Origin of the sequence: Bacillus cereus group sp. MYBKT111-2 (assembly GCF_051915205.1) — a bacterium.
GTDB classification, from domain to species: Bacteria; Bacillota; Bacilli; order Bacillales; family Bacillaceae_G; genus Bacillus_A; species Bacillus_A paranthracis.
On the sequence record NZ_JBQAEG010000002.1, the window covers coordinates 229,094 to 344,436 of the forward strand.

Genomic DNA, 115,343 nt, shown 5'->3' on the forward strand with positions numbered 1-115,343 from the left:
CTTTTTCTAAATACATGAGTTCAACTTTGTAGCCTTTTTGTTCTAGTAGTACCTTCCACATATTTGCAGTTGCAATGTTTTCTTTCCAACTTGTTACACCTAGTTTAATTTTTCCTTTCGAATTTGCATTTGTTGCATTACATGAAGAGAAAATCATAGTAATAAATAATGCAAGGCATATGAGCCATATTTTCTTTCTCATTAAAAACCTCCTAAGAAACGTTTGCTTTTTAAATAAATGTATAAGTAAGCATTCTTATTATGAACGGAAAAAAGAATTTTAAAGAAAACTTATAAATGTTATTTTTATGTAATATTTCTTTGTAAAATCGCAACACTATGTGAATAGATGGGTAGAAAAGGAGTAGTGACATGGATAATACAAAGGTGCGTGTTGAAAACGTAACAAAAGTATTCGGGAAACATCCGCAAAGAGCCCTTTCCTTATTAAAAGAAGGAAAAAGCAAATCGGAAATTTTGAAAGAGACAGGAATGAACGTTGGTGTGAAAAAAGCAACGTTTGAAGTATACTCTGGAGAAATTTTCGTTATTATGGGTTTGTCAGGTAGCGGGAAATCTACGTTAGTTCGTATGTTAAATCAATTAATTAAACCGACAGCGGGCCATATATACATAGATGGTGAAGATATCGCGACGATGGGAAAGGAAGAATTACGGAGAGTAAGAAGAACGAAAATGAGCATGGTATTTCAGAAATTCGCTCTATTCCCTCATCGTACCGTTTTGCAAAATGTTGCATATGGGTTGGAAATACAAGGAGTTCCAGTAGAGGAACGAGAGAGAAAAGCGTTAGAGTCCTTGAAGTTAGTTGGATTAGACCATCATAAAGATAATTATCCAGGTCAACTGAGTGGTGGTATGCAACAGCGTGTCGGCATTGCGAGAGCGCTTACGAATGATCCGGATGTTTTACTTATGGATGAGTCATTTAGTGCATTAGATCCACTGATTCGAAAAGAAATGCAAGATGAACTGTTAGAATTACAAGATAAAATGGAAAAAACAATTATTTTTATTACGCATGATTTAGATGAAGCCCTTCGAATTGGTGATCGAATTGCGTTAATGAAAGATGGAGAAGTTGTCCAAATTGGAACGCCAGAAGAAATTATGATGAGTCCTGCGAATGAATTTGTAGAGAAATTCGTGGCGGATGTGAATTTAGGAAAAGTAATAACGGCGGAATCTATATTAAAACGACCAGAGACGTTATTAATAGACCGTGGACCACGTGTAGCACTTCAAATTATGAGAAATGCCGGCGTTTCTACCGTATATGTTGTAAACAAAAAATATGAGTTTTTAGGAATATTAACGGCAGATGATGCGAGTAAAGCAGTACAAAAGCAATGGCCGATTGCTGATTTATTACTTACCGATATCCCGCACGTGTATTTAGATACTTTACTGGAAGAAACGTATGCGAAAATGGCGGAGATGAAATATCCGTTACCAGTAATTGATGAGAAGAAAAGGCTAAGAGGAATTATTAAACGCGAAAGTGTCATTCAAGCTCTTGCAGGTAATATTGAGGAAGAGGTGAAAGACGATGAATAGTATACCGCGTATTCCGTTAGGGGAATGGGTCGACTCATTTGTTGCAAGTTTATATGAGCACTTTGAAGGCTTATTCCGAGGATTCTCTTATATTATCGGCGGATTCGTTAATTTACTCACTAATTTTTTAACAATAATACCGGCTATATTGATGATTATCATCCTTTGTTTCCTCATTTGGTACACAACGAGAAAAGTATCTTTAGTTATTTTTACACTCATCGGATTATTATTTATTTTGAATATTAACTACTGGGCACAGACGATGCAGACATTAGCTCTTGTACTTACATCTGTTATTATTTCAATTATTGTAGGTATCCCAATTGGCATTTTAGCTTCGCAAAATGAACGGTTTTCAAAATTTTTAAAACCGACATTAGATTTTATGCAAACAATGCCGGCTTTCGTATATCTTATTCCCGCGATTACATTTTTTGGAGTAGGTGTAGTACCCGGGATTATTGCATCGGTAATCTTTGCAATGCCACCGACAATTCGCTTTACTGATTTAGGAATTAGACAAGTTCCAGAAGATTTAATAGAAGCAGCGAATGCGTTTGGCTCTACCGCATCACAAAAATTATTTAAAGTACAATTACCACTCGCAACTGGAACGATCATGGCTGGTGTGAACCAAAGTATTATGCTCTCTTTATCAATGGTAGTAACAGCATCGCTTGTAGGAGCTCCAGGTCTTGGAGTTGATGTATACCGCTCTGTGACACAAGTTAATATCGGGATGGGATTTGAAGCGGGACTAGCCATTGTTGTCATTGCGATTATATTAGATCGTATTACACAAGGATTTCACCAAAAAAGAAGATAACAAGAAAACACACTTTATTATACAAAGTGTGTTTTTTGTTTGAATAGATTATATTCGAATGATAACAGAACCGTCAGCTGACGCAAAAACTTGTTTTTTTATTTCATTGATTTAATTCTTCGATGAATAACGATATGTTTGTTTAATAGCGACTTGAAAATCTCTTCTTAAGAAGAGGATTATGTGGTGGAAAAGTATAAGTAATAAAGTACATTTTTTGGAAATTATTAAGTGGAATAGCGAATATATTAGGAGACAGTGACTTCATGTAAATAGATATTATTTTGGAAGAAATTATGAGAGGAGATGCTATTTTGTCTAAAAAGAAAAAAAGCAATGATACCTTGGCGATAGGCGTCGGTATAGGGGTTGTAATCGGTGTAGTCCAAGGTTATTTTACAAATAATTTAGTAATTGGAATTATGATTGGGATTGTAATTGGAGTTGTGGTTTTGAAGAAAAAATGAGGTGTAAATTCAATTCAAAATTGTTGTATTAAAAGAATGAATTTTCGGAATATAAATCCTATTTTTCCTTTTTTTATGATATTATATATAAAAAGGATGGTGATGGATATGCCAACAAATAATCAAGAAGAACAAAATTGCTTCATTTGTGAAAAACATAAAGGAAATATTACAGTTCCAGGTGGAGCTATTTACGAAGATGAACTCGTTTACGTTGGACATGTCCACTGGGATAGCGAAGAAACGTATCTTGGTTATGTAATGATAGATATAAAAAGACATGTACCTGGTCTTGCTGAACTAACAGATGAAGAAGCGAAAAGGTTCGGACTTATATCAAGTAGAGTAAGTAAAGCACTAAAAGAAAGTGAAGGTGCAGAACATATTTACACTTTTGTTTCAGGAAATGGTGTACCACATATGCATATGCACATCATACCGCGTTATGCAAATACACCAAAAGAGTTTTGGTCACCGACTGAAGTAGCGAAATGGATGGGTGCGCCTTATGGTGACGCAGAAAAAATCAAAAAACTATGCGAAAGAATACGAAAGTATATGGTGAGTGAATATGCAAATAACAAATAATAGACAATATTCATGGGTTGGAAGTAGAGAAATGTGCTTAGACGAAATTTCGATAAAGCAATATGGTGAAATCGTAATTGGTAAATACGGCGGAAATATAAGTGCCGGAGCAAAAAAGAATGAAGATGGTGCGTTAGTTTGGTCAAATGGTGATTGGGAATTTGCAGCTATATTAGATGGACATAATAGTGCAGAAAGTGTTGATTTAGTAGTAAATACAATTCAAAAAGAATATAAAAATATAAAAGAAATGATGAATGAATCAATTGATATAGTATTTCGATCTATTGAAAATCATATTCTTACTATCTTTCAATCTTTTTCATTTAAGGAAAAGTGTCAAAGAATTAAAGGTGAAACAGCTTGCTTACTATGTGTAAGAAAAGAAAATTATATATGGTGGCTATCTATTGGAGACTGTTTAGTTTATGTATTTCATGAAGAGTTACATAAGTTAGGACAATATGCATTAAATCAACGTCATTTTTACGAATGGATTGGAAATGTAAACACATTTGATTTACCTGTTCCTTGTTATTCAACAGGCATTCGTGAATTACGTAATGGAAAGAATCGAATTGTAATGGTGACAGATGGAGTATTAGAATGCGGGGAACGTCGGTATGAAACTCCTGTAAATCTGTATAGTGATATGAATAGAAATAATAACGTACTTAAAGTAAATATCCATAATGTTTTAGAACACGTTCACCAGCAATTAGGAAGAGATAGTGCGACGATTATTAGTTGGGACATTGATAATAAAAGAAAAGCTACTTATCCGAGTGATCAGCCAGATAAAAAGTAAAGGAGGAGACATCACTGTTTTTAGTTAAAGGAATTTTATTAATAGTATGGATCATATTCTTAGTTGTTTTGGAAAAAGTAGTGAGAAAAAAATTAAATATACCGAAACAAACAGACTGGAATAGTAAATATGTAAACAACGCTCATAAATGGGGCACTAGGGCTCTTATCGTTTCTTATATAATTGTTACGCTGATATGTGCTACTTTAAATCCTATTTATATTAGTAATTTACCCATTTTATTTTTAATAACCTTATACTGCTTTCAATCATATATGGAATGGAAATTTGATAAAGAATCGAGGGAATATGTCATTTCTTTAGGAACGGTTCCGTTATTAATAATAACAGGAATTATGCTTAATCTTTTCTTTTATAGATATTGGATTTAATTATATATGGAATGAATGGGGAGACAAAATGAAAATGCCTAAATTACGTGCTGAAGCAATGATTGTAAATAAAGATCATTCTAAAGTACTAGTACAATGTGATTTAAGTGAAACATTTTATCGTTTTCCAGGAGGCTCTATTGAATTTGGTGAACCAGCAAAAGAAACGATAATACGAGAATTAATGGAAGAATACGATTTGAAAATTAATGTCCAAGAGCTAGCTGTTGTAAATGAGCATATTTTCGAGTGGAACAACGAAAAAGGACATCATTGTACATTGATACATTGGGGAACTGTTCAAGAGATGGTTACAAATGAAATAAGGCATAAAGAACATGAGAATATTATATTAATATGGAAGAGCATAGAGGAATTAAAGGAGAAGCCAACATATCCTGAAGGAATTGTAAGTTATTTAGAAGAGAATAACCATAATATAGTCCACTTTGTTTCTAAAAATATATAAAGTAATTGGAGGGATAACAATGGATACCTCTACAATTTTAATTATTATTATTGGATTGGGTATAGGTGGTTACTTTTTAGAACAGTTTTTAAGAAGAAAATTAAATATGGAGAAAAGAGGCTTCTTTGGATATAAGCATGTGAATAGTTTACATGTAAAATTAGAAATAGGTCTTATTATTATTTATGTAATAAGTAGTTGTTATTATATGTTTAAATTTGAAAACGCTAAAATGGCTTATGTCATGTTCACTTATTTAGGGATATCATGGACTTTAAGAGCATGGATGGAATGGAAATATGATAGAAAATCAAAAGAATATATACTTTCGATAACGGGAATGGTTTTTTTTATATTGATGCTCTCGATACTATTTTATTTCGTTCCACCTGCTGTATAATTAAAAATTTGATTATAAATAATGATATAACTAATAAATAAGAAACCATTTATTGCTAAATGGTTTCTTATTTAATTTAAACATTTAATTTCGCTAATACGGATTTAATGAAATTTGTTTTATCCTCTGCATATTGATGTTTATCATTAGGATTAGCTTTTGAAAGTTGAATCTTCAACTGTTCATACTGTATACGAGCAGTCTTATTGTCTATTAAGTAATCTCGAAATTGTAATTGTTCTATTAAATGTTTATTCCTTTGTTCATACATATGAATTTGATGAGTTCTTGGTTCACCTTTATTAAAATAATATCTTTCGGGTAATACATCCTTTCTATATTTATAATTTAATAGTTCTAACTTTTGAATACATTTTAAACCGTCTTTATAATCTTCTAGTTCGATTGCAATATCAATAATTGGCTTTGCACTTAAATGCGGAATAGCAGTACTGCCAATATGGTGTATGGCTAAAATATGTTCGCCAATTTGTTTCTCAATGAATTGTTTCTCTTTCATAAACTCAAATTCCCATTCCTCAGTCCACGGAACTAAAAACACTTTACCATAGGGTAAACCTAACATTTAATTAGCACCTCTTTCAAAATGTTTTTCAATAAAGGTAATTACATTTTCTTAAAGCTTCTCAAAACAAGATATTCCCACAATCTCCAAGGAAGAATTTTCTTTGCAAAGATCATAAATTTTACACCTTTACCGATTGGATAACGTAAATTCGTACGCTTAGACTCAGCAATTTCTACAATTTTATTAGCAACATCTATCGGATTACCAAATGTATCACTGCCGCTATTAATATGTTTTTGTATTTTTTCCATATATTCTTTGTAAGGAGAAGATGTATCAGATTGGTTTGTAGCTAGTTGTTTACCAACTTCCCAAATATTTGTGTTATAAGAACCTGGTTCTATTAAAGCAACATCTATTCCAAAAGGTTTCACTTCTAAACGAAGGGATTCACTCCATCCTTCTAATGCATATTTGGAAGAAACGTAAGGAGATAGACCAGGGAATCCGACTTGACCACTAATGCTGCTTATATTAATGATTTTTCCGCTTTTTTGTTCTCTCATATATGGTAAAACAAGCTGAGTGATTGAAATAGCACCAAAAAGATTCGTTTCAAATTGTTTACGGTATTCTTCTACTGGAATTTCTTCTACAAAGCCACCATTTGCATATCCTGCATTATTAATAAGGAGGTCCACTTTGTTTATTTCTTTTAAAACGAATTGAAAGTTATGTATAGAGTTTTGATCGGTTACATCTAATTGCTGAACTGTTATGTTGTGCAACAAGTTGAGTTGAGTAGCTTGAGATAGTAAGTTCGCTTGTTTTTCAAGGTTTCTCATTGTAGCGATAACTAAATAATCTTTTTTTGCGAGTTCGAGTGTAGTTAATAGTCCAAATCCACTTGAGGATCCTGTAATAATTGCGACTTTTTTGTTCATTTTCTGCCAGCTTTCTTTTTCTTTTATCATAACGAGTTATGATAAGAAAATCTATTATTCTTACATTCGTTTTGAGAGCATTACCCGTTAATTCTATATTCTATGAGATTTTTAAAAGAGGAAATTATACGGACTCAGCGTATATAGAGAAGTGAGTATGAATACGTTTATGAAATGAGGGAAGAATAATGGCCCATGTGAAGGATGTATTAGCAGATCAGTTATTAGCGAATGCGAACGATCCTAGTTGGTATATTCCGTTTTCAGATGCAGTGAAAGATCTATCTGAGAGAGAAGCTTTCTGGAAACCGAATGAAGAGAGTAATAGTATAGCTGAAATTGTACAACATTTATTGTATTGGAATTCTACGTGGCAAACTAGATATAAAGAATCGAATGTGAATGCTGTGCCCGCTATTGGAGATAATAACAAAAGTTTTATGCTTTCAAATAATCAAACTTTCGATGAATTACGAGAAAAACTACTAGAGAAACTGTTACTATGGCAAAATCTCATAAATGAAGAAAAGGTTGAAAGCGATGTAGTGGGATTTCCTGTTTCTGCAAAGTGGTGGGAAGTGTTAGCCAATGTAACTACTCATAATGCATATCATATCGGTCAAATTATTTACATCCGAAAATTACAGAAGAGTTTTGATGGTGAATAAGATAATAATTTTCAAATTAGGTGAACAAAAGTGGACAAAACGAGACTAATGTCTCATTTTGTCCACTTTTTTATTTTCAACATAGAGAGAAAACCTATTAAATCAAGGATTGGAAATTGGCACGGTACTTGCAATATAAAAGATGAACAAGAAAATAGGAGGGCTGAACATGTTAAAAACAACTGAAAGTAAAGGGAATGGAATTACGAAAGAACAAGCTCGCTGGATGTACGAAAAAATGTTAGAGATTCGTAAGTTTGAAGATAAGGTGCATGAATTATTCGCGCAAGGCGTTCTGCCAGGTTTCGTTCATTTATACGCTGGGGAAGAAGCGGTAGCAGTTGGTGTATGTGCTCACTTAACGGATAGTGACAGTATTACAAGTACGCATAGAGGCCATGGGCATTGTATCGCAAAAGGTTGTGATTTAAACGGTATGATGGCTGAACTTTTCGGGAAAGCGACAGGATTATGTAAAGGTAAAGGCGGATCCATGCATATTGCTGATTTAGATAAAGGAATGCTTGGTGCAAATGGTATTGTAGGCGGTGGTTTCCCGCTTGCCTGCGGCTCGGCATTAACAGCTAAATATAAAGGAACGAAAGATGTAAGTGTTTGTTTCTTCGGTGATGGAGCAAATAATGAAGGTACGTTTCATGAAGGGGTTAACTTAGCGGCGATTTGGAAGTTACCAGTTATTTTTATCGCTGAAAATAACGGTTACGGTGAAGCAACGACATTTGAATATGCTTCAAGTTGTGATTCTATTGCGGATCGTGCGAAAGCTTATAACATTCCAGGTGTTCAAGTGGATGGAAAAGATCTGCTAGCTGTATATAAAGCTGCTGAAGAAGCAGTAGAACGTGCGCGTAATGGCGGTGGTCCAACAATAATTGAATGTATGACATATCGTAATTACGGTCATTTCGAAGGTGAAGCACAAACGTATAAAACTTCAGAAGAAAAAGAAGAACATTTAAATGAAAAAGATGCGATTGTGAATTTCCGTAAGCATTTAATTCATGAAGCTTTATTAACTGAATCTGAGCTTGTAGATATGGAAAAGGCAGTAGATGAAGCGGTTCAAAAATCAATTGAATTTAGTGAAAATAGTCCATATCCAGAGGATGAAGAGTTATTAAAAGATGTATACGTTTCTTACAAATAAGAGGAGGGTGAAAAATAATGACTAGAACAGTAAGTATGTCAACTGCAATTAATGAAGCGATGAAAATCTCAATGCGTCGTGATGAAAATGTAATTTTAATAGGAGAAGACGTTGCAGGTGGTGCACAAGTTGATCACTTGCAAGATGATGAAGCATGGGGCGGTGTTCTTGGTGTTACGAAAGGCCTTGTACAAGAATTTGGTCGAAATCGTATTTTAGATACACCAATTTCAGAAGCGGGTTACATGGGAGCAGCAATGGCAGCTGCGGCAACAGGACTACGTCCGATTGCTGAATTAATGTTTAATGATTTTATCGGTAGTTGTCTTGATCAAGTATTAAACCAAGGTGCAAAGTTCCGCTATATGTTCGGTGGTAAAGCCAAAGTGCCAGTTACGGTACGTACGATGCATGGTGCAGGTTTTAGCGCAGCAGCACAGCATTCACAAAGTTTATATGCGTTATTTACGAGTATTCCAGGAATTAAAGTTGTCGTTCCTTCCACTCCGTATGACGCAAAAGGCTTATTGTTAGCGGCAATTGAAGATGATGACCCAGTAATTTTCTTTGAAGATAAAACACTTTACAACATGAAAGGTGAAGTGCCAGAAGGGTACTATACAATTCCTTTAGGGAAAGCAGATATTAAACGAGAAGGTTCTGATGTCACAATTGTCGCAATCGGAAAACAAGTTCATACAGCACTTGCAGCTGCAAAGCAATTATCGAAAAAGGGACTTGAAGTAGAAGTAATTGATCCACGTTCTTTATCACCACTGGATGAAGATACGATTTTAGCATCAGTTGAAAAAACAAATCGCCTTATTGTTATTGATGAAGCAAACCCAAGATGTAGTATCGCAACAGATATTGCGGCAATTGTAGCGGATAAAGGATTTGATTTATTAGATGCACCTATTAAACGAATTACAGCACCACATACACCAGTTCCGTTCTCGCCACCACTTGAAAAGTTATATTTACCAACGCCGGAAAAAGTAATTGAAACTGTATCAGAAATGATCGGAGACCAAACTTTATTACATGTGTAATAAAACGATGAGAAGGGAGAGAGAAGCATGGCTGTAGAAGTTGTAATGCCGAAGTTAGGTATGGCGATGAAAGAAGGTATTATTACGAGCTGGAATATTAAAGCAGGCGATCATGTATCAAAAGGTGAACTAATTGCTAGTATTAATTCGGAAAAAATCGAAACTGAAATAGAAGCACCAGCGGATGGAACTGTTCTTGATATAGCTGTAAGTGAAGATGAGGGAGTTCCACCTGGCACTGTCATTTGCTATATCGGTAAGCTGAACGAAAAAGTAGAAATCAATGAAAGTATAAATGTTGTAGAAGAAAAAGCACCTAATCTAGAGCCTAAAAAGGTCCAACATCCAGAACCATATGCGAAAGAAGTGGCGAAGAAAAGAATCAAAATTTCACCTGTAGCGAAGAAAATTGCAAAGTCTGAAAATCTAGATATCAAAGCATTAGTTGGTACAGGACCTGGCGGAAGGATTATAAAAGTAGACGTATTAAAAGCGATTGAAGAAAGAGTAACAATTCCAGAAGTACTTGAACAAGAAGAAAGTAAAGTAATTCCTGTTACTGGTATGCGGAAAGCAATCGCAAACCGTATGCATGCAAGTTTACAAAATAGTGCGCAATTAACATTAACGATGAAAGTAGATGTTACAGATTTAGTTGCTTTACATAAAGAAATAGCGGCAGTTGTACAAAAACGATACGATAACAAACTAACTATTACGGATTTCGTTTCTCGTGCTGTTGTATTAGCGCTTGGAGAGCATAAAGAAATGAACAGTGCTTATATGGATGATACAATTCATCAATTTGAACATGTTCATTTAGGCATGGCAGTCGCATTAGAAAAAGGATTAGTCGTTCCAGCTATTCGCTTTGCTAATAATTTATCTTTAGTAGAGTTATCTAAACAAATTAAAAACGTTGCACAAAAAGCAAGAGAAGGTAGTTTAAGTAGTGATGATATGCAAGGTACAACCTTTACAATTAGTAATTTAGGTAGCTTTGGAATCGAATATTTTACGCCAGTATTAAATACGCCGGAAACTGGTATTTTAGGTGTAGGTGCAATTGAACATGTTCCAGTATATAAAGGAAAGAAAATAAAAAAAGGCAGTATGTTACCTTTAAGTTTAACATTCGATCATCGTGTATTAGATGGCGCACCAGCAGCTGCATTTTTACGCACAATTAAACGTTATTTAGAAGAACCTGTAACAATTCTTTTATAAAGAGAAGGTGAGAGAATGAGTAAACTAGTCGTTATTGGTGGCGGACCTGCTGGCTATGTAGCGGCAATTACCGCGGCTCAAAATGGAAAAGATGTCACTCTTATTGATGAAGCTGATCTTGGCGGGACTTGTTTAAATGTTGGGTGCATGCCTACAAAATCATTGTTAGAAAGTGCAGAAGTGCATGATATTGTGAGAAAAGCGAATCATTATGGAGTTACACTTAACAATGGAAGTATATCAATTGATTGGAAGCAAATGCAGGCGAGGAAATCACAAATCGTAACGCAGCTCGTCCAAGGAATTCAATATTTAATGAAGAAAAATAAAATAAAAGTTATACAAGGTAAAGCGAAATTTGAAACGGATCATCGTGTGCGAGTTATATACGGCGATAAAGAAGTTGTAGTAGATGGAGAACAGTTCATTATAGCGACAGGTTCAGAACCGACTGCATTACCCTTTGCTTTATTTGACGGAAAGTGGATTTTAAATAGTAACCATGCAATGTCCATAGATCATATACCAAAATCATTATTAATCGTTGGCGGTGGTGTAATAGGATGCGAGTTTGCAAGTATTTATAGTCGTCTTGGAACAAAAGTTACGATTGTTGAAATGGCACCGCAATTATTACCAGGTGAAGATGAAGATATTGCATACATTTTAAGAGGAAAACTAGAAAATGATGGCGTAGAAATATTTACAGGAGCAGCTTTAAAAGGATTAAATAATTATAAGAAGCAGGCTTTATTTGAATATGAAGACAGTATCCAAGAAGTTAATCCAGAATTTGTTCTCGTTTCTGTCGGCAGAAAACCACGTGTACAACAATTAGATTTAGAAAAAGCAGGCATTCAATATTCAAATAAAGGAATTTCTGTGAATGAACATATGCAAACCAATGTATCACATATTTACGCAGCAGGAGATGTGATTGGTGGAATCCAGCTTGCTCACGTTGCCTTCCATGAAGGAACTACGGCAGCATTACACGCGAGTGGAGAAGGTGTAAAAGTAAACTACCATGCTGTACCTCGCTGTATTTATACAGCTCCAGAAATTGCTAGTGTCGGTTTAACAGAAAAAGATGCAAGAGAGCAGTACGGTGACATACAAATTGGAGAATTTCCTTTTACAGCAAACGGAAAAGCGCTTATTATTGGCGAACAAACGGGTAAAGTAAAAGTTATTGTGGAACCAAAATATCAAGAAATTGTAGGGATTTCTATTATTGGTCCACATGCAACTGAACTGATTGGACAAGGAACTGTAATGATTCATACAGAAGTTACCGCTGATATTATGAGAGATTATATTGCGGCACACCCAACTTTATCTGAAGCGATTCATGAAGCGCTATTGCAAGCGGTAGGACATGCTGTACATGCTTAAATAGAAATATGATAAACCACTATTCTCTAAATGAAAGAGAGAATAGTGGTTTGAATTTTTATAGAAGAAATTAAATATCTTATTACTATTTAATTTCAATAGCTGAAGTTTTATCGTTCCATTCAGCAGATAAATTAGCAGTTTTACCATACCAATCAGCGTGTTTAAATATAACACCTTTTCCTAATCCTTGTGTAGAAGTATGCTCCCAAAGTGTCGTTGAATAACTTGCAGAAGGTGACGCCGTACTTACAGAAGAAATTCTATCGTTCCAGCTAGATGGTAAGTTTTTAAAGCCACTGCTCCAGTAAATGTATTGTCCACCTTTATTTATATGTTCATAAAAATCAGTACTACCAGCGCCGCTACCTAAAGGATTAATTTTATTTTTAAGTACTTTTTTATCCTTTTCAATATAAGCATCTAATGTTTCTCTACTAGTAGAACCGTAAGCTAGCCAATCTCCATTTTCATTTTGCTCTGGTAATACCATAGTAATTTGGATGTCTTTCTTATCTTGATCACTTAATTTTGTAAGAGAATTAACATTCTGTTCATCCACTTTTAAATAATCAAAAGACTTAATTGTGTTACCTTTTTCTTCAGCACTTGCTATTCCTAGTCCTCCAGTTAATGCAAATCCCGCTACTAATTTCTTCAACATATAACCATCCATTTTTGTTTAGATTTTTGTACATGTGAATCTTTGTACTAGTAAAATGCATTCTAATTATCTAATATTGTAAATATTGTGAAGTTTTAGAAATAAAAGGCGGAATATTTACAGTTTTTCATTTTTTCTTTAGAAAAAATAGTTATTGGAATGATATAATAAATAGATGTATTGCTTTTGTTGGATCTTAAAATATTTTAGGGGGAAAGTTTTTGAAGTATTTTAATAAAGATTGGTATAAAGAAATGCAAGTATCTGGTTTTTTAAATTTCCCAGAAACAGTAGAAGAATGGGAAGAGATGTTGCGAGAGAGCGAAAAGGTAGGAATGGATTATAAGCAAAGTTTAAGAGAAGACGTGGAAGAAAAGAAAGAAGATTTATTAAAGTTCCTCCCTAAATCACTGCATCCATACATTCATGACAATACAATTAATTCAGAATACCCAACGGAAAAATTAAAGAGACTTATGCTTGAGTGGACAAAAGATTATGAGAAAAGAATGAATGATTTAGAGCAAGCCTATATAGATAATTATAATTCTATAAAAGAACAGCTCGCGCAGAATATCGTTCAACTACATGAATACTCACTACATGACAGTGTAGTCCAATCAGTGGAGAAAAAATCAGAAGCTACGCTAATTATAACTTTAGATTGCAGTGGTACTTTCAGTGAATTTGATAAACTACAAGCAACTTTTATAGGAGTAACGAAATGTTCTATCCCGGAAAATTTTGAAGGTGCTTGGTGGTTATGTCATGAAATAGATTTTGCTGAAGATGGTTTTGAACTAGGGGTTTTATTTGATTGTCCATTTGAAGAAGTGATGATTTGTGCAAAAAATGTATTGCTGGAAATAGATAACTAGTAAACTTTATAACTCTATAAATAAAAAACAGTCTTATATGACTGTTTTTTATTTAGATACTAAATGATCCAGCTTCCAATATGTATCTGTTAATGGCGCAGCTTTGCTATCTATGTATAAATACATATTATTTAAATCTTTTGGAGAATCTTTCATATTAAATACAATGTCGGTAGTTAAAGAAAACTCAGATGGAACCTTTTTAGCATTTTCATTTTGTATAACTCCACCTTTGTATTTTTTACCCGTTTTTTCATCTTTTATGAAATATTTTATTTCTGAAAGATCTATCGTTTGTCCGTCAACACGAGCATTATTTATAGTAACGCGAGCTGTGAGACGCCACTCTTTGTCTATTTTTTCGAATTTAGCATTTTCAACAGTTGCTCTATAGTATTCGTTTTTAACTATTTCCCCATAGTGCATTGCATTCTTTTCAATAGCGCTCTTTTCTTGTTTTTGTGTAGTATTCCCATTACATCCTGCCATAAGTCCTACAAATAATAATGCTGTACAAGTTACTTTCATTATAGATTTCATAATAATTCCTTTCTGTGTTAAAAAGTAAAACATAGGAATAATTTTACATCAATAGGAAGGTAAATGGAAGTGCGTTTGCGGAATATATAAATATACATTTATTTCATTATCTAGTTAAGGGGATGGAAAGAGGGGAAAAGCTGAATAAAACGGAGTGAATAAGAATTGAAAATATTGTAAAGCGGAAGAGACATGCATATAATTAAAATAAGGATAAGATTTCAGAATCTTCAATAACAGCGGTGGACACATGTTTACTGAAGAGCGTAGAGAGAAAATTTTAGAGTTACTTAAGAAAAATGGAAGGGTAATTGCAAAGGATCTTGCGGAAAGTTTCGATATGTCTATCGATTCTATAAGAAGAGATTTGTCTATTATGGAGAAGGATGGCTTGTTAAAAAGAACACATGGAGGAGCAATTGAACTTACTCGAGTAAGGAATTTAGTTGCTGAGCGATTTGAGCGTTATAGTAATGGTTCTGTATATGAAGACGCAATTGCAAAAATCGCAGCTTCTTATATACAAGAAGGAGATTCTGTTTTTATTGGTGGGACTTCCATTCATTATGTCATGTTAAAATATTTACCTGAAACATCATTTACAGTTGTTACGAATTCTATAGAAATTGCTAGTACGTTACGGGAATATAAGAACATTGATACGTACTTAATTGGTGGAAAGGTGAAACCATCAGGAAATATGACAGATACACTTGCCTCAGAATTGATAAGTAGATTCTCTATTGATCTGTATTTCTCTACAGGTAGTGGCATTTCATTGAATGGTATAAGTACTGCAACGCCAGAAGTTGCTTATTTTAGTAAAACAGTAAGTAAAATTGCTAGAAGAAATATTTGTTTAGCTCCTCATAATAAACTTGGAATAGACTGCTTTATAAAAGGAGAGTCACTGATTGAAATTGACATTATAATAACAGATTCGGAGGTTAGTAAAGAAACGATTGAAGAATTTGAGAAACAAGGTAAAGAGATTGTAATAGCATCAATAGACTGCATTTAAAAGGAGTTTGAAATGATTATAAAAGGGCAAGAGTTTCACATAAATGGATTAGTTTATACAATTCGTTCGGCAACTGAAACAGATGCGGAACAGTTATCGGAAATTAGAGTTCAGATTGATGGAGAAACTGAAAATATGGATAGAGAAGCTGGAGAGGGATTTATAGACAAGATAGGGTTTCAAAAAATAATAAAAACAGATAGTAACGAGACAAAGAATCTGTTTTTAGTTGCAGAAGTACACAACCGAATCGTTGGATTTTCAAGATGCGAAGGTTCAAATCTGAAGAGATTATCTCATAAAGTAGAATTTGGCGTTTGTATTTTAAAAGAGTTTTGGGGATATGGAATGGGTAAGAGTCTATTGCAACAATCTATTCATTGGGCTGATGAAAATGAGATTAAAAGGATATCATTACAAGTATTAGAGACAAACGAAAAAGCCATTCAGCTATATAAAAAATTAGGTTTTGAAGTAGAAGGTATTTTAAAAAATGATAAAAGGTTGTCGGATGGGAAGTATTATAATACGGTTGTAATGGGAAGGTGTATTTGAGTCTGAGCATAAAAGAGGTGGGAATGTATGTTTTATAGAAGAAAGTACTATATAGTAAAAAGTGAATTTATTAAAATATTTAATGATCATTTCAATCATACAAACTTACCAAATCAGTTAAAGCATGGCTCTAGGCTAATAGGACGCTGGATGAAAGATAATAAGAATGGTACGACCGAAGTGTTTGCCATATGGGAATATGATAGTTATGAACAGTATAAAGAAATAGAATCAAAGATTAGAAATGACGAGAAACATGCTAGAAGAATACATGAATGGTATGAAAAACATGGCGGAAGAGAATATGTTTTACAGGAGTACATAGTAGAGATGAAAAATGAAGAGTTAGTGTGTACTGTAAAGTGATAGAGAGGTGAGGGATAATGGGAATGAAAAAAAAATTATATTTTAGTGTAGCATCCACAATTTTATTTGCAATAGCCGTGAGTGTTTTCTTTATAAATGGAAATCCACAAAAGTGGTTTTGGTTATGTATTTTCTTTGCTTCCATTATACAAAATATAGTGCTAATAAAAAAGAATAAAGAAGTGCATTAAGATATTCAAATTATTAACATATTTGTGTCGTCTTTCTAGTTTTGTTGAAAACGCTTTTATTCAGTTTTATAATAAAAGTATGTTTTTACAAATCTCCAAAATAATGAATAGGGAGATGATACAATGCTAGCTTCACCGTTTTACTTACATACATGGAAAAAGTTTGTTGATGAAGGTGTCCTTGATTCGAACCGTATAAACGAAAGAATTTCAGAGTCATGGTATCGATGTAAACAAGCAAATGTGAATCCTCATATGAATAAAGGTCAGAAAATTTTGTCTTCTAATATTTTTCAAGACCAAAAGAAAAAGAGTGAAATCTTCCTAGATATAGCAATACCTCAAATACAAAATATGAGAAAAACCATTGATGAACTGCAAATGATGGCATTATTAATCGATCCAGACGGTTACGTTCTATCGTTAAGTGGAAATAAACAAACGTTGCAACGAGCGAAACAGATTAATTTCATTGAAGGTGTGAAATGGACGGAAGCTGCTGTTGGTACAAATGCGATAGGAACAGCGCTTGAGATTGAAGAGGCTATTATGATAAGTGGTACAGAGCATTATTCTGTCGCATCTCATAGCTGGAGCTGTGCGGCCGCTCCCATTCATAACGATGATGGGAAATTAATTGGCGTTCTAGATTTCTCCTGTCCAATTGAATTTTCGCATCCATATATGCTCGGAATGGTAACTTCGATTGCACATGCGATTGAACGTGAATGTAGTATTCGAGTACATCAAAATGAATTACATTTAATCCATCGTTTTTTAGATGTAATTGATAGTGATGAACAAGTTGTAATTTGTAATCATCGTGATGTTATCGTTTCTGCAAGCAAGAGGGTTCGGGAACGAGTATGTAATTGGTCACGGATGAAACTTGAAGATTTAATGCACTATGGATTGAAAACTAAATTAGAAGTTCCAGTATACAGTAATAATAGAATGATTGGGAAATGTATTTATGTAAAGGGAAATAAACAAGTAAAATCATTTTCAACGTCCCCATTTATAAATGGCATCACTTTTCCTGGAGTAATTGGGACAAGCAGTGCATTTCAACATACTTTAGAAGAAATTAAGCTTGTATCACCAACTGACGAAAGTGTATATGTTTGTGGTGAAACAGGTGTAGGAAAAGAATATGTAGCGAGAGCGATTCATGAAAATAGTCCAAGAAAAAATGGTCCTTTTATAGCTGTTAACTGCGGTTCATTACCGAAAGAATTAATGGAAAGTGAATTGTTCGGTTATGCTGAAGGAGCGTTTACAGGTGCACGGCGCCAAGGATATAAAGGGAAATTCGAACAAGCAGACGGAGGAACAATATTTTTAGATGAAATTGGTGAAGTGCCACCAGAGATGCAAGTAGCATTATTGCGTGTTTTACAAGAACGAACAGTAAACCCAATTGGCAGTTCAAAAGAGATACCAGTAAATATTCGTATTATTACTGCGACACATAAAGATTTATTGCGATTAGTAGAAGAAGGGAAATTCCGTCAAGATTTATATTATCGCTTACATGTTTATCCACTATATGTCCCATCGTTAATAGAAAGAAAAGAGGATATTCCATACTTCATAAAACATTTTTGCAAACGAAAGAATTGGAATGTTGTATTTCCAAAAAGTATTTGTAATCAATTTTATCAGCATACATGGCCCGGAAATATTCGAGAATTATTAAATGTATTAGAACGCATCTACATTTTGTCGCAAGGACGAGAAATATGCGAAAAACAAATCTCTTTTTTATTACAAACAATGATGGGAAATCAACATCAACTTGCATTGCAAGCAGAAAATAAAATAGAGAACACATTAAATTTCCGCGAAAGAATACAGCGTGACAGCATGATTGAAGCGCTAGAAAAGACGAATGGAAATGTTTCGTTAGCTGCAAAACTGTTAGATGTACCTCGAAGTACATTTTATAAACGAATGCAAAAATATAAGTTATAAAGTAGATTTTTGTAATCTACTTTTTCTTTGTGGGCTCATGTTCTGTCGGAATGTGCGCTTACCGGGGAAATAATAGAAAAGTTAGAAAATAATTCCCGGAAGGGGGACTTAGGTGAAATATATTGAAATTGGCTTCGGAAATAGGTGGTTCGTTCGAACAGAAACTGAAAATAAAGATGGAACTGAATTTGAAGAACGAGGAATTATAAAACCTATTTATTTTGAGTCTTTATATGTACGAGTGTGGTTTCGGAAAACGTGTTTAATTTTTGATACGAAAGAAGGGTTTAAAAAGGTTAAGAAGAGGAGGATTGAATATAAATTTATTTTTGGAATTGTGAGTAGACTGGATAAAGAAAAAGTGGGCTAACGTGCGAAGTTATATTGATCAGGAAATTCTTTTCACTTATATCAAATTCATAAAAAGCACTTTTTATAAATATAAATTGTTAATAAAACCGCTAAGGAAACTTAGCGGTTTCTTTTTTAATAGGAGGGATTTTCGTATGAATAGGATCGTAACGGTTTTACTTGCAATTATTATAATGGGGTATTCCATTTATAGTTGGAATGATACTTCGGAAATGAGTATGCTAATTTTACAAACGCTTTTAGGTTTTATGTTAGTTAGCTTAGGGGTGCAAAATTTAAAAAATAACGAAAAAGAAAATAGAAGTATAGGGATAGCTTTATTACTTGTGGCTTTGTTTTTAATTGTTGTATCTTTAATAAAATATTTTGTATGAATAAGTTTTTAAATTAATAAAAAATTAAAATTCTACTTGTATTTCACTATATAAAATATGGCATAATGATTTAGTTAAAATAGAAATGGATAGGGTATTTGAGAGGGGCAGTATAATGAGTTTTGCAATAGAAATAGTAATAAAAGCACCAATGGATGTTGTATGTGACTACATAATAGAAGATGAAAAAATAAAAGAATGGAATACGTTTATAATAGAAAATCGCTATCCTTCAAATATGGATAAAGAGAATCCACGTGTAGGAGATAAATATATTACTGTTCAAAAAGTCGGTAAGAAAATATTCGAGGCTGAAGTAGAAATCCTTGAATACGATGCACCCTATATTATTTCACTTGGCAGTGAAATGAAGCAAGGTTATTCAGCGATGACTTATATGTTAGAAGAAGATGAAGAAGGTACAGCACTAACATTAATTTCAGAATATGAACCGAGTAATTTTTACTATAAAATTATGTATAAGTTAACAGGCTGGATTTCACGAGGTTTAACTATGGAACAAATGGAACGTCTAGCAGAATGTGTAGAAGCTGCTTATCATAAAGAAGATTAATATTAAAAATATATTAAGGTAAAAGCGTTACTCAATCTCATGAGTAACGCTTTTACTGATTGATGATTTTTCATTGAAAATCTCAATAGCTCTTTCATATATTTCTTTATCAACACAAAAATAGCACACCTTATGTATTGAGGGTGTGCTATTTATATAACCCGGTCGTATACATCTCAGTTAACGTATGCACAATCTCCTCTAAGTCGATCTTTTTATCATTTTGCACAATCGTCCAAAGAAACATCTCATTCATCGCAAACCAAGCACGTGCTACAATTTCTTTATTCAATTCAGAATGTGCTAACCCACCTTCTTGAGAGTATGTAATATCTTGCGTAATACTGTTTATAAAGCGTTCCCGTATCTCGTCCCATTTTTGACGTATCTCTTTTGATAACCCAATTGCTTCTTCTACAACTTGTAAAATTGCTCGTTCTTTCTCGGCTAATTGTAAAAATGCTTTAACTTGATTTTGAATCATTGTACGTGCTTCTTCTGTCGTTTGAGGCGAAAAAGAGCGCTCAGCGATATTATAAAATTGATTCATAACATCTTCCATTAAAACGATGAGGAGATCATCTTTGTTTTTAAAGTATACATATGCCGTGCCATAACCGGTTTCAGCGTGTTTAATAATTTGAGTAATTGTCGTTTTTTGAAATCCGTTACGAATAAAAATAGTGTAACCAGAGTGTAATAGTTTCTTCTTTGTTTCTAAGGAGCGGTGTTTTCTTGATGAAAGAGTAGTGTTTTTCAAAGAATCACCTCTTTATACTGAAATATCTGAAAATATAACTGTATTGTAAAAGAAATTCATATATAAAGTCAACTGACATAATATCATTGACGTTATATCAACTAAGGTGATATATTTCAATTAGTTAGAATAAAAAGAAAATTAAGAGAAGGTGACACCATGTATACAGAACCATTTCAACCAACTTATGAGTATGCGCTTGAATGTGATAAACATGATGAACTGAAAGATTTTCAAACTGAATTTTATAAAAAAGAAGGAACAATATATTTAGATGGAAACTCATTAGGGCTACTTTCAAAAAGAGCAGAGAAATCATTACTTACTTTGCTAGATTCATGGAAAGAGTATGGCATTGACGGCTGGACCGAGGGTGAGCATCCGTGGTTTTTCCTTTCGGAGAAATTAGGTGAATTGACTGCACCTCTTATTGGAGCTTTACCAGAAGAAACTATTGTAACCGGTTCCACGACAACGAATATTCATCAAGTAATCGCAACTTTCTATGAGCCGAAAGGAATTCGTACAAAAATTCTTGCGGATGAGTTGACATTCCCGTCCGATATATATGCACTTCAAAGTCAAATTCGTTTAAAAGGATTAGATCCAGATGAGCATTTAGTACGAGTGAAGAGCCGAGATGGTAGAACACTTTCTGAAGATGATATTATTCATGCAATGACAGATGATATCGTGTTAATTTTATTACCTTCTGTACTATATAGAAGTGGCCAAGTTCTTGATATGAAACGTTTAACAGCGGAAGCACATAAGCGTGGTATTCATATCGGATTTGATTTATGTCATTCGATTGGTTCTATTCCGCATCATTTCAAAGAATGGGATGTTGATTTCGCTATTTGGTGTAATTATAAATACTTAAATGCGGGACCTGGTGGCGTTGCTGGGCTTTATGTAAATAAAAAGCATTTTAATAGACTTCCTGGATTATCAGGTTGGTTTAGTTCTAGAAAAGATAAGCAGTTTGATATGGAACATACATTAACAGCTGCTGATCATGCAGGTGCTTATCAAATTGGTACACCACACGTATTAAGTACTGCACCGTTAATCGGTTCTCTTGAAATATTTAAAGATGCTGGTATAGAACGTTTACGCGAAAAATCATTACATATTACAAGATACATGCTTAATTTGATTGATCATGAATTAAAAGATTTCGGATTTACAATTGGAAATCCATTTGAGGATGAAAAACGAGGCGGGCATATTTATTTAGAGCATGCAGAAGCAGCACGTATATGTAAAGCGTTAAAAGCAAATGGAGTAATTCCAGATTTTAGAGCGCCAAATGGAGTGAGACTTGCGCCAGTTGCTTTATATAACACATACGAAGAAGTGTGGAAATCTGTACAAATATTAAAGAAAATCATGAAAGATGAAGAGTATAAGCAATTTGAAAATAAGCGAGAGGTTGTGGCATAAGTATGAAAACATCAGAGTGGATTGATATTTCACAACCGCTAAATAATGATATTGCTACTTGGCCAGGGGATACACCGTTCTCGTATGAAGTATCATGGTCAAAAGAAGAGAGTGGCTCAGTAAATGTCGGAAAGTTAACGATGAGTATTCATACAGGCACTCATATTGATGCCCCGTTTCATTTTGATAATGATGGAAAGAAAGTGTTAGATTTAGATATCCAAGTTTATGTCGGACCTACGCGAATCATTGACGTTTCTAATCTTGAAAGCATTGGGAAAAAGGAATTAGAGAAATTTCATTTAGAAGGCGTAGAACGCTTGTTGTTACGCACATCTTCACATGGTAAAGCGAATGAATTCCCAGATATAATCCCGCATTTACGTGTGGATATAGCACCGTTTCTTTCAGAAAAAGGTATACGTTTAATCGGGGTGGATGTACCATCAGTTGATCCATTAGATGATAAAGAATTAGCAGCGCATCATCAATTGTTTAAACATGGTATACACATTTTAGAAAATGTCGTACTAAATCATGTAGCAGATGGCGATTACGAACTAATCGCATTACCACTTGCCTTATCAGATGCAGACGGAAGTCCAGTTCGAGCAGTTATTAGACCAATATAAGTAGAAATATATATAAAGGGGCGTTTTGCTAATATGAAAGAAAATGAAAAGGTAATTATGGAAAAAGGGATTCATACGGACTTTAAAGAGAATATGACGTACGGGGAATATTTACAATTAGATAGTTTACTATCTTCTCAAAAGAGATTATCAGACCACCATGATGAAATGTTGTTCATCGTTATTCACCAAGCAAGCGAACTTTGGATGAAGCTTATTTTACATGAGTTAAACGCAGCAATTGAATCTATTAAACAAGACAAATTACAACCAGCTTTTAAAATGTTAGCACGTGTATCAAAAATTCAATCACAAATCATTCAATCTTGGGATATTCTTGCGACATTAACGCCGTCAGAGTACATTGAGTTTCGTGACTCGCTCGGTCAAGCTTCAGGTTTTCAATCGTATCAATATCGTATGATTGAGTATGCGCTTGGTTATAAAACGCCGCATGCCTTAAAAATTTATGAAAAAGATCCAGAATTACACGCTCGACTTCATACGGCGCTACATGCACCAAGTTTATATGATGTGGCAATTCAAGCACTTGTAAAAGAAGGATTTCCTATTCATAAAGATGTGTTGAATCGTGATATTACGCAGCCTTATGAAGAAGACGCAACAGTAGAAGCGGCATGGCTTGAAGTGTATGCGGATGTAAAAAAATATTGGGATTTATACCAACTTGCTGAAAAATTAATCGATATTGAAGATTGGCTACAACAATGGCGTTTCCGTCATATGAAAACAGTAGAACGCATTATCGGACATAAAATGGGAACAGGTGGCTCTTCTGGTGTATCTTATTTAAAACGAGTACTTGATCAACGTTTCTTCCCAGAGCTTTGGAATGTTCGCACGAAATTATAAAAACAAACCTGTCAGTTCATTACTGGCAGGTTTGTTTTTTATTTGAACACAAGTATGTTTTAATTAAAGCTACAAGATATAATAAATTAGGTAATGATTTAATTGGAGGTAAAGTATTGGATTTCAAGCAGCTAGAAAATAAATTTGAAAAGAAAAAAGTAAATACATTTCTTGTTTATCAAAAAGGGGAATTAACAACTGAGTATTATAAAACACCCGAATGTGCAAATAACTTATATAAAATAAATTCGATTACAAAAAGTATCGTATCTTTATTAATTGGTATTGCAATTGATAAAGGCTATATAAATGATATACATACACCGATTACAGAGTGGATTGAAAATGTACCTGAGGGAAAACATGATTTGACGCTTTATCACTTATTAACAATGACTACTGGTGAGGAGTGGAAAGAGTTTGGAAATGGAGTAGTATTCCCGAATGACTTTGTAGAATCAGCGAACTGGGTGCAATATATATTAGAAAAACCAATAATTGAAGAACCCGCTACAAAAATGAATTATAACTCAGGTTCTTCGCATTTGCTTAGCTACATTATCCAAAAAGCTACTGGAATGTCGACAGAGCAGTTTGCGAAAAGGTACTTATTTAATCCGTTAGAGATTACAGAATATGAGTGGCAACAAGATTCCCAGGGAATATATGTAGGTGGTTTCGGTATGAAAATGAAATCTAAAGATTTATTAAAACTTGGAATATTATGTTTGCAGAATGGAATTTGGCAGGGGAATGAAATTGTATCATCGAAATGGTTAGAAGAATCAAGTACACCTCTATTTGAAACGTATGAACATGTCGGGGCATATGGATATCACTGGTGGGTATTGAATAACGAAAGATTTCACATACCGCATTTTATGTACTTCGCTATGGGATATGGTGGGCAATACATCGTCATCATTCCGCAGTTAGAGATTGTTGCTGTAATAAGTAGTCATATGCCTAAACGTGGACTTGTACCATTAAAATTATTTATTGAGCATATACAAGAGAATTGCAATTTTCAATAAGGGTACAAGTAAATCTATTCAATCCATTTCAATTGTTTCATTTCTTCACAATTGAAAGTAATTTAGAAATGAAAACCTCACTGTTTATAATGTGAACAGTGAGGTTTTCATTCTATCTACTCGTCTTCTGAAACGACACCTTAATAAATTTCTCCGTCTTCGTTTCAAATTCTACATCAACAAAAACACCATATTCTTTTCCGTCCTCACGTAACCACAATTTAAATTTTTCAACTGTTATTTGAACGGTTTTTGGTTTTCTACCTATATGAAGATAATCAATAATCTCCGCTTTTGGGTACTGTTCTTTCGTTTTTTCTACAGCAAGTTTCCCCCATTTTGCATACGGCGGCTGCGCATGAACAATTGATGAGCCTGTATATACATTTGAACATGTAGTTAGGAATAGAATGACGAGTGCGATACGTTTTAACAATTTTTTCATGATGAACTCCTTTTACCTTTTTTATATTGTTTACATATTTTTTCAACGATATGAGTTTGGATTTTTTTGTCTTCTTTACATAAAAGCGAGGCTTTTACAAAACATAACCAAGAAATCATTTACATAATTAAGGAGGGAAAATTATGCGCCAAAAAGCTATTTTTAAAATAGCGGTTTTACTTGCGTTCATAGGACTGTCTTTCATGGTCAGTAGTATACAACTAAAGAATGTAGAAGCCTTTTCTAATCAAGTCATTCAAAGGGGAGCATCTGGTGAAGATGTCATTGAACTGCAATCTCGTTTGAAATATAACGGATTTTATACAGGAAAAGTAGATGGTGTTTTCGGATGGGGTACATACTGGGCACTTCGGAATTTTCAAGAGAAATTTGGTTTACCGGTTGATGGTTTAGCTGGAGCTAAAACGAAGCAAATGCTCGTGAAGGCAACGAAGTATGATAAGTCAACTGCTAATAAAGGTACGACAACGAATAAAGGAAATAGTGGAGGTACTGCACAAGAAAATAAACCACCTCAAAATAAAGGGACAAATGTTCCAAATGGTTATTCTCAAAATGATATACAGCTCATGGCAAACGCAGTATATGGAGAGTCTCGTGGGGAGCCGTACTTAGGACAAGTTGCAGTCGCTGCGGTTATTTTAAATCGTGTTACAAGTGCATCATTTCCAAATACCGTTTCAGGTGTAATCTTTGAGCCAAGAGCATTTACAGCGGTAGCAGACGGACAAATATATTTAACGCCAAATGAAACAGCGAAAAAAGCTGTATTAGATGCAATTAATGGATGGGATCCAACAGGAAACGCATTGTATTATTTCAATCCAGATACCGCAACAAGTAAATGGATTTGGACTCGTCCACAAATTAAAAAGATCGGGAAACATATTTTCTGTAAATAGAGCGGAGGTGGAACTATGTTACGAGGTATTATAATCGTATTATTAACAGTTGGAGTAGTTGGGACAGGATACTGGGGCTATAAAGAGCATCAAGAGAAGAATGCAGTATTAATTCGGGCAGAAAATAGCTATCAACGTGCGTTTCATGATTTAGCATATGAGGTTGATTTATTGCACGACAAAATTGGAACAACGCTTGCGATGAATTCACGCGCATCTTTATCGCCTGCTTTAGCAGATGTATGGAGATTAACATCGGAAGCTCGTTCGGATGTAGGACAACTTCCTTTAACATTAATGCCTTTTAATAAAACGGAAGAATTTTTAGCGAATATCGGTGATTTTAGTTACCGTGCAGCGATTCGTGATTTAGAAAAAGAGCCATTAAATGATCAAGAATACAAAACGTTGCAAACTTTATACTCAAATGCAGGAAATATACAAGATGAACTAAGAAAAGTGCAACATCTTGTTTTGAAAAATAATTTACGCTGGATGGATGTTGAGATGGCACTCGCATCAAATCGTGATCCTGCAGACAATACAATTATTGACGGGTTAAAAACAGTAGAAAAAAATGTAACATCGTATTCATCTACAAACTTCGGACCTACCTTTACAAGTGCACAAAAAAATAAAAAAGGTGGATTTGAAGCAGAAGGAAAAGCAATTTCAAAAGATGAAGCGGCGAAAATCGCAAAATCGTTTTTGAATTTAAAAGGAAATGAAAAAGTAGAAGTTGAGAAAAGTGGAAAAGGTGCGAAAGAATCTTTCTATAGTGTGAAAATTAAAGATGAAGCAACCAATAATGAGTTTTATATGGATATTACCGGAAAAGGCGGATATCCAATTTGGGTTATGAATAACCGAGAAATTAAAGAACAGAAAATTAGTTTAAACGATGCAGGAAATAAAGGTTTGACATTTTTAAAGGACCACAAGTTTAACAATATGGAGCTTTATGATAGTTCACAATATGATAATGTTGGTGTATTTACGTATGTAGTAAATGAGAATGGCGTACGAATTTATCCAGAAGCAATTCAAATGAAAATTGCTCTAGATGACGGTTCTATCGTTGGATTCTCCGCAAAAGAATATTTAGCATCACATCAAAAACGAACCGTTCCATCAGCAAAATTAACTGCAGCAGAAGCAAGAAAGAAAATTAATCCAGATGTTAAAGTTATGGAAGAGCGTAAAGCTGTCGTAGTAAATGATTTGCATAACGAAGTACTTTGCTATGAATTTGTAGGTACTTTAGGGAAAGATACGTACCAAATTTTCATCAATGCAAATAGCGGAGCAGAAGAAAAAGTGAAGAAAATGCAAGCTGTTGAAAAAATTTATGATTAAACTTTAATGGTAAAGTGGTGAGAATAATGAAGATTTTAATATATATGTTGATGGTTTGTTTTTTAATAACTGGATGCAGTATTGGAAAAAAGGATAATCCAAACGAAAAGCCCGAGCAAAAAAATGTTTCAATGAAAAATGTTAATTATACAAATAAGTCAAATAAGCCAAATGAAAAAGCAGCGGACCATTTAGCATCTTTAGCAGCAAGTGTGCCAGGTGTAAATGATGCGACAGCGGTAGTAGTTGGGAAATATGCAATCGTAGGAATTGATGTAAAAGCGAAACTAGATCGAACACGTGTGGAGTCCATAAAATACTCTGTTGCAGAAAGTTTAAAAAACGATCCTGATGGTGCTAATGCAGTCGTTGTAGCAGATGTTGATACGTATGAGCGACTGAAACAAATTGGAAAGCAAATTAAAAAAGGAAAAACAGGTGAAGGTATACTGGATGAGTTAGCAGCAATTGTTGGCCGAGTAATGCCACAAGTTCCAAATGATATGATTGAAAATAAAGAAACGAATCCAATTAAAGATAATGATAAACAATTACCAAAAGATGAAGAACAAGAACTGAGAAAAGAACAGGATGACCAATCTAATAATCATTTGAATAAATAAAGTTAACCTTAACCCTGTACAAAATTGTGCAGGGTTTTTCAGTATAATATTAAATATTCAGTTTATTTTTAAGGGAATATATGGTTTAATTATTATGGGAGGGACAACTGTTATGATGAAAAAAAGCACAATAATATTATGTAGTTTATGCTTAGGTTTCAGTATGACAGCGTGTGAACAGAAGAAAGAAGTAAAAAAGCAAACAGCGACTTCTTCTACTGTGATGGAAAATCAGAAGAAAGAATCTATCAATATAAATCATTTTTCAAATATAAATGAAGGAATGACTTATAAAGAAGTGAAAGATTTAATTGGTTTTGAAGGGGATTTACTTATAGAAGAAGGCGTAGAACATTCTACACAAATTAAACAAATTTTTGCTTGGAAGGGAAGCAATCCAACTGCATTAGTTGAAATTACCTTTTTAGATGGCAAAGTACATTCTAAAGTGCAGCAAGGTTTAAGTTAATAAGTTGAAAATGGGAGAGTTTAGCATGGACATACATACAGGGGAGATTCAATTAGTTCCGTATAAAGAGGAATATAAAGAAGTTATACAAACATTTACTTTACCAAGTGAACAAGTTCAATTTACATCGGACCCAACCGAATTATTGAAAAAAGCAAAAAATGATTGTACAAAAAATGTGATTGTTATTTTAGATTACAATGGGGTACCTGTTGGTCTTTTTGCATTGCAAACAGGAGATAGAGTGCAGGAATTCACAGAAAATGAGAGCGCTTTACTTTTAACTTCGTTTTCTATAAATCACGATAGACAAGGAAAAGGATATGCTAAAAAGTCACTGACACTATTACAAGCGTTTGTACAACGTTATTTTCCGATGAAAAATGAAGTTGTACTTGCTGTGAATGAAAAAAATATTCCAGCACAAAATTTATACGAAAAAGTTGGCTTCCAAGATAAAGGTTTTAGAAGAATGGGACCAATTGGTCAACAAATCGTAATGCATTTACCTATCATATAATAATGAGAAGAAAAACTTACTCTTGCATAACAAAGTAGTAAGTTTTTTTATTTAATACGATATATGATGTAGAATATATAAATAAACGAAATAGAAATGAAGGAAATACAAAATGAATCAAGTTAAAAAGTGGAATATTATTGGTGGAAGGGTGATAAAAACAGGAATTGCAGTTTTTCTTACAGTTCTAGTTTGTGAATTTTTCAATATCCCAACTATATTTGCTGTTATCACCGCAATTGTAACGATTGAGCCAACTGCAACGGATTCTATAAAAAAAGGACTAGTTCGTTTTCCAGCTTCAACAATTGGATCGGCGTATGCAATGACTTTCACATTTTTCCTAGGTCATCAGGCGCTTTCTTATGCGTTAGCAGCGATGTTTACAATCGTTACATGTCAAAAACTAAAGTTACATGCGGGAACGTTAGTTGCAACATTGACTGCTGTTGCAATGATTCCCATTACGGCAGATCATTATTTTACTGCATTTTTAATTCGATTAGCTACTACATCTACTGGTATTATAGTGTCTACTGTAGTCAATTTTTTTATTTTGCCACCACACTATGTTAAAACAATTTCGGGATGTACAGAAGAGCTATTTGTTAAAACGGCAAATGTTATGGAGGAATGGCTTACTGCGTTAATGGATGGGAAAGTTATAAAAAAGGAGACAACCTATACTCTTTCTAAATTAACTATATTATTACATAAAGCAGTACAATTTGTTCAATATGAGCAAAAAGATTGGAAATACCATCGACATACAAAAAAAGAAATGAGAAGTTTTTTACTTGTACAAAAGCAACTTCATTTATTACAGCAAATTATTTATCATATAGATAATTTAGCTCGAGCACCAATTGAAACATGTGATTGGTCACAAAATGAAAAAGAAATTTTACGACGAACAATTCATTCTATAATTTCTATATTAAGAAGTCATTGTGAAAAAATAGATGAGGAACATTTTAAACTGATTGATGAATTAGATAAGCAATTTTGGACTAATAAAAATGATTTAGCACATTGTAAACCAAATCAATATCATCATCATTTTTCAAGCAAATCTATCATTTTATTTGAGGTATTATCTATACATGATATGTTAGAGGAATTAAAACAAATATTCGAGAAATATGAGAGTGAAAATCAACTTAATTGCTCAGTTCATTAAAATGCGGAGGATTGATATGACAATTTATATTGCATTACTAAGAGGAATCAATGTAGGCGGGCATAAGATAATCAAAATGGCTGATTTAAAACAAGCGTTTGAATCAATAGGGTTGAAACAAGTGAAAACATATATTCAAAGTGGGAATATCGTATTCAAATCTGAGGAAGATATAACATTTCTAAAGGAACGAATACAGTCTGAAATTAAAAACGTTTTTGGTTTTGATGTTCCGGTTATGTTAAGAACACATGAGGAATTTATAAACATTACAAAAAGATGCCCCTATGAAGTCAATTCATTGCGAGAAGGCGAAAGTATACATGTTGCCTTCTTAGCAAATGAACTTTCTAAAAAAGAAAAAGATCAGTTGCTTATATATATAAATATGAATGAAGATTGTTATATACATGAAAAAGTTGTGTATTTATTTTTCAAAACTAGCATTCGAAACTCTAAATTAATGAACCAGTTTCAGAAGTTGCATACACCAGCTACAGTAAGAAATTGGCGGACTGTGAATAAATTAAAAGCGATAGTTGAGGGGATGTAAATATAAAAAGATGAGATTTTCTTTATACAGAAAATCTCATCTTTTTATTTATATTGTTTTGCGACTATAAGTTCGACAATAGGGTAAATAAAGAATGAAGAACAAAGCGCGATGAACAGTGGAAGGTTTTTTATTTCATCAAGTAATAGGAATGCAACTCCTTCTGATAAAATTAAAATAAAAAACATAAGGCATATAAGTACAAAATAAGCAACTTTAAAACTTTTATATTTAATTTGCTGTCCCATTTCATCTTGGCTTTCTTCCGATACTCCGTTTGGATCTCCCCAAGTAATTTGATTAATTAAATTACCGATAATTAACGAAAAAGCGAATATTGTTCCTCCCAAAATCGAACCTTCCGTTACATATTTATATGCCCCATGTATGAGAACTACGATTAATGATACAACGATAATTATGAAAATAAATTTTTTATGGTTCAATTTAAAAATGGCACCTCCATCATTGTAAAAAACTCTTTACAACTATAGTATAAAATTGGGAAAGTTTAATGTCAAATACTTTTTACACATAGGGCCACGAAAATGATATTTTGTATTTACGGTTAATAAAAAATTATATTACATTTGAATGTAAAAGAATGGGCTCGCATATATTTGGAAGGGATGTCAGATTAATTTAGGGGGTAGTTATGTCTATTCTTTTAAAAGCTGGTGCTGATGCAGGGAATAACGGTTTGAAGTTAATGGTGAAAGGGCAAGATCCTATTTTTATTCCGAGTATATATGCTTTATATATAGGAGAGCCTACAGGACTCTTAGATGAGGAAGATGTTTCATTATCTGAATTAGAAAATCACATTGACGTGACCATTAGTTCTCCATCGTTAATGTTAAATAATGTGCGGTATATCGTTGGAGAAAAAGTCATTCAAGATCAATTAAAAGGTACTGAGGTTGAGAAGAAATCGAATAAGTCAACTGATGAGTTAATGGTTATTACGATTCTATCTGGTTTAGCGGTAAGTGCTATGCGTCAAAGTCCAACTTCTAGCCATATTAACATTCGATATGATTTATCTGTTGCTCTCCCTATGCAGCTTATTACACAAGAAATAGCGGCGGAAAATGCGAAACGTTATATGGGGAATCATAAGGTTGTGTTCCATTATCCAAACGGACGTGATGTTACAATTAATATTTCCATCGAATATTGCAAATGCCTACCTGAGGGTGCTTCTGGGACGTGGGGCATTGTATATGATGAAGAAGGAAATGTTGTAAAACATAAAATAGAATGTGAACAAAATAAAGTGTCAGAAATTGATTTTGTTGATAAAACATTATTATCTTTTGATATTGGTGCAGGAACGACAGAAGAAGTCGTTTCACTAGGTGTAAACTTTAGACCACAACTAAGTAAGGGTTTATCGTACGGTGTGAAAGAAACGTTACTACAAATTATTACGAGATGGAACCGGAAGTATCCAACAAAGACAATTGATAGTATTACAGAATTCAATCAAATTTATTTAAATGATAAACACCCTAGAAATGCATTATTAGTTGAGGAATCACAACCAGCACTATTAGGTTTAGCAGCGCGCGTTGCAACGGATATTATTAACAAAATTGATGATATGAAAGACGATCCATATGTTTTTATTTATGGCGGGGGCGCAGTTATCATAAAAAATAGCCTGAAAATGATTTTAAAACAAAAAGGGCGTTTAACAAATGTAATCTTTGTAGATAATCCATTATTTACAAATGCACGTGGATTATTAGTCTACACTTGTTCGCCAAAATATAGAGAGCATAAGCAAAAAGAGTTAGGATTTACAAACTTAACAATAAGTTAGTTGGTGGAAGTATGCGATCTAGGCGATATAAACGTGGTGACCGAGTAAAAATTAATATTCATAAGTCAGTATCACCTGAAATGCTTGCATGGCTGAATAAACAATCAAATCCAACCAACTTCTTTTTCTTTGCAGCACAGCAACTTTTTAAACAAGTAGGAGATATTGATGTGTCAAAAGCTATACCAAGTAGCCATGTTTTCTCGTTATACGTTGAGCCATCATCTTTATTAAAAGTAGAAGTTAATCCTTTTAAAAGCTTACCACTAGAAGCAAATAAATCCACCGATAATATAAAAAAAAAATCATGGGAAGCTGTTGATCAATTAGATTGTCCGTTTTTTTAAACATAGAAAAATATAAGTATTGCCCATCACTATACATACGGATACAGTGATGGGCGTTTTTACATGTAAAGATAGGGGGGACACAAATTGCGGCGTGCCCCTCCTATTCATTATTTTTCTATTATTTTAGCTGTATGTTCAGTAACAGTATGAATGATGTCTTCCCAGTCATCAGGATGAATCTCATGTCCAGCGCCTTCAAGAGTTAATAGAGCTGAGTTAGGAATCTCATCGATAAGTGCGAGACCATGTTCAAAAGGGAGTGCGGTATCGTCTGTTCCGTGAATGACTAATGTAGGTGCTTGTATGGAGTGAAGCACCCCTTCATATGCATCATCGCCTTGAAGTAAAGCGTGATTAAACATGCTTAATAAATTGTTAGCTCGTTCAATTTCTTGTTTTACTTGATTATAGACTCTTTTTTCATCAAATGTGCGTTTGGACCCGCATAATAGACGGGACCCTGAAACTAAATATTCTGCTACAATATTTTCGTTGGTCCAATCTAAATGCGTGCCATTTGCGTGATGTGTTAAAATTCTTTCATCCATCGGGGGTAAGTCACGTGTGTTATTGTCAGAGCCTATCACACTTGTAGCTAGTAATGTTAATGTTAATATTCTTTCGGGATGTTTTACAGCAGCAATTTGAGCGATCATACCGCCTAAAGACATACCAAATAGATGCGCTTTGTCAATATGATAAGCATCTAGTACCCCAATTGCATCTTCAGCCATATCCGTAACGGAATAATTAGAAGTTCCAGGTTCATATGCGACAGAGCGTCCCACATCACGGTTATCAAAACGAATAACAAATTTCCCCGTGTTAGCCAACTGTTCACAAAATTCTTCATCCCAATAAACCATTGAACACGTAGCACCCATAATTAATAAAATAGCTGGATTTTTAGGGTTTCCAAAGCTTTCTGTACATATATCAATCCCGTTTATTTTAAATATCTTTTCAGTCATAGAGTTCTCTCCATTTCTATTGAATTTAATTTAAAATATAATTTTGAATGATTCTACGGTGCATAAGATTTGCTTTGTTTTTTGCATAATTACCCCCAAAAATAAGTTTATGATAATTTAAGGGGAAAAATTTTGAGAAATAATTGTATGTTATTAAAATAAACAGCAAGGGAGAGGACATGAAAGCAATTGTTATAGATCAATATAGTAGTGTTGAAGAATGAAAAGACAGACCAGTTTTAAAACCAGTTGTTAAGAATAACGAGGTATTAAAATGAAGAAGGCGTTAGAGAAGCTTATATTTTGAGTGAATATAAACATGTTTCATTTTATTCATGATACGGATTGACTTTATTTATTGGAAAGGCGTAATATTATTAAGCTATATGAAAGAAATCTGTAAGAAGAGGGGAGTTATTATGAAAATAAATTGGACTGAAGTAAAGGAAAAAATTCGACCGCAAATTTCAAAACCATCATATGAAACTTGGTTTACTAATACTACTGTTTATTTAGAGGATGATATATTAACAATTTATTGTCCAAATGAATTTGCACGTGACTGGTTAGAATCTCATTATAAAGAATTAGTATTTAATACATTAAGAGAAATGTTTAATACGACGTTTGAAATTCAGTTTGATCTATGTAATGGCGAACCATCTAACTTGAAAGATGTCCAAAAAGAAAAGCTTAGTAGCTGGGATGAAGTAAAGAAAGCATTAAGACCTAAAATAGCAGAGAAAACATTTATGACATGGATTAGAAATACAAACGCTACGATAAAAGATAATAAAGTAATAATCTTTTGTGAAGATGCGTTTCATCGTGATTTGCTTGAAGGGGAGTATAAAAATATAATTTCAAGTACCGTACAGAAAATTACTGATGAAGAATATCAAATTTGGTTCGAAATAGGATCAAGCGCTACTTCTAAAGCACAGGTTCATCACGTGAAAAATAATCAATGTACTTCCGGACAAGAGGAATCAAAAACAATTTGGAATAAAATAAAAGATAAAATGCAATTGAAAATTTCGAGACCGTCATATGAAACTTGGGTCAAAGAAACGACAGCTAGAATAAATGAAGATTCATTGATCATTTATTTTGAAAACGAATTCCAACAAGAGTGGGTTAAAAAGTCTTATAAAGATTTAATTTCGCAAATAGCTAAAGAGTTAACTGGAAATACATATGAAATTCAATTTGAATTAAAATCAAATACAACCAGTAATAATGAAAAATCAACAATTGAAGATATCACTTCCGAATTAGGAGAGCAGTTCAAAGTCTCTAATAACAGTTTAAAATATAATGATGTAGATGAGAGCAATAAACGTATTCGAGCGTTAGAAGAAAAAATAATGAACTTGGAAAAGGTCATTGGTACATTAGTAGAAAAATTAGATGCAGTAGAATTAAAAACACAGTTGGAAAAATAACCAACTGTGTTTTTTTACTTAATTCGCTTTTTTTATAAACCCTTTATAATGACGTTTTACAAGCTGACTTTCTAACGTTTTCATTGTTTCAAGTGCCACACCGACAATGATCAGTAAGCTTGTACCACCAATTTGTGCAGAAGGTGGTAATGTAGCAATCTTTGTGAATACAAGCGGTAAAATTGAAATTGCACCTAAGAAAATTGCACCGATAAATGTTAAACGGTATAAAATTTTCGTTACATATTGTTCTGTTGATTTACCAGGACGAATACCAGGTACATATCCATTTTGCTTTTTCAAATTCTCTGCCATTTGCTCAGGATTTACTTGAATGAATGCATAGAAGTATGTGAAAGCAACGATAAGACCGACATAAAGTGTCATTCCAATTGGATGTGCGAAATCAAGGTTTGCAACTAACCATTTTGATACGCTTGAATCAGGGAAGAGCTGCGCAATTGTACGCGGCGTCATTAAAAATGCGGAAGCAAAGATTACTGGAATTACACCAGCACTATTTACTTTTAGAGGTAAATGAGTGTTTTTTGCTCCTTGATATTGATTGTTTCCTGAAACAGCTTTTGCATATTGAATCGGTATTTTACGCACAGCTTGTTGAATGTAAATAACCCCAACAACTATCGCTAAAATTATAAGACCAATTAAGACCATTTTTATGATGTGCATGAATAATTGATCGCCTGCATTTTGAAATTGTTGTAAATAAATTTGATTCGCAACATTTGGAATCGCTGCTACAAGTCCTGCGAAGATAATCATCGAAATACCATTACCTACTCCGTTAGCGGTAATTTGTTCACCTAACCAAAGTAAAAATGCAGTACCTGCAGTTAAAACTGTTGCAATAAATAAGTATGTAGTCCAGCTTTGATCTGTTATTAATTGTCCACCTGCTATATTATTAAAGCCATAAGACATCCCAATGGCTTGTATGAATGCGAGAATGATTGTAAAGTATCGAGTAAATTGAGCTGATTTCTTACGGCCCATTTCTCCTTGCTTTGCCCATTCCGAAAATTTTGGTATGACGTCCATTTGTAGTAATTGTACTATAATGGAAGCTGTAATATATGGTGTAATACCTACAGCAAAGATTGAGAAGTGTTGCAATGCTCCTCCGCCAAATACGTTTAGCATACCTAAAACGTTAGCTTGATCTTGTACTTTTAATACCTCTGCGTTAGTATGAGGAACCGGAATAAACGTGCCAATTCGAAAAACGATTAACATCGCTAATGTAAAAAGGATTTTCCTTCTTATCTCAGCTACTCTCATGAAATTTGAAATCGTACGAAACATTATATCGCCTCCTATATTTTTATCAGTTTAAAACTGATTATTATATCCCGATGAAGTAACCACAAACCTCCTTCCGCATTAAATTCATTTGACAAATGGAATTTTATACATTTTGTAGTTTTCACGGATATAAAAATATAAGGTATTTTTAGCGAGCTATAAGTTTTTCGTAATCATTCAATACACATAATATATCGAATAAATTAACAAATGTACATACATACGCATGAAAAATGAATAAATAGGGTCATTTTTTACATTTAATGATAAATTGATATGACATGTTATTAATTTTTGTTTTTTCTAGGAGGGTAGATTAGTTATAAAACGTATTTCAAATATTTAACAGCACCATTTCGGTTTATTAATAGTTTGACTGTTTGGAAATTCTATATAATCTAGGTAAATTCGTTGTAATAGATACAATTTACCGCTTGTTGGATCTTCAATGGTAAAATAGTCAGTTCCAGCTGATGTAAGGATCCCGGTGTATGATTGTGTACCAAGTGATGAATCTCTTACATATGTCAAAACCACCGTAACTTGTACACCTATATTGGTACATAAAAAATCTTGAACACTACAATTGCAATCATTATACGAGGTTTTTGCATTAATATGCCCCCTTTAGTTTTTAATATACTATTTAAGTTTCTAGTAATGTGCTTGGACGATGAAAAGAATTCTATCAAGCCATTTAGTATAAAAGAATATTTTTTGTAAAAACATCCAGCTCTTTAAAATCAGTATCTATTCATTCATTGTTCTTATTTGTAGCATATTTCCACGTGTTTTCATTGGAGTTTTGTACTATTAATGAAGGGATATTTATTAATGAAGTCTAAATAAAGGGAGTAGATAGTAATAAAGGGGCTGATGTAAATGAAAGTGACTATAAAAAAATTACTACCATTAAAAGTAGCCTATATAAGACGAACTGGTAGTTATTTTGAACCACAAGATCACTGGGGAAGGTTATTACAGTGGGCAAATGAAAATAACCTTTATCCACCGGAGCAATCATTTATCGGAATCTCATTAGATAATCCTGAACTTGTTGCAAGCCATATGTGCCGACATGATGCTTGCGTGACCATACCTGAAAACTTTGAAAAAGAACAACATGAGGGTGTGCAATTTAAAAGTGTAGATGGAGGTCTATACGCTCTATACGAATTCTATGATGAACCTCATAAATTAAGTGTAGCGTATCAATACATGTACGCAGAGTGGCTACCAAATAGTGAGTATAATGCAGATTATGATAGAGATAATTTAGAGTTTTGCTTAAATAACGTTGCAGAAGATTTAGAAGGAAAGTTAAAGGTTGATTTATTTGTGCCAATTAAAAAAGTACCAATAAATATGAATGCAAATAAGTAGTATGTTTCTATCTAGCATTATCTTTACTATATTTTTTATTTGCTAATCAAATAGTAACGGAGGATACCGGTGTATTGGATGATATATTTTTAAAAGATTATTGGGTAGAGAAAACATTAAATAAACAATTAAATGAGACGAGCATATACTAATAAATGACACAATGCATAATTTATAATCGTATTTGAAGAGCACCTTAAAGTGCTCTTTTTTTATTGAAATTCATGCACTTATATAAGTTGTTCTTTATTTATATCATCGTCCTTATATTATGTAATTTTGCATAATGTTACATAAATTGTGTATTTTCCCTTTTTTTCGACAGGAACAGCAAGTATACTTTGTACAAGCTTTCTATTTCAAAATTATACGAGGTGAAAAAATGAAAAACAAAAAGACGTTAACTAAGGTAGCATTAACAACGGGTTTAGCTTTAACAGCAGTAGCACCATACGGAGTAGGTCATGCAGAGGAAACAGATCAACTACAAGTTCAAATTCAGGAGGAATCGTTCCGTTCGGGTGAACTTACACAACCGTCACAAAAGGCACCAGAGAATGTAGTAAAAGATGCTCTGAAGGAGAAAACAGAACAAGCTCTTTCTCCAAAGCAAGTCAATGGGGAAACTGGAGTAGATTATAAAGTTCTTCAAAAACGTGGTTCATATGATGGGACTACACTTGTACGTATACAGCAAACATATGAAGGAAAAGAAGTATATGGCCATCAATTAACTGCACACGTAGATCATAACGGTGTTATTAAAAGTGTTTCAGGAGATAGCGCGCAAAATTTAAAACAAGAAGAATTGAAACAACCTATCAATCTATCAAAAGATGAAGCGAAACAATATATTTATACGAAGTACGGGAACGATATCAATTTTATTTCTGAGCCAGAAGTTAAGGAAGTTATTTTTGTTGATGAAAATAATGGCCAAGCTAGCAATGCGTACCAGGTTACATTTGAAGCTGCCACACCAAAATATGTTTCTGGTACATATTTAGTAAATGCACAAAATGGTGATATGTTAAAAAATATGGTGCAAGAGTCTAACTTGAAAGCAAGCGAAAAACTAGTTGGAGCCTTAAAGAAAAGTAAAAAAAGCAGTCTTACGTCATTAACAGGCACTGGCAAAGATGATTTAGGTATCTCTCGTTCATTTGGCATTTCTAAACAAAGTAATGGCAAATATGCTCTTGCTGATTATACAAGAGGGCAAGGAATTGAAACATATGATGTGAATTACAGAGATATTACGAAAGAAGAAAGCTATTATCCTGGTACATTAGCAACTAGTACTTCAACAACATTTAACGATCCAAAAGCAGTAAGTGCTCATTACTTAGCAACAAAAGTTTTTGATTTTTATAAAGATAAATACAACCGTAATAGCTTTGATAATAAGGGACAAAAGGTAGTTTCAGTTGTACACGCTTGGGATTCTGAAGAGACGAATGATCCGAAAAATTGGCAGAATGCATTGAGTGCTAATAATGGAAGTATGCTTGTGTATGGAGATCCTATCGTCAAAGCATATGACGTAGCTGGGCATGAATTTACACATGCTGTTACTTCTAGTGAATCTAATCTTGAATATTACGGTGAATCTGGTGCGATTAATGAGGCACTATCTGATATTATGGGAACATCTATTGAGAAATACGTAAATAATGGAAGCTTTAACTGGACGATGGGAGAACAAACTGGATCTGTCTTCCGTGATATGGAAAACCCAGCTTCTGTTCCATCTTCACTTGGAGTACCTTATCCAGATGATTACAGTGAATTTAATGATTTTAATGGATGGGATCAAGGTGGCGTTCATTTTAATTCAAGCATTATTAATAAAGTTGCGTATCTCATCGCAAAAGGCGGAACTCATAACGGTGTAACTGTTAAAGGAATTGGTGAAGATAAAATGTTTGATATTTTCTATTACGCAAATACAGATGAGTTAAACATGACTTCTAATTTCAAAGAATTAAGATCAGCATGTATTCGAGTGGCAACCAACAAATATGGTGCAAATTCAGCTGAAGTTCAAGCAGTACAAAAGGCATTTGATGCAGCAAAAATTAAGTAAGTTAGAAATATAGTTCTTATTCATATATTATTACATTATGAAAAACAGCTAATGTCGTTTTAAGGATATTAGCTGTTTTTTTCATACCAATGTATTTGAAAAATAAACTTACTAAGCAATAATTAGGTACTCTACCTTTAAGAAGTTGCGACAAAGATTTTAGGTTTATAGTATATAAAAACAGAAAATTAATAATATATTGACCCCTTAATGGGAAGTGCTATAAAATGAAAGCGATAACAAACGATTGCTTTAAAATAATTTCCCTGATCTTTTCGTATTTACAAATATATGAAGACATAAATAAACTATTTTTTTAACAATTAATGCAAACGTTTTCGTATTGGAAAGATCATTGAAATACATATGTAAAAATAACCAATACGGGGGGAAGCAAAAGAGATTTCTAGATTAATTTAAATTGTGTAATGTAGTACGGGCATAATAAATCGTTCGTACTATTTAAAGAAAGGGTGTATGTAGTGCAAATGATAAAAAGATTAATTAACAAATCACTTTTATTACTTACTATAATTGTTATGTTCGCATCTATTTTCTCTATTCAAAGTGTAAAGGCAGTTTCAAATTCGAAAACAACTGAAGTTATCATTCATTACAAAGAGCAGCTTGGAAATACAAAAGACTGGAATCTTTGGTTATGGGGAGAAAATGCAAATGGTACATCTTATGAATTTACTGGTGAAGATGAATTTGGAAAGTACGCTAAGATTAATATAGATGGTGACTATAATCGTGTAGGATTTATCATTCGTACAAATGAGTGGGAAAAAGATGGTGGGGATCGTTGGATTGAAAATATAAAGGACGGTCGTGCTGAAGTATGGATTCTTTCTGGTGATGAAAAGGTATATAACGCTAAGCCTTCTTCGGATCTATCAATTCAAAAAGCAACTATTGATAGTTTCAATGAAATCACTGTAACGACGAATGTTCCATTTCATATTAAGGAACAGAAAATTGAAATTGAAGGTATTAAAATTAAGAATATTAGTCCTTATGATATAAACAGTGGAGATATTACGAATAAGGTTAAAATAATTACGGAACAGAAAATTGATTTAAAACAAACATACAAAGTTAAAATAGAAAACTTAGCTGATACGAATACTGAAATTGGTAAAGTCATTCGTAGTGAGGAATTTGATCATTTATTTTATTATGGTGGTAACGATTTAGGAAATACATATACCGCGCAACATACAAAGTTCCGTATATGGGCTCCTACTGCGAGTGAAGCGAAGTTAGTTACATATAAAAAATGGAACGATAAAATAGGTACTGAAATAAATATGCAACAAGGTGAAAAGGGCACCTGGAAAGCAGAACTTAAAGGGAATCAAAAAGGTCTCTATTATACGTATAAGGTAAAAATTGGTGATAAGTGGACAGAAGCAGTTGATCCGTATGCACGTGCTGCTTCTGTAAATGGAGATAAAGGTGCGGTTATTGATTTAGAAGAAACAAATCCGAAAAAATGGAACACTAACAAAAAGCCTAAATTAAAAAATCCGGAAGATGCTATTATTTATGAATTGCATGTACGTGATCTTTCTATTCAGCCCGAAAGTGGCATTAAACAGAAAGGAAAATATTTAGGTGTAACAGAAAAAGGAACAAGAGGGCCTGAAGATGTGAAAACAGGACTTGATCATATAAAAGATCTTGGTGTTACACACGTTCAGCTTTTGCCGATATTTGATTATGCTTCAGTAAATGAAGAGAATGTAAACGAACCACAATATAACTGGGGATATGATCCAAAAAACTTTAACGTACCAGAGGGGTCCTATTCTACAAATCCATACGAGCCAACTGTTCGAATAACTGAATTAAAACAAATGATTCAAACACTACATGATAATAATCTTCGTGTTGTTATGGATGTAGTTTATAACCATATGTATAATGCTGCTGAATCTAATTTTCATAAGTTAGTTCCCGGTTATTATTATCGTTACAATGAAGATGGAACATTTGCAAATGGCACTGGTGTAGGAAATGATACTGCTTCAGAACAAAAAATGATGAGGAAATTTATGATAGATTCAATAACATACTGGGCAAAAGAATACAATTTAGACGGATTCCGTTTTGATTTAATGGGTATTCATGATTATGAAACAATGAATGAAATACGTAAAGCTGTTAATCAAATTGAACCTTCTATTATACTGCATGGAGAAGGTTGGGATTTAAATACACCTCTTGCAGCAGAGTTGAAAGCAAATCAAAAAAATGCAGAGAAAATGAAAGGGATTGCTCATTTTAACGATAATATACGTGATGGATTAAAAGGTAGTGTATTTGAAGAGAAAGAAAATGGGTTTGTAAATGGAAAGGAACACATGGAAGACCGTATTAAAAAAGGTATTACCGCAGGCATTGACTACGATACAAATTCGTCGACTTACCAAGATCCAGAGCAGGTGCTAACGTATGTGGAAGCACATGATAATCATACATTATGGGATAAACTTGAGTTGACTAATCCAAGCGACAGTGAAGAAGTGCGAAAACAAATGCATAAATTATCTTCTTCGATTTTATTAACATCACAAGGTATTCCGTTCTTACATGCGGGACAAGAGTTTATGCGCACGAAATATGGTGATCATAACAGTTACAAATCTCCAGATTCAATCAACCAGATGGATTGGCTGCGCCGAGCAACGTTTAATAATGAAGTAGATTATATGAAAGGTTTAATAGAATTACGCAAAAAGTACTCAGCTTTTCGAATGACATCTGCAGAGCAAATAAAAACACATGTATCATTTATTGATGCTCCGAAAAATACTGTAGCTTATACAATAGAGGGGAATAAAAATGAATACTTTACGGTGGCTCACAATGCAAATAGAGAAGCTGTTGAAATAACACTTCCATCGAAAGGTCCTTGGAAAGTACTAGTAGACGGTAAACAGGCAGGTAGTAAAACACTTTACGTTGTCCATGATAATAAAATTAAAGTTCCTGCGTTAAGTTCTTTAGTTTTAAAAACAGAGAAACCGATTAAATAATGCCAAAAGCGGAGTGAAGGGTGTTTTCACTTCACTTTTAAAGTTAAAATAGTATAATTTCACATACTGTAATTATATTACAATTTAATAAATAAAAAGAGAAGAACCTTGGTAAGTTCTTCTCTTTTTTATATGTAATTATCCTTTCCGTGGTTGTGAATATAGCAAAAGGCAAGACGATGAATCTATTTTCAAAGTGACGAGAAAATGACAAAACTGTAAGAATGCATGAATGATTGTAAGAAAGTTCGATGTTTTCCTTTTTCTTTTTTTATTAAAGTGAAAAAGAAGAAAGCGGTGTCATAAGAGGTCTGTATTTTTAGGTGGGTACAATAACCAACACTATCCATGTAATAAAAATATATGGCAATCAGTAAGACACCTTACTAATAAGGAGGGATTTGAAATGTCTTTTTCTCAATTCAATATCGATATTTTTCGAGCCATTAATGATTTAGGTAAACAATATTCATTCTTAAACCCGACCATAGTATTTTTGGCTGAATATATGGTATATATTTTAGCTTTAATTATTTTAGCTCATTGGTTTATTGGATCTAGAAAAAGTAGGATAATGGTTATTCAAGCGATGGTTGCTTTTGTAATTGCTGAGGTGATTGGAAAAATAGCAGGGAAATTCCATCTGAATTATCAACCGTTTGCAGTATTGCCTCATGTTAATAAACTTGTCAACCATGCTGTAGATAATTCATTTCCTAGTGACCATACGATTCTCTTTTTTTCAATTTGTTTTTCGTTTTGGCTTGTTCGTAAAAAAACTGGATGGCTATGGCTTATACTTGCATTTTGTGTAGCGATTTCTCGTATTTGGGTAGGGGTTCATTATCCTTTTGATATTGCAGTAGGGGCTTTAATAGGATGTATTTCAGCGATAATTTCGCATTGGTTAGTATCGGAATTTTCTTTTATCAAGCAATTACTTACTCAATATGAAAGAGTAGAGAAACGTGTTTTACCATCCAAAAACAAATCAAAAGGATTGTGAGTATAGACCTTTATCACCCTCATTACTATTCTTCACAAGTTGAATGTTCAATGCACTTATTTACATTCATGAAGATGAAAAGGAATGGGTAGTACATCTAGGTAATAAAATAGCTTGTTACCTAGATGTATAATCTAAATGCTGTTCCGTTAACATTTTGAATGTATCGTTATTGCAGAATTAAACCTACAATCATAATGAAACTAAATAGTATCATCCAACCAAACGCACAATAGCCGAAGATTCTAATCCATTTTGGCAATTGATTCATGTTAACTCTATTTGTGGGAACTCCTTGCATAAAAAACATCATTTTTTGATCTCTATCCCTATTATTTTGTTGTTCATACATAATATCATCACCTTTCTAGAACTATTGTGTTTATAGTATATCAGTCTGAAGAAAATTATGTATAAGGGCTCGTTTGCATCTTGCGTGGTGAATTTTATAAATAGTGAAAAAGAGTCCTACATAAATGGGACTCTTTTTCTTCAAGCATTAACTTACTGGATATGCATTAGAACCTAGATAACGTTCTTTTATAATTTGTAGATGATGAAGCTCATGTCCAGCTATGATGTATGCTAATGCACGAACTGTAACTTCAGATTTGTTCGCATTTCCTCTTTGTAACCAAGTGTCTTGATCTAAGCTTTTCAGTAAATGCACGGTAGATTGGCGAACAACTATTAAATTATCAAGAAGATCTTGCATAGATTGCTTATCAAAAGCAGCTTTAAGAACATACATATCATCGTTATAGCCTGGAAGTTCTACTGTCTCGCCTCGAGCGATAGATAATAAGCGATACGCCATAATACGTTCTGTATCTGCAATATGGCCGATTACTTCTTTTATACTCCATTTAGTAGGAGCATATCGAAAAAGTCCCTCACTATCAGAAATCCCTTTTAATAAAAGATTTGTTTCCTCTATTTGTTGCGCTAAAATTTGTATGATATTTCCGTCTGATACTAAGTTAACATACGTTGCATAATAAGAGTTATATTCACTTGCCTTTGGTCTAATTTGCATACGAATCATCCTTTATATTTAACCTTTACGTACAGCTTATCACAAAATAATTTCAAATTAATCTGAAAGTTCGAAGTTACGATTAAAAAATTCACCTACTACCTTAGTTGAAATTGTTTATTTTCACATCAATTAACAAATAGAAAAAGGATTTTTGATTTAACTCTTAGAATATCGTTCTATTACGAGCTCTTTCATATGAATTGTTTTTTTGATTACTTTTGATGATATCTAGGAAATATAGAAAGGTTGTGAATTTATTTGATGGGTTATAAAGCTATGCTGTTTGATTTAGATGATACGTTACTTAATAGGGATATGGCAGTAGATACATTGTTTTTATTTGTTTTAGAAAAATGTTATGAAGATGTTAGTGATACAGTTAAAAACAATATGCTACGGAAATTTAAAGAATATGATAAAAGGGAATACGGCATGAGTGATAAATCAATAGTCTTAGAATCGTTGTTTGATGAATTCCCGCCGAAGTATAGGTTGCAACGCAATTATATCCAAGATTTTTGGAATAATAATTTCCCTAAATGTTTTTCAATAGACAAAAATACTATTCATTTCTTAAATCATATAAAGAAGCACTTTGAAGTTGGAATTATAACAAATGGCTCAACCCAAAGGCAAAAGGCTAAAATAATTAACACAAATTTAAACAATTACTTTGATACGATCATTATTTCTGAAGAAGTAGGATTGAGTAAACCGGATAAACGTATATTTGAACTAGCATTAAATAAACTTGATGTGCAACCAGAAGATGTATTATTTGTTGGAGATGACTTAGAAAAGGATATTGCTGGTCCTCAAAATGCAAATATAAAAGGTGTGTGGTTTAACCCTCAGAAAATCAAGAATACTACCAAAATACAACCATATGCCGAGATTAACACTTTGGATAGCTTGTTAAGTTATGTTACGCCACAATATTTTTTTAACAAGTAAAATTAATTTCATTGACCGTATTAGTAATAAAAAATAGAGGCGATTTTAATAGCTGCGGTTAATTTAATCTATGATTCATACGAAGTTTTGTAAAACAATTTTACTTATACTGTGTAAATTATAAAGGGGTGAGACTATGGAAATAAAGAAAGTAGTAATCGATGGAATCAATATTGCGGTCATTAGAAATGATAAGGTATTAATATCCGATGTTCAATCTGCATTAGATACTATGGCAACTGTTCAATATGAGGTAGATGCGAAGCATATTATTATCCATAAATCTTTAATAAGTGAAGATTTCTTTGATCTAAAAACACGTCTTGCGGGCGATATCCTTCAAAAGTTTATAAATTACAAGGTGAAATTTGCTATTGTTGGAGATTTCTCTATGTATACTAGTAAAAGCTTAAAGGATTTTATTTATGAATGTAATAAAGGTAAAGATATTTTTTACTTAGCAACTGAACAACAAGCAATTGAAAAACTAAGTAAATTAAAGTAATAATTATATCCTGCTAAATCCCCCGATTTCACTTAGTTCATGATTATATACGATATAGAAGAACTGACGTTTGTGGTAAACTAAAAAATGAATAAAGGGGGAGTTTTCTTGAATAATTTTAATGATACGATCCGACATTTAAACAATATAGTTTACAAACCTAACAATTTAATAATTACGAATCTAAAAGAAGAAAAGCAAAACGCAGAATATGCAGGATGTATATTTCACTTAACTAACAAAACCATCCGTTTTAGAAAATCCAAAATTACTCCTAATAAAATTGGTCAATTTGTTTCTTTTTGGGAGAAAGATGACAATATGCAGAATCGAGCGTTTTCTTATGACGCTGCTACTGACTTATTAGTTATCACTTGTATAGATGATAATAAACTAGGACAATTTATCTTCCCTAAAGAAATTCTTCTTAAGGAAAAAATCTTGAGAACACAAAATCAAAAAGGCAAGATGGCTATGCGGATTTATCCTATATGGGATAATCCTGTCAGTAATCAAGCTAAAAAGAGCCAAATGTGGCAACTTCATTATTTTGTTGATTTAAGCGATCATAATAATTTACATATAGACAAACTATTACATTTGTATTCGTAGCTTCTTATCTTAAGTAATCTTGTTGGCTAGACTTTTTGTACCGGTACAGTTAAACGAAATGTACATTGTTTCAGTACCCCATCAAAATTACAATCAGCATATACTAGTTTAACTTATACATTTTAAGAGGTGCTGACTATGACAAGTCTACAACATAAGCTTTTTACAAGATTGAATCTTGCAAAGCGTACTAAAGTGAAGTTTGAAGAATTAAATACAATTCTTTTTGCATTTGCACACACTATACCATTTGAGAATTTAGATGTTATAGCAAGTAACACGAATACAATTACTATGGAAAATTTACAGAATAAAATTTTAAGCAGATCCCGCGGTGGACTTTGTTATGAATTAAATACGCTTTTTTATTACTTTTTAAAAGATTGTGGTTATGATGTACAACTCGCATTAGGTACCGTATATAAAAATGATATAAACGCATGGGCACTTGAGAATGGACATATAACGATTATTCTAAATTATGATAACGTACGATACGTAATTGATGTAGGTATTGCTTCATTAGTACCTCTAGTCCCTGTACCTTTTACTGGTGAGGCTGTTTCTTCTAAAAATGGTACGTATCGAGTGAGACGAAAAGATACGAGTAAAGGGAATTACGTTCTAGAAAGAAAAGATACAAACGGTGAGTGGAAAGTATGTCATGCTTTTTATAATCGTATCATTGATGAAATAGTAGTGAATGATGTTCAAAAAAGAGTAATAGAAGATGAGAAATCTATTTTCAATAAGGGCCCAATTGCAGTCAAATTGACGGACTCTGGCCATGTCTCTTTAACAAATACTAGTTTAACTGAAATAGTTCATGGTGAAAAAGCGAAACGTGAAATTACAGAAGATCAATATAAAGAGCTTTTATATACTTTATTTGTTATTGAGTTATGATAAAACAAATAGCTAGCCGGTTCTTATGAAGAATCGGTTATTTTAATTTAAAACAATTATTAAAGTTTGATTTTCTTAATAGATATAATACACTAGAACAGTATGAAAAAGTATAAACAATGAATTTTGAATGTAAAGGAAGATCTTCATGTCAATTATCGATAAATTGAAACTTAATAAGTATACGAATATGGTTGTTATTAATGAACCAAGTGATTACGAAGTTTTTACAGGAAAAGAAACTGTATTTTCAAAAGAACACGATGCCATTTTTATTTTTGTAGAAACACTGGATGAAATGGTGAAACAAACGAATTATATTATTAGTAATAAAGAATTATTAATTGAAAAAGGATACATATTCTTCGCATATCCGAAAAAGGGTAATTCTCGCTATAGTACGTTTATTCACCGTGATGAGATGTTTCCAGCATTAAACGTTGGAGAAGATGGATATGTGGGAGAAAGCGATATTAAATTTGCACGAATGGTAAGTATGGATGACATCTTTACTGTTGTAGGTTTAAAGCGTGAGAAGAAAAAAGCGACAAAAACGCCTGCAATGAGCCAATGTGTAGCTGATTATGCAGATCGAATTCAAGATGTTGAAGCTTTATTAGCTAATCACCCAAATGAACTTAAGTTTTATCAAAGTTTAACACCTGGATACAAAAAAGATTGGGCACGTAATCTGTTTTCTGTCAAACAAGAAAAAACACGTGAAAAACGTTTTGAAAAGATGATTGAGGTTCTATCACAAGGCTATAAAACAATTGATTTATTCCGCAAAAAGAAAAAATAAGATTAGGAAAGTCACAATGATGCAACAATTAATTGCGATGAGTACATTGAAAAAAGTATTTCTTCCATTATACTAAGGGATGTTCTTATATTTATATAATTAGTAAAAGAGAAAAGGTGTTTGAAATGAAATCGTATATTGTAGTTGGAGCGGGAATTTTAGGTGCGTCTACTGCTTATCATCTTGCTAAGGCTGGCGCGAACGTTATTATCGTGGATCGTCAACAAGTAGGTCAAGCAACGGATGCAGCAGCAGGTATTGTCTGTCCATGGCTTTCGCAACGTCGTAATAAAGCATGGTATAAAATCGTTAAAGGCGGTGCACGTTACTATTCTTCGTTAATTCAGCAATTAGAAGACGACGGTGAAACGGATACAGGTTACAACCGTGTAGGTGCAATTAGTTTACATACTGATGAGAAAAAACTAGATCAAATGGAAGAGCGAGCGTATAAACGTCGTGAAGATGCCCCAGAGATTGGTGAAATCACTCGCTTATCAGCTGAAGAAACAAAAAAATTATTCCCAGCATTATCAGAAGAATATAGTTCTGTTCATATTAGTGGTGCTGCACGAGTAAATGGAAGGTTATTACGTAATGCATTAATAAGTGCTGCGAAAAAACATGGTGCAACTTTTATAAAAGGCAATGCAGTATTAGTCCGTGAAGGTAGTCAAATTATGGGAGTTAAAGTAAACGATGAAACAATTTTAGCAGAGAAGGTTATTGTAACGGCTGGTGCATGGGCGAACGAAATCTTAAACCCATTAGGAATTAACTTCTTAGTTACATTCCAAAAAGGACAAATTGTTCATTTGCAAATGGAAAATACAGCAACAGAAAATATGCCAGTTGTTATGCCGCCAAATGATCAATACATTTTAACATTTGACAATGGCCATGTCGTAATTGGTGCAACACATGAGAATGATACTGGTTTCGATCACCGTGTAACGGCTGGTGGTTTACATGAAGTATTCCATAAAGCATTAACAGTTGCACCTGGCTTAGAAAATGCTACTATGCTTGAAACGAGAGTTGGATTTAGACCGTTTACTCCAGGGTTCTTACCTGTAATTGGCCCGCTTCCTAACTTTGAAGGTATTCTCGTTGCAAACGGATTAGGTGCCTCAGGTTTAACTGCAGGTCCATATTTAGGATCAGAACTTGCTAAGTTAGCGCTGGGACAACCAATTGAATTAGATTTAAATGATTATGACGTTGCAGGCGCAATTGAATAACATAAGATATAGAAAAAATACGCTAAGCAAATTCGATAGGAAATAAGCAGTTTTTTTCTCTGTTAAGAGTAAGACTGTTTATGAAAAATAAAATACTTTAAAAATAAAGAGCCGACACCATAAACCTGCATTATTAAGGTAGAATTGTGATGTTTGCTCTTTATTTCTATTTATTTAAAGCTTATTTTCGAGAGGAGGTTAAGCAATGAGAGCACCGTATCAAGTATTGATATTTCCTTATATAAAAACTGACGATTCTATTCAATACGCGATTTTCAACCGAAGTGATTATACTTATTGGCAAGGGATAGCCGGTGGTGGTGAAGACGGTGAGATTCCTATTGAATCAGCAAAACGTGAAGCGTTTGAAGAGGCTGGTATTACAAGAGAATGTTCATATATACAATTAGATTCTGTGTCTTCACTACCAGTAGAGGATGTAGTTGGAGAATTCCTTTGGGGTGAAGAGGTTTATGTAATAAAAGAATTTTCTTTTGGAGTTAACGTCCCTACAAAAAACATCTCATTATCTAAAGAACACTTACATTATAAATGGGTATCCTTTGAAGAAGCAGTAACGCTTTTGAAATGGGACAGTAACAAAACAGCATTGTGGGAATTAAACAAAAGACTATTAAAATAGTAAAAGTATTAGCAAAGACGTTAGTGGAACAAGAATTGAACAATTAAAAAACTTACTATTCTTCATATGTAGCAAGTTTTTTTCTATACAGTTACCCCTGGAAAAATAAAAATAGTTAGAAATATTTTTTTATTGTATGGTTTTTGGCTCTGTATAGCGGAATACATATTAAGTATTCAACAGTTCAAATAAAACGAGTCATCTTTTTATTTGAAGAAGAAAGATGACCAGTTTTATGCTAAAATTCGCTTAGTATATATTTTCGTTAAAATGTGGGCAGGCCCACTTTTAGCAAAACCGGAGTGGAAATGATGAGTATAAATTGTTTTGTGGGATTGATAAAGAATGAATTATTAAAAGAGATAAGCATAAGAAGCGAGGATGAATCCGAGCCTGTAGTAGTTAAAGATATTCCTAGACTTTGGAAGTGTTTAGGGAAAGGTAATTATGCCGCAGTATTCATGCACAAAGAATACAAAGATTGGGTAGTGAAAGTTTACGCACGAGAAGGAGAAGGCATTGAAAAAGAATCAGAAGTATACCACAGAATCGGAAATCATCCTTCTTATTCAAAGCTTATTTATAAAGGAGAAAATTTCATAGTATTGAAACGGTTAAAAGAAATTACCTTATACGATGCTGTTCATAAAGGGATTAAAATCCCTAAGCAGGTGATCCTTGATATCAATAAAGCTTTAGAGTATGCAAGAGAACAAGGATTAACCCCCTGCGATGTTCACGGGAAAAATGTGATGATGGAAAAAGGAAGGGGATATGTAGTCGATGTATCTGATTTCTTAAAAACAAATGAAGATAGTAAGTGGAGAGATCTAGAAAAGGCATATTTTACATTTTATTTGCCTTTCATTTATAAATTGCCTTTCCCTGTTAAAATTCCGTATTTTATGTTAAACATTGTTAGACGTTCGTATAGAAAATATAAGAAGCTTAAAAAGAAATTCAAGTTGTAATACTTATAAGTGAACCGCTAGTAAACAAAAGGATCGTACATATTAGAGATGTACGGTCCTAATCTTTTTTATGCATACATATTTTTGCTAGTTATATCACTATCAATCCCAAAACGAGATATTTTGAATAAATGAAACCGTCAAAATAAGTGTTGATGCGGAACCAGTAGTTAATAACATTACTACCTTTCGTCCATTCTGTTCTTTTGAAGGTTTTATAAGTTCTGTAATCAACATAATCCATATTATTATAGAAACTATAGAAATAATATTTATAGACATATGTAACACATCCCTTCGTGTTTTTACATAAACATTTCTTTTTTATAAATTAAAAGCAGTTTAACAATAAAATATGTACAGCATTATAAATCAATATTTTCCTGTTAAACCACCTTTTTTAAATAGAAATACGACTGATAAAACGATAATAACTGCCTTTAAACTGCTCCAATATGGATAAACAACATGATCTGTTAGATGAGCATGCTGAAAAATGTTCTCTAATCCAAAAATCCCAATAATGACCGCTAAAAGAAAAGCAGCTTTTCCAATAGTTGTATTACGATAGAGGGTAAATAAATATAGTGCAAATATAAGCGGTAAGATGATTTGTAGTAAAAGTGTCATAAGTAGCCCTCCTAGTTTATTTATAATTATATTATATACAAAATTGTAATAAAAAGGAATTGCTCTTTTTGATACTAATAAGATCCCTCTAATCATACTCTTCTATTAAAAAAGAATATAAAGGGGTGTAAAGTTAATTGACAAAAGTTAAAGTTCGTTTACGACCCATTGTTCATAACATAAATTTACCCACTGTAATAAAAACAGCAATTCTTCCAGGTGAATCGGCTGAAAGGCTATTTATCGCAACGCAATTAGGAGAGGTTTTTTACATAGGAGATGATGTCATAAAAACATTTTTAAATATTCGTCAACGAATTATAAAATTAGGCACATCTGAAGAAGGTGTCTCTAGTAGTGGTTATGATGAACGAGGATTGCTAGGACTAGCATTTCATCCACAATTTTATCAAAACGGTTTATTTTATCTTCATTATTCAGTAGCTGGCACTCAAGGACCTAGTGCACTTTCTGAACAATTTAAACCGAATCCTTGTGACCCGAAAACTTTAAATTTAAAATGGCTAAATAGAGATACGCAATATGATCATATCGATACAATTGAAGAATGGATTTTACAATCAAACGGTCACCCTCAAAAACGTAGAACATTACTTAATATAAAACGCCCATTTTTTAATCATAATGGAGTAAATACTTTAAACTTTTCTCCAGAGACGGGGAAACTTGTTTTTACAAATGGAGATGGTGGCTCGGGTTATGATCCGTTCAATTTAAGCCAAGATGATTTAGAAATAGCAGGTAAAATTATTGAAATCGATGTAAGTAAAAATACATTCATAAATAATCCTCCAGTCGTTACACGCTTTAATGAGCTTCCTCTATCTATACAAGAAACACTTACAGTAATTGCGAAAGGTGTTCGTAATATAACCGGTATTTCATTCCAAAGGTTTTATAATCAGTATATTAAATATGCAGGTAATGTCGGACAGGATATTGTAGAGTCTATTTTTTCATTTGTTCAATATAAACCAATCCGGGTTACCGAACTTGTTCAAATGCATGTAATGAGACTCACCCCCAATCAAGATGGATTTATTAATTTTGGTTGGAGAGGATGGGAAGGAGAATTGCCTACTTCTTTTATAAAACACTGTTCTGAAAATCCTACTTTTGATGAGAGAACAATGGCTTATTATAATGAAACAATAGAAACATCAGTGAAGCGAATTCAGCCACTCATTAGTTATTTTCATAAAGATCCAAGACCGGATAAGTTTGGAGGAACTTCACTAACAGGCGTTCAACCATATATGGGAACTGCAATCCCGAATTTACATGGTAGTGTTGTGTTTACTGATCTTGCTAGAAAAGAAGAGTCTCGGCCGCCAGTTAAAGGTGTATTAGCATATACTAGAGCAGGTACAGATGGTAAACATACTGATTTTCATGTTATTGAAACTGATTATGATTTTGGTACGCAAGCAGCTTATTATATGAGTTTAGGAACAAATTTGGATCAAACTAGGTTATATTTAGGAGTTTACGGTTCTATGAAAGTAACTGATTTTAACAAAGGTACCATTTTTGAAATTATCCCTTAATACGATATACACTCGTAGTTTAATCATACAAGGAATTCCCTTTGTTTTAAAACGTACAAGTTCTCCCCCTAAAAGCCTTTTATTGTATAGTAACTCATAACAAGTAGACTGCAGCTCATAAACCAATAGTGTATGAATAAGATAGAAAGTGATGGATGAGATATCTTTAGGGGGTATTTTGATGAATCGATTTGTACGTTATTGGTGTCAACTTATGATAAAGAATAATGGGGACTTTGTTCATAAAAGAAAATTATCCCTAGCAAATAAAGTAGTCATTACAGCTTTAATGAGTGCTTTGGCCACCATGTTTCAAGCAGCAGGTAACTTAATTCCTGGTATAGGGTTATTTATTAGCCCTTTTGCGACCTTACCAATTTTTTTGGCGATTTGCTACTCTATTCGTGAGGGAGTACTTTCTTATTTCCTTACTATTCTCCTATTATTTATTATTGAGCCAAGTGAACTAATTGTTTTTCCTTTTACTACAGGTTTATTAGGTATAGCCTTAGGGCTTTCCTTTATACAATTCAAGAGGAGAATTTGGGTTGTTTCCTTTTCTGCAATTTGTCTACTTATAGGAATTATGATAGTTCTCGATATTTTCCGTTTTCCAGTACTTGGTCCTACTATTCATACAACTATGGATATAAAAATTATTTTATCAATATTTATACTGAGCTTTCTATACTGCTGGATCTATGCAGGGCTTTGTAGAATATTGTTGAATAGAGTATATAGAGTATGGTTTTAACACTTGTATAGAATGGAGACTTAAAACATGTATAACGTTGCAATTAGGAGACCAAATTCGGATGATTTAGAGGAACTACACTTATTTTTCCGTATAGTTATTACGAATACATATAAAGACGAAGGATTATCACAACTATTGGATGACATAGAAAATGAAATTAACATGAAAAAGCAATATTTGAAAACAGATTTTGATAGTAATGGAGAAAAACGTTACTTTTTATTAGCAATTGATACAAATAACGATAAAATCATCGGAACAATTGAAGTTGGTCCAGCAAGTACGTTGATTAATAGTTGTACAGGCGGTGTACTTAAGGATTTGCATGAAATAGGAACTGTTTTTATACTGCCAGAGTATCAAAGAAAGGGTATCGGAAGTTTGCTACTAAACACAATGTTTCTTACGTTACTTAGCAGAGGAATAACTGAATACTGCTTAGATAGTGGATACAAAAAAGCGCAAAGTATATGGACGAAGAAGTTTGGAGAGCCTAGTTATGTACTGAAGAATTATTGGGGAGAATCAAGTGATCATATGATTTGGAAGAAGAGTTTATATGATACACCTATAATATTTGAATTATAAAATGAAATATGGCTCTGAACGTAGCTTTTCTTACATATGTATGCTATTATTTATCTTTATAATAAAAGAGGACGTGAATGAACTTGATTAAAATTAGTATCCCTGAAGTTGATGTTACAATTACTGAACGTAAACAAGTTATTAGAGGAGACGAGCCAAGAATTACGCCAATCAATGGTTTTATCGACTTCCACTTGTTCCCTAGAGATAAAGGCGGCATTTTTATGTTTTACAATATTAATGACGAACTACTTTTCGTAGGTAAAGCTCGTAAAATTAGACAACGTATTAAGAAGCATTTTGAAGATAATGTTTCTCCAATCAAAAACCACCGTGATGAAGTATACCGCATTGATGCATGTATCGTAGAAGATCCAACTGAAAGAGAAATTTACGAAACATATATCATTAACGAATACAAAGCAAAATATAACGTTGATAAAGTATTCTATAAATAAGCAATAAAAAAACAATCCTAGCACATATACTGGGATTGTTTTTTATTTAGATTTAGCCCTCATATTTTTCTCCTTTTTTTAAATGATTAGCAGCAATAAAACAAACTACACCTATACATATAAGTACAATTCCAATTGTTTTATGTTTTCCAAAAAAGAAAGGAATATCAGAAATAACATTTGTCATACATAACCCTACAAATACAAGGATAGGTCCTATCCACAGTAATACATTGCCGAATTTTGTATGTTTCCGCATAGTAAGCCTCCTCATCCCTTTTTACATATATATCCATGAATTGAAAGTAAATTCATAGAGAAATATAGTTTTTTTCATATCGAAAATTTAACCTTCATATATTGGTACAAGCAAACAAGAAAGGGGCCCATCATGAATTGGTTAGAAGCTTTTATATTAGGGATCATACAAGGTTTAACAGAGTTTTTACCGATAAGTAGTACAGGTCATCTTTATTTAGGAAGGCATTTGTTTCAATTAGATGAAGCAGGATTGTTTTTAGATACGATGCTGCATATCGGCACTTTACTTGCAGTCTTTATTTATTACAAAAAAGAATTTATATATTTAATCAAAAATCCGTTTTCAAAGCTCATGTTATTACTTATCGTTGGGACAGTACCCGCAGTTGTAATTGGTTTATTGTTTAAAGACTTCTTTGAAGATATTTCAAAAACAGGAATCACAATCGGTTGGGAGTTTTTAGTGACCGGATTCTTTCTCTACATGGCAGATAAACAAAAGAATGGTCGTAAAAAAATGGACGATATTACATATAAAGACGCATTTATCATCGGTTCATTTCAAGCGGCAGCTATTTTTCCAGCAATTTCTCGTTCTGGTATGACAATCGTCGCTGCATTATGGAGGAAGTTAGACCGCGAAACTGCGGCTTACTTTTCTTTTTTACTGTCGACACCAGCTATTGTTGGAGCTATCATTTTGCAATTTGCAGATGTTTTTCAAGGGAAAGCAGAATCTATTTCTAGTACATCTTTAATTGTCGGAACATTATCAGCAGCGTTTTTTGGATACATAGCCGTTTCATGGATGATTCAATATTTAAAACGTCACTCCTTAAAAGTATTCGCGTATTACGTATGGGGATTAGGTATTTTAATTTTAACGTTGCAATTTACTGATGTATTTTAAGTATAATGATAAAGAAGTTAATTTGTTTAAGATCCTGTTTCATTCATACAAGGCAGGATCTCTTTTTATTAAGGGGGAAAACATGTTTAATAAGGCTATCGTTATTGGTGGAAGTATGGCAGGAAAGTTCGCAGCAAAAGCATTATCAACTTCTTTTAAAGAAGTAATCATTATAGAAGCTGGTGAAAGATGGGATGGAAAGTCTTCGAGAAAAAGAGTTCCACAAAGTAATCATCCTCATGTGTTATTAAAAGGTGGAGAAAACGCAATTGAAGAATTGTTTCCTAATATTATGAATGAATTAATAAAAGCAGGTAGTATCGTAAATAACTTTACTCGTGATTTAAAATGGCATCAATTTGGTCTATGGAAACAGCCGTTCATAGGGGAAGTACATATGATTCAACAAAGTAGGTTTTTGCTTGAATGGCATATTCAAAAACGAATATATCAAATTTCAAATATCACCAGTAAATTTAAAACACTAGTGGAAGGGTTAATAGTAGACAGAAAAGCTAACAAAGTATGTGGTGTAAAAGTTAAATGTTTAGAGACAGACACACAAGAAGAAATACATGCAGATATTGTTGTTGATGCAAGTGGATTTAGTTCAAAAAGTATAGAGTGGCTACGAGAATACGAAATTGAAGTACAAGAAGAGAAAGTTCGTATTGATTTATTTTACGCAACGAAAATGTTTAAACTTAAAGAAAATGAGGAGTTAGACTGCTGTAATATACTAATGTCTCCAAGTTTCCCTGACAATCCGTATGGCGTACTTATTCAAACGATTGAGGATCATCGTTATTTTGTTACTTTCAGTGGATACGCAAATGAGAAAGCACCACAAACAGATGGAGAATTTTATAATTTTGCTGAAAATCTATCAATCTCCAATGTTACAGATTTCCTAAATAAAGCGGAGGCAATTTCAGATATCAAAACGTACAAAATTCCGTATCAAGTACGTCGGCGATTTGATTTAGTGAATAATCTACCCGAAAGATTGTTAATAGTTGGAGATGCACACTGTCGTTTTGATCCTGTTTTCGGTCAAGGTGTTTCCGTTGCTGCTATGGAAGCTCACCAGTTGCAATTACTTCTGCAAGGTAGAAAACAACTTGATAAAACATTTATACAACAATTTTATAAAAAGGCAGCTACTATAATAGAAACCCCTTGGGATATGACAACAACGGAAATATCACGTCACCCGCAGCTACAGAGAGAATTAACTACAAAACAAAAATTTCAGCTATGGTATACAAAACAAATATATCGACTATCCGCAAGTAATTCTGATGTTTATATTCGGTTAGTACGAGTGATGAATTTAATTCGTAGTCCATTTCACCTATTTCATCCAAAAGTGCTACTTGCTGTGTTATTAAAACGAAAGAAATAGCAGGAAAGTAGTTGATTAAAAACGAATATATAGCAGTTAGTAGATATAGGAGGGGTAATCGAGATGAAAATATACATAGAACAATTAAAGAAACACGATGCTAAGGATTTATTTACGTTTGAACTTACGAATAAGTCTTTTTTTGAAACAATGGTACCTAATCGTGGCTCGCAATATTTTGATTTTGAATATTTCCAAAAACTACTAGATAATTTATTAATAGAACAGGCGGATGGAGAATCTTATTTTTATTTAATTCGTAACGAAGAAAATGAAATTGTAGGGAGAATAAATTTAGTAGATATAGATTCGGAGACTCGAATCAGTTCGTTAGGTTATCGGGTCGGAGAAAAATTTACTAAAAAAGGAGTTGCAACTGCAGCCGTAAAATTAATTTTAGACGTAGCAAAAAATAATGAAATTAATGAGGTTCATGCTAAAACAACTTCTAATAATCTTGCATCACAAATTGTACTAGAAAAAAGCGGATTTTCTTCTTATCAAAACGAAGCAGATACAACATCTGTACAATTAAATGGGGAACAGGTGAATTTTGTACATTATATTTGGAGAAATAATTCGCGCTTATAAGAAGGGGGACTTATTCATGAATGATTTACGATATCCAATTGGGCAATTTACATACAAACGTCCTATAACGGAAGAAATGATAGATACATGGATTCAAGAAATTGAAGATTTACCTAATGAACTAACGAAAGCTATTAAAGATTTAGATCAGAAGCAGTTAGACACACCGTACCGCGTTGGTGGATGGACAGTTCGTCAAGTAGTCCATCACGTTGTTGACAGCCACATGAATAGCTATATACGCTTTAAATTAGCACTAACAGAAAAGAATCCAACGATTAAACCATATAAAGAAGAAAAGTGGGCAGAATTACCTGATTCTAAATTACCAGTAGATGTTTCACTAGTAATGTTAGAGTCATTACATAAAAGATGGGTTAACCTTTTATATTCTTTAGAACTTGAAGATTTAGAAAAGACATTTAACCATCCAGATACTGGTGAAACAAAACTTGCTGCTGCAATAGGACTATACGCATGGCACGGACGTCATCATACAGCTCATATAACTTCATTAAGAAAACGACTAAATTGGTAACATGAAAATTATATTAGAGAAGGCAACAGAAAGTGATGCAGCAGTTTTATTTCAAATGCAAATAGACTCATTTAGCCCTTTATTACATAAATATAAAGACTACGAAACAAACCCAGCAAATGAACCTATTGAAAAAACTATTTTTAGAATAAATAATCCTAGCAGTAATTTTTATAAGATGATAATAGATTCGAAACTTGTTGGAGCGATATGTATATCCCAAAAAGAACTACCTTATAAATTTTGGATCAGTCCAATGTTTATTCATCCAATCTATCAAGGGAAAGGAATTGCTCAGAAGGTACTTATTTTAATTGAAGAGATGTTTCCAGAAGCACAAAGTTTTGAACTTGCTACGATTTTAGAAGAAGAAAGAAATTGTTTTCTATACGAAAAGATGGGATATAAAAGAACAGAAGTAACTAAGAAATTAAATGATAAAACTACACTTATTTATTACAAAAAAGAAAGGTAAAGCGTTTAAAATACGCTTTACCTTTTTATGTTATTTTAGATTAAATATACAAAAATGATGAATATTCTTCCAAAATACTCGGGTTAGTAATTTTACAAATGAATAAACATACACAAAAACGTTATTTCGTCGTATATGTTACTAACGCTTTTTGAATGCTTAAAACACTATCGTCACCTTTAAATTCTTTCGTAATTGGCGTGCTCAAACTAGATACCCAAATTTTAAGTTCAGCGTCTAAATCAAAATGCCCAGCTGTTTCAATGCTAAATTGTGTAATGCTTTTATAAGGGATTGAATGATACTCAGTTTTTTTACCTGATATTCCTTGTTTATCTACTAAAATAAGACGACGATTTGTAAATACGATTAAATCACGAATTAATTTATAAGCATGTTCAACTTTCTCATCGTCTAACATAATCTTCTCTAAATCACGTTCTACACTTTCTGTACTCGTATTTGATGCATTTCCTAAAATACCGCTAAATAAACCCATAGGAAGTTCCTCCTCCATTATTTGTGGAATGTGTTACTTATATTGTACCATGCTATTTACTAAGAAATTATGATATTACTTTAGTAGTTTCTGGTTATTATTGCAATTCATTTATATAACCTCATCTTAATATCTTATGCTAATATGTAAGTAAGAAAAAAGAAGCAGAGGGATATAGCATGAAAAATATCGGTTTAGTATTAGAAGGCGGAGGAATGAAAGGTTTATATACTGCAGGCGTACTCGAATATTTTATGGAAAAGAACTTATTCTTTCCTTATGTAGTTGGCGTATCCGCTGGAGCTTGTATGGGAGCAACTTATTTATCACGTCAAAAAGGGAGAAATAAAAAAGTAAATACAGAGTTAGTAGCAGATCATCGTTATATATCTTATCGAAATTTAATTCGAAAACGTGAATTATTCGGAATGGATTTTTTATTTGATGAAGTACCTAATAAAATTGTACCGTTTGATTTTCAAACTTTCTTAAACTCAAATGAACAGTTTGTTATAGGGACGACTGATTGCGAATCAGGACAAGCTATTTATTATAATAAAGCAGAACACGGAAATGATATTTTAAAAATCATTCGTGCATCTAGCTCAGTGCCGTTTATAGCGCCTGCTGTAGAATATGATAATCGAAAATTACTCGATGGAGGAATTATAGATCCTATACCAGTTTTAAAAGCGCAAACTGATGGTTATGAAAAGAACGTTGTAATTATGACAAAGCCAGAAGGATATGAGAAGCAGCGAAATAAATTTTCAGGGCTGGCTAAAATTTTATATAGGAAATATCCGAATATCGCACAATCTTTAGTAGAACATTATCGTTTTTATAATGAGACGATATCTTATATGAATCAAATAGAACAAAAAAACAACTTTTATATTATTCAGCCTAGCGTACAGCTTCCAATAAGCGGAATAGAAAGAAGTAAAGAAAAGCTCGTTAATTTATATAATCTTGGCTATACAGATGCTCAATATCATTATGAAAACTTATTAAATTGGATAGAGAAATAAAGGGGTGGAAAGTTGAAGTTAGGAAAACAAATTATTTTTAAGGAATTGCAGAAAATGCCTAGTCTGCTGTATAAACCGTTTCCGAATTGTGACATTCGAAAAATACGAAAAGATTTTAATAATATGTTTACAGAAGATGATTGTATAAGCGCTGATTTAAGTTATTATTGGATGCATACAGCAGGTACTTTAAGTTACGTGCTTAATAATAATGAACAGGAGATTGTGTTCAATCAAATAAAGTGGCTAAGGAAATCTTTTTTTGAATGGTTTCCACAATATCGTTTTTTAGAAACAGAGATTATGAAGTATCCCATTTTGTATAGAGATTTCATGAATTATGAAAAGACTCGAAAGTTATTACTTTATTACCTTACTGATTAAAAACGTACAAGTGATGCTACTTGTACGTTTTTTGTTCATAAAATATTCAATATTAACAACTTGTCCATGTAGGTATTTTAACGAGAAAAAAGAAGTACATATAGGGAATGTGTGAAGGAGGAGATAGAAGTTTGTTAGCTGTTTTCCTTTCAATTCATGTCCAACTCAAATATTTCGAGTAAAATTCGCTTCTAAATGGTATTATCAAATATCAAGAAAACTAATTTAGAAACGAAGAAGGGACAGGTTTAATATGGAAAACGTATCAAATGTAGATAAAGTAGAATCAATTAAATCTTTACAGTCAACAATCCGTAAACTTGAAAATGCGCTATCTCAGATGACTCAAAAAGGCTCAAACACTACTTTAGTGAAAAAAAGACTCAAAGCAGCTAGTATCGGCTTAGCTATGTTAGAAAGTATTTGGAATCAAGAAACCCATCATTACACGCAAGAGGATTTAGCAGACGCTCGAAATGTTCTAATTGGTTTGCTTCCATCAATTGAAAAGATTTATGTTAAGTCAAAGCTCGGGAGTCCTCAAAGAACTCTTTTAGAAAGAAGAATAAAATCATTGGAACTTTCTATTCAAGCAATTGATCATTTTTCTAATCAATAACTTCTCTAAACACATAACTTACGACTACTTTTATATAGGGATTCTAATGAAAAAACTACATATAGAATACTACAAAGGAGGAAGAGAGGTGACTACAATAATCAGTCCTAAGTTAGAGAAGCTTAAAAATCAATTAAAGAATGGAAACGAAAAAGCTCTTTATACTTTTTTGGATGAAATCAAGTCAAATCATACACCACTAGTAGAACAATGTCCTATAGATAATCAGTATAAACTTATAACGTATATATGGTTAGGTGATCAAAATACTGAAAATGTTTATGTAGTCGGTAGTTTTCCTGGTTGGGATCTGTCTGTAAATCAATTACAACGATTGTTACAGACAGATATTTGGTATGTTACGTTTAGGACGAATAAGAGGTTCATTTCAACTTATTATTTTACAGTAAATGATTTTTTCAAAAATGATTGGATAAAGCGTAGTGAACAGTACCGACTAGACCCATTCAATGAAAATGTATTTGGAGAAGGTGCCAATAAAGCGTCTGTGTTAAAAATAGATATGGAAGTGCAGTATAGCAGTCGTTTTCCTTCAAATGATTATCCATCCGGAAAGATTGAAACATATTCTTTTTATAGTTCGATTTTAAATAACACACGTAAAATTCATATTTATACACCTCATGATTATTCTCACACTTCACATCTTCAAGAACTTCTCATTGTATTTGATGGGAATTCATTCATTAATGACCTTTCAATCACAAAAACACTTAATTATTTAATTTACGAAAAAGAAATCCCATCGTGTATTGCTGTTGCTATAGATCCTGTTGATCGATTAGAAGAGCTAACTTATAACGATAAAATGAATACATTTTTAACGAAGGAATTACTTCTGTGGATTCAGGCTAAGTATCGTGTGCATAAAGAAGCGAAACATACAACAATTGCAGGTTTCAGTCTTGGTAGCCTAGCAGCTTTTTATGCAGCACTTCAAAATCCATATATTTTTGGAAATGTGTTGTCAATGTCTGGATCCGTACATTGGGAAAAGGATAATTATGAAAATACAATTCCTTGGATTGAAAATCAAATTTCATCAATAGATTTTAATACGACTCATCTCAATTCTTACATAGCAGTAGGTGAACTTGAAAATGAACCTCTTTTAACGGCTAATAAACGGCTATATAGAGCTTTAGAAGAAAAGAAATACCAAACCATTTATGAAGAGTTTCAAGGCGGACATGATAGCGTGTGGTGGCGAGAAAAACTATTCGATGGATTAAGGGCATTAGAACTTACAAAAACGACACTAAAAAATAAAAAGGAGAGAGAATCTATGAATCAAGAAGAACTAGATAAAAAACTAAAAAAGCAAGAGATTTTAGTAAAAGATGAGAAAGTTTGGTCCTATACGTATGAGGATCATATTAGTTCTATCGTTAAAGAAGCAGAAAAGAAAGGGTCTTTTGATCATTTACCTGGTAAAGGGAAACCACTGAATCTTGATAAAGATCTTTCGTACAATCCTGAAAAACAACTGTATAGAACTTTGAAAAATAATCATGTTTTACCTAGGTGGATTGAGATTTCAAAGGAAATTGATGACTTAAAAGAAAAACTAAAAGAAAATACAAATACTGCAGAAGCAGCGAATTTAATTCGAACTATTAATAAAAAGGTTTTAGAACATAACCTACTTTGTCCACCAAGTGCGCAAAAAACGAGGGTGAAAACGGACTTTTAACAATTTTTAATGAAGCTATCTCTTGCTATATAATTAAGTAAGGCATTTTCAATTCATTATGAAAGGGAGGCAAATGTGATGAAAAATACGTATCAACTTCAAATTCCGAAAGAACTAGAACAGTATCGTACTATTTTAGAAGAAAGTGTGAAACCGTATATTAAAGTGACTGGAACGAAAGCAGAGACAACTCTTTTTGAGAGTAAGTTTGGTGGTTATCCGTATTTACCTATAGATCAAGAGCATCCTAAAGATTCAAATGGACAACCTATGATGTTACTTGCGCAGTTAAACTTTGAAGAAATTCCGCATGTTGAATATATGCCCCAAAAAGGAATATTGCAGTTTTTCGTAAGTACTGATGATGAGCTTTATGGAGCAGATTTTGATCACCCAACAATCCAAAAAGACTTTCGAATTATTTATCATTCTACAATTACTGAAGATTTAAATAAGGTAATTACTGATTTTAGTTATTTAAACATTTTAGAAATAGAAGACTTTATCATACCTGAAGCAGCAAAATTACAATTTGAATTAGATTATCAACCCATAACATCTAGAGATTATCGATTTGAAAAGATGTTTAGTGAGGATATTGATTGGGAAGAAATTGTTGATGAAGAAAATAATACAGAATTAGGCGAACTGTATGATGATTTATGTAAAGATTTCGGACATAAAATTGGTGGTTATCCATTTTTTACACAGACAGATCCAAGGGAATGGGAAGAAAAATACCAACAACATGATATATTATTACTACAAATCGATACAGACGACTCATTAAATATTATGTGGGGAGATTCTGGTGTTGCTAATTTCTTTATTAAAAAAGAAGATTTGTTAAATCTAAATTTTTCCAATGTTATTTACAACTGGGATTGCTACTAAAAAGATATAAATGAAATACTAGCAAGCTAAAAAATCTTCCTGAAGGTGAGGGAGATTTTTTTATGTTAAAAATAAACGTTATGTTAACTAGAGTGTAAGATAATACGAATAATAAAAGTCAAGCGTAAATAACAGAAATAACAAGAAATAATGTAAAGTTGTAAAACGTGTGTAAATAGCAATAAATTTATAAAGTACAACATAAAATAAAATTATTGCTATTTATATTTTGTAAAAAGATTTTTCTGCATAAAAAAATTGTTACTGATCAAAAATGTTTTTGATTCGTTAAATCTTAATCAATAATCGATTAAGATTTGCTGTGATGAATTTATAACTAAAAAACGACAAAAACTGTATAAATGCGTTTAAATAAGATTTTATACGAATCTCACTAAAAATCTCTGTTTCGTCTCATTAAGTATAGTTTACTTGGGTTTTGATACCTGATATTGCTTTGGTTTTATAACTGCCTATAATATATATTATGTTAACTTACTAAAAATAATAAACTTATTAAATGTTAGTTTCAGGTGTTACAGTCCCCTTTTTTACCGAATTAGTAATGTGTGACTGATTGTGTAGTTATTCACTTTATCAGCTATATAAATTAGACTTTAAATAATAAAAAATACAATTCGTTTAAAATGAACACATTAAACGAATTGTATTAATATGATTGCAAATACGTTTTTAAAATTAGTTTGCTACAGCAATTGCTTCAATTTCAATTAATAAGTTATCGTTAATTAACTTTCTAACTTCGACAGCTGAACTTGCTGGTGGATTATTAGTGTCAATGTATTGATCTCGAATATCTCTAATCGTGTTTGTGTAGCTAAATCATTAATTCCAACAATTTGACCGTCTATATCAATTGCTACTTGTTCAGATATGTAAATCGTTCGTTTAGCATTACTAACTTCCACTACATGTGAGTATCCAAAAGTTGGTGGCATCGTTTCTGGATTGATAAATTTCTTTTGCATGGCTCTTCTCCTCTTTAAATATCTTGTTTTCTTTATATTAGATTTTAAATTCAGGTTTTACCGTTCAGTTGCTACATTTGTAAAAGTATATTAACACTTTAATTTAAAGTTATTGATGGATTATGTACGTTTGATTTTTTTGTGTGCTTGTTATAATTACACCTTGTTTTATTAATTCTTCAGTTACTTTTGTTTTGTATAGAAAAAGTGATACCACCAGATAAAAAACTCTTCATAAGTAATTTCTTTTGAGTATCTGCTGCTGGCAAAGTATTGTTTTAAAGGTTTATCGTTTTCATTGAATAATAAGACTAAATCTTCACTGATTGTGTTTGCAATTTCGTTAAGTATAAATAAGTCTGTTGATTTAAATACAGGGATAACAGGTTGTGAATTTTGATATAAGCCTAATTTTTCGTAAACTACGTTTAAATGTAAGTCTTTTTGTCTATCTGCTGCTACGAAACCTTTTACTAATTGCTTTTTCTTATAATTAATATCAGTATTAGTGTTTTGAAAATATTCTTCAAATATTTCGTTGTTTGCTGTTATTAAATTTAATGTTGAATATCGAGAATTTCCATAAAGACCAATTTGAACTTCTCCTAAATCTAAATATGTATTACCATACATCCCGAAAGCCTCTATATCTGTTAGTTCTTGTTCTTGAATAGCAAAATAATATCGATTCTTATTTCTTAAAGGTCGTTTCTTTTTTAAATAGTTTCCTTCAATGTAATTTATTTGTCCAAAATCTAATAACACACCACTATACAATAAAAGACTATAAGATTCTCTAGATAAATGATTAAACGTGTCGATTTTTTTTGAAATATCTTCAATATGACTTGAATGATTTTCAATGATCTTAAGTGTTGGTTTAATTAGAGGCTCACAAAGGTTATAAAGCTTTTCTCCTTCACAAGCTGTTATAATCATACACGTAGGATAGTACCTCCCTCCTATTTGTTTCAATAGCCCCTCTGCTTCTAATAAATTAACGCGCTTTTCAAATTCATCATTCGTCCAATTTAACATCATTTTTATAGCATTTGACTCAAAACCAAGATGAATCAATACAAGTAAATATTGAAGTTTCGTTTCTTTTATTTTTATAGATGGCGAATTATCTCCAGATGAAATCATTTTAGTTTCATAAGCTGTATGTAATATATTCTCCGGACTATTATTAGTGGGCATTTCATATTCCCTCCCTTACGAGTAAATTCATTGTAAAATCTATGTATTTACTAAGTTCTATAAACGAAAATAAGTATCCTCTAATAATCTCAAATTAAAAACCTTAGCATAGAGATACTAAGGTTTCTTGCATTTTTATAATGAATGAATTCTTTCATAGTCTTTTTTAAATTGATTATCATTTTTTAACCAACGTTTAAAAGTTGATTCGCTTATTTTTAAATTAGAGCAAGCTGTAGCGCTACATTTATTTTTCATATATTCTTTAAGGAAATTTTGTTTTCTTTGTTTAACGGCAGTTTTAGTTTGTTTTAATTTTCGATCTTGTAATTGGTCTAAACTCAGACTTTCTTTCTGGAACACTTCATATTTTCTATGCAAATAAATATCTTTGTCTTTATAAATCCAATTTGAAAATAGTTGTATTGATTTTCTCCCAGATAAAATAACGCGATAATGTTTGTTTTGATTTAGTAAATCGGCTGGTAAATTATGATTTTGTAGTACCTGATTTAAAGAATTCATAAAGCTATATGATCCTCCTACAAAGCTTACTGTATAAGTTTCATACTTGACGTAACCATCCCCATCAAAATACCCTCGCACAAAATGATGTAAATATTCTTCTGGTACAAAAGGAAATTCAATGTTAAAAGATTTACATGGCATAATTCCATGTATGTTCATAAGGTCATCTTTTATTGTTTTGCTATTAATGTTTAGCATATATACGCCTGTCTTTTTGTTTTGGTAAAGTGGCTGGTTTGTTTTTAGTTCTTTTTTTATGTCTTCTAAAATATAACTTTCTTTTTGTGATATACTGACGCATTGATTTTCTTTTGGTATAACACCGTCAGCTGCTATAAACCCTAAAATATAAGCCATGTTATTTGACCACGTTTTAAAATAATCTTCTGTTATGTCATACTTTCTCTTCCAGCTCCCTATAGCGCGCCTTGGTACGTTGCTATCTGATAGAACCATCCGAATATACCTCGCAGACACATTAGCAAGCGTAGCTATTTCTGAGGTACTCTTCCCTTCTGTATATAGCTGCGTTATTTCAGATTTCGATAGTTTACATTTTGATTTCTTTTTTCTCTCTATTTGCACTTACATCCTCTCCTTTCTTTTACTAATTAGAGACATATTTTCTTCTTTAACATATAACAAAACGTATGTTCTTCGTTACTTGTAAGAAGAAATTTACTAAATTAAAACAATTTACATTTACTTAGTATTCGTTTTATCTGCTGCTGCATGGTTTTTATTTTGTATATAAGAATAATGAATTTGACAAATTTATGAAATGTACTGCAATTACGGTGAAAGATAAAATGATTTCGTTTAAACTACAAATAGCCACAATAACAACATACGTATATTGTTAAACGTAAAAAGGAGAACGAATGAAAAAGAGATATGTAAATCAAATTCATACTGATGTAAGTTTTAAACCGAAAGATATTATAGGTTTAATGACTGATTACTTTAAAATGAAAACAAAGTTGCGTCCTATAAAGAATTTACCTATTGTTTTATCAGATAAAAACAATAAGTCTTTAGAGAGTGTTACATGGTTTGGCCATTCTGCTTCTCTTTTAAAAATAGAAGGTAAAACATTGTTATTAGACCCGATGTTTGGAGATGCCTCTTCCCCGTTTCCAGTGTTTAATAGTAAACGTTATAGTGGTACCTTTTCTTTAGAACGTGAAGATCTTCAAGAAATTGATGCGATTATCATTTCTCATAATCACTATGACCATTTGAATTACAAAAGTATTATGCAGTTAAAAGATCGTGCAAAGCACTTTTATGTTCCATCTGGAGTTGCGCAATATTTAATTAAATGGGGCGTTTCACCTAGTAAAATTAGTGAGCATAATTGGTGGGACGAAATTGCATTTGATAATATTAAGTTAGTTTGTGCTCCTGCAAGGCATTTTTCGGGACGAAGTATGACAGATAGAGATTGTTCGTTATGGTGTTCATGGCTTATTCTTGGTCAAGAAACTAAAGTTTTCTTTAGTGGTGATAGCGGTTATGCGCCTCACTTTAAGGAGATTGGTAATAAATACGGTCCATTCGATCTTACGTTAATGGAATGCGGGCAATATGATCCAAGGTGGTCTGCAATTCATATGTTGCCTGAAGAAACAGTACAAGCTCATATTGATGTACAAGGAGAATTACTTCTTCCGATTCATTGGGGTGCTTTTACATTAGCATTACACGAATGGAGTGACCCGATAGAACGTGTTACGAAAGAAGCTAACCGTTTAGGAGTTAAAATTACAACGCCTCAAATTGGCGAATCTATTACGTTAAAATCTACAAACTATCCTAGGTATGCTTGGTGGCAAAAAGTCTAATTATAATAAAAAGCGAATCTGTCTTATATAAAAGATTCGCTTTTTACTTATTGATTATAATGTATCGTTGACAAACTGATTAAACTTGTCTATTTCTTCAACAAATGGATTATGATTACTTTCTTCAAATTTAGTTAATGTTGCGTTCGGGATTAAATTTGCTATTTCACGAGAAAATATGTAGGGACATTGTGCATCATGCTTACCACAGTATATAAAACCTGGGATTTTTACGAATTTAAGTTTCTGACGAACATCATAATCTTTATATTCAACTTGTCTAAAATAATTTAACCGATTGCCAACTGTCTTTCCGCTATTCGGCAATTTTAATGCCTCTTCAAGCTTTTCTTCAGAATAAAAAGACATAAGTGCCCACTCTCTACTTAATGCTTTTCTTTCTTCTTGTACTGTACTATCATCATTTAATGCATTCATAATTGATACGATTCTATTAAATTTTACATTTTTACTACAGTATATACTATCTTTATGAGATGCATATTCCTTGCTCGCCGCTGCGCCACCAACAATTATTTTCGTTAAACTTTCTTGTGCTTCAGTCGCATATACAAGAGCTAACATCCCTCCTGTCGAATGACCAGCAAACCCCCACTTATTAATATATAAAGCTTCTCGAATCGCTTCTAAATCTTTAATCGTTTCGGTCATACTATATTCAGAATCAGTTTTAGCCAAATCTGAATTGCCACATCCCTTTAAGTTAACTAAATATACGCTATAATGGTCAGTAAATGGGTTTGCAAAAGTATTTCCATTATCATTATACTCACTATACAAATGAGTAACGCAAAGTGGAGGTCCTTCTCCCTTTAGAAAATATTCAAACTTTCCTCTTGGAGTTTTGATAATATTTGTTGTCCACATATCGAATCTCCTATCTGAAATTTTCATTTTCTCTTAGTTTGTTATTTATAAGCGAATAGTATTATATAAAGAAGTAAGTAACCTATCCTGCTTAACCAATTTCTGATTCCTATAATTTATTAATTTATGATTAGATAAAATAAAATTATGCTCTAATATGAATTCATTGTGGAGCACTTCAACTAAAAGTTTAGGGATCATCTCTCCTACGCCGTAATTATAGTCACTAAGAATCCAAGAAACCTCTTTCCAATCTAAAATTCCTTCTGAGACCTTTTTTGGAGTGTGATATGTAAATTCATGAAGTAACTCTACTAGATAAACATACATACCGCCAGAATATGAAGAATCCTCCCATGTAATAATGCCTTTAAATTGAATTTGGTCATACGTAACTTTTATATTAGTCTCTTCTTTTATTTCACGAATCGCATTTTCTAAAGGTGTTTCGCCCTTTTCTATCTTTCCTCCTACACCATTCCATAATCCTTTTACCGGATCATATTCTCTATTTAACATAAGTATCTCTTCATTTCTTTTTATAAAACATAAAGTTTGCTTGTACATAACGTGATTCCTTCCTCCGTTTTTAATAAGCTCTTACTGGAGATATAAGATGGATTGCTGCAGATTGTGTCCCTGCTTCAATTAATATTGGTCTCATAGAACCGCTGAAACTTAAAGTAACCGTTTCTTCTTTTATTGCCCTTAAAGCATCCAACATAAATCGTCCATCGAAAGATATATTGAATTGTTTTTTACCTTGAATTACATCTATCTGTTGAGTCTCAGATATTTTTCCAATCTGAGAAGCGTTAGAAGAAATTTGAATTGTAGATTCGTTTACAATTTCTAAGTTAACATTGTTATTTGCCCATTCACTTGCTAATAAGCTTGATCGATCTACCCCTTGTAACATTCTTTGTCTATCTATGTTAATGACGGTTTGAAATTCATTTGGAATGAGAGTAGAAATATTAGGATATTTCCCTTCAATTAGTCGTGAATATAACGTAGTTGTGCCGAATGTAAAAATAATGTGACTTTCTGATAGATAAATAGAAACGAATTCTAAATTGCTGTTCATTAATTTTAAAAGCTCATTAATGGTTGCACTTGGTACAATACAATTCGCTTTCATATTAGTAGAAATTAATGTTTCACGTATAGCTAGTCTATGAGAGTCAGTTGCAGCGCATATTAATTTGTTGTGGTCTAACTTGATATGTACTCCAGTAAGAACGGGTCTAGATTCATTTTTCGCTACTGCAAAGACTGTTTGTTTAAACGCATCAATCAATTGTTTTGTTTCTATTTGTATTTCTGCATGATCGTCTATTTGTGGTACGTTAGGAAATTCATTCGCTGGAAAGCCATTTAAGTTTAATGTGATTTCTTCTGATTGTATGGTAATTGTTTGCTCATTCTTACTTTTTATTACTATATCGCTTGGCATTTTCTTTATAATTTCAATGAAGTATTTTGCAGGTACAACAATTGTTCCTGCTTTTAAGGTAGTCGTAATTTGTTCGTCATCCATGGAACTAGGGATGAATTTTTCGATGAAAATATTTGAATTACTTGCGATTAAAGTAATTCCAGATTGATCTGCAGTTATTTTTATACCGGATAGTATAGGAATTATAGCTTTGGTAGATATTGCTTTACTTACTTCTGAAAGTGCTTGAGTGAAATGTTTATGATTAACGATAAACTCCATTTTTTCCCCGCCTTACATGAAATGATAGTTTTATGAAGATTGATGAATGATTGTTCCGTTAAAAAAGTAAGGTACTGTTTCTTTCCTTTGTAATATATTTAATAAGTGTTCTGGTATACGTAAATGCGGTTCTGCTCTATGTAATTCCATCCAAGTAATCTCTTCAATTTCTTTTGGCCTTGTTATATTTGTTTTCCCGCCGATTATTTCACCTAAAAAATTAAAGAATATTGCATGGTGTCCTCTCTCTTCGAAAAAAGCTTCGCTAATGTAACAAATACCATTTACAGTTATATGTAGACCGGTTTCTTCTTTAACTTCTCGAATGACTGCCTCCTCTAACGTTTCTCCTAATTTAACTGCACCACCTGGTAGTGTGTAATAAGAACCATTCTTCCCTTTGTTTTTTACCATTAAGATCTTTTCATTTGTTTTATCGTATAAAAGCGCATATGTAACATTTACTTTTTTCATCTAAGTCCACCTTCAATAACAAGAATTTTCTGTCTTTGTTACATTCTACCATTTAATCGTTTTAAAATATAAAAAAATTAATAGAGTATTTCATTTATCTACCCTTAGTAAAGGTAATAATTGATCCCCCTTCATTTCTAAATAAAAAGAACGTATTTTGAAAGTAATTATTCAACGTACGCTCTTTATGATTTGATTGATTCATTTTGGGATTCTATATATTTTCTAACCTTTTTTCCAAATAGTATCGATTATGCCCTTTAGGGTGATCTTCACTTACTCCAATTACTTTATATCCATGTTTTTTATAAAAAGCAGGTGCCTGAAAGCTAAAAGTATCTAAATTGATTAGGCTACACTCTTTTTCAAGTGCAAATTCTTCAATAAGTTTTATTAACTTGGTTCCATAACCTTCGTGTCTATATTCTTCAGAAACCCATAAGAAATCAACATGTACGTGGTGCCAAAATGTAATTGCAGTTATTCCGCCTACTATTTCTTCATTTTCATTTTTCACTATAAAACTAATTTTTTCTGAAGGTTTTTTCTCTTCATCTGAAATATGTTTTTGATTATATTCAATTACTTTTTCTCTTATGTAATCACTATCTTCTTGGACCCATTGTTTTACTATTTTCATTGTAATCATCACGCTCCTTTTAAAGTACCTATTCAATTTAATAATCGTAATATCCTGTCTAACTTAATAGTCGTAGTGCACTGTTTCATTTCACTAAAATTGTAAAAAGCCGTACTACATTTTATTTGTAGTACAGCTTTTTACCGCGTTTGATTCTTTTTACTTAAAACTTCCGTTAGATGGTATATAAATGAAATGTATGCCTAATAACAAAGCGGGTTCACTATAGTTTTATAACAGCATTCTGATTCTTTTATAAAACAATATGAATATTTTACTTATCTGCTACTTGATTCGTTAATAAATAAACCACTTTATTGCTTCTAAAATCATTTCATTTTAAATTAAGTAAGTGTATTCTTCCTACACAATGGCTAAAAAGGGAAAATCAAATGTTGTGTAATATAAAAAGAGCCCTTTATGAGGACTCTTTTTAAAATTAAGCTACTTTTCGATATAAATGTTGTGTTTCTTTTTTCTTTTCTGCTTTTGGTGGACGAATTAAAATAGATATAACGAAAGAGATAACAGAAAGTACGCCGATTATAATAAAGGTTGGTTCAAATCCTCCAAGAAGCGCCCCGATGAATGATCCTGCAAGTGCACCAAATCCGAAACCTTGGTATACAATCCCATAATTTGTACTATGGTTTTTTAATCCGAAGAAATCTCCAACAATGGCTGGGAATATAGTGATATTACCGCCAAAGCAAAAGGCAACACTTGCTACACAAGCGAAATAAATGCCGTAATTTAGCGGAATGAAACTTAAAGTAAAGACTGACAATCCAATAATAATAAACGTTGCAGAAACGATTTTCATTCTACCTATTTTATCTGATAACGTTCCAAGAACAATACGACCTACTGTATTAAAAATTGCAATCATTGCAACGGCGTTAGCGGCAGTTGCTGCGCTAAGTCCAACGAGCTGCACTCCGATATCTTTGACCATACCGATTAAATATAGACCGCCCATACACGATGTGAATAGCATAAAAAACAAAAGATATACTTGTTTCGTTCGCATCATTTCACGAGGTGTATAATCATTGTGTAAAGTCTCAGCTACAGTGTTACTTACTATTGCTTCACGTAAGAAGAACGATCCGATTAATACTAAAAGTAAGACGATAATCCCCCAATATAAAAAGGCTTGTGATACACCAAGGCTGTCGATCAGATTTCCGTTTATATATCTAAAGATTAAGCTGCCCATTCCATATGCTGATACAGATATACCTGAAATAAGCCCTTTCCGATTCGGAAACCATTTAATTAAATTAGATAATGATGTGATATAAGCAGTTCCATCGGCATAACCAACTACTACACCAGCTAATAAATATAGTAATGGTAAGGAGGAAACTTGTGAACTTAGTATTAAACCGAGTCCCAGCACAATCCCTGCAGTAGCGATGAGTTTTCGAAGCCCTAATTTTTGCTGTAACTTTCCTGCAAATAATGTTGAAAATGATAAAGAGAAGCTTGTAATGGAGAAAGTTATAGCAACTGAATTAAGGTTCCATCCAAACTTACTTACAAGGGGCTGATTAAATAAACTCCATGTATAAATTGTTCCAAGCCCAATTTGAACAATGATTGTACCTAGAACAATTAGTAACGGATTTATAGAAGTTTGTTTCATACTAACTGTCCCCTTCTTTTATCGTGACATGAATTTTCACAGTTAGTATAACCATCATAAAAAGCAAGATACTGCATGAAAAATGGAAATTGAATTCATGTACACAAAAAGACACTCCATTATGAAGTGTCTTTCTGCAGGTTATATTAGATTTACTTAAAGAAAGCTTTGTTAAGATAAGACATTTTCAAATGCTTATGTATATAGAGTACCAAAAGTTTTCAATCATGTGATGGGACTTAAGATGTATTTTTCATTCATCATATAGTCGGATAAACGAAAAATTAATATTCAATTTCATCAAAATCTTTCGGCTGCGGTACCGTTTGCATATTAGCTGCATCTTTTGGATCGCTATAGATGGCATTTTGCTCTGTATTTACATCTTTTATATTTTGCTTTTTATTTTTGTTCACTTTATCTTTCACTTTCAATCACTCCTTTTTGTTATAGGAGTAATTATGCCCTATTACTGTTACGAAATGTATCAACGACTAAATTGCTAAATTCACGTAAATAATATAAATAATTATCACCGCCGTAGTTGTATCTTTTATTATACATTTTTGCAACTACTACATTATATGCAGGTATTACTAATATAGTTGGTCCCGTAATTCCTAATATTTGATACGAGCCTTTTGGTACGCGTTCGCCTAGTTCACTTAATTGTGCAGGTTCATTTTGAACGAACCAAAACAAGCCATTTTGTGGTAGCTCTTTATTTGCATATGTTGGACTCTGCAAACTCGTAGCGATTTTTATAACTTCTTTTGGAACAATTTGTTTATCATGTATCATACCTTGATTTAAATGAAGATTGCCCCACTGTGCAAATTCTCTAGCGGAGACAAACAGATTTTTTTCAGTACCGTCATCTACTGTACCAATTTCACTAATTGCGTCTTTATTTGGATCATCAACAACTGCAACTAAATTGTCATCTTGCTGTATTCTCCATCCTGTTTCTTGAAAATTAGCAGGTTTAAACACACGCTCTTTTAACAATTCAGGAAAACTTTTGTTATATAGCTGATAAATAAGACGTGTCATCATTCTTACATTAATATCTCTATACGCCCATCCTTGCCCCGGTTCAAATTCACGAAAAATTATCCCGCCATTCGTTTCTTCTAATCCGTGCGAATGTGTTACTAAATGTCTTATCGTCGTTTTACTAAGCAATACAGGATCAAAGTCTTTAAAATATTTTATCGCTTCATCATCAATAGAGTTTATTTTCCCCTCGTAAAGCGCATACGCTATCATTAATCCTAAATAACTTTTTCTAGCAGAAGCAACGTTAAATTGTGAAGATGCTGTTACTTTCTTGCTTGTAGATGTATTTGAGTGATAGCCACTATAATGCTCCAGTACAATTTTGTTATCTTTCATTATGCAAAGCGCTGCTGCAGAGCTATGGTTTTGTTCTTTTATATTTTCTACCCAAGAAATCAACTTATCATATGTATACAAATAAATCCCCCTTAATACACATAAAAATTACAGCTTGAAAGAAAAGTGCAAAATAGTTTTCACACCTTTCCTTCAAGCAAAATATCTTTGATGTTCTATACTTAAATGATCCACCAGTTCCAGCAATTAAAGCAACCGAAACATCCAGCGCATCCTATGCATCCGCCGCAACGACCTGCACAACCACCACATCTGCCGCCACATCCGCCACAGCGTCCACCACAACCTCCGCATCCGCCGCAACGACGTGCATCGTCTTGAATGTAGTAGTATGGATATTGACTTTGTTGTTGATCCCAATACACAACATTACCAGTTTGATAATCATTAAGGTTTAATGATTGTAGTTCTTGTTGAAACTGATTCATTATGAAACCCCTCCATTTATAAATATAAATTCCGTCCACATATTGAAGTTAATAAATGTTAATAAACAAAGTAGAAACAAATGGCTATATACTTGAATACGTACATCAACAAAATATGAACTTACACTAGGTGATGTACCTTGTTTTTCAGCCTATTTTCTTAATCACTTTTTGCTGGACGAATTTATTATTAATAGAGGTTTTTAAAAATTACTAATCCAACAGTTTAGTAGTTCATCACTTAATTTTCTTTCTAGTAACTCTTTAACTAAAGGTTCTGGCATGATTTTATAAGTATGTAAAGCTTCTTGATTATAATCTATCCAGTGAAACGCCAAATGAGATTCTTTAGATTTTGGTATGAAATCAATATGTAGCTCTTGTGAATCTATCTCAAAAATATGATTGATTTCATGGTGAAGAACTTCTCGATCTTGCCATCGGTTTTCTATGACTCCTAAAAATTGTTTTATACTACAATTTACTCCGAGCTCTTCCCTTAGTTCTCTTATTAATGCATTCTCAGCTGATTCGCCAACTTCAACATGACCACCTGGTAGAAAATAATGATGGCCAATATATTCAGCCACTAACAATTTTTTATCCTTAATCATAACAGCTCGTACAATATGATGAAATTTATTTTTCAATTGTTATTCCTCCCATTCATTGTTAAACGAATAAACGATAAACTTCCTCACCATCATAATCATGTCCCAATGGTTGAAAACCGTAACTTTCATATAATTTCTTTGCAGAGATATTATCTTTATGTACTGTTAATCTAATTTCTTTACACGCCTTAAACGTATTTTTTATTAAATATATACTTTCTTGTAATGCTGCTTTTCCATAACCGTTACCTTGCTGCTTTTGATCGATAATAAATCCGTTTATCCAATACATATCAGTTGTTTCTTTTACAACAGCATGCATAACAAAACCAACCATTAGATCGCCATTGTATATCGCAAATGGTTGGTATTCTACAGCGTCCCCATCTGGTTTTATATATACTTTAGCAAGTGAGACTGCTACAGCCGGAACAAATTTTCTTTGATTTTCTTTAACTTGTAACTTTAATGCATCTTCCCAATTCTCTCTCGTAACAACCTTTAACTGGATATTCAATATGGTAAGCTCCTTTATAAAAAGAATGTATTTATATATTCAACGCAATAAAATAATTTCCTGTTTCTTAATTTTAAGAAACAGGGAATTATCACTTCTAAAAAATCTATCCAGTTATATCGCTGTACTTTTCACTTCGAATATTTTTCTTTAATGATACATGCGCTATTAAAACTCCAAGTATAGTAATTACTCCACCAACTACCGAAATAAAAGTAGCTACTTCACCTAACCATACCCAAGCTATAAAACCAGCAATTACTGGCGTTAAATATAGAGAGCTTGTTGCCTCGGAAGCACCAGTATGAGATATAATATAGGCCAATGCAATATACGGGAGTACTGTTGGAAATAAACCTAAATATATAACGCTCAAATTCACTTCAAGAGGAGCCACCAGTATTTCTTGATACATTCCCGGTAAGAAAATAAGCATACATACCGTACTAGATAAAATTGTATATATGGTAAATGGCAAGAAGCCGTACTTTTTTAAGTACGATGTTTGAAAAACGAAAAATAGACTTTCTGAAACGGCTGCTAATAATATAAATAATCCCCCGCTATTAAATTGAATAGACCCCCCTTGACTAAATGATATGAAAGAAATTCCTATAAAGCTAATTACACCACCGATCCATCCAGTTGCTTTCATTTTTTCATTAAAAAAAACAAAAGCAAGAACTGCCGTTACTATAGGTGTGACGGAAACGATTAAACTTGCCGATCCAGCATTTACTGTTTTTTCACCATAGTTTAATGCAATGTGGTAAAAAGTAAATCCTAAAGCACCAAATAAAAAAATCGCTGGAATATCTTTTAGATTAGGTAATCGTAGTTTGTATAAAAACGAAAACAAAAGAAGTATGAATGAAGCGATTAACAAACGAAGTAAAGTAAGATGTTCAGGTGTGTAAGATTCAAGGCCCATACGAATTGCCGGAAAGGCCGTTCCCCAAATTAAAATTGTAAAAGAATGAGCACATATAATTCGATAATCCCATTTTTTATAATTCATGTTTTCTCTCCCCCTTCAAACCAACCACTTTATAATTACCAATTATTTCTTCCCATCATATTTAATAGTTGATACAATGTCTTCAACCAGTTTTTTATCGTAAAAACCAACCACTTGGCATTTTTCAAGTGAGCGAAGGAGTTTTTTGATGACCACTAGTAAAAAACTACCTAAGTATCAGCAAATAGTAGACTATATGAAAGAAAAAATTGAAAATGGAGAATGGCCAATTGGAAGTAAGATCCCTAGTCAAAGGCAGTTAGCGAAATTATTTCAAGTAAATCGCAGCACTGTAATAACTGCACTAGATGAACTTATGGCTGATGGATTGATTCAAGGGAAAATTGGAGCAGGAACAATTGTAACGAATAATACATGGTCATTATTAGCAACAAATCCACCACCTGATTGGAGTGAATATGTAAAGGCTGGTATTCATAAACCAAGCAAGTTAATGGTACGAGAAATAAATGAAGCAGAAGCAAATAACAAGCTTATCCATCTTAGTAAAGGCGAACTTTCTCCTCATCTTTTTCCGTTAGAAACGATGCAGTCCATTATGAAAAAAGTAAGTGAGGAATTAGATTATTTTGGATATGAGGAACAAAAAGGGTTTTATCCGTTACGTGAAGCAATAAGTAAATACGTAAAATCATTTGGAATACATGCATCACCGGGTTCCATATTAATCGTCTCGGGCGCATTACAAGCATTGCAATTAATATCAATTGGTCTTTTACATAGAGAGTCTACCGTTTTACTTGAACAACCTTCTTACTTATATTCACTTCATGTATTTCAATCAGCAAATATTAATCTATCTGGTATATCTATGGATCCTCACGGTATATTACCTAACGAGTTATTAAAACGAATTAAATACAGTCAGAAGAAAAACATTTTATATTCAATTCCTTGTTTTCAAAATCCAACAGGCATATTAATGTCTAAAGAGCGAAGAAAAGAAATATTAAAAATATGTGAAAAGGAACAGTTACCTATTATTGAAGATGATATTTACCGCGAGTTATGGATTGATGCACCGCCCCCAGCTCCTTTAAAATCAAGGGATAAACATGGACATGTATTATATATTGGTAGTCTCTCTAAGACACTTACCCCAGGACTTAGAATTGGATGGATTATCGGTCCAGAACCGGTTATTGATAGATTATCAGATATAAAAATGCAAACAGATTATGGATCGAGTTCATTATCTCAAAGAGTTGCTGCTGAATGGATAAATAAAGGATTTTATGAGGAACATGTTGCAAACGTAAGAATTCAACTAAAAGAACGAAGACAAATAATGATACGAGCTTTACATAAGCATTGTGCAGATATTGCCACCTGGGATATACCTAGTGGTGGATTTTTTATATGGCTAAAGGTAGTACCTAGCATTCCGATGAAGAAATTATTTTCAAAGGCACTATCAAAAGGGATTCTATTAAACCCGGGACGTATCTATGAAGAAGAATCAGATCGATACATTCGTTTATCATATGGATATGCTTCTCCAGAGCAAATAACTAACGGTATTAAATTGTTAAGCGAATTAATTCGTAAGTTAATGACATAATAAAAACTCCTCTTTTTCCATAGAGGAGTTTTTGTGTATTTTATTTACCACAACCGCATTTCCTGCCCCAACACAATAAGTCCTTCATAAGGATCCCCGTCAATGTTTAATACTTGAGCAAAAGCAGGTTCTGTTTTTAAACCGTTCTCTTTTAAGCGAATAATTTCTTCTCTTATATGTGGATGCTGCATTAATAGCATATGCTCTACTATCATATGTCTATATGCATTTTGGTTACGCACCGGCTTAGGCTGAGCAAATAATTCAAATTTAAAACCTTCAAATTCAAAATTTACTTTTATCGATTCAGTATTTTTAATTTTTTTCTTTTTTATTTTGAATCCTTCATAAGAGCCATATAAAGATCTCATTTCTTGTTCAAAAACATCAAAGTTATGTACTTCCATTACTATATCTAAGTCAGATTGAAGCGTATCAATTCTAATAGGTATAGTCCCGCAAAGAACGGGGCTATACAAAGCTAAATCCTCCATGATGTTTAGTTTATTCAAAACATCATATACCTTTTGTTGTTTGTCATTCCCTGATTGTAAATATGTAATAGATGTAAACATGGAAGTCTCTCCTTCATTTCACGTAATACGTGACTCACTAAATTCAAGAAAATTTGTCCGTTTAAATTTGTTCTAAGAGTACCTTTATTTCAATATATTAAGACGAACAAACGATGTTTTTCAACTTTTCTCCTATACTGCAATACTATAAAAATAAAAAAGGAGGAATTATTATGAGCATTTTTAACATTCTTTTAACCATCCACATATTATTTGGGACAATATGCTTAATTACCGGTATTGTAGCGATGGTTGCTCAAAAGAAGAAAGGAAAACATACGGAATGGGGCGAAATATATCATGCATCCTATGTTGTCATTACCCTCACGGCAATTATATTATCCATTATAAACTGGGATAAAATCGCATATTTATTTTATGTAGCAATTTTCTCTTATTCATTTGCGATTTATGGCTACCTTGCACGAAAAAAGCGTTGGAAAAATTGGCTTCACCACCATATTAGAGGTATGTTAGGCTCTTATATTGGTGCCGTTACCGCACTATTAGTAAACGTAGGTATTCATATCCCCATAATTAATTTATTGCCGCCTATATGGTTTTGGTTTTTACCTACATTAATCGGTATTCCTCTCGTAGCCAGTGTATCAAAAAAATATAAAAAGCGTAGTTAAAATCCATTACATTTTCGTTACTTTCTGATGATTATTATAAAAAATTATACTCAATGTAATATTTTATTTATAAATTCAAAATCGTATTGCTTTAAGTTAGTCATTTAGAGCTAAATAAAAAGAATCCAATAGTCTTGGATTCTTTTTCGGATTTCATTTCAATGTCGGCTCTATGTATTCAATGATATTACCATCTGGATGACGAACTATCATTTTTATACCTGTGGGTACTTGTATTGGTTCAGTAATCATTACGCCGTTATAGTTTAAGATTAGTTTTCTTACTTCATTGAGATCATCAATTACGATCGTTGCAGCAACATGATTCTTAATTGTTTCATTTAATTCTTCAATTAAAAGTAAATTTGTAAATCTAATCACATGCGTTCCATTCATTTGAAATTCATGTGGTGTTTCTTGTTCCAATAGTATTTTGTAAAATTCTAGATGAGTTTGTAAGTCTGAAACATAGAGGCGTGGAACAACAGCTAATATATTCATCCTACTTACACTCCTTTTTAGTTTAAATAGATTAATTTAATTATATATTACTCGAAAACCTCTATAAACTATTACGTTAAAAATAATATCTTTTAATTAAGACTTTAATAATGAATGTAAACGATCCGGATAATTCGTAAATATCCCGTCAACGCCCCATAAAAGTAACCTTTTCATATCTTGTTCATTATCTACAGTAAATGGATGGACTTCTAATCCATGCTTCTTTATTTTCTTTACATAAGCTGAATCAATATATTTATAGTTCATCCCAAGACCAATGCAATATGTTTTATACTTTTTTATCTCTAATTCAGTTAATTGAACTGCCTTCTTATAGGATAATAATTGCACCAGGGGGATATTAATATTTAAATTATGAATTTTTTGCAGACTTTCTTCACTAAATGATTGAATAATAACTTTATCCTGTATTTCATAGTGATTGATAATTTCTAATAACTTTTCTTCCATTCCTGGATATTCATCAGGTGATTTTGTTTCAATATAATAGTTCGCGTCATGCCCAAACACTTCAATTACTTCTTCGAGTGTTGGAACTTTAGCATTTTCATATTCTTTCTTTGCTAAATTTGGATGTTTTTCATTAAAAGAAGAATCTGCCTTTAATTGTTTTAATTCTTCTAATGTATGTTCCTTAACTAGCCCTGTACCGTTTGTAGTACGATTTAATGTTTCATCATGCATAGCTACTAAATATCCGTCTTTTGTCATTTGAAGATCTATTTCTATATAATCGCCTTTTAATTGTTGTCCCAATTTATACGCAGCAATTGTATGTTCCGGTGCATACGCCGAAGCCCCTCTATGTGCAATGTTTTTTATATAATTCGATTGATTAATAGCTTTTGTGTACTTAAGTTCATTTACTTTATGAAAAACAAAAGTACCTATTACTATAAATGTACAAATGATTGTAACGATATATATCTTTTTCATAATAATGTATTAACCCCTACATGAAAGCAATTTGGCTTGGATAATTTATTCAAATAAATGTCGATTTTCAAATACCGTCATTTGTCCAACAGATTGAAAACCAGCCTTTTTATAAATAGTAATCCCATCAGGTGAAGCTTGTAATACACATTGAGCAACGTTTAATTCCTTTGCTTCTTGCAGCAAGTAATGAAACATAGTAGAACCAAATCCTTTTCCTCTCATTTCTTCTTTCGTTGCTATATCATAAATACCAATACTATCTTGTGTACACACTAATGAACCAACCGATACGACTTCATCTTTATAAAACCCTAAGTATAGTTTCATATTTTCACTATTCCATAAATGGAAAGAAGCAGTTTGATTGTAGAATGCTTGTACATGTATACCTTCCTCGGATGTACCAAATAGACTAGCTAACGCTTCTCCAAACTTTTTAATTTGTCCTGACGAAGATGCTTTTTGTATCGTAAAACCTTCTGGCAAGTTTGTTGTTGGATGTATTGTATGTAAGTTTGCTACCATCGCGATATTTTGTTCTGCTTCTTTTAAGTCCAGTTTTATTAATTCGCTTTTTATAGTCTGCTCGTACCTATCATCCCAAAACCAAACACTCATTGGATATTTCTTTTGATTATAGTACGCTACCTCCTTATATAATTTCTCGATATCTTCCGTTACATTATTGTTTAGTAAAGTAATGATATTAAATGTATCTGCAGGTAAACCACAGTCGACAGCAATGTAATCCTTCGTTTCTTTTACATTCATTCCCTGTGCCTGCCGCGCAATATATGAAGTTTTATATGTAAAATTATCAATTAGTAACTGTTTAAAATTCATTCATTTTGCTCCTTTCATAAAATTTGTATTCGAATACTTCAGTATTAAATATAACATATAAGAAATGCACCTATTTCTATAAAAATATCTCTTTACATCACTCTTTGCGCCCTAAAAGAATAAAAAACGATATAACGTTGTCGGAATGAAAAAAGTGGTATATAATAAATATTAACATTACTAGTAATTATTTTAGGTATTCCTAGAATAAAGGAGCGATACATATGAAAATTACTATTTATTTCGGAAGTCATGAAGACCAAGATGTTCGTACTATGGACTGTCATTTAGATGTAGAAGATACAGAAGAGATTGTTTCTGTATCATAATATAAATTGTATGGATGAACCCTCTTCCCTACAGCGTTTAAGACACCTCTTACAGGTGTCTTTTTTGTTGTTTTTTCGTCAAAAACCCTTTACTTTAGAGCGTTTTAATAGTAAAATATAAATATACGAACAAACGTTCTTTTTTATTTTACTTGTACATGAAGGGATGATTTTTACAATGGCTCAAGCAAAGCGCAGAGGAAGAAAAAAGCAAACACCTATCATTTCAAATACAGGCTTTATCGGCTCTGTCTTTATTGATACATTGGAGTTACAAAAGAAATCCTATTATTTCGCCCGTAAAAAACTTCAAATTGTTCATCACGTATTAGATGGTCTATCTGGGGCAACAAGCTCTCTATTTAAAGAGCATAACATTTCAGCATACATGTCATGTGTATATTTACATAAACAAAAGAAAATCGGATTTGTTCTTTCAACGAAGCCTTTTGAACAAAGTGACGGTGTTGCTTACTTTATAAACTATTTAATCGAAAAGAATTTTTACGGTAACGAGGAAGTAGAATATCAAGAAGTATATAATACAGGTTTTATTGGTGTAGTATTCGCCGATTTATGTAGTATAGATCGTTTTAATTTCGAGTTTGAAATGGGTATGTTAACGAAATTAATGAAAGATATGATTATTCCGGTTAAAGAACTCTTTTTACGCCACAATGTACCGGCATACATTTCCACTTCTCATCTAGAGGAACAAAACAAATTAGGTTTCGTTCTATCTGTAAAACCATATGATGAACGTGCAGAAGCAGATTTATATTTTGAGGCGTATTTAAAAGAACGCGGGTTATTTATTGGTGATGAAGAAGACGATATTGATAAGATTGTTATTAGAAAAACAGCTGAATTACGATAGATAAGCGCAGGATGATGATCCTGCGCTATTTCGATATTATTTAATTACGTTCAACACTATACCCTTTTGAATGAATTTCTAAATTCAATTTATTTGAGTAAGCCTGATTTAAAATAAGAAATACGATTCCTCCTCCAATTGGAAGCGTGTAGGATGGAATATGATTTAATAATAGACCTGATAATGCCAGTGCTATCGGCTGCATCATTTTACCTAAACTTAATCCAATACTAAGCACTCTGCCCCTATATTCATCTGGAATCTCTCTTTGCATAAAATAAATTAAAGGGATATCGATTAATGCTATCATTAACCCTAAAAAGAACATAATGGCGCAGTACATGGTCACAAATACAATTTTATTCACTTCAATACTTTTGAATAGAACAGGTGCACCTGAAACTATCATAAAAATTGCCATCATAAAACTTGTTTTTTTCAATAGATAGGAATAAGAAAAACGATTCGTTATCTTTTTTACTATTATTGCACCAACTATCATACCTATTGGAAAAGTCCCTTGGATCAAACCAAATTGTTTAGAACTAATGTTGAGAACTGTATTCATAATGTATGGCAATGGAACAGTTACAGAAAATCCTAGAAAAAAATTAAGTGAAATTAAAATACGAAACGTATTTTTTAAGCTCTCCCGCTCCATTAAGTAAGAGTATCCCGCCTTTATATCTTTCATAAAATTAATTTCCCTTATTGAACATTCCTTATTTATGTATTGCTCGCACAATTTAAAGTTGATAAACAATATGGATATAGCCGAAAGGATAAATGAAATACCGTTAATGATTATAAAAGTGTTCATCTCAAAGACTGCAAAAACAATGCCCCCTAACATAGGCCCTAGAATTAAAGATATAGAATCGATAATTTTGCTTATAGAGTTAAGACTCATTAGTCTCTCTTTAGAGACGATATTTGGTTTTGCAGCCTCTAAACCTATTACAAAAAATGTTGTAAATACTGTCATCAGAAAGGTAGTAGTATAAATGATGAATAAGTTTAACCCATAATAGTTGCTTACTATATAAACAGTTATTAATAAGCATCCGCTTAGTACATCCATACAAACGACGAGTTTCTTTTTATCAACCTTATCAACAATTACACCGGCAAATGGATTCATAACAATCATTGGAATCGTTCCTAAAATAAGCGTAATCGCGAAATTTAAAGCAGATCCGGTTATTTGTAATACATACAATCCTAATGCAAAACTATAAATAGAGCTACCGAATATTGATACTGTTTTTGCAATTGAATATAAGCAAATATTTCTTAGTTCTTGATTGCTTTTTTTATGTTCTATATGTAATCGTAAACTTGCCATAACTTTTCCCCCTGCCTAATTTTGTGTTACGTACATTGTAAGTTCTTGGGTCAACCCAATTGCAATATGTACGATGTGAATAATTTTAAGGGGAAATAAATAAAAGATGGGGTTAACCCCATCTTTTTCCGAAAAATGAATATGTATAAATTTCTTCACCTTGAACAAAGAAATCCTCGTACTTTCCGCCTCGTTTCAAATAATTTGAAGTACTTTCATCAATGGATTGAAACTGTAAATTTTGGATTTCTTTCTTTATTTTTGAGAGTGTAAAATTTGCTCGAAAATTATTTGTAATTTGGCTATTTAAGCTGAAATTTTTAAATAAAATAAATAAACTTAATAAATAACAATTGGATTTAAAAAGTGGGTTTAATTCGTGAAGTAAAAAATCCGCATGTTCAAAACTATAATTGCTCGTACCAGAGTGATCAATTACAATATCTACTGACCGATTTTGAATAGGGATGTTCAAAAAATCCGCACAGATAAAGAGAATATTTCTTCTCGGATTTTTTCTCGCTAATACGTCTTTTAAAAATAAAAGTTTATTGAAATCTCTATCTACTGCGATGTATAGGCAATCTTCGGGTAGTTCTTCATAAATGCTCCTCAAAAAGAACCCAAGTCCTGATCCTATATCTAGTATTAATTTGTTATTTAAATCTAAATGTATTAGTTTCTTTTTCGCCCATTCCCCTTCTCTATGCATATTTTCCAAATATGCATTATCAGTTTCATGAATATAATCCGAAATAATATTTTCAAGTGACGTTTTCTCATTTGCTTTAAATAATTTACCAGCAGATATAATCCCGGAAGTAATAATGTATTCTTCTCCACAATTACAAATTAACTTTCCCTCAGTAATTTGATTGTTATTAATAATTCCATCTTGAAGAATTAGTTTTTGTCTACACTTAGAACATGTAAGTAAATGTAGTATACTTAAATCTATCCCTATAATTGAATTAGAAGTTTCATTTGTTACTAATAAATCATGTAACACTGCCTTTAATTTATCCCGTTTCTTCTCTAAAAGTTCTATTTCCTGTTCCATCTTGTCATATTTCATTTTAAATAAAGATTGGTAAAAGGTATCTTTTTCGTAATTCATAGATTTCGCTAAATGTTTATAAAAAAATAGTTCTTTAATTTCATTCAAACTAAATCCTAAATCTTTGTAATGTAAAATGAGTTCTAAATCTGTTTGACAATACTCATCAAAAAAATAGTGCCCTCCCTTTTTTTCAGGAATAATAAGACTGAGATCCATATAATGTCTAATCGTATCAATACTTATGTTATTTACTTCTCCAAACTTACCGATTTTCATAATATCCCTACCATTTAAATATTTTTTTATATAGATTTCTATTTTTACCTTTAAAAATCCTTTCTCTTTTTTATCAACATTATTTACGAAATGAACAAATGATATTATTTATATTGTTGTGCCTAATAATATAACATGCAACTTTTGGTTTTATGTATGTCAAATTATGAGTATCAAAAATATTAAACCTCAATAGATTTATTATTTTCTACTTAATGAAATGTACCTGTAAATGGACATTATAGCATTACTTTATTGAACTATTGGAGTAGGATTACTGTAGAAGATTACATAGGGGTAAAGTGATATGTTCTGTATTTTAGGTTGTATAATGTTCACATAACGTCTCATTATCGGTAGCAAGGAAAAAGGCGGAATCTTCAATTAGGATGATGATATAATTAAGTGGGAATATTGCCAGGTTTTAGTTTAGCGTTTATTTATGAAGGTTCCTATGAGTTTCAGTATAAAGTAAAATTTAAAGACAATGGATGGCCGATCGGTTTTGAAGGTGGGCCACTTTAATAATCATAGATAAATTTTCTTATCGGGGTCCCGCCACATGCCCATCAACTTAAGAATTTTATAACACCCCAAAACAAAAAATGTACATTTTCACATAAAGAAATCAACTTTCAAGTTTTGGGGGTATTTGTATTTCGTAGCTTGATAGCGATAGAGTAGCGTCAGGAAAATACCGATTTACAACGATAAGGGAATTCCAAATTAAAAAGCCCAACTTCTCTGCAAATCAAAATAGAGAAATTGAGCTTTTTAGTTATTTCATTTATTTATTGAATTCATTAACTGGAAGAAGTATTCAGGTTTATGAGTCTTATTTAGGTTATACCATGAATGTAATGCATCTAGGGTAAATACATCTATTTTTTTCAGTACCTCCCTTGCAAATTCCAGAGGAGCTATTCCTGAGGCAGTAACTAAATTCGCATCAGATACCGCAGGTCCCAACTCATAGAACTTTTCTCCTTTATAGTTAGGACATACCATTTTAGTATATTCTAAGTTATTACTTGTATGCTTTCTAGTATCCAAGTATCCCATATTCGCGAGGGCATCAGTTGCACCACAAATTGCAGCAACAATAGTGCCACGCTTTAAAGCTTGGTCAATTTTTTCCAAGATAGGTTGATGAATTTCTTCACTCCAAGTAGTCCCTCCTGGTAAAATTAAAAGATCTTTACTCTCAAGAGTACATTCATCAAGGGAAATATCTGGTTTTATCCTCAGTCCTCCCATAGTAGTTATCATTTCTTTATTAGCTCCTACTGTAATTACTTTTAAAGGTGCTAAATCTTTTTTGAAATATCTTCCTGAGTTTAGTTCAGCAATTAAATATCCATATTCCCAGTCTGACATTGTATTAAATACATATAGAAAAGCTTTTTTTGTTTGCATCCAATAACACTCCAATCTCAATTTATGTAGCTATTATAATATAACTTCCCTGACAGTTAACGTCAGGGAAGTTATCATACTTGGTGAAATTTTATTAATTCAGATAGAACTTCAATAATTCTATTCTTAAGACTTATTGGCTCAATAACTTTGATAGATTTATTGTACGGTAAAAGTAAATAAGGTACATATTTATGTATCATATCTTTGTCCAGAAGAAAAACTGCTTGATTTGAAGTCCGTTCTTGTAAATAATGTCCTAAAAACCAATGTTGGCAAATATCAGCCAATACACTTTTATCCCCATTAATAACCAAAGAAATAATACTTTCCTTTTCTTCTATAGTTGGAAGAAGACTTTTTATAAAAAAGTCACTTGCTGAAAAATTGTCTGGCCGGTTAAACTTCTTTTCGGTTTGTATTAAACTTTCAATTCGATCTACTCTAAAACTACGGATATCATTCCTAAGATGACAAAATCCAATTACATACCATTTATTATTCCAATAGATAATTCTGTATGGATCGACCAATCTATAATTTAATTGCTTTTCGCCACTTTTATGGTAAAGAATTTTTACTGAATACCCGTTAGCTACGGCCTGCTCCAACTCCTTCAAAAAAGTTTCTATAGAGAGTGAACTTAATCGACTTATTACTTCAAGACTAGTTAAATGTTGGTTTATCTTTGTTTCTTGCTCTTGATTTGAGTATTTACTTAGTTTTGAAATGGCCCTATTTAATGCTTCACCTCCATAATATCCGGCTTCTTCTGCAAAAACAGCAGCGTGAAATAGTGAAGTTTGCTCCTCAAAATCAAAAAAAAGAGGAGCCTCTACAAAATTGTTCAATAAAGTGTATCCACCGTTATGTCCTGGTTCTGAAATTATAGGTACGCCACTAGTTGAAATTGTATCAATATAACGATACACGGTCCTTATATTTATCTCTAACTTTTCTGAAATTTGTTTTGCAGTGATTTTTTCACCTGAACGAAGCATCCATAGAATTGCTAGCATATTGTCAATTTTAGGCATATAATTTCACCTCTATATGAAACTTATTTTCTATTATATATTTCCGATCTTTGGTATAACTCATCAACTGTTCCTTTCCGATAGCTTTCTATATAATAAGGCCTAGACACATTTGTAATTTCATAAGTTTTTTATTTACAGTCATATCTTCCTCTTTATAAAGCTTTACTGCATAATTCATTCCTGCATGATTTTTATGGTACTTCTTTGACCGACCTTTAAACTTTCTTTCGTTCAATTCCTTCGCGCTATCGCATACGGATAAGATCACGTTCTAATCGGTTTACACCCGCCATAACAGTAATTAAGAATTAGCTGTAGGGATTATCTTCTGATAAATCTAGCCATGTATTTTTTAAGGATATTAAATTTGCCTTTTTACTCCGTATGTTATCGATTAATTCAAATAAATCTTTTGTACTACGAGTAATTCAAGTTAAGTCCGTAACATAAATGATGTCACCTTCTTGTATACCATGTAACATTTTTGGGGGTTTCTTACAATCTTTCGTTTCTCTGGGGACTTTTCCTTCAAATTAATATCCATTCCGATTTCGTTCAGTTGCTGAAATGGCCTTGAAGAATTTCGGTTAATTGAACTGACACGTATAATAGTATAAATGGTACTACAAGCGTAACTAGTTTCTTTACTTTCATATTAACCTTTCCCCTTAAAACTAAAGAGATTTATACCTATGCATATAAAAAGATACATCTTTTATATAGTATTGGTTAAATTTGGATGAATATTATTTTATATTGAAAAAATAAATACGTCAAAATTATTTTAGGGAAATTATAAAAATCATATTATATATAGATTAGCAAGCTAATGAAAAAATGCCCTCCTAAAACCGAAAAACGTGTTTCTATCTGAGAATTTATAAAAAATGATGACGTTTTTATTTCTATTTGTATGTGTAATAAATTCCACCTATTTCCTTGAGAATTTTAAAGATTTTCATCCCAAATACCTTACTAGTTATTACTACAGATCTTGGTTTTGTACAAAAAATCGATAGAAACAAAGAAAAAGATATTATACCTGTTTATGTTTAGAGGAGTTAAAAAATCACTACACCTCTTCTCCTTCCTCTACGTGTAATATACAGGGATTTATAACTGGATATAGAACATAAAAAAGAGATGTTTATATTATTAATAAAATGATATACATAAGTGGAGGGTTAGAAAATGAAAGTTGCAATAGTCTGTTTCGATAACTTTACCGATATAGATGTTTTTCTACCATGGGATTTATTAAATCGTGTACGTTTAGTCGGTGGTATTTCCGATTGGGATGTCCAGCTTTTAGGGACGGAACAATCTCATATATCTATGTCTGGCTTGCGTATTCCCATGACAGGAAGCATATCTGATATCCCTTTTGCCGACGCTGTAATATTTGCGAGTGGTAAAGGTGTAAAGGATTTATATAAAAATCAACAATATAATTAATAGCATTTATGTAGATCCTCAAAGACAATTAATAGGATCTATGTGTTCTGGTTCACTACTTTTAGGAGCTAAAAAATTACTAACTGGTAAAAAAGTTACTACATATCCCTCCGCAGTAGAACAGCTAAAAGAATTTGATGTAGACGTTATTGAGCAAAGTTTCATAAACGAAGGAAATATCTCGACTGCTGCGGGCTGTTTTGCTGCTCAAGAACTATAAGCTTGGATTATAAGGACCCTACTTAATGAGGAAATGGTTGATATTGTACTAGAAACTGTTCAGCCAGTAGGAAAAGGTTTATATTTTTAATCTCAAATCAAGTCAAGAAATTGTGGTTGCTCTCCAAAAATGATAAAATAAGATTTTTGTTTCGAGTTAACACAAATTTCGTTCTAGAGTGCTATAAAACTTCAACTTGATGGTGGCGTGGTATGCACCATTTATAAATAAAAAAACCCGCGTATCATTCACGGGTTTTCTTCTTAATAACTAATTGCTATTGTACCTTCACCTGCATGTACCGCAAATGAAATTGGTAATGGATATAATTTGAAATCCATTTCAGGGAATGCTTGTCTAATATCTGAAATCCATTCTTCAGCTCCATCTTTATCGTTAGCATGGAACATGTGAAGTACTTTTGGCAATTCTTTTTCAAGTTCATTTTTAATGTATTCTCGACATTTTTGGATTTTACGAACTTTCTTTTCAAGTAAAAGCTCTCCGCCTTTTACTTCTAATATTAAGTTGACACTTAATAAACTTCCAAGTAAAAATTGAACTCCCTTTACACGTCCACTTGCATAAAGGCCTTTTAAACTTTTCGGGAATACGTGGAAAGGTCTTCTTTTTTCATCCACTAATGTTTTGTGTATATCTTGTAAAGTCATACCATCATTGTATAACGATTTTGCTTTTCTAATTAGTTCGTCCATTGGATAACTTGTTGTTTCACTATCTAATACCGTTAATGGGAAACCTGCCATTTCTGCAGCTAACTTCATATTTTGATAGGTTCCACTTACTTTTCCGCTAATAGCAACTGCAAATCCTTCTTCATATTCTTCTTTGCATTTCGAAAATAACTCTACCATTTCCCCTATGTTAGGTTGTGATGTAGTGACAGTTTTACCTTCGTTTAAAGCATTATAAACGCGCTCACGCACACCTTCTTCACAATCTTTGTACGACACACCATCAATAATAACTTCAATTGGGATAACAAAGTTATCTCCTTCTGTTGTAAAACTCGCAGTTGTACTATCAGTAATCCAAGCAACACGCCTCATGTTGTTCCTCCCTTAATTCAATTCCTCTTTTCTAATTTTTCTATATATTTATGTTATGAAAAGAGAATATCCCTGTAATAGTAACAGGACTTTATTGTTTTGGCTATAGTAGATAGATGATAAATGTGAATATTTCTTGTCTTTTTCACAAATTAAAAAGAAAATCAAGAAATTTGCTTGATTTTCCTTTTATCTTACGTTATTTAAAAGTTTCATTATCTAAAATCACAACATAATCATTTGTTAATCGTCCGGCTTCTTTCGTATAACTAACAAGTCTTTGTACATTATCGCAGCTAAGTTTTGCACCCCATACGAGTAATGGTACACCGATAAAGTCGATGTGAAACCTTCTAGAAAACAGACCGCCAAAAGTCATTGGTAAAGGTACTGTTGGTGATGTATTAGAAAAAATAATCTTTTCATGACTTTGATAATGTTTTTGCAGAATCTCTCCTAAATGCTTCATCGCAGGTACAACGATTTTTGATGCGCCGCATCCAATCGTATAAACCGGGTTACCATTTTCATCTACTCCATGAAAAATAATTTTCCCCATATCTTCAGTTTTCAATTTATTAAAGTAATCCACATTTAATATTTCTTCTTTTGTTAGCTTACGATCCGTTGGTAATTTATTTAAATGATAAGCTGCTGCAAGTGCAGTTGAATGCGTTCCGCCGAAATCCGTGTAAATGAATATCATATGATCATCCCTTGTTATAAAAGTTCAATGTTATTTAGTATTACCGTTCACAGCATTGATAAACAAGGGATGAATGTATTTATACTTTTTTTATTAATGTATTATTCATTTCCAATTATACTATTGTCTATTTATTATGTTACACCATGTAATAGCCATAAGCTTATTTATAAAAGTAAAAAGACGTACTTTTGACTCGTACGTCTTTTATCATCTTTATTCAAAATAAATGTATACTTTAAGACGTATGAATTGTTAGTTATCAATAGTTTCTATTCTTCTAGAATCCGTCTCATTAAATACTTGAATGTTAAATTTAGCAGCTAGCATTATAGTGATTTTATAAATAAAGTATCCAAGAATACAACCTATAACGTTACAGATTACATCATCAATATCAGTAACTCGTCCCACTCCACTAAATAAAGACTGAATTAATTGTAGCAATTCAATACTAGTTGATATAGAAAATCCTAATAAAATTGTATTTTTGAATTTTTTATATTTATCCCATAGGATTGGTGCTAAAAATCCTAAAGGCATTAATAATAAAATATTTCCGCCTACATTTCTTATAATTAGACCAATCATAAATAGGGCATCTCCATCATAAGCACTACCAATTTGATTGATGTCTTTAATAATTGATGCAAATGGTATTATATTGACCGAGCGATTCAGATTTTCAATATTAGAAGGAAAACCGATTGGTAAAGGGAATAAAGTTACTGCAACAACCATACAAATGTAGACCAAGAATAAAAAACTTATTATTTCTTTCCACCAAATCAAATGTTTTTTATTTTTGATACCAATTAATATTCCACGTACAATTAAATAACAAATAACCCCTAAAATAATAAACAAGCTACCGTTGATCATATACAAATTGTTAACACATCCTTTCATATGAATTAATAATTAAAATTTATAACTATATAGTAATGTTTTTTTAATTTAAAAATCCAGATATCCATATGTACTCGTGCAGAATTAGAAAACCCTTTATTTAGTAAATAAAGGGTTTCTCGTTAACTAAAATACTTTTCAAAACAAAAACAATCATGCACTCGTTTAAATTGTTTTCTTATGTCTTCTTTATTTTCACCTGTATAATGAGCAAATGTTTGAACTGGATATAACTGATCTATATTACTTTTCATTACACCTTTTATCTCGTCTGTATGATCGCTATATACGTGTAAATAGGAATCTACTTTTACAAATCCGTTCTTTTCATACCATCCATGTACCCATAGATTGTCCCTAGTCCATGCTTCTAGGCGATTTAGGTTACGTTCATTCGCTAACTTCTCCGCTTCTTTTAATAGCTGATTACCAATTTTCATTCTACGGAAATCCGGATGAACTGCAATATGCCAAATCATGCCACCAAGACCAGTTCCTCTTGAACAAACTGTACGTTCTTCTAATTCATATTCAATATCTATTAAACCCACAATTTGATTTTCACATACTGCTACTAATTCAATTGCAGGATTTTCATATTTTTCTTTCTCTCTAAATACGTTATCGTAATATGCTGTATCTAAAAAAGATAACACACGGCAACGTACCCAACCGGTTTCATCAGATTTTTTATATGCTCTAATCTTAATATCCATGTAATCTAAAAGCTCCCTCTATATTTTTATTAATTTTTCAACTCCTACTTCGTTGCTTTAGACATATAATCAATTGAATAATCTAAATCTAGATATAATAATTTTCTGGACTATATCCTTTGCATTAATCATATTTGTCATCGTCATATGCAGAAGAGATTCTTCCACCTAATTATTATTCAATATATAGATGGAAGAATCCTCTAGTGATGTATACTAATTGAAAAATGGAAGAAAAAATTATTTGGAATCTACTGATTCAGCATGATATACCTTGGATTTTGAAGGTAATAAAGTAAACACACACAATATAATAGTTATAAGTAACATTACCAATGATCCTACAATAACTACAAGTTGTATAGAAATAAATTGAGTTGCAACTCCGAATAGAATCGTAATCAAAATGGTTATGCCGGCAATTACTAGTCCATATATACTTCCAATCCGTCCCATTATGTGAACGGGAACGTTGTTTTGATAAAAGGTATAATATCCTGTATTTGCATATGCCATAGAGAAAGATAAAATAAAGAATCCGATAGCAGCTATTAAAAACTCATTTGAAAAAGCGTAAATGATATAACCGATTGCGATGAAAAATGATCCTATTCCAATTAAAAATGAAGGTGTTAATTTTTTTGATAAAATTGTATTTGTTATTGCTCCTAAAATAAATCCGGCTCCAGCAATACTAACTAAAAAACCATATTCACTATCTGTTAACAATAAAACTTCTTTCGCAAATGACAATTCAAGTGAATCATTTGCGGCAGCTAACACCATCATCCCTTGAAATAAGAAGTACACGAAAAAGATATACAAAGACTTTTTACTGAAATTTAAAACGATGGTCCAATCTTTTTTTAGTACAGCTAAAGACAACCTGTCATTTGATGTATGAATATCAGGTTTTTTATCAAGATTAGGTAATAGCAATGTAATTATTCCTGATAAGAGAAACGCTATAGCATTTATATATATTGCAACCTCTGATGTACTTGCTATTAACAATGCTCCCGCTATCGATGGTCCAATTACAGAGGCACCAGACCCTATTAAACTACGCAATGAGTTGAAACGTTGTCTTTGTTCAACTGGTATTAATTTCGTCATATACGTCATCGCAGTTGGCTCATAAATTGCATTGGCCATACTAATAAAGAATACGAATACATAAACGATCCAAAGTGATGGAAGTAATGGTAAAATAGCGATACATACCGCGCGATATATATCGAGGTAAATCATTAATTTCCGTTTATTTAAACGATCAATCATACTTCCTGACCAAGCGTTTGTAAATAGAGCAGCCAATGGTTGAATTACATATAAAGTAGCAACAGCTAAGGCTGAGCCACCCATATGATAGACAAGTACATTCAGTGCTATTAAGTAAATCCATGCCCCTAAATTTGCAATACCAACTCCGGACAGTAGTAATAAAGGATATTTCCAATCGTTAAGTAAGTTTTTCATTTTAGGCCCCCGCTTTCCAAAGTGTTTTAAACCAATAAAAAAATCCCACCCCCAAGACTTTTAGTCTTAGGGACGAGATTTATCATCGCGGTGCCACCCTAGTTTGTTAATATGTCACCATATTAACCTTATCTGGTACTGCATTTTCATTCATGCTTATACCATAGCTCTATAACGGGAGCTCCCGTCACACCACCCCCTAATTATAGGTTCCGATGCGCTGCTCAGAGGCTTGGTTCAATAAAGAATTTTTACTCCTTTTCAGCTAAATGGAGCTCTCTGTGAAAAATTCATTTTATTTACTCTTCTCTTCACTGCATTTGATTTTTTCCATATTATCACATTTGTATTTAACTGTAAATAAAAAATAATCAGATATTTATAGTTGGGTCATTTTTGCTTTTCGACCAATTCGGCATATGAAACGCATTAGCTTTTTATGAAGATAAGGAAATAAGGTAAAGAATACGTCCATTGTTTTTTTAAACCGCATTGGACATATAACTAATTTATTTTTATGAATAGCTTTCAGTGCAATTTCAGCAAACTTGTCTGCTGAAATCGGCTTATTTGTTTTTAGTTGTTTTATAATTTGGCCCTTATTCATATTAATTGCAATTGATTTTTCAAATATGGGTGTATCTACAAAAGTTGGACAAAGTACACTTACATTTACACCGTATTCTTCTGCCTCATAATGTAATGACGTTGTTAAACCGACGATAGCATGTTTTGTTGTTGCGTACGCGGTACAAAGTGGAGCAGGTCCTAAGCCGGTTGCAGACGCAGTATTAATGATATGACCAAATCCTTGTTTTTTCATGAATTGATAAGCTAATTGTGTTCCGTAAATTACTCCTAATAAGTTTATTTCAATAATATGCTTCCAATGATCCAAAGACATATCAGATACTTCTCCATACATGGCAATTCCAGCATTATTAAACATATAATCAATTCTACCAAACTCATTGACTATTTTTATAATAAGTTCCTCTACGGATTCAGCGTTAGTAACATCTAAATATTCAAACCTAGCTAGTTGATTATTATTTTTTATATTATTCACAAGCTCTTGACCACTTGTTTCATTAATATCTGCGATAATTACAAATATATCTTTATTTGCTAATTGAATAGATAAAGCTTTACCGATACCAGAAGCTCCGCCAGTTACAATTGCGACTCTTTGTTCATCCATATAAAAAACCTCCTGTTGTTAATACATATAATGAAAACGGACGAGTGTAAAGATTTGAACAATCGTTCTAATTCGCTTGTAATGCTACGCATCTTTGTTTGAAATAGAGAGTAAAAAAATCGTAATGGCTTCATTAAATAAAACTTCTAATTTCTCTGTTTCAAATGAATGAATGAATTGACATAATCCACCTAGCCATGAACCTAATAAAAGACTTGAATCCTCAACATTTTCTATATAAAATTCACCACTTTGTATACCTTCATCTAAAATTTTATGATATGCCTTTAAAGGGATATCAGCTAAACCATAAAGATGTTTTACTGTAGAAGGACTCGCGCTCGGATCAGAGGCAAGTTCTTGCCCAGCCCTTAATAACGGCGTTTTGTAATTATAAAGTACAAATTTAGCCATTCCATATAATTTCCCAGTAGCATTTGTATACTGTTTTTCTGCTATTTCCCATTTATCGTGCCAATTTCTCATACTGTCTTTAGCTAAATAAACAAATAATTCTTCTTTATTTTTATAATGGTAATATATATGTCCTTTACTATAACCAGAGGCTTTCGCAATGTTATCAATTGAAGTTCTTGTATATCCTTTTAAGGAAAATAATTCTGTCGCTTTCTCTGCTATTATTTCTTTGGCTAAATCGCTATCGTATCGTCTTTTATTCAATGTAGACTCCTTCCGTCGTTTCATACAAAAATTTGAACAGTCGTTCTAATTTCAATATATGTAGGTTTTTCTGTTTTAGTAACTGTTAAAAATCTTATTTATTATTTTTTCTAAAAATTACGGTGCGTGAAATTACTTGAATCATTAAAAAAGAGTCTATTATATATAGACCCTTCATATTTCCTGAATTAATTTGTATTTGCCTCTACTAACGGTTGTAACGGTGGTTCTAATTCTAGTTCTAATATATCGCCTTCTTGTATAGCTTGTCCTTTTTCAATACTTTGATTTGTTACATAACCCGTACCTGAAGTTTTTAAATCTAATTTTAATAGTTTAGAAAAATACATAACATCACGCATGGACCAACCTTGTAAATTGGGCATTGTTGCGTTGTTTCCTAATAAAAATATACGATCACCTTCACTCATTACTTCACCAGACTGCGGATATTGTTTTTTAATTTTTCCTTCTCCTAAAATTATCGGTTGGAGTTTCTCTTTTTTTACATTATTCTCTACCGTATCTATTGATTGATTCACATAGTTTTGCACTTTTAATTGGGATTTTTTCGTTGCATCGGTCATTTGTTGTTCTGTATATGGTTTCACCTTTAAATATTCAAGGCTATTTTTCACAACTGGTTTAAATATTTCAGCGAGTGGCTGAGCTCCATATTCATCTCCCTTTAACTTTGGCTGCTTAATAGCTAAGTATACAATTAACTCTGGGTCATCAATTGGAGCCATACCTAAAAATGAAAAAATATAATTTTCTTTTCCTTCCATATATCGTCCATTTTCAGGATTCGGAATTTGCGCTGTTCCTGTCTTGCCTCCTATTGGGTAACCATCGACTTTATACATTGTACCTGTACCTTTTGAAGACGTAATAACACGCTCCATTAAGTCTCTTACCTTGTCCGCAGTCTCTTTTTTTATCGGATTGCCAACTTCTTTCGGTTGATTTTCCATAATAACTTGCTTGTTTGTTGGATTTACAACTTTGTCAACGATATATGGTTGCATCATTTTCCCGTCATTTGCTATAGCGGTTGCAGCTTGGATTAATTGAATTGGAGTTACTGTAGAACCTTGTCCGAAAGAAGTTGTTACTTGTTGAATTTGTGTATTTAATAATAAAGTATTTTTACTTTCACCAGGTAAATCTATTCCCGTTTTTTGGTTAAAACCAAATTTGTTCATATATTGCTTAAATTTATTTGGTTTTAATAACTGATCTTCTAAAATAGAAAAAGCTACGTTTGATGATCTTTCAAAACCTTCATCAAATGTAATAGATCCCCATCCAAACCCACCATTATGATCTTTTATATCCGATGAACCTACTGAATACTTGCCGGATTGAAAATATTCTTTCCCGTTATATACACCTTCATTGATTGCTGCAGCTAACGTAAATACTTTCATCGTTGAACCTGGTTCATATGCATTTGCGATTGGATCATTTAAAAAGTATTCAATATCCCCTTTATTAGGATTAAAACTAGGTTTACTAGACATAGCTAAAACTTTCCCCGTCTTTGGATCCGCTATAATACCTACTAACATAGAAGGATCATAGTGCTCTTGCGCCTTATTCATCGCTTCTTCTAAAAAACTATTAATTTGTTTATCAAGCGTAAGATATACGTTATTTCCATGTTTAGCAGGTTCTATTTTTCCTATATCATTTGTAAGCGGGATACCTCCTCGCGCTCCCACATATTCTATATTCCCATTTGTCGAGCGCAAATATTTATCTAAACTTTTTTCAAGCCCAAACTTCCCTTCTGTATTTCCTTTATCGTCTGGTCTAGCAAAACCAAGTATATAAGATGCAAAATCTTCATTTGGATACACTCTTGCTTTCTCAGGCATAAAAGAAACACCTGGGATTTTCAATTTTTTAATTTGTTCTTTCTTTTCCCTAGACAAATTCCGGCCAACTTTTCCGATTTCAACTTGCGTACGCCCTTCATGGAAATTCTTTAACACATCTTCTTTATTAATTTCAAGCGCATCAGCTAATTGCGCTGCGGTTTCATCTTTATTTTTCAATTTGCCATTACCTTTCAAATTCACAACAACACGATACGTTGTTGAATCTTGAACGAGCACTTTTCCAGTTTGATCATAAATCGTGCCACGATTCGCTTCCAAAACACCATTTTTATTATGTTGTTCAGTTGCAAGATCCTTTACATTCACATTATGCACGACCCCTACTGCTTGAATATAGAAAAAACGCAAAAGCATAATAAGAAACAAAACAATAAAAGCAATCATAAAATACCGCGCGCCTTTATTCGTTTGAAGTTTATGCATATTTCGCTCCTTTCTTTCACCATTAATTACTACAAAGATGTGCTACAAAATATGTAGTTTTTACTTTCACTACTATATGTTTCGAACATTTCCTTTTAATTCCTTTAAAACAGTCTGAAAGTGGTTATTGTTTCTATTTTTTTATTTATATTACGGTGCGTGAAATTTATGAATATTCCATTACAGGATGGTTGCTTTATTATAAATTACAAGTTCCATAAGGACTTTTAATGCTAACTCAGTATTATTTTGTCACTCTTTTAATACATATTGCCCTTATCTTATGCATAATAAAAAGTTCTCCTCTGGATTTCCAAAGGAGAACTTTTAAACAACCCTACTTATAGTTATTTATGAATAATTAAGCTAAATGATTATATTTCGCTAAAAAAGGAATACGTTTCGTTACCAACGCGTACATTTTAAATACAAATTTCGCTATCGGCTCTAACGGACGTGTACTTTGCACTACTAAGCCACTCGTGATAAATGTTAAGAAAGCAGCACCAAGTATATCTAGAGGATAATGAACACCTACGTACATACGCGATACACCAACTAATACCGCCCAAATAAGAGCGATATATTTTAGTTTTTCTCCTCTAAGCAAAAATACAAATGCAATTGAGAATACAAGTACTGAATGATCACTAACAAATGATGAGTCTGCTGCATGTGGTACTAATTGATGTACATCATGTGATACAAACGGACGTGGATGGTAATATACCGCATGTATCACAACATTTACTAGTAATGCGATAATGACTGAAAGTGTCGTATATAACACTGTATATTGTTTTTTTATTGCATTAATTTTCTTTCCATTGTTAAACCATAAGATAAACATAAATAAAATCGCTACATATGCAGCACTATTTGTAATAGCAATCATTAGCGTATCTAATAGCTTGGACGATCCAGCAAAATTATTAAACCATTGAAATACTGTGTAATTCATAATACTCTCTCCTTGCATAAAAGCTTTCTTGATTTACACAGTATACAACATCAACATGAAAATGGTCTGAAACTTTTCTCATCAAATTCTCATTTTACTATCACTTATTTGACAATCTTAAGACTAATTATAACGGCCAATTATGTATAAAGCTGAAAAACCTTTAAAACAATACGAATCATATGCTTTTTATGTATAGAATACATAACATAGTTACTTCAATATACTAGTTAAGAAATCATATTTTTAATACATACGAAGTGCAATATTACCGAATTGTTCTCCCTGCTCCATACGTCTTAACGCTTGAATCGCTTCTTCCAACGAATAAACTTTATCCATAATTGGTTTAATCTTATATTTCTCTATAAACTTAATCATTTCATTAAATTCTTCACTGCTACCCATAGATGTCCCCATAATATCGATTTGATTATAAAATAACGCTCGTAAAGGTAATTCAATTTTATCTCCGGAGCTTGCACCAAAATTAACAATTCTCCCATTTGGGTTTAATACATCAAAGTATTTTATGAATGTTGCTGGACCTATACTATCAATTATTAAATCTACTTTTCTTTCGCATAAACTCTCTTCCCAATTTCCAGAACTATTAAAAGAAAAATCTGCGCCATATGTTTCGGCAAACTTCCTTTTGTTCTCTACCCTTGAAGTAACACTTACTTTTGCGCCAATTGCTTTTGCAAATAACATAGCAAATGTCGCTACACCGCCGCCTATCCCAGGAATTAAAACATGTTCCCCACGCTTTAATCTACCCTTTGTAAAAAGCGCTCTATATGCAGTTAGTGCCGATAAAGATAGAACGCCAGACTCTTCCCAAGTAAGATATGACGGTTTTGCCACTACATTTTCAGCTGGGACAATTACATATTCAGCAAACGTTCCATCTTTTGGTCCCCCTAACACCTCTGGTAACTCTGGTACTTCGGCAATATTATCCCATCCAATACTAGGATTAATAATGACCTCGGTTTGTAATAAATCAGCTGAAACACCTTCTCCTATTTCTGTAACAATACCTGCACCATCTGATCCTATTACTAAAGGTAGATCCATTTCTTTTCTATTGTTTATAATAAATAAATCCCTATGATTTAATCCTGCTGCTTTTAACTTTACTTTTACTTCCCCGGCATTAGGATTTGTTTCAGATGAAAGTTTATATTCTAATCCCTCTACCCCTTTTTTATATTGATGTACAATAGCTTTCATTGCTTCATTCCCCCTTAATATTTTCAATGTACTAGAAATATCGAAATAAATAAACTAATCTGTCTCCAATAATTAGATGTATATCGTTATGACAAAAGAAAAAATCCCTCCCTATAAATAACGCAGGAAGGGATTTTTTAAATTTTTTCAGATAAAAATCTGTAATGTTAATTCTTTTGAGTTTTAGCTAATTCTAATATCTTTTGAATAAATGGTGCTTTTGCATTTGTATAAGAAACACGATCAAAAGGATATGTAGCTGCAAGTCTCTCTTTTAGTTCTCTATATTCTTTACGTGCCCATTCATGCTTTATTAGAAAGTCTCGAAATAAAAGATTGTTTTTCCATTCGTCACTATTATAAATATAAACATGTAAATGATGAGTACCTGCTCTCCATTTTCCCTTTCTAAAAAAACGCCAATTAGGTGTTTCTTTTGGAACATACTCATATCCGATTTTTAATAGATCATCAATCCACTTTTCGATAATTTGCAAATCTGTTACGCCAATCATCATATCAATTAAAGGTTTCGCTCCTAACCCTTGTACAGATGTGCTCCCTATATGTTCAATAGCAATACAATCTTCCCCAAATAAAGAAATAAATTTCTCTTTTTCTATTAAATACTCTTCGTGCCACTCTTTTTCATATGGTTTAATAACGATTTGTTGTTCCATTTTATCCACCTTTTTATAATTATTTATTATTATATTTATATAAATTTCATGTGATTCACATAGGATTTTTACAAAACGTGTCGAATACTGAAATATATAACTTAATTATAATAAATGCGAGGTATAATATGAGAGATATTCCAGTTGAAATTCAGTTAAATCAAGTTACATTCCAGTTAAAAGAACATCATAATTTTGATTGGCTATTGAAATTAGGAACCGTATTTGCAGTTTTTGACCAGCAAGATTCAGGTAATATAAGTTTTGGTGTTGAAAAAAATGGCCATAAAAAATTCATTAAATACGCAGGGGCACAAACAATTGCATACGAAGGAACAATAAACGACGCTATTGAACGTTTGAAAAATTCAGTTTTCCTATACGAGGAATTAAAACACAACTCGCTTATAAAACTAATTGAACACTTTCCAGTTCAATCTGGATATGTATTAATTTTCGATTGGTTTGATGGTGAATGTCTTCATTCGCACTGGAGTTTCCCGCCTCCTGAAAAATATAAAAATCCAAACTCTCCATTTTATAAATTTAAGCATTTACCTGTTAGAAAACGAGTTCAATCCTTAAATTCCATTTTTTCCTTCCATACATATGTCGAAAAGAAAAAATATGTAGCGATAGATTTTTATGATGGTAGTATTATGTATAATTTTAATACAAATGAAACGAAAATTTGTGATATTGATTTATATTCTAAAAAACCATACGTAAATAAAATGGGAAGATTATGGGGTTCCTCACGTTTTATGTCTCCTGAAGAATTTGAGCTAAACGCTATAATTGATTCGAGAACAAATGTATTTAATATGGGGGCAATGGCTTTCGCGATTTTAGGTGGTGGAAAAGATCGCCCCTTTACAAAATGGGAAGCAAGTAGGGATTTATATGAAATAGCGTATCGCGCAGTAAATGAAAACCGAACCGAACGATATGCATCAGTTAAAGAATTTTATGAAGAGTGGGTAAACGTGTCGAATACTAAAAAGATATAAATCTATATTATTCAAACGAATATATAGTTTATACTATTATCATGATAATATATATGAAAAGGAAATTAAAAATAACGAGGCAAATATTATGAACTTTGTGTATATCAATCAACACGTGTTAAATAACCTTCTATACATTTTAAGTAGCATATTTATTTTTTATTTTATATATGATAGCGGGCGCAATTTGAAGAAATATAAAAAACTACTTATTATACTTTGTACGAGTATCCCTCTTATTTTATGTATGCGCTATCCTATCTATATGGATGAAAATTGTATTCATGATTTAAGACAAATACCGGTTATAGTAGGTACGCTTTATGGTGGCTTCCCTGTCGGTATAACATTGTTTGCTATTTTATTAATTACAAGATTTTCATTTTATGGATTTAGTATGTTAACAATAGTAGTGTATGGAACAATGTTTATCATTACAGCATTCGCATCCGCAAAATTTAATACGTATAATAGAAAAATTAAAGTAGCTTATGCAATGTTTTTAACATTTTTCTTAGCAATATTTACAACTGTAATTGTATTAACTTTATCAGATTTTGAAGTGAATAATTTGTACATCATTTATTTCATAATATTACCAACCGTTTTAATGTTGTTTGTAGTTTATTTTAATGAAGTTTTAAAAGATGCAGTATGCATGCGATCGAAGTTAATTAAAATGGAAAAAATGGAGATTGTTAGCCAACTCGCTGCTAGTATATCGCACGAAGTAAGAAATCCCTTAACTGTTGTAAAAGGATTTACACAACTTTTAAAAACACCAAATTTAACTCCAGAATCAAGAGACGAGTATATTAAGCATATACTGGAAGAATTACATCACGCCCAAGGAATTATTGATGATTATTTAACGTTTGCCAAACCTGCTTCAGAAAAATTAGATGAGATTTCAGTAGAACAAGAATTAAATCGAGTTATTAATATGATCTTACCTTTATGTAATATGAATACAATACATATTACAAAAGATTTCTCTACGGCAACAATAGTTGGTAATAAACAGCACTTTCAGCAATGTTTTTTAAACTTATTAAAAAATGGTATTGAAGCAATGCCTAATGGCGGTACTTTAAATATCTCCTCTTCTATTAGTAATAATAAAGTTATCATACGAATTGAAGATAGCGGAATTGGCATGTCACAAGAGCAAATAAATCGATTTGGCGAACCGTATTTTAGTACAAAAACGAAAGGTACAGGTTTAGGTACAATGGTTGCTGTTAAGATCATTGAAACGATGCAAGGTAATTTAAAAATCCGAAGCGTTATGAATAAAGGTACTACTTTGACAATTACATTTCCGAAATGTAATACAAACACATCTAACAACAAATAAAAAAGGAGCAATTATGCTCCTTTTTTATTTGTTTCGATACATAAGTATCTTCTATGTTTTTTTGTTTTACATTTGTGGAGACTAATTAAAAATTAGTACCCTCCGCCCCAGCAGCTGCATCCAACGATAATTAATAAAATAAATAACACAACTAATAAAGCGAAACCTCCACCAAAACCACAAGAACCACCGTAACTCATATTTTCTCCTCCTTTTGGTTTGAAAACTAATAGGTAGTTGATCATTTTAACTGGTTCGTATTATACATTATGTAAATATCCCTTTTTTGAGCATGTCTATATAAAAATAAGTAAAAGCACTCATTTGAGAGTGCTTTAAAATGGATACCAAAAATTTTGAAATACATGTAACTTTACATATACTGCAGCAATTAAAATAAAAATACCTACAAATAAAGCAATGAAATCCTGGCTTTTCGCTTTATTTGTATAGAACCACGTACGTGTATCCTTCTTTCCGAACCCTCTTAAATCCATTGCGTTTGAAACTGTATCGATTCTCTCTAAAGAATGAATAATTAAAGGCCAGAAAATTAAGACACGGTTTTGCATGCGAATCCATAAACTTGCTTCTCCTTTTTCAAAAGCTACTCCTCTCGCCTCTTGGGCATGTTTAATAACTTTATATTCGGACTGTATATCAGGTATATAACGTAATGCGATATTTATCGCATAAGTAATTTTATAATGAATTCGAAATTTACTTAAGCTACTCACAAATTTGCTTGGATCAGTCGTATAAATAAAAATAAGTGTAAATGGTAATAACGTAAAATACTTTAACGAAAGTGTAGCTGCATAAAATAATGTTTCGTATGTAATTGTTGCATATCCAATATACATAAATGAAGTATACGATCCAGTTAATTCAGATCCATGGGTTGGTGTAATAAATAAGATCATGACAGAATTTAATAAACTAAATGTAAATATAACAGTAAAAACAATAAAAATTTTACGAAATGGAATTTTAGCAACTAAAAGTCCGATACATCCAATTATAAATACGAATAGCAATACGCGAAAATCAAAAAATAAAAAGGTAAGCGTCATACCAAAAATAAATAACAACAATTTCACTGCTCCGTCCATGCGATGAAAATATGTATTATACACCTTCCTCCCTCCTAATATCATTAAAATACAGTTCCATAAATTTTTCAGGATTTGCAATACCACTAAATTTAACGAGTTTGAATAAAGAGCTCTCCTTTAAGTTCGCTCTTTGTAACGTTTCTGGATGTCCTAATACAATGGATGCGGTATGATTCGCAATAATTTCCCCTTCATGTAGAACTATTGCTCTGTCCGCATATTCTAATGCGAGATTCATATCGTGTGTGATAAAAATAAATGATATTCCCTTTTTAGCTAATTTTCTAATAAACGACATAAACTGTTTATAATGATAATAATCTTGTCCCGCTGTCGGTTCATCTAATATGATAAGTTTTGGATTTGCTGTTAGTACAGATGCAATCGTTAATCTCTTTTTTTGTCCATAACTTAACGCCTGAATTGGCCAATTTCGAAATGGGTACAAACCACAAATTTTTAACGCTTCCTCCGCTCTAAACTTAATTTCTTCCTTTGAAACCTTTTGTAATTTTAATGTGAATGAAACCTCTTCTATAACAGTAGATTGTGTAATCATGTGATTTGGATTTTGCATGACATAAGATATAATCTCACCGCGTTTACGTATAGACCAAGAATTGATATTTACTCCATCAATTAAAATCCTGCCATTTTTTGTTTTGTTTATTCCTATAAGACTATGAGCTAATGTTGATTTTCCAGCTCCGTTATGGCCCAAAAGTGCTAAAATTTCTCCTTCATATATGGATAAATTTACATTCTCTAATACTTTTTGTTTATTAGGATATGAAAATGATAAATTCTCTACTTTCAATAATTCTTTTTTTGTAGGAGTATCTTTACAAAAAGCTTTTTTCTCCATCCACTCTTTTATTACGCCACTAATACTTTCCTTATGAAGATTTTCAAGTGGATATATTACGTCATTATTACTATCAAAATGTAATCTTTTTAATCCTTCTATGTACATAGGTTCTCTTAATCCGATTGAGGGTAATATATTTGACGCTAAAATCTCATCTGGTGTCCCTATCGCAACAATTTCCCCTTCATCAATTAAAATAATTTTATCTAAATCCAGATTTAACATTTCTTCTATTCGATGTTCAATAATTACAATTGTTTTATTATATTGCTTATGTATATTTTTAATAAGTTCAATTGTATGTAAGCTGCTAGCTGGATCTAAATTTGCTAACGGTTCATCGAACAATAATATAGGAGCATTTGTTGTTAACAAACCCGCTAAAGAAACAGTTTGTTTTTGCCCTCCAGATAATTCATGCGGACTTTGTTTATGAAAAGTATGCATTCCTACCTTTTTTAATGACTCCGAGACAATCTTTTTCATTTCATCCTGATTTACACATTCATTTTCTAAATAAAAGGCTACATCTTCTTCTACTGTAAGACCAATAAATTGTGCATCTTGATCTTGCAAAATTGTGCCTACATGTTTACTCAGTTCAAAAACACTCTTTTTCCTCGGATCTTTTCCAGCAATTAAAATATTACCAGTACTAGTCCCTTCATAAGAAAATGGGATTAGCCCATTCATACAATGAGCTAACGTTGATTTCCCTGAACCACTTCGTCCAGCAATTAGCACTTTTTCCCCAGGATATATATGAAATGTAATGTCTTTCACAGTAGGCTGCGCTGCATGCTTATATTGAAAGTTGAATTGTTCAAAAGAAATAATTGGTTGCATTTTAATATCCCTACTTTTCAATTTTTAAATGTGTATGTTTCTTATTCGATTTAGCTAGGCCTATTGTAATTGGCAATCCAAGAACTAAAAATACAATAACGTCAGCAATTGTTGCACCTAACACTTGTATAACAATTTTGTCAAACGGTTCTCCCATTACAATAATATCGAATGCCCCAGCAAATATAATAGCAATGACAATTCCAATTAAGCCAGTAATGGCTAAATAAGAAATATCTCCCTTATTATATGTCCCGTTTTTCACACTAAAGCCAACTCTTTTTTGAATGAACCCCATTGCAAAGCCGATAATGCCGGAACTAAAAACCCAGCCCCACCAAATACCCCAGCCAGCAATTGTATCTGTTACAGTATGACCGATAAGTCCTATTAACAGCCCTGCCACTGGACCAAATAACGCTCCAAAAACGGTTAAAATAGCTAATGCAGGTTTAATAAATGTATTTGGTGCAATAGAAAATCCCCAAAGTCCTAATATCCCGTATAATGCTGCTCCAATTCCGATTGCCACTACTAACTTCGTTGATAATTTGTTCATTACAATTCCCCTCTCTTATTAGTCAACTTTTATTACTCTATATTTATTTTCAAAATGAATTATGCATCGACACTCCCTTTCTATACAACAAAAAATGGCCTCTTATATAAGAGGCCATTTTCTTTCACGTTCAAGAATCCTCTTATCTTCCAAAAAACACATCGTGTTCTCTGCGGAATTAGCACCTTCCTATACATTTACATAGGGGTTGCTGAGGTTTCATAGGGCCGGTCCCTCCACCTCTCTGGATAAGTATTAATTTGTAATTCGTATTATGGCATTAAAAAGTATAAATTTCAACACTTTTCTAATTATTTTTATTTTTTGTTTAACAATACATTCAAATCATTGTATTCTTATCGGAATTGTGAAATAATGAATTCAAAATAGTTACGGGAGGAATGTACGATGAAAGTACTCGGTTTAATTGGTGGACTAAGTTGGGAATCTACATCATTATATTATAAACATATTAATACACTTACACTCTCTCAATACGATCAAAATGCAAAGCTTGTTTTATATAGCATGGACTTTGGTGAAGTAACGACTTTATTACAAAATCATCAATATGAAGAAGTGAAAAACGAATTAGTTACTGTTGCAAAGAAGGTTGAAAAATCCGGAGCTGAATGTTTATTAATGTGTTCCAATACGGTCCATTTATTTGCTGAAGAAGTAGAAAGTGCAATATCCATTCCACTTCTTCACATAGGTGATGTAAGTGCTAAAGAAATGGTAGAACAGAATATAAAGCGTATCGGATTATTGGGTACGAAACAAACGATGGAACAAGACTTCTATAAATCACGTCTAGCAAACTATAACATTGAGACAATCATCCCAAATGAAGAGGAAAGAAATTTTATTCATCATGTAATTTTAAATGAATTAAGTAAAGGGATTATTTCAGAAACATCAAAAGAAAAGCTATTACAAATTACAAAATCATTAATTCAAAATGGCGCAGAAGGTATACTACTAGGTTGCACCGAAATACCGTTGCTCATTTCCCAAAACGACCTTACTGTTCCTGTTTTTGATACTGCTTTTTTACATGCAAATACTGCTGTGCAGTTTGCGGGATAATAATATAAAAGCATAAAGGTTGAGCCTCTATGCTTTTATATTACCCACACTATTTATTTAAAAGAGATGTAATCACTGTGATTGCTTCATTTGAACCACCACAATCTAAAAAACTATCTTTCAGTTTTCGTATTCCATGCTTATACTTTTCATTTGAAAGAACATCGGTTACCGCTTCTTTTAACGTTTGCACATTAACATTCTCTTTCAATAACCGATGCGCAGCTTCAAGCTCAGTTAATCTTTGTGCTATCATTGGCTGGTCTTTATCGTGTGGAATGATGACAAATGGGACATTAAAATATTTAGCACTTCTTTCTCACTCCTTACACTTCAATACTCTTATTAATCATACTGTAATTATTACCGTCAATCTTCCCCTAATAGTCCTAATATACTTGCTACTTTAGATTGATAAATAATTATCAGTTATTTAATTTAAAAAAGCATCTACATAAGTAGATGCCAAACCGTGATAAGGAGTGTTCTGTGAGGTTAGAATAAGCTTTTCAGCTTGTCCTATGCTATCAATATATGATTTATTTTATAAAACGTGAATAGTTAATAGAATTATTTTATCCATTTAATTCTATTTAGAATCATCTATTTTTGGCGTTTCACCAGTTAATCGCTTATTTTTCAAATCAAAATAAGCATCTAAAACTTCTTTTCCAATATCGGAGTTAATGCCCGATTTATCATTAATAACCCACGGCACAACTACGGAAAACGCTACTTCTGGATTATCATACGGCGCATATCCTGCTAATGTTAAGTTATAGCAGTCTCTTCGCTCTCCCTTTTCATTTCGTCCAATATCATTTTCTCCACCGTATACTGTCTGTGCAGTACCTGTTTTACCAGCTGGTTTATACGATACTTTTTGGAACGCCCTTACTCCCGTTCCATCACCTTCTTGGAATACCCTTCTAAAGCCTTCTTTTACTTGATTTATATATTCCTCTTTCATATCTATTTTATTTAAAGCCATTGGTTCTACTGCATGCACCACTTTACCGATCTCATCTTTTTGCGACGTTTGCTCTCTTACCTCTTGTACAATTTGTGGCTTCATTCGATATCCACCGTTTGCAATTGTTGAAATATACTGTACAAGCTGAAGTGGTGTATACGTATCATACTGACCGATTGAATAGTCTAGTAAAAAACCAGGTTGATTATCTTTTTTACCAATTTGTCCAGCTGTTTCATTTGGTAAATCAATGCCTGTTGGAACACCTAATCCAAATTGTCTGAAATAATATCTCATTTTATCAAAACTTTCCTGTTTAATATTTAATGAGCTATTTTTCACATAATCTACACCTGCAATTTTTAATGCTGTATGAAACATATAAACGTTTGAAGAGACTTGTAACGCTCTTAAATCATCAATATTTCCAAACTCTTTCCAAGATTTCTTCTCCCTAGTACCTTTAAACTTCATAGGTGCATCATAAAAATAAGTACCTGGTGTTATAGCTTTCGTTTCAAATCCAGTTAAAACTGTGGCACCTTTAACTGTTGATCCCAGCTCATATGAACTAGTCATTGTACCTAATGCATAGTCTTCAATTTCTGTTTTCCCGTCTTTTTCTACAAGTCTTTTCCCAGCCATTGATAATACTTGTCCGTTTTTCGGATTCATCATTACAACGAAAGCACGGTCCAACATAGATTCAGATCCTTTATATGCCTTTAATATTTTTTCTATACTTTCTTCTACTTTTTTCTGTAATTCCATATCTATCGTTAAAGTTAAGTTCTTACCGCTCTTTCCCTCCGAAATTGTTTCCGTTCTAATTGTAGTACCTTGTTTATCTGCAACGCTTCTTACTTCTTTTTTTGTACCATGAAGTACATCTTCATATTGCTGCTCGATATAACTTTTTCCAACCCTATCATTTCGGCTATAATCGCGTACTAAGTAATAATCTAATCGTTCACTTGGTAATCCTTCATCAGAATTAGAAACATTTCCAAGAACGGATCGGAATAATCCATCATTTACATACACTCTCTCCCAATCAACCGACACGTCTACACCTGGGAGATTTGCTAAACCTTCACTAATTATAGTAAATTCCTTTTCACTAACGTCTTTTTTAATAATTTGTGGAGCCATTTGATAACCAGAAGTCATCTTACTTTTAATAGCTAACACTTTTATATCTTTATCTGTTAAATCTTGAAGATTTTTATCCGTAACTCGTTTTCTTTTTAACTCTTCAATTTTTTTATCTAAATTTTTCCCGGTAATATCTTTATCTCTGAACCTATTTATTTCTTTTTTAGATACTAATTTTTCGGTTAGTGTCGGATTTAATTGCATCCAAAAATCTTTCTTATCCGTCTCAGTTAGTTTATCTATATCTTCTTTTGGTATTTCAATTATGTCTGCAAGTTGTCTTGCTGTTTTTAATATTTCTTCTGATTTTACACCTTTCATCTTTGTATATGTAATTGTACGTAAAGACTTATTATCAACTACTGGATTCCCTTCTCGGTCAAATATTTTTCCCCGCGGCACAGAAAGGCTTACGGTTGCATTTTCTCTCTTCTCCACTTCATTTTTATACGTCTCACCATCGATAATTTGTACTTTACCTAATTGTATAATCATGGCAGAAAACAATATAAATACACATAAGAATAAAATGTTTAACCGCATCGGTACTGCTCTATCGCTTTTTTTCTCTTGTTTTTTCACCTTGTCATAATCTCCTCCTTACTGTATTTCTATTAATAATTGAATCTATATATTAAAAGTAATGCACGTTTTCTATACATTACTTTGCACAAATACTAATATATTGATAAAAACTTAATAGAAATTAAAGCAAGTCTAAAGAAAAGGTAAAGTTTTCTAAATTTAATACAAAAATACCCAATAACGAAAAGCTTGACTTTTCGTTATTGGGTATTTAAGAATTAATAATTGAACGTATTGATTCTAATCTATCATCATAATTTGATAAAGGCTTTTTACTCTGCATTTTTGGCAAGTAAATCGTTACTGTTGTCCCGACACCAACCTCACTCATAATACTTATATTCCCTTGATGACTTTCAATAATTTTATAACTTAACATCAATCCAATACCGGTACCTTTTTCTTTCGTACTATAGAATGGTTCACCTAATCTTTTAATTCTTTCTTCAGGTATTCCTATTCCTTTATCAATTACACTAATAATGATACCATCTTTACCAATTTCTTTTATATGAATTGAAATTCTTCCGCCATCTGGCATAGCTTCGATCGAATTTTGCAAAACGTTAATAAATACTTGTTTCAATTGATTTTCTGAGCATTCAATAATTATATCTTTGGTATCTGTAAATAGTTCAACTTGAATATTCGTCATAATTGCCTTTGTATTCATTAGCGATACGACATTTTTAAAAATTTGATAAATATTTTTCTTTTCTGTATTTATTTCATCCGTTTTAGCAATGGATAGAAACTCTTGAAGGATTGCTTCTATCCGTTCAATTTCAGAAAGCATAAGATTAAAATATTTTTCTTGATCTTCTTTATTAATTTGGAATAATTGAATAAACCCTTTAATTACAGTTAACGGATTTCTTACTTCATGAGCTACACCAGCCGCTAATTGTCCAATTGCTGCAAGCGTATCTGATTTATTTAGCAATTCTTCTGTCTTTTTTCGCTCTGTAATATCGCGTACGATAATCATAATTTTATCCTGTAATAATGGTAAGCACCTTGCTTCAAAGAAGTCAACACTACCATTAAGTGTAAGTGGATATTCTACTATTACATTCGTTCCTTTTTCCTTCACTTGACTAATGGCTTCCTGAAACTGCTGTGCTACTGGAGATGGTAAGACATCGTAAAACTTTTTTCCCATAAAAGCTTCTGCAGGTACGTAAAACTTTGTAGGAGAGCCTGCTTTGTAATCTATAATTGTTCCATCATCTTCTGTTAAGAAACATAAATCTGGTAAAGCTTTAAAAATCAATTCCAATTCAGACGTTTGTTGTTTTAACTGCTCTTCTATCGCTTTTAAATGTGTAATATCTACACCAACAGCCCAATAACTATATCCTGTTACTGGAAACTGTTCTGATATATTTGACCACATTATCGTTTTGATTTCGCCATTTTTACATGTTAAGTGCATTTCCCAATCTCTGAAATTTTTTCCGTAAGTTAGAAATTTATTTTGTATTTGATGGCGATAATTATGGTCAGGGTATAATAAT

General features: G+C 32.4%; 123 protein-coding genes, 6 pseudogenes, 1 riboswitch and 1 other annotated feature (2 of these 131 running past the window's edge). Of the genes and pseudogenes, 69 read left to right on the forward strand and 60 right to left on the reverse strand.

Translation table 11 applies throughout. The annotated features are described in order from the left end of the window. A protein-coding gene (locus ACTFNE_RS06400; protein ID WP_046199082.1) for a glycine betaine ABC transporter substrate-binding protein crosses the window boundary here: on the reverse strand, positions 1 to 202 show its start. The gene continues 656 nt to the left of window position 1, outside the view; 202 of the gene's 858 nt are visible here — the first part of the coding sequence; it begins with the start codon at positions 200 to 202; its stop codon lies off the left edge, out of view. A gap of 170 nt (positions 203 to 372) precedes the next feature. Between ACTFNE_RS06400 and ACTFNE_RS06405 the strand changes: the two genes are divergently transcribed. The 8 genes from ACTFNE_RS06405 to ACTFNE_RS06440 all read left to right on the forward strand — a co-directional run bounded on the left by ACTFNE_RS06405 (position 373) and on the right by ACTFNE_RS06440 (position 5,531). Next, the gene (locus ACTFNE_RS06405; RefSeq protein ID WP_046199083.1) at positions 373 to 1,578 is read left to right on the forward strand and encodes a quaternary amine ABC transporter ATP-binding protein; all 1,206 of its coding nucleotides are present in this window, start codon (positions 373 to 375) and stop codon (positions 1,576 to 1,578) included. Then, positions 1,571 to 2,407 carry an ABC transporter permease gene (locus ACTFNE_RS06410; RefSeq protein ID WP_046199084.1) on the forward strand — a complete coding sequence of 279 codons (837 nt, stop codon included), beginning with the start codon at positions 1,571 to 1,573 and terminating at the stop codon, positions 2,405 to 2,407. The genes ACTFNE_RS06405 and ACTFNE_RS06410 overlap by 8 nt, the downstream gene beginning before the upstream one ends. 296 nt (positions 2,408 to 2,703) lie before the next feature. Further along, positions 2,704 to 2,874 (forward strand): hypothetical protein, encoded by a 171-nt coding sequence (locus ACTFNE_RS06415; RefSeq protein WP_046199170.1) that lies wholly within the window; start codon positions 2,704 to 2,706, stop codon positions 2,872 to 2,874. Positions 2,875 to 2,976: 102 nt separating this feature from the next. Next, positions 2,977 to 3,462 (forward strand): HIT family protein, encoded by a 486-nt coding sequence (locus ACTFNE_RS06420; protein ID WP_046199085.1) that lies wholly within the window; start codon positions 2,977 to 2,979, stop codon positions 3,460 to 3,462. Then, positions 3,446 to 4,270 carry a PP2C family serine/threonine-protein phosphatase gene (locus ACTFNE_RS06425; RefSeq protein WP_270704860.1) on the forward strand — a complete coding sequence of 275 codons (825 nt, stop codon included), beginning with the start codon at positions 3,446 to 3,448 and terminating at the stop codon, positions 4,268 to 4,270. Before ACTFNE_RS06420 ends, ACTFNE_RS06425 begins: the two co-directional genes overlap by 17 nt. 68 nt (positions 4,271 to 4,338) lie before the next feature. After that, a complete protein-coding gene (locus ACTFNE_RS06430) occupies positions 4,339 to 4,662 on the forward strand; it encodes a DUF4181 domain-containing protein (RefSeq protein ID WP_002197847.1) in 324 nt (107 codons plus the stop codon). 28 nt (positions 4,663 to 4,690) lie between these two features. Beyond that, on the forward strand, positions 4,691 to 5,131 hold the full coding sequence (locus tag ACTFNE_RS06435) for an NUDIX domain-containing protein (RefSeq protein WP_046199087.1): 441 nt from the start codon (positions 4,691 to 4,693) through the stop codon (positions 5,129 to 5,131). 19 nt (positions 5,132 to 5,150) lie between these two features. Continuing rightward, on the forward strand, positions 5,151 to 5,531 hold the full coding sequence (locus tag ACTFNE_RS06440; RefSeq protein WP_046199088.1) for a DUF4181 domain-containing protein: 381 nt from the start codon (positions 5,151 to 5,153) through the stop codon (positions 5,529 to 5,531). 76 nt (positions 5,532 to 5,607) lie between these two features. Here the strand turns inward: ACTFNE_RS06440 and ACTFNE_RS06445 are convergent, their stop codons facing one another. After that, positions 5,608 to 6,117, reverse strand: coding sequence for a GrpB family protein (locus tag ACTFNE_RS06445; protein ID WP_000901197.1), 510 nt, complete (start codon positions 6,115 to 6,117; stop codon positions 5,608 to 5,610). Positions 6,118 to 6,158: 41 nt separating this feature from the next. Then, on the reverse strand, positions 6,159 to 7,004 hold the full coding sequence (locus tag ACTFNE_RS06450) for an oxidoreductase (protein WP_046199089.1): 846 nt from the start codon (positions 7,002 to 7,004) through the stop codon (positions 6,159 to 6,161). Between the two features lie 188 nt (positions 7,005 to 7,192). On the opposite strand from ACTFNE_RS06450, the gene ACTFNE_RS06455 reads away from it, so the two are divergent. From ACTFNE_RS06455 to lpdA, 5 genes are all read left to right on the forward strand, one after another. Beyond that, positions 7,193 to 7,672 (forward strand): DinB family protein, encoded by a 480-nt coding sequence (locus ACTFNE_RS06455; RefSeq protein ID WP_046199090.1) that lies wholly within the window; start codon positions 7,193 to 7,195, stop codon positions 7,670 to 7,672. A 169-nt stretch (positions 7,673 to 7,841) separates the two neighbouring features. Then, positions 7,842 to 8,840: an acetoin:2,6-dichlorophenolindophenol oxidoreductase subunit alpha gene (gene acoA, locus ACTFNE_RS06460; protein ID WP_000921306.1), complete on the forward strand. Its 999-nt coding sequence runs from the start codon at positions 7,842 to 7,844 to the stop codon at positions 8,838 to 8,840. Positions 8,841 to 8,857: 17 nt separating this feature from the next. Further along, positions 8,858 to 9,892 carry an acetoin:2,6-dichlorophenolindophenol oxidoreductase subunit beta gene (gene acoB / locus ACTFNE_RS06465; protein ID WP_074564254.1) on the forward strand — a complete coding sequence of 345 codons (1,035 nt, stop codon included), beginning with the start codon at positions 8,858 to 8,860 and terminating at the stop codon, positions 9,890 to 9,892. Positions 9,893 to 9,919: 27 nt separating this feature from the next. Continuing rightward, a complete protein-coding gene (locus ACTFNE_RS06470) occupies positions 9,920 to 11,119 on the forward strand; it encodes a dihydrolipoamide acetyltransferase family protein (protein ID WP_000257749.1) in 1,200 nt (399 codons plus the stop codon). A gap of 15 nt (positions 11,120 to 11,134) precedes the next feature. Continuing rightward, the gene (gene lpdA, locus ACTFNE_RS06475) at positions 11,135 to 12,514 is read left to right on the forward strand and encodes a dihydrolipoyl dehydrogenase (RefSeq protein WP_270704858.1); all 1,380 of its coding nucleotides are present in this window, start codon (positions 11,135 to 11,137) and stop codon (positions 12,512 to 12,514) included. 85 nt (positions 12,515 to 12,599) lie between these two features. Here lpdA and ACTFNE_RS06480 read toward each other — a convergent pair whose 3' ends face one another. Further along, positions 12,600 to 13,190 (reverse strand): hypothetical protein, encoded by a 591-nt coding sequence (locus ACTFNE_RS06480; protein WP_439997967.1) that lies wholly within the window; start codon positions 13,188 to 13,190, stop codon positions 12,600 to 12,602. Positions 13,191 to 13,399: 209 nt separating this feature from the next. Here ACTFNE_RS06480 and ACTFNE_RS06485 point away from each other — a divergent pair, with 209 nt between their 5' ends. Next, positions 13,400 to 14,056: a DUF4085 family protein gene (locus tag ACTFNE_RS06485; RefSeq protein ID WP_270704856.1), complete on the forward strand. Its 657-nt coding sequence runs from the start codon at positions 13,400 to 13,402 to the stop codon at positions 14,054 to 14,056. A gap of 48 nt (positions 14,057 to 14,104) precedes the next feature. Here the strand turns inward: ACTFNE_RS06485 and ACTFNE_RS06490 are convergent, their stop codons facing one another. After that, entirely contained in the window at positions 14,105 to 14,596 is a 492-nt protein-coding gene (locus ACTFNE_RS06490) for a hypothetical protein (protein ID WP_270704855.1), read from the reverse strand. Positions 14,597 to 14,846: 250 nt separating this feature from the next. On the opposite strand from ACTFNE_RS06490, the gene ACTFNE_RS06495 reads away from it, so the two are divergent. The 7 genes from ACTFNE_RS06495 (at position 14,847) to ACTFNE_RS06525 (ending at position 20,023) form a co-directional block, all read left to right on the forward strand. Then, positions 14,847 to 15,617: a DeoR/GlpR family DNA-binding transcription regulator gene (locus tag ACTFNE_RS06495; protein ID WP_270704854.1), complete on the forward strand. Its 771-nt coding sequence runs from the start codon at positions 14,847 to 14,849 to the stop codon at positions 15,615 to 15,617. Between the two features lie 12 nt (positions 15,618 to 15,629). Beyond that, complete coding sequence (locus ACTFNE_RS06500; protein ID WP_270704853.1) at positions 15,630 to 16,172, forward strand: GNAT family N-acetyltransferase; 543 nt, start codon at positions 15,630 to 15,632, stop codon at positions 16,170 to 16,172. Positions 16,173 to 16,199: 27 nt separating this feature from the next. Continuing rightward, a complete protein-coding gene (locus ACTFNE_RS06505; RefSeq protein WP_074541629.1) occupies positions 16,200 to 16,538 on the forward strand; it encodes an NIPSNAP family protein in 339 nt (112 codons plus the stop codon). A gap of 314 nt (positions 16,539 to 16,852) precedes the next feature. Then, entirely contained in the window at positions 16,853 to 18,703 is a 1,851-nt protein-coding gene (locus ACTFNE_RS06510) for a sigma-54-dependent Fis family transcriptional regulator (RefSeq protein ID WP_270704852.1), read from the forward strand. Between the two features lie 112 nt (positions 18,704 to 18,815). Further along, positions 18,816 to 19,073 (forward strand): DUF3977 family protein, encoded by a 258-nt coding sequence (locus ACTFNE_RS06515; RefSeq protein WP_270704851.1) that lies wholly within the window; start codon positions 18,816 to 18,818, stop codon positions 19,071 to 19,073. Positions 19,074 to 19,209: 136 nt separating this feature from the next. Next, positions 19,210 to 19,449, forward strand: a complete 240-nt coding sequence (locus ACTFNE_RS06520; RefSeq protein WP_001080079.1) for a DUF3953 domain-containing protein — start codon at positions 19,210 to 19,212, stop codon at positions 19,447 to 19,449. 115 nt (positions 19,450 to 19,564) lie between these two features. Further along, positions 19,565 to 20,023 (forward strand): SRPBCC family protein, encoded by a 459-nt coding sequence (locus ACTFNE_RS06525; RefSeq protein WP_270704849.1) that lies wholly within the window; start codon positions 19,565 to 19,567, stop codon positions 20,021 to 20,023. 148 nt (positions 20,024 to 20,171) lie between these two features. Here the strand turns inward: ACTFNE_RS06525 and ACTFNE_RS06530 are convergent, their stop codons facing one another. Then, positions 20,172 to 20,783 carry a TetR/AcrR family transcriptional regulator gene (locus ACTFNE_RS06530; RefSeq protein ID WP_270704848.1) on the reverse strand — a complete coding sequence of 204 codons (612 nt, stop codon included), beginning with the start codon at positions 20,781 to 20,783 and terminating at the stop codon, positions 20,172 to 20,174. Between the two features lie 159 nt (positions 20,784 to 20,942). Between ACTFNE_RS06530 and kynU the strand changes: the two genes are divergently transcribed. The 4 genes from kynU (at position 20,943) to ACTFNE_RS06550 (ending at position 24,768) form a co-directional block, all read left to right on the forward strand. Beyond that, entirely contained in the window at positions 20,943 to 22,229 is a 1,287-nt protein-coding gene (kynU, locus tag ACTFNE_RS06535; protein ID WP_270704846.1) for a kynureninase, read from the forward strand. A 2-nt stretch (positions 22,230 to 22,231) separates the two neighbouring features. Beyond that, on the forward strand, positions 22,232 to 22,861 hold the full coding sequence (kynB, locus tag ACTFNE_RS06540) for an arylformamidase (RefSeq protein ID WP_270704845.1): 630 nt from the start codon (positions 22,232 to 22,234) through the stop codon (positions 22,859 to 22,861). 33 nt (positions 22,862 to 22,894) lie between these two features. After that, a complete protein-coding gene (gene kynA, locus ACTFNE_RS06545) occupies positions 22,895 to 23,734 on the forward strand; it encodes a tryptophan 2,3-dioxygenase (protein ID WP_000661965.1) in 840 nt (279 codons plus the stop codon). Between the two features lie 116 nt (positions 23,735 to 23,850). Beyond that, positions 23,851 to 24,768 carry a serine hydrolase domain-containing protein gene (locus ACTFNE_RS06550; RefSeq protein WP_270704844.1) on the forward strand — a complete coding sequence of 306 codons (918 nt, stop codon included), beginning with the start codon at positions 23,851 to 23,853 and terminating at the stop codon, positions 24,766 to 24,768. Between the two features lie 112 nt (positions 24,769 to 24,880). Here ACTFNE_RS06550 and ACTFNE_RS06555 read toward each other — a convergent pair whose 3' ends face one another. Next, positions 24,881 to 25,213 carry a DUF3889 domain-containing protein gene (locus ACTFNE_RS06555; protein ID WP_270704842.1) on the reverse strand — a complete coding sequence of 111 codons (333 nt, stop codon included), beginning with the start codon at positions 25,211 to 25,213 and terminating at the stop codon, positions 24,881 to 24,883. A 143-nt stretch (positions 25,214 to 25,356) separates the two neighbouring features. Between ACTFNE_RS06555 and sleB the strand changes: the two genes are divergently transcribed. From sleB to ACTFNE_RS06590, 7 genes are all read left to right on the forward strand, one after another. Beyond that, positions 25,357 to 26,136, forward strand: coding sequence for a spore cortex-lytic enzyme (gene sleB / locus ACTFNE_RS06560; RefSeq protein WP_001249040.1), 780 nt, complete (start codon positions 25,357 to 25,359; stop codon positions 26,134 to 26,136). 15 nt (positions 26,137 to 26,151) lie between these two features. Continuing rightward, entirely contained in the window at positions 26,152 to 27,492 is a 1,341-nt protein-coding gene (gene ypeB, locus ACTFNE_RS06565) for a germination protein YpeB (RefSeq protein WP_000943714.1), read from the forward strand. Between the two features lie 26 nt (positions 27,493 to 27,518). Next, positions 27,519 to 28,115, forward strand: coding sequence for a YhcN/YlaJ family sporulation lipoprotein (locus tag ACTFNE_RS06570; protein ID WP_000698001.1), 597 nt, complete (start codon positions 27,519 to 27,521; stop codon positions 28,113 to 28,115). A gap of 112 nt (positions 28,116 to 28,227) precedes the next feature. Then, the gene (locus ACTFNE_RS06575; protein WP_000976533.1) at positions 28,228 to 28,584 is read left to right on the forward strand and encodes a hypothetical protein; all 357 of its coding nucleotides are present in this window, start codon (positions 28,228 to 28,230) and stop codon (positions 28,582 to 28,584) included. A gap of 25 nt (positions 28,585 to 28,609) precedes the next feature. Then, positions 28,610 to 29,104: a GNAT family N-acetyltransferase gene (locus ACTFNE_RS06580; RefSeq protein ID WP_270704840.1), complete on the forward strand. Its 495-nt coding sequence runs from the start codon at positions 28,610 to 28,612 to the stop codon at positions 29,102 to 29,104. A 112-nt stretch (positions 29,105 to 29,216) separates the two neighbouring features. Next, on the forward strand, positions 29,217 to 30,284 hold the full coding sequence (locus ACTFNE_RS06585; RefSeq protein ID WP_270704838.1) for an aromatic acid exporter family protein: 1,068 nt from the start codon (positions 29,217 to 29,219) through the stop codon (positions 30,282 to 30,284). Between the two features lie 16 nt (positions 30,285 to 30,300). Then, complete coding sequence (locus tag ACTFNE_RS06590) at positions 30,301 to 30,837, forward strand: DUF1697 domain-containing protein (protein WP_270704836.1); 537 nt, start codon at positions 30,301 to 30,303, stop codon at positions 30,835 to 30,837. Positions 30,838 to 30,881: 44 nt separating this feature from the next. On the opposite strand, the gene ACTFNE_RS06595 is transcribed toward ACTFNE_RS06590, so the two are convergent. Next, positions 30,882 to 31,283, reverse strand: a complete 402-nt coding sequence (locus tag ACTFNE_RS06595; RefSeq protein ID WP_061402919.1) for a hypothetical protein — start codon at positions 31,281 to 31,283, stop codon at positions 30,882 to 30,884. A gap of 209 nt (positions 31,284 to 31,492) precedes the next feature. Here ACTFNE_RS06595 and ACTFNE_RS06600 point away from each other — a divergent pair, with 209 nt between their 5' ends. Both ACTFNE_RS06600 and ACTFNE_RS06605 read left to right on the forward strand, forming a co-directional pair. Then, positions 31,493 to 32,662 (forward strand): ParM/StbA family protein, encoded by a 1,170-nt coding sequence (locus tag ACTFNE_RS06600; protein WP_000025610.1) that lies wholly within the window; start codon positions 31,493 to 31,495, stop codon positions 32,660 to 32,662. Between the two features lie 11 nt (positions 32,663 to 32,673). Further along, complete coding sequence (locus ACTFNE_RS06605; RefSeq protein ID WP_001257754.1) at positions 32,674 to 33,009, forward strand: hypothetical protein; 336 nt, start codon at positions 32,674 to 32,676, stop codon at positions 33,007 to 33,009. A 110-nt stretch (positions 33,010 to 33,119) separates the two neighbouring features. Here the strand turns inward: ACTFNE_RS06605 and ACTFNE_RS06610 are convergent, their stop codons facing one another. Then, positions 33,120 to 33,983 (reverse strand): alpha/beta fold hydrolase, encoded by an 864-nt coding sequence (locus tag ACTFNE_RS06610; protein WP_254232116.1) that lies wholly within the window; start codon positions 33,981 to 33,983, stop codon positions 33,120 to 33,122. A gap of 419 nt (positions 33,984 to 34,402) precedes the next feature. Here ACTFNE_RS06610 and ACTFNE_RS06615 point away from each other — a divergent pair, with 419 nt between their 5' ends. Next, complete coding sequence (locus tag ACTFNE_RS06615; RefSeq protein ID WP_046199114.1) at positions 34,403 to 35,428, forward strand: DnaA N-terminal domain-containing protein; 1,026 nt, start codon at positions 34,403 to 34,405, stop codon at positions 35,426 to 35,428. Positions 35,429 to 35,446: 18 nt separating this feature from the next. Here the strand turns inward: ACTFNE_RS06615 and secY are convergent, their stop codons facing one another. Both secY and ACTFNE_RS06625 read right to left on the reverse strand, forming a co-directional pair. Beyond that, positions 35,447 to 36,751 carry a preprotein translocase subunit SecY gene (secY, locus tag ACTFNE_RS06620; protein ID WP_000490140.1) on the reverse strand — a complete coding sequence of 435 codons (1,305 nt, stop codon included), beginning with the start codon at positions 36,749 to 36,751 and terminating at the stop codon, positions 35,447 to 35,449. A gap of 342 nt (positions 36,752 to 37,093) precedes the next feature. Then, complete coding sequence (locus ACTFNE_RS06625; RefSeq protein ID WP_439997975.1) at positions 37,094 to 37,369, reverse strand: spore coat protein GerQ; 276 nt, start codon at positions 37,367 to 37,369, stop codon at positions 37,094 to 37,096. A 264-nt stretch (positions 37,370 to 37,633) separates the two neighbouring features. Here ACTFNE_RS06625 and ACTFNE_RS06630 point away from each other — a divergent pair, with 264 nt between their 5' ends. The 4 genes from ACTFNE_RS06630 to ACTFNE_RS06645 all read left to right on the forward strand — a co-directional run bounded on the left by ACTFNE_RS06630 (position 37,634) and on the right by ACTFNE_RS06645 (position 44,267). After that, positions 37,634 to 38,134: an AraC family transcriptional regulator gene (locus tag ACTFNE_RS06630; RefSeq protein WP_270704833.1), complete on the forward strand. Its 501-nt coding sequence runs from the start codon at positions 37,634 to 37,636 to the stop codon at positions 38,132 to 38,134. Between the two features lie 382 nt (positions 38,135 to 38,516). Further along, on the forward strand, positions 38,517 to 40,220 hold the full coding sequence (locus ACTFNE_RS06635; protein ID WP_270704831.1) for a M4 family metallopeptidase: 1,704 nt from the start codon (positions 38,517 to 38,519) through the stop codon (positions 40,218 to 40,220). Positions 40,221 to 40,702: 482 nt separating this feature from the next. Then, positions 40,703 to 43,261, forward strand: a complete 2,559-nt coding sequence (gene pulA / locus ACTFNE_RS06640; protein WP_270704830.1) for a type I pullulanase — start codon at positions 40,703 to 40,705, stop codon at positions 43,259 to 43,261. A gap of 406 nt (positions 43,262 to 43,667) precedes the next feature. Further along, entirely contained in the window at positions 43,668 to 44,267 is a 600-nt protein-coding gene (locus ACTFNE_RS06645) for an undecaprenyl-diphosphatase (protein WP_046199118.1), read from the forward strand. A 169-nt stretch (positions 44,268 to 44,436) separates the two neighbouring features. Here the strand turns inward: ACTFNE_RS06645 and ACTFNE_RS06650 are convergent, their stop codons facing one another. Both ACTFNE_RS06650 and ACTFNE_RS06655 read right to left on the reverse strand, forming a co-directional pair. Next, positions 44,437 to 44,619, reverse strand: a complete 183-nt coding sequence (locus ACTFNE_RS06650; protein ID WP_000273226.1) for a hypothetical protein — start codon at positions 44,617 to 44,619, stop codon at positions 44,437 to 44,439. 147 nt (positions 44,620 to 44,766) lie between these two features. After that, positions 44,767 to 45,303 carry a DinB family protein gene (locus tag ACTFNE_RS06655; RefSeq protein WP_046199119.1) on the reverse strand — a complete coding sequence of 179 codons (537 nt, stop codon included), beginning with the start codon at positions 45,301 to 45,303 and terminating at the stop codon, positions 44,767 to 44,769. A 264-nt stretch (positions 45,304 to 45,567) separates the two neighbouring features. On the opposite strand from ACTFNE_RS06655, the gene ACTFNE_RS06660 reads away from it, so the two are divergent. The 8 genes from ACTFNE_RS06660 to ACTFNE_RS06695 all read left to right on the forward strand — a co-directional run bounded on the left by ACTFNE_RS06660 (position 45,568) and on the right by ACTFNE_RS06695 (position 51,940). After that, on the forward strand, positions 45,568 to 46,260 hold the full coding sequence (locus tag ACTFNE_RS06660; protein WP_270704828.1) for an HAD family hydrolase: 693 nt from the start codon (positions 45,568 to 45,570) through the stop codon (positions 46,258 to 46,260). A gap of 136 nt (positions 46,261 to 46,396) precedes the next feature. After that, positions 46,397 to 46,765, forward strand: a complete 369-nt coding sequence (locus ACTFNE_RS06665; protein WP_270704827.1) for a DUF4180 domain-containing protein — start codon at positions 46,397 to 46,399, stop codon at positions 46,763 to 46,765. Between the two features lie 87 nt (positions 46,766 to 46,852). Continuing rightward, positions 46,853 to 47,377: a MepB family protein gene (locus ACTFNE_RS06670; protein WP_270704826.1), complete on the forward strand. Its 525-nt coding sequence runs from the start codon at positions 46,853 to 46,855 to the stop codon at positions 47,375 to 47,377. A 138-nt stretch (positions 47,378 to 47,515) separates the two neighbouring features. Continuing rightward, a complete protein-coding gene (locus ACTFNE_RS06675) occupies positions 47,516 to 48,283 on the forward strand; it encodes an arylamine N-acetyltransferase family protein (RefSeq protein WP_270704825.1) in 768 nt (255 codons plus the stop codon). A 148-nt stretch (positions 48,284 to 48,431) separates the two neighbouring features. Further along, positions 48,432 to 49,085, forward strand: coding sequence for a YdeI/OmpD-associated family protein (locus tag ACTFNE_RS06680; RefSeq protein WP_000022240.1), 654 nt, complete (start codon positions 48,432 to 48,434; stop codon positions 49,083 to 49,085). Positions 49,086 to 49,210: 125 nt separating this feature from the next. Further along, a complete protein-coding gene (locus ACTFNE_RS06685; protein ID WP_193655846.1) occupies positions 49,211 to 50,326 on the forward strand; it encodes an NAD(P)/FAD-dependent oxidoreductase in 1,116 nt (371 codons plus the stop codon). A gap of 205 nt (positions 50,327 to 50,531) precedes the next feature. Further along, complete coding sequence (locus ACTFNE_RS06690; protein WP_439997968.1) at positions 50,532 to 50,969, forward strand: NUDIX hydrolase; 438 nt, start codon at positions 50,532 to 50,534, stop codon at positions 50,967 to 50,969. 308 nt (positions 50,970 to 51,277) lie between these two features. Further along, positions 51,278 to 51,940, forward strand: coding sequence for a serine/threonine protein kinase (locus tag ACTFNE_RS06695; RefSeq protein ID WP_270704955.1), 663 nt, complete (start codon positions 51,278 to 51,280; stop codon positions 51,938 to 51,940). A 102-nt stretch (positions 51,941 to 52,042) separates the two neighbouring features. On the opposite strand, the gene ACTFNE_RS06700 is transcribed toward ACTFNE_RS06695, so the two are convergent. Beyond that, positions 52,043 to 52,222: a hypothetical protein gene (locus tag ACTFNE_RS06700; protein WP_270704821.1), complete on the reverse strand. Its 180-nt coding sequence runs from the start codon at positions 52,220 to 52,222 to the stop codon at positions 52,043 to 52,045. A gap of 90 nt (positions 52,223 to 52,312) precedes the next feature. Then, positions 52,313 to 52,570 carry a hypothetical protein gene (locus tag ACTFNE_RS06705; RefSeq protein ID WP_000173556.1) on the reverse strand — a complete coding sequence of 86 codons (258 nt, stop codon included), beginning with the start codon at positions 52,568 to 52,570 and terminating at the stop codon, positions 52,313 to 52,315. Positions 52,571 to 52,707: 137 nt separating this feature from the next. Here ACTFNE_RS06705 and ACTFNE_RS06710 point away from each other — a divergent pair, with 137 nt between their 5' ends. The 4 genes from ACTFNE_RS06710 to ACTFNE_RS06725 all read left to right on the forward strand — a co-directional run bounded on the left by ACTFNE_RS06710 (position 52,708) and on the right by ACTFNE_RS06725 (position 55,941). Next, entirely contained in the window at positions 52,708 to 54,138 is a 1,431-nt protein-coding gene (locus tag ACTFNE_RS06710; protein WP_046199127.1) for a PQQ-dependent sugar dehydrogenase, read from the forward strand. A gap of 181 nt (positions 54,139 to 54,319) precedes the next feature. Further along, a complete protein-coding gene (locus ACTFNE_RS06715) occupies positions 54,320 to 54,892 on the forward strand; it encodes a hypothetical protein (RefSeq protein ID WP_001079219.1) in 573 nt (190 codons plus the stop codon). Positions 54,893 to 54,919: 27 nt separating this feature from the next. Beyond that, positions 54,920 to 55,483 (forward strand): GNAT family N-acetyltransferase, encoded by a 564-nt coding sequence (locus tag ACTFNE_RS06720; protein WP_046199128.1) that lies wholly within the window; start codon positions 54,920 to 54,922, stop codon positions 55,481 to 55,483. 77 nt (positions 55,484 to 55,560) lie between these two features. Further along, complete coding sequence (locus tag ACTFNE_RS06725; RefSeq protein WP_001048949.1) at positions 55,561 to 55,941, forward strand: nucleotide excision repair endonuclease; 381 nt, start codon at positions 55,561 to 55,563, stop codon at positions 55,939 to 55,941. 52 nt (positions 55,942 to 55,993) lie between these two features. On the opposite strand, the gene ACTFNE_RS06730 is transcribed toward ACTFNE_RS06725, so the two are convergent. Next, positions 55,994 to 56,200: a hypothetical protein gene (locus ACTFNE_RS06730; RefSeq protein ID WP_001225587.1), complete on the reverse strand. Its 207-nt coding sequence runs from the start codon at positions 56,198 to 56,200 to the stop codon at positions 55,994 to 55,996. Between the two features lie 132 nt (positions 56,201 to 56,332). Here ACTFNE_RS06730 and ACTFNE_RS06735 point away from each other — a divergent pair, with 132 nt between their 5' ends. The 5 genes from ACTFNE_RS06735 to ACTFNE_RS06755 all read left to right on the forward strand — a co-directional run bounded on the left by ACTFNE_RS06735 (position 56,333) and on the right by ACTFNE_RS06755 (position 60,121). Beyond that, positions 56,333 to 57,112 carry an undecaprenyl-diphosphate phosphatase gene (locus ACTFNE_RS06735; protein ID WP_046199129.1) on the forward strand — a complete coding sequence of 260 codons (780 nt, stop codon included), beginning with the start codon at positions 56,333 to 56,335 and terminating at the stop codon, positions 57,110 to 57,112. An 82-nt stretch (positions 57,113 to 57,194) separates the two neighbouring features. Further along, on the forward strand, positions 57,195 to 58,517 hold the full coding sequence (locus ACTFNE_RS06740; protein ID WP_270704820.1) for an NAD(P)/FAD-dependent oxidoreductase: 1,323 nt from the start codon (positions 57,195 to 57,197) through the stop codon (positions 58,515 to 58,517). A 63-nt stretch (positions 58,518 to 58,580) separates the two neighbouring features. Then, entirely contained in the window at positions 58,581 to 59,108 is a 528-nt protein-coding gene (locus ACTFNE_RS06745; RefSeq protein WP_000708333.1) for a GNAT family N-acetyltransferase, read from the forward strand. Between the two features lie 16 nt (positions 59,109 to 59,124). Further along, complete coding sequence (locus tag ACTFNE_RS06750) at positions 59,125 to 59,646, forward strand: YfiT family bacillithiol transferase (RefSeq protein ID WP_000999075.1); 522 nt, start codon at positions 59,125 to 59,127, stop codon at positions 59,644 to 59,646. Between the two features lies 1 nt (position 59,647). Continuing rightward, positions 59,648 to 60,121 (forward strand): GNAT family N-acetyltransferase, encoded by a 474-nt coding sequence (locus ACTFNE_RS06755; protein ID WP_046199131.1) that lies wholly within the window; start codon positions 59,648 to 59,650, stop codon positions 60,119 to 60,121. 121 nt (positions 60,122 to 60,242) lie between these two features. Here ACTFNE_RS06755 and ACTFNE_RS06760 read toward each other — a convergent pair whose 3' ends face one another. Then, complete coding sequence (locus ACTFNE_RS06760) at positions 60,243 to 60,620, reverse strand: PH domain-containing protein (protein WP_000522480.1); 378 nt, start codon at positions 60,618 to 60,620, stop codon at positions 60,243 to 60,245. A gap of 179 nt (positions 60,621 to 60,799) precedes the next feature. On the opposite strand from ACTFNE_RS06760, the gene ACTFNE_RS06765 reads away from it, so the two are divergent. The 5 genes from ACTFNE_RS06765 to ACTFNE_RS06785 all read left to right on the forward strand — a co-directional run bounded on the left by ACTFNE_RS06765 (position 60,800) and on the right by ACTFNE_RS06785 (position 65,262). Next, on the forward strand, positions 60,800 to 61,651 hold the full coding sequence (locus tag ACTFNE_RS06765; RefSeq protein ID WP_046199132.1) for a patatin-like phospholipase family protein: 852 nt from the start codon (positions 60,800 to 60,802) through the stop codon (positions 61,649 to 61,651). Between the two features lie 12 nt (positions 61,652 to 61,663). Further along, the gene (locus ACTFNE_RS06770; protein WP_270704819.1) at positions 61,664 to 62,035 is read left to right on the forward strand and encodes a YxiJ-like family protein; all 372 of its coding nucleotides are present in this window, start codon (positions 61,664 to 61,666) and stop codon (positions 62,033 to 62,035) included. A 253-nt stretch (positions 62,036 to 62,288) separates the two neighbouring features. Continuing rightward, positions 62,289 to 62,654 (forward strand): hypothetical protein, encoded by a 366-nt coding sequence (locus ACTFNE_RS06775; RefSeq protein ID WP_000432681.1) that lies wholly within the window; start codon positions 62,289 to 62,291, stop codon positions 62,652 to 62,654. A gap of 88 nt (positions 62,655 to 62,742) precedes the next feature. After that, a complete protein-coding gene (locus tag ACTFNE_RS06780; RefSeq protein WP_270704818.1) occupies positions 62,743 to 64,368 on the forward strand; it encodes a DnaJ family domain-containing protein in 1,626 nt (541 codons plus the stop codon). Positions 64,369 to 64,446: 78 nt separating this feature from the next. Continuing rightward, complete coding sequence (locus ACTFNE_RS06785; protein WP_270704817.1) at positions 64,447 to 65,262, forward strand: YwqG family protein; 816 nt, start codon at positions 64,447 to 64,449, stop codon at positions 65,260 to 65,262. 699 nt (positions 65,263 to 65,961) lie between these two features. On the opposite strand, the pseudogene ACTFNE_RS06790 reads toward ACTFNE_RS06785, so the two are convergent. The 4 genes and pseudogenes from ACTFNE_RS06790 to ACTFNE_RS06805 all read right to left on the reverse strand — a co-directional run. Next, a pseudogene (locus ACTFNE_RS06790) lies at positions 65,962 to 66,084 on the reverse strand (Rid family hydrolase); the annotation flags it as partial. Between the two features lie 2 nt (positions 66,085 to 66,086). Beyond that, positions 66,087 to 66,251: pseudogene (locus ACTFNE_RS06795) on the reverse strand (RidA family protein); the annotation flags it as partial. Between the two features lie 109 nt (positions 66,252 to 66,360). Continuing rightward, positions 66,361 to 67,451, reverse strand: a pseudogene (locus tag ACTFNE_RS06800) (hypothetical protein). A 135-nt stretch (positions 67,452 to 67,586) separates the two neighbouring features. Next, the gene (locus ACTFNE_RS06805) at positions 67,587 to 68,564 is read right to left on the reverse strand and encodes an LAGLIDADG family homing endonuclease (protein WP_046199135.1); all 978 of its coding nucleotides are present in this window, start codon (positions 68,562 to 68,564) and stop codon (positions 67,587 to 67,589) included. A gap of 296 nt (positions 68,565 to 68,860) precedes the next feature. On the opposite strand from ACTFNE_RS06805, the gene ACTFNE_RS06810 reads away from it, so the two are divergent. Continuing rightward, the gene (locus ACTFNE_RS06810; RefSeq protein WP_046199136.1) at positions 68,861 to 69,823 is read left to right on the forward strand and encodes an MBL fold metallo-hydrolase; all 963 of its coding nucleotides are present in this window, start codon (positions 68,861 to 68,863) and stop codon (positions 69,821 to 69,823) included. A gap of 54 nt (positions 69,824 to 69,877) precedes the next feature. Here ACTFNE_RS06810 and ACTFNE_RS06815 read toward each other — a convergent pair whose 3' ends face one another. From ACTFNE_RS06815 to ACTFNE_RS06870, 12 genes are all read right to left on the reverse strand, one after another. Next, positions 69,878 to 70,711: an alpha/beta fold hydrolase gene (locus ACTFNE_RS06815; protein WP_046199137.1), complete on the reverse strand. Its 834-nt coding sequence runs from the start codon at positions 70,709 to 70,711 to the stop codon at positions 69,878 to 69,880. Between the two features lie 45 nt (positions 70,712 to 70,756). Next, on the reverse strand, positions 70,757 to 71,278 hold the full coding sequence (locus ACTFNE_RS06820; RefSeq protein WP_046199138.1) for an NUDIX hydrolase: 522 nt from the start codon (positions 71,276 to 71,278) through the stop codon (positions 70,757 to 70,759). Positions 71,279 to 71,300: 22 nt separating this feature from the next. Further along, positions 71,301 to 72,431: a DNA polymerase III subunit beta gene (dnaN, locus tag ACTFNE_RS06825; RefSeq protein ID WP_270704816.1), complete on the reverse strand. Its 1,131-nt coding sequence runs from the start codon at positions 72,429 to 72,431 to the stop codon at positions 71,301 to 71,303. Between the two features lie 30 nt (positions 72,432 to 72,461). After that, positions 72,462 to 72,905, reverse strand: coding sequence for an NUDIX hydrolase (locus ACTFNE_RS06830; protein WP_000757642.1), 444 nt, complete (start codon positions 72,903 to 72,905; stop codon positions 72,462 to 72,464). A gap of 214 nt (positions 72,906 to 73,119) precedes the next feature. Then, positions 73,120 to 73,545: a GNAT family N-acetyltransferase gene (locus ACTFNE_RS06835; RefSeq protein ID WP_103626682.1), complete on the reverse strand. Its 426-nt coding sequence runs from the start codon at positions 73,543 to 73,545 to the stop codon at positions 73,120 to 73,122. A 439-nt stretch (positions 73,546 to 73,984) separates the two neighbouring features. Then, positions 73,985 to 75,193, reverse strand: coding sequence for an L-lactate MFS transporter (locus tag ACTFNE_RS06840; protein WP_073536481.1), 1,209 nt, complete (start codon positions 75,191 to 75,193; stop codon positions 73,985 to 73,987). A gap of 284 nt (positions 75,194 to 75,477) precedes the next feature. Then, a complete protein-coding gene (locus ACTFNE_RS06845) occupies positions 75,478 to 75,621 on the reverse strand; it encodes a hypothetical protein (protein ID WP_000653680.1) in 144 nt (47 codons plus the stop codon). Between the two features lie 31 nt (positions 75,622 to 75,652). After that, positions 75,653 to 76,669 carry a serine hydrolase domain-containing protein gene (locus ACTFNE_RS06850; RefSeq protein WP_270704815.1) on the reverse strand — a complete coding sequence of 339 codons (1,017 nt, stop codon included), beginning with the start codon at positions 76,667 to 76,669 and terminating at the stop codon, positions 75,653 to 75,655. Positions 76,670 to 76,770: 101 nt separating this feature from the next. Further along, complete coding sequence (locus tag ACTFNE_RS06855; RefSeq protein WP_001071388.1) at positions 76,771 to 77,037, reverse strand: heterocycloanthracin/sonorensin family bacteriocin; 267 nt, start codon at positions 77,035 to 77,037, stop codon at positions 76,771 to 76,773. Between the two features lie 203 nt (positions 77,038 to 77,240). After that, positions 77,241 to 77,687: an NUDIX domain-containing protein gene (locus ACTFNE_RS06860; protein ID WP_000790756.1), complete on the reverse strand. Its 447-nt coding sequence runs from the start codon at positions 77,685 to 77,687 to the stop codon at positions 77,241 to 77,243. 22 nt (positions 77,688 to 77,709) lie between these two features. Continuing rightward, positions 77,710 to 78,168 (reverse strand): GNAT family N-acetyltransferase, encoded by a 459-nt coding sequence (locus ACTFNE_RS06865; RefSeq protein ID WP_001025607.1) that lies wholly within the window; start codon positions 78,166 to 78,168, stop codon positions 77,710 to 77,712. Between the two features lie 106 nt (positions 78,169 to 78,274). Further along, complete coding sequence (locus tag ACTFNE_RS06870; RefSeq protein WP_270704814.1) at positions 78,275 to 79,186, reverse strand: DMT family transporter; 912 nt, start codon at positions 79,184 to 79,186, stop codon at positions 78,275 to 78,277. 145 nt (positions 79,187 to 79,331) lie between these two features. On the opposite strand from ACTFNE_RS06870, the gene norG reads away from it, so the two are divergent. Continuing rightward, the gene (gene norG / locus ACTFNE_RS06875; RefSeq protein ID WP_439997969.1) at positions 79,332 to 80,768 is read left to right on the forward strand and encodes an efflux pump transcription regulator NorG; all 1,437 of its coding nucleotides are present in this window, start codon (positions 79,332 to 79,334) and stop codon (positions 80,766 to 80,768) included. A 44-nt stretch (positions 80,769 to 80,812) separates the two neighbouring features. Here norG and ACTFNE_RS06880 read toward each other — a convergent pair whose 3' ends face one another. Continuing rightward, positions 80,813 to 81,343: a DUF4269 domain-containing protein gene (locus tag ACTFNE_RS06880; protein ID WP_000495181.1), complete on the reverse strand. Its 531-nt coding sequence runs from the start codon at positions 81,341 to 81,343 to the stop codon at positions 80,813 to 80,815. A 173-nt stretch (positions 81,344 to 81,516) separates the two neighbouring features. On the opposite strand from ACTFNE_RS06880, the gene ACTFNE_RS06885 reads away from it, so the two are divergent. Next, positions 81,517 to 81,978: a DUF2306 domain-containing protein gene (locus ACTFNE_RS06885; RefSeq protein ID WP_000021744.1), complete on the forward strand. Its 462-nt coding sequence runs from the start codon at positions 81,517 to 81,519 to the stop codon at positions 81,976 to 81,978. Between the two features lie 153 nt (positions 81,979 to 82,131). On the opposite strand, the gene ACTFNE_RS06890 is transcribed toward ACTFNE_RS06885, so the two are convergent. The 3 genes from ACTFNE_RS06890 to ACTFNE_RS06900 form a co-directional block, all read right to left on the reverse strand. Continuing rightward, positions 82,132 to 82,359, reverse strand: coding sequence for a VOC family protein (locus tag ACTFNE_RS06890; RefSeq protein WP_232965649.1), 228 nt, complete (start codon positions 82,357 to 82,359; stop codon positions 82,132 to 82,134). A gap of 216 nt (positions 82,360 to 82,575) precedes the next feature. Beyond that, positions 82,576 to 83,439 carry a glycerophosphodiester phosphodiesterase gene (locus tag ACTFNE_RS06895; RefSeq protein WP_000725537.1) on the reverse strand — a complete coding sequence of 288 codons (864 nt, stop codon included), beginning with the start codon at positions 83,437 to 83,439 and terminating at the stop codon, positions 82,576 to 82,578. 45 nt (positions 83,440 to 83,484) lie between these two features. Next, positions 83,485 to 84,285 (reverse strand): GNAT family N-acetyltransferase, encoded by an 801-nt coding sequence (locus ACTFNE_RS06900; protein ID WP_270704813.1) that lies wholly within the window; start codon positions 84,283 to 84,285, stop codon positions 83,485 to 83,487. A 507-nt stretch (positions 84,286 to 84,792) separates the two neighbouring features. On the opposite strand from ACTFNE_RS06900, the gene ACTFNE_RS06905 reads away from it, so the two are divergent. Then, positions 84,793 to 85,491 (forward strand): hypothetical protein, encoded by a 699-nt coding sequence (locus ACTFNE_RS06905; protein ID WP_000035797.1) that lies wholly within the window; start codon positions 84,793 to 84,795, stop codon positions 85,489 to 85,491. 40 nt (positions 85,492 to 85,531) lie between these two features. On the opposite strand, the gene ACTFNE_RS06910 is transcribed toward ACTFNE_RS06905, so the two are convergent. From ACTFNE_RS06910 to ACTFNE_RS06930, 5 genes and pseudogenes are all read right to left on the reverse strand, one after another. Next, positions 85,532 to 86,836 carry an MFS transporter gene (locus ACTFNE_RS06910; RefSeq protein WP_270704812.1) on the reverse strand — a complete coding sequence of 435 codons (1,305 nt, stop codon included), beginning with the start codon at positions 86,834 to 86,836 and terminating at the stop codon, positions 85,532 to 85,534. 112 nt (positions 86,837 to 86,948) lie between these two features. Continuing rightward, positions 86,949 to 88,172: a methyltransferase domain-containing protein gene (locus ACTFNE_RS06915; RefSeq protein ID WP_046199151.1), complete on the reverse strand. Its 1,224-nt coding sequence runs from the start codon at positions 88,170 to 88,172 to the stop codon at positions 86,949 to 86,951. A 783-nt stretch (positions 88,173 to 88,955) separates the two neighbouring features. Further along, positions 88,956 to 89,588 carry a type 1 glutamine amidotransferase family protein gene (locus tag ACTFNE_RS06920; RefSeq protein WP_046199152.1) on the reverse strand — a complete coding sequence of 211 codons (633 nt, stop codon included), beginning with the start codon at positions 89,586 to 89,588 and terminating at the stop codon, positions 88,956 to 88,958. Positions 89,589 to 89,662: 74 nt separating this feature from the next. Next, entirely contained in the window at positions 89,663 to 90,625 is a 963-nt protein-coding gene (locus tag ACTFNE_RS06925) for a helix-turn-helix transcriptional regulator (RefSeq protein WP_046199153.1), read from the reverse strand. 63 nt (positions 90,626 to 90,688) lie between these two features. Then, positions 90,689 to 91,220 (reverse strand): annotated as a pseudogene (locus tag ACTFNE_RS06930) (recombinase family protein). 599 nt (positions 91,221 to 91,819) lie between these two features. Between ACTFNE_RS06930 and ACTFNE_RS06935 the strand changes: the two are divergent. Further along, a pseudogene (locus ACTFNE_RS06935) lies at positions 91,820 to 92,393 on the forward strand (DJ-1/PfpI family protein). A 173-nt stretch (positions 92,394 to 92,566) separates the two neighbouring features. On the opposite strand, the gene ACTFNE_RS06940 reads toward ACTFNE_RS06935, so the two are convergent. The 11 genes from ACTFNE_RS06940 to ACTFNE_RS06990 all read right to left on the reverse strand — a co-directional run bounded on the left by ACTFNE_RS06940 (position 92,567) and on the right by ACTFNE_RS06990 (position 104,269). Beyond that, complete coding sequence (locus ACTFNE_RS06940) at positions 92,567 to 93,373, reverse strand: DegV family protein (RefSeq protein WP_001255099.1); 807 nt, start codon at positions 93,371 to 93,373, stop codon at positions 92,567 to 92,569. Between the two features lie 199 nt (positions 93,374 to 93,572). Beyond that, positions 93,573 to 94,079 (reverse strand): DUF3189 family protein, encoded by a 507-nt coding sequence (locus ACTFNE_RS06945; protein ID WP_000576329.1) that lies wholly within the window; start codon positions 94,077 to 94,079, stop codon positions 93,573 to 93,575. Between the two features lie 255 nt (positions 94,080 to 94,334). Then, positions 94,335 to 94,967 carry a VanZ family protein gene (locus ACTFNE_RS06950; protein ID WP_046199154.1) on the reverse strand — a complete coding sequence of 211 codons (633 nt, stop codon included), beginning with the start codon at positions 94,965 to 94,967 and terminating at the stop codon, positions 94,335 to 94,337. Between the two features lie 143 nt (positions 94,968 to 95,110). Further along, a complete protein-coding gene (locus ACTFNE_RS06955; RefSeq protein WP_270704810.1) occupies positions 95,111 to 95,704 on the reverse strand; it encodes a GNAT family N-acetyltransferase in 594 nt (197 codons plus the stop codon). 240 nt (positions 95,705 to 95,944) lie between these two features. After that, positions 95,945 to 97,183, reverse strand: a complete 1,239-nt coding sequence (locus tag ACTFNE_RS06960) for an MFS transporter (RefSeq protein ID WP_270704809.1) — start codon at positions 97,181 to 97,183, stop codon at positions 95,945 to 95,947. Positions 97,184 to 97,248: 65 nt separating this feature from the next. Beyond that, positions 97,249 to 97,507 (reverse strand) — a binding site (T-box leader). A gap of 55 nt (positions 97,508 to 97,562) precedes the next feature. Then, on the reverse strand, positions 97,563 to 98,384 hold the full coding sequence (locus tag ACTFNE_RS06965) for an SDR family NAD(P)-dependent oxidoreductase (protein WP_270704808.1): 822 nt from the start codon (positions 98,382 to 98,384) through the stop codon (positions 97,563 to 97,565). A gap of 84 nt (positions 98,385 to 98,468) precedes the next feature. After that, complete coding sequence (locus tag ACTFNE_RS06970) at positions 98,469 to 99,065, reverse strand: TetR family transcriptional regulator C-terminal domain-containing protein (RefSeq protein ID WP_270704807.1); 597 nt, start codon at positions 99,063 to 99,065, stop codon at positions 98,469 to 98,471. Positions 99,066 to 99,253: 188 nt separating this feature from the next. Further along, positions 99,254 to 101,392, reverse strand: coding sequence for a penicillin-binding protein (locus ACTFNE_RS06975; protein ID WP_046199157.1), 2,139 nt, complete (start codon positions 101,390 to 101,392; stop codon positions 99,254 to 99,256). Positions 101,393 to 101,753: 361 nt separating this feature from the next. Beyond that, positions 101,754 to 102,353, reverse strand: a complete 600-nt coding sequence (locus tag ACTFNE_RS06980; RefSeq protein ID WP_270704806.1) for an undecaprenyl-diphosphatase — start codon at positions 102,351 to 102,353, stop codon at positions 101,754 to 101,756. Positions 102,354 to 102,599: 246 nt separating this feature from the next. After that, a complete protein-coding gene (locus ACTFNE_RS06985) occupies positions 102,600 to 103,589 on the reverse strand; it encodes a zinc-binding dehydrogenase (protein ID WP_046199158.1) in 990 nt (329 codons plus the stop codon). Between the two features lie 167 nt (positions 103,590 to 103,756). Further along, on the reverse strand, positions 103,757 to 104,269 hold the full coding sequence (locus ACTFNE_RS06990) for a GrpB family protein (RefSeq protein WP_000437685.1): 513 nt from the start codon (positions 104,267 to 104,269) through the stop codon (positions 103,757 to 103,759). A 128-nt stretch (positions 104,270 to 104,397) separates the two neighbouring features. On the opposite strand from ACTFNE_RS06990, the gene ACTFNE_RS06995 reads away from it, so the two are divergent. Beyond that, on the forward strand, positions 104,398 to 105,279 hold the full coding sequence (locus tag ACTFNE_RS06995; RefSeq protein WP_046199159.1) for a serine/threonine protein kinase: 882 nt from the start codon (positions 104,398 to 104,400) through the stop codon (positions 105,277 to 105,279). 88 nt (positions 105,280 to 105,367) lie between these two features. Continuing rightward, positions 105,368 to 106,636, forward strand: a complete 1,269-nt coding sequence (locus ACTFNE_RS07000; protein WP_046199160.1) for a sensor histidine kinase — start codon at positions 105,368 to 105,370, stop codon at positions 106,634 to 106,636. Between the two features lie 92 nt (positions 106,637 to 106,728). Here ACTFNE_RS07000 and ACTFNE_RS07005 read toward each other — a convergent pair whose 3' ends face one another. The 4 genes from ACTFNE_RS07005 to ACTFNE_RS07020 form a co-directional block, all read right to left on the reverse strand. Beyond that, positions 106,729 to 106,836, reverse strand: coding sequence for a YjcZ family sporulation protein (locus ACTFNE_RS07005; protein WP_000120182.1), 108 nt, complete (start codon positions 106,834 to 106,836; stop codon positions 106,729 to 106,731). 135 nt (positions 106,837 to 106,971) lie between these two features. After that, positions 106,972 to 107,772 (reverse strand): energy-coupling factor transporter transmembrane component T family protein, encoded by an 801-nt coding sequence (locus tag ACTFNE_RS07010; protein WP_000282909.1) that lies wholly within the window; start codon positions 107,770 to 107,772, stop codon positions 106,972 to 106,974. Next, positions 107,765 to 109,465, reverse strand: coding sequence for an ABC transporter ATP-binding protein (locus ACTFNE_RS07015; RefSeq protein ID WP_270704805.1), 1,701 nt, complete (start codon positions 109,463 to 109,465; stop codon positions 107,765 to 107,767). Before ACTFNE_RS07015 ends, ACTFNE_RS07010 begins: the two co-directional genes overlap by 8 nt. 10 nt (positions 109,466 to 109,475) lie before the next feature. Then, positions 109,476 to 110,024, reverse strand: coding sequence for an ECF-type riboflavin transporter substrate-binding protein (locus tag ACTFNE_RS07020; protein WP_046199162.1), 549 nt, complete (start codon positions 110,022 to 110,024; stop codon positions 109,476 to 109,478). Between the two features lie 139 nt (positions 110,025 to 110,163). Continuing rightward, positions 110,164 to 110,279: riboswitch (SAM riboswitch) on the reverse strand. A 153-nt stretch (positions 110,280 to 110,432) separates the two neighbouring features. Here ACTFNE_RS07020 and ACTFNE_RS07025 point away from each other — a divergent pair. Then, a complete protein-coding gene (locus ACTFNE_RS07025; protein WP_270704804.1) occupies positions 110,433 to 111,113 on the forward strand; it encodes an aspartate/glutamate racemase family protein in 681 nt (226 codons plus the stop codon). 49 nt (positions 111,114 to 111,162) lie between these two features. On the opposite strand, the pseudogene ACTFNE_RS07030 reads toward ACTFNE_RS07025, so the two are convergent. The 3 genes and pseudogenes from ACTFNE_RS07030 to ACTFNE_RS07040 all read right to left on the reverse strand — a co-directional run. Then, a pseudogene (locus ACTFNE_RS07030) lies at positions 111,163 to 111,423 on the reverse strand (glycosyltransferase); the annotation flags it as partial. Positions 111,424 to 111,702: 279 nt separating this feature from the next. Continuing rightward, a complete protein-coding gene (locus ACTFNE_RS07035; RefSeq protein ID WP_046199163.1) occupies positions 111,703 to 113,823 on the reverse strand; it encodes a peptidoglycan D,D-transpeptidase FtsI family protein in 2,121 nt (706 codons plus the stop codon). Positions 113,824 to 114,037: 214 nt separating this feature from the next. Further along, positions 114,038 to 115,343 carry the 3' portion of a PAS domain-containing sensor histidine kinase gene (locus ACTFNE_RS07040; RefSeq protein ID WP_046199164.1) on the reverse strand. Its footprint extends 482 nt past the window's final position, so the window shows 1,306 of its 1,788 coding nt (coding positions 483-1,788); its start codon lies off the right edge, out of view; the stop codon is at positions 114,038 to 114,040.

Bases quoted from the DNA above. Each gene is read 5' to 3' on its own strand.
- ACTFNE_RS06405 (WP_046199083.1), top strand. From the start codon at position 373: ATGGATAATACAAAGGTGCGTGTTGAAAACGTAACAAAAGTATTCGGG.
- ACTFNE_RS06410 (WP_046199084.1), top strand. From the start codon at position 1,571: ATGAATAGTATACCGCGTATTCCGTTAGGGGAATGGGTCGACTCATTT.
- ACTFNE_RS06415 (WP_046199170.1), top strand. From the start codon at position 2,704: ATGAGAGGAGATGCTATTTTGTCTAAAAAGAAAAAAAGCAATGATACC.
- ACTFNE_RS06420 (WP_046199085.1), top strand. From the start codon at position 2,977: ATGGATATGCCAACAAATAATCAAGAAGAACAAAATTGCTTCATTTGT.
- ACTFNE_RS06425 (WP_270704860.1), top strand. From the start codon at position 3,446: ATGCAAATAACAAATAATAGACAATATTCATGGGTTGGAAGTAGAGAA.
- ACTFNE_RS06435 (WP_046199087.1), top strand. From the start codon at position 4,691: ATGAAAATGCCTAAATTACGTGCTGAAGCAATGATTGTAAATAAAGAT.
- ACTFNE_RS06440 (WP_046199088.1), top strand. From the start codon at position 5,151: ATGGATACCTCTACAATTTTAATTATTATTATTGGATTGGGTATAGGT.
- ACTFNE_RS06445 (WP_000901197.1), bottom strand. From the start codon at position 6,117: ATGTTAGGTTTACCCTATGGTAAAGTGTTTTTAGTTCCGTGGACTGAG.
- ACTFNE_RS06450 (WP_046199089.1), bottom strand. From the start codon at position 7,004: ATGAACAAAAAAGTCGCAATTATTACAGGATCCTCAAGTGGATTTGGA.
- ACTFNE_RS06455 (WP_046199090.1), top strand. From the start codon at position 7,193: ATGGCCCATGTGAAGGATGTATTAGCAGATCAGTTATTAGCGAATGCG.
- acoA (WP_000921306.1), top strand. From the start codon at position 7,842: ATGTTAAAAACAACTGAAAGTAAAGGGAATGGAATTACGAAAGAACAA.
- acoB (WP_074564254.1), top strand. From the start codon at position 8,858: ATGACTAGAACAGTAAGTATGTCAACTGCAATTAATGAAGCGATGAAA.
- ACTFNE_RS06470 (WP_000257749.1), top strand. From the start codon at position 9,920: ATGGCTGTAGAAGTTGTAATGCCGAAGTTAGGTATGGCGATGAAAGAA.
- lpdA (WP_270704858.1), top strand. From the start codon at position 11,135: ATGAGTAAACTAGTCGTTATTGGTGGCGGACCTGCTGGCTATGTAGCG.
- ACTFNE_RS06480 (WP_439997967.1), bottom strand. From the start codon at position 13,190: ATGGATGGTTATATGTTGAAGAAATTAGTAGCGGGATTTGCATTAACT.
- ACTFNE_RS06490 (WP_270704855.1), bottom strand. From the start codon at position 14,596: ATGAAATCTATAATGAAAGTAACTTGTACAGCATTATTATTTGTAGGA.
- ACTFNE_RS06495 (WP_270704854.1), top strand. From the start codon at position 14,847: ATGTTTACTGAAGAGCGTAGAGAGAAAATTTTAGAGTTACTTAAGAAA.
- ACTFNE_RS06500 (WP_270704853.1), top strand. From the start codon at position 15,630: ATGATTATAAAAGGGCAAGAGTTTCACATAAATGGATTAGTTTATACA.
- ACTFNE_RS06505 (WP_074541629.1), top strand. From the start codon at position 16,200: ATGTTTTATAGAAGAAAGTACTATATAGTAAAAAGTGAATTTATTAAA.
- ACTFNE_RS06510 (WP_270704852.1), top strand. From the start codon at position 16,853: ATGCTAGCTTCACCGTTTTACTTACATACATGGAAAAAGTTTGTTGAT.
- ACTFNE_RS06520 (WP_001080079.1), top strand. From the start codon at position 19,210: ATGAATAGGATCGTAACGGTTTTACTTGCAATTATTATAATGGGGTAT.
- ACTFNE_RS06525 (WP_270704849.1), top strand. From the start codon at position 19,565: ATGAGTTTTGCAATAGAAATAGTAATAAAAGCACCAATGGATGTTGTA.
- kynU (WP_270704846.1), top strand. From the start codon at position 20,943: ATGTATACAGAACCATTTCAACCAACTTATGAGTATGCGCTTGAATGT.
- kynB (WP_270704845.1), top strand. From the start codon at position 22,232: ATGAAAACATCAGAGTGGATTGATATTTCACAACCGCTAAATAATGAT.
- kynA (WP_000661965.1), top strand. From the start codon at position 22,895: ATGAAAGAAAATGAAAAGGTAATTATGGAAAAAGGGATTCATACGGAC.
- ACTFNE_RS06555 (WP_270704842.1), bottom strand. From the start codon at position 25,213: ATGAAAAAATTGTTAAAACGTATCGCACTCGTCATTCTATTCCTAACT.
- sleB (WP_001249040.1), top strand. From the start codon at position 25,357: ATGCGCCAAAAAGCTATTTTTAAAATAGCGGTTTTACTTGCGTTCATA.
- ypeB (WP_000943714.1), top strand. From the start codon at position 26,152: ATGTTACGAGGTATTATAATCGTATTATTAACAGTTGGAGTAGTTGGG.
- ACTFNE_RS06570 (WP_000698001.1), top strand. From the start codon at position 27,519: ATGAAGATTTTAATATATATGTTGATGGTTTGTTTTTTAATAACTGGA.
- ACTFNE_RS06575 (WP_000976533.1), top strand. From the start codon at position 28,228: ATGATGAAAAAAAGCACAATAATATTATGTAGTTTATGCTTAGGTTTC.
- ACTFNE_RS06580 (WP_270704840.1), top strand. From the start codon at position 28,610: ATGGACATACATACAGGGGAGATTCAATTAGTTCCGTATAAAGAGGAA.
- ACTFNE_RS06585 (WP_270704838.1), top strand. From the start codon at position 29,217: ATGAATCAAGTTAAAAAGTGGAATATTATTGGTGGAAGGGTGATAAAA.
- ACTFNE_RS06590 (WP_270704836.1), top strand. From the start codon at position 30,301: ATGACAATTTATATTGCATTACTAAGAGGAATCAATGTAGGCGGGCAT.
- ACTFNE_RS06600 (WP_000025610.1), top strand. From the start codon at position 31,493: ATGTCTATTCTTTTAAAAGCTGGTGCTGATGCAGGGAATAACGGTTTG.
- ACTFNE_RS06605 (WP_001257754.1), top strand. From the start codon at position 32,674: ATGCGATCTAGGCGATATAAACGTGGTGACCGAGTAAAAATTAATATT.
- ACTFNE_RS06610 (WP_254232116.1), bottom strand. From the start codon at position 33,983: ATGACTGAAAAGATATTTAAAATAAACGGGATTGATATATGTACAGAA.
- ACTFNE_RS06615 (WP_046199114.1), top strand. From the start codon at position 34,403: ATGAAAATAAATTGGACTGAAGTAAAGGAAAAAATTCGACCGCAAATT.
- secY (WP_000490140.1), bottom strand. From the start codon at position 36,751: ATGTTTCGTACGATTTCAAATTTCATGAGAGTAGCTGAGATAAGAAGG.
- ACTFNE_RS06630 (WP_270704833.1), top strand. From the start codon at position 37,634: ATGAAAGTGACTATAAAAAAATTACTACCATTAAAAGTAGCCTATATA.
- ACTFNE_RS06635 (WP_270704831.1), top strand. From the start codon at position 38,517: ATGAAAAACAAAAAGACGTTAACTAAGGTAGCATTAACAACGGGTTTA.
- ACTFNE_RS06645 (WP_046199118.1), top strand. From the start codon at position 43,668: ATGTCTTTTTCTCAATTCAATATCGATATTTTTCGAGCCATTAATGAT.
- ACTFNE_RS06650 (WP_000273226.1), bottom strand. From the start codon at position 44,619: ATGTATGAACAACAAAATAATAGGGATAGAGATCAAAAAATGATGTTT.
- ACTFNE_RS06655 (WP_046199119.1), bottom strand. From the start codon at position 45,303: ATGCAAATTAGACCAAAGGCAAGTGAATATAACTCTTATTATGCAACG.
- ACTFNE_RS06660 (WP_270704828.1), top strand. From the start codon at position 45,568: ATGGGTTATAAAGCTATGCTGTTTGATTTAGATGATACGTTACTTAAT.
- ACTFNE_RS06665 (WP_270704827.1), top strand. From the start codon at position 46,397: ATGGAAATAAAGAAAGTAGTAATCGATGGAATCAATATTGCGGTCATT.
- ACTFNE_RS06670 (WP_270704826.1), top strand. From the start codon at position 46,853: ATGAATAAAGGGGGAGTTTTCTTGAATAATTTTAATGATACGATCCGA.
- ACTFNE_RS06675 (WP_270704825.1), top strand. From the start codon at position 47,516: ATGACAAGTCTACAACATAAGCTTTTTACAAGATTGAATCTTGCAAAG.
- ACTFNE_RS06680 (WP_000022240.1), top strand. From the start codon at position 48,432: ATGTCAATTATCGATAAATTGAAACTTAATAAGTATACGAATATGGTT.
- ACTFNE_RS06685 (WP_193655846.1), top strand. From the start codon at position 49,211: ATGAAATCGTATATTGTAGTTGGAGCGGGAATTTTAGGTGCGTCTACT.
- ACTFNE_RS06690 (WP_439997968.1), top strand. From the start codon at position 50,532: ATGAGAGCACCGTATCAAGTATTGATATTTCCTTATATAAAAACTGAC.
- ACTFNE_RS06695 (WP_270704955.1), top strand. From the start codon at position 51,278: ATGATGAGTATAAATTGTTTTGTGGGATTGATAAAGAATGAATTATTA.
- ACTFNE_RS06700 (WP_270704821.1), bottom strand. From the start codon at position 52,222: ATGTCTATAAATATTATTTCTATAGTTTCTATAATAATATGGATTATG.
- ACTFNE_RS06705 (WP_000173556.1), bottom strand. From the start codon at position 52,570: ATGACACTTTTACTACAAATCATCTTACCGCTTATATTTGCACTATAT.
- ACTFNE_RS06715 (WP_001079219.1), top strand. From the start codon at position 54,320: ATGAATCGATTTGTACGTTATTGGTGTCAACTTATGATAAAGAATAAT.
- ACTFNE_RS06720 (WP_046199128.1), top strand. From the start codon at position 54,920: ATGTATAACGTTGCAATTAGGAGACCAAATTCGGATGATTTAGAGGAA.
- ACTFNE_RS06725 (WP_001048949.1), top strand. From the start codon at position 55,561: ATGAACTTGATTAAAATTAGTATCCCTGAAGTTGATGTTACAATTACT.
- ACTFNE_RS06730 (WP_001225587.1), bottom strand. From the start codon at position 56,200: ATGCGGAAACATACAAAATTCGGCAATGTATTACTGTGGATAGGACCT.
- ACTFNE_RS06735 (WP_046199129.1), top strand. From the start codon at position 56,333: ATGAATTGGTTAGAAGCTTTTATATTAGGGATCATACAAGGTTTAACA.
- ACTFNE_RS06740 (WP_270704820.1), top strand. From the start codon at position 57,195: ATGTTTAATAAGGCTATCGTTATTGGTGGAAGTATGGCAGGAAAGTTC.
- ACTFNE_RS06745 (WP_000708333.1), top strand. From the start codon at position 58,581: ATGAAAATATACATAGAACAATTAAAGAAACACGATGCTAAGGATTTA.
- ACTFNE_RS06750 (WP_000999075.1), top strand. From the start codon at position 59,125: ATGAATGATTTACGATATCCAATTGGGCAATTTACATACAAACGTCCT.
- ACTFNE_RS06755 (WP_046199131.1), top strand. From the start codon at position 59,648: ATGAAAATTATATTAGAGAAGGCAACAGAAAGTGATGCAGCAGTTTTA.
- ACTFNE_RS06760 (WP_000522480.1), bottom strand. From the start codon at position 60,620: ATGGGTTTATTTAGCGGTATTTTAGGAAATGCATCAAATACGAGTACA.
- ACTFNE_RS06765 (WP_046199132.1), top strand. From the start codon at position 60,800: ATGAAAAATATCGGTTTAGTATTAGAAGGCGGAGGAATGAAAGGTTTA.
- ACTFNE_RS06775 (WP_000432681.1), top strand. From the start codon at position 62,289: ATGGAAAACGTATCAAATGTAGATAAAGTAGAATCAATTAAATCTTTA.
- ACTFNE_RS06785 (WP_270704817.1), top strand. From the start codon at position 64,447: ATGAAAAATACGTATCAACTTCAAATTCCGAAAGAACTAGAACAGTAT.
- ACTFNE_RS06810 (WP_046199136.1), top strand. From the start codon at position 68,861: ATGAAAAAGAGATATGTAAATCAAATTCATACTGATGTAAGTTTTAAA.
- ACTFNE_RS06815 (WP_046199137.1), bottom strand. From the start codon at position 70,711: ATGTGGACAACAAATATTATCAAAACTCCAAGAGGAAAGTTTGAATAT.
- ACTFNE_RS06820 (WP_046199138.1), bottom strand. From the start codon at position 71,278: ATGTACAAGCAAACTTTATGTTTTATAAAAAGAAATGAAGAGATACTT.
- dnaN (WP_270704816.1), bottom strand. From the start codon at position 72,431: ATGGAGTTTATCGTTAATCATAAACATTTCACTCAAGCACTTTCAGAA.
- ACTFNE_RS06830 (WP_000757642.1), bottom strand. From the start codon at position 72,905: ATGAAAAAAGTAAATGTTACATATGCGCTTTTATACGATAAAACAAAT.
- ACTFNE_RS06835 (WP_103626682.1), bottom strand. From the start codon at position 73,545: ATGAAAATAGTAAAACAATGGGTCCAAGAAGATAGTGATTACATAAGA.
- ACTFNE_RS06840 (WP_073536481.1), bottom strand. From the start codon at position 75,193: ATGAAACAAACTTCTATAAATCCGTTACTAATTGTTCTAGGTACAATC.
- ACTFNE_RS06855 (WP_001071388.1), bottom strand. From the start codon at position 77,037: ATGAATCAGTTTCAACAAGAACTACAATCATTAAACCTTAATGATTAT.
- ACTFNE_RS06870 (WP_270704814.1), bottom strand. From the start codon at position 79,186: ATGAATTATAAAAAATGGGATTATCGAATTATATGTGCTCATTCTTTT.
- ACTFNE_RS06880 (WP_000495181.1), bottom strand. From the start codon at position 81,343: ATGTTTACATCTATTACATATTTACAATCAGGGAATGACAAACAACAA.
- ACTFNE_RS06885 (WP_000021744.1), top strand. From the start codon at position 81,517: ATGAGCATTTTTAACATTCTTTTAACCATCCACATATTATTTGGGACA.
- ACTFNE_RS06895 (WP_000725537.1), bottom strand. From the start codon at position 83,439: ATGAAAAAGATATATATCGTTACAATCATTTGTACATTTATAGTAATA.
- ACTFNE_RS06900 (WP_270704813.1), bottom strand. From the start codon at position 84,285: ATGAATTTTAAACAGTTACTAATTGATAATTTTACATATAAAACTTCA.
- ACTFNE_RS06905 (WP_000035797.1), top strand. From the start codon at position 84,793: ATGGCTCAAGCAAAGCGCAGAGGAAGAAAAAAGCAAACACCTATCATT.
- ACTFNE_RS06910 (WP_270704812.1), bottom strand. From the start codon at position 86,836: ATGGCAAGTTTACGATTACATATAGAACATAAAAAAAGCAATCAAGAA.
- ACTFNE_RS06915 (WP_046199151.1), bottom strand. From the start codon at position 88,172: ATGAAAATCGGTAAGTTTGGAGAAGTAAATAACATAAGTATTGATACG.
- ACTFNE_RS06920 (WP_046199152.1), bottom strand. From the start codon at position 89,588: ATGCAAACAAAAAAAGCTTTTCTATATGTATTTAATACAATGTCAGAC.
- ACTFNE_RS06925 (WP_046199153.1), bottom strand. From the start codon at position 90,625: ATGCCTAAAATTGACAATATGCTAGCAATTCTATGGATGCTTCGTTCA.
- ACTFNE_RS06940 (WP_001255099.1), bottom strand. From the start codon at position 93,373: ATGAGGCGTGTTGCTTGGATTACTGATAGTACAACTGCGAGTTTTACA.
- ACTFNE_RS06945 (WP_000576329.1), bottom strand. From the start codon at position 94,079: ATGATATTCATTTACACGGATTTCGGCGGAACGCATTCAACTGCACTT.
- ACTFNE_RS06955 (WP_270704810.1), bottom strand. From the start codon at position 95,704: ATGGATATTAAGATTAGAGCATATAAAAAATCTGATGAAACCGGTTGG.
- ACTFNE_RS06960 (WP_270704809.1), bottom strand. From the start codon at position 97,183: ATGAAAAACTTACTTAACGATTGGAAATATCCTTTATTACTACTGTCC.
- ACTFNE_RS06965 (WP_270704808.1), bottom strand. From the start codon at position 98,384: ATGGATGAACAAAGAGTCGCAATTGTAACTGGCGGAGCTTCTGGTATC.
- ACTFNE_RS06975 (WP_046199157.1), bottom strand. From the start codon at position 101,392: ATGCATAAACTTCAAACGAATAAAGGCGCGCGGTATTTTATGATTGCT.
- ACTFNE_RS06980 (WP_270704806.1), bottom strand. From the start codon at position 102,353: ATGAATTACACAGTATTTCAATGGTTTAATAATTTTGCTGGATCGTCC.
- ACTFNE_RS06985 (WP_046199158.1), bottom strand. From the start codon at position 103,589: ATGAAAGCTATTGTACATCAATATAAAAAAGGGGTAGAGGGATTAGAA.
- ACTFNE_RS06990 (WP_000437685.1), bottom strand. From the start codon at position 104,269: ATGGAACAACAAATCGTTATTAAACCATATGAAAAAGAGTGGCACGAA.
- ACTFNE_RS06995 (WP_046199159.1), top strand. From the start codon at position 104,398: ATGAGAGATATTCCAGTTGAAATTCAGTTAAATCAAGTTACATTCCAG.
- ACTFNE_RS07000 (WP_046199160.1), top strand. From the start codon at position 105,368: ATGAACTTTGTGTATATCAATCAACACGTGTTAAATAACCTTCTATAC.
- ACTFNE_RS07005 (WP_000120182.1), bottom strand. From the start codon at position 106,836: ATGAGTTACGGTGGTTCTTGTGGTTTTGGTGGAGGTTTCGCTTTATTA.
- ACTFNE_RS07015 (WP_270704805.1), bottom strand. From the start codon at position 109,465: ATGCAACCAATTATTTCTTTTGAACAATTCAACTTTCAATATAAGCAT.
- ACTFNE_RS07020 (WP_046199162.1), bottom strand. From the start codon at position 110,024: ATGAACAAATTATCAACGAAGTTAGTAGTGGCAATCGGAATTGGAGCA.
- ACTFNE_RS07025 (WP_270704804.1), top strand. From the start codon at position 110,433: ATGAAAGTACTCGGTTTAATTGGTGGACTAAGTTGGGAATCTACATCA.